The following is a 98610-nucleotide window of genomic DNA, read 5'->3' on the forward strand; positions in this document are numbered from 1 at the left end:
GTATGCCTATCAAAATGGTCAGATGAATTTTGAATATATAACAGATCTGCAGATAGGAGCCAACGCATTGTTTCAGATTAACCTAACCGATGAATCGTATGAGTTGGCAGTAAATGGAGACCATACAGTTACTATGGAACGAAAAGTGAAAGATAAGTTGGGCGTTTACTACCTGTTGTTTCCATACTTTGGAGGCAATGAAACGGCCCCACATGACATACGGATTTACATTAACGAAAGAGTTTAAAGATACAATACCAATTTGGCTTTTGGGTGTTGTTCAATTGGAGGTGCCGAGCAGAAAATGGCACCTCTTTTTTTGTCTTTAAAAGAGTGAGTCTAAGGAAGTACCGACTTGTTGTACCAAAACTCTTTAATAGAACCCACCATATCCATAAACATGCTAAAATCGCTGGGCTTTACCAGATAAGAGTTTGCATAGAGCTTGTAACAGAGCTCCACATCTTCTCTAAAGTCGGAGGTAGACATTACTATAATGGGTACTCCTCTTAACTTTTCGTCTTTTTTTACCAGTCTGAGTACCTCTTTTCCGCTCTTTTTGGGGAGGTTTAGATCGAGAAAAATAAGGCTCGGAAACTCACTTTCCGGCTGGTTTTCGGCTAACTCAAATAAGTAATCTATCGCTTCTTGTCCATCTGTTTTTACAATGATATCCGTGTCGATCTGCGTTTGTTCGAAAGCAATTTTCAGCAATTCTACATCGGCCGGATTATCTTCTATTAACAGCGTTTTCAATAGCTTAATGTTAGTTTTTTTGAAATAGCCACCCGGAAGGTCGTTCCCTCATCCACTACCGACTCCACATCAATGACTCCGTTGTGCTGATCTGCAATTTTCTTGCACATGGCAAGGCCTATTCCGGTGCCTTCATATTCTTCCCTACTACTCAGGCGCTTGAAGATCTCAAATACATATTGGTGATATTCTTTGTCAATTCCAATTCCGTTATCAGAAAAAGACAGGTAGTGAAAGTCATTATTCTGGGTGTATTCTACTCTTATTTGGGGCCTAATACCTTGCCTTCTAAACTTTATGGCATTGTTAATTAGATTTTGGAAAAGTACGTTGATGCGCGTTTCGTTGGCAATTATTTGAGGTAGCTCCGAACATTCTACAGACGCATTGGTGGTTTTTATGAGGTTGTGCAAATCGGCCTTCACCTGATGAAATACCTTTTGAAGGTTCACCCTTTCGAACGTGAGTTTTTGATTTTCTAACTGACTAAAATGCAGGAGGTCTTTGATAAGATTTTTTAGTCGGTTGGCACTTTTTTCTATGTATTCGGTATACAGTTCGGTATCGTCATGAATATTGGCATCTTTGAGTGTAGCCTTGAGCAACTGAATAAAGCTGATAATAGTGCGTAGTGGTTCTTGAAGGTCGTGGGCTGTTACGTAGGCAAACTGACGCAATTCCTGCACTTTGTTGTTAAGCTCATCATTGATTTTTTGCAGTTTCTGCTCAGACTCCATTTCTGCAGTAATGTCCATAATGGCTCCATTGAGTGATATGGCCTTTCCTTTCTTATTGAAGCGAGGTTCTCCATAGCTCTTTATGTGTCTCCAGCCTGTTTCTGTTTTCACTCTATACTGGTGCTGGCAAGACTGCTTGTCTTCCAAAGCCTTCTGAACAATCATGTTAAAATGATCGAGGTCTTCCGGATGAACTCGTTCCTGAACATCCTTTAGGGTTGGTTTTTTGTTTCTTGGTAAACCCAGAAGTTCGTAAGCGTTGTTTGAGAGCTTTAAATCCAGGTCTTTGATTTGCAAAATCCAGCCGCCTGTTTTCGAGAGTTTTTCTGTTTTTTCAAGCAGCAGGTTTTTAGCCAATAACTCTTTTTCGATTTCCTTTTCCTGAGGGATTGGGCGCCCCTCCGGAATAAGCAGCACAACCTTACCGCCCTGCTTTATGGGGCGCAAGGAAAAATCGATGGTTTCAACACCCTTGTTGCCCAAAATATCTGTATAAAAACGAACAAATTCGCCTTGAGAAGCTCTGTCAATAGCATCAATGATTTGTGAGCGTATTTCGTCATTCCAGGCCCACCAGGGTGCATCATAGAACTTCTTGCCTACAATTTCATCTCTTTTGTAGCCCACAAAGTCCAGAGCACTTTGGTTTGCTTCTATAAGTGTACCGTCAAGCTCCATTAGCCCCATAAGCTGAAACATATTGTGAAATACCTCGTGGAAAACCAGCTCCTGCTTGGCCATGGCTTCCTCTTTCTTCTTTTTTTCGGTAATGTCCAGTATGTAAGTTCTTATGTAGCCCGAATCTACCCGGTTTTCCAGTAGCTCTACGGTTAGCTCTGCCCAAATAACTTCTCCTGTTTTGCGAATGTATCTTTTCTCCAGTCTGTAGCTTTCTATTTCACCGGCTTTTAGCTTCTCAAAAACCTCCAGGTTTTTATTCACATCGTCCGGGTGTGTAAACTCCGAAAAGGTCATGCTTGTCAGTTCTTCTGCCGAATAACCCATCATTTGGCAGAACTTGGAATTTACAAATACAGGTATGCCCTCGTAGGATGTGACCGCAATGGCAAAAACAGATTTGGAGAAGAGTTCTTCGTAAAGCTTGAAGATGGATTTAGGCATAAAGATTTAAGAAAGACTAATCTGCAAAATTAAGCTTAATATTTAATTTTAAGGTCATTTCAAGGGGCTAACCTCTTGCGTAAAACACCTAAATGTTAAGCATCGGGCATTGCGTAGAAAATGGGGTAGGCATTTGGCGAATTTAGAGGTAAGAATTGAACCACATCAGCCATGAAAGCCAAATTCATTGTTCTAGCAAGCCTGCTCATGTTGAGCTTTGGGGCACAAGCCCAGAGCTTTTACCGGCAAAACAAACCTCAGAAAGATCGGTTTTCAGTTTCACTCAAGAATATAACCACCAGATCTGTAAATGGTTGGAATACCGGCCCCTCCGTATCGCTTAATTTGGGACAGCGCTTTTCCATGGGCTATGTATATCTTACAGCTATAGGGAGTGCCGAGCGAGAGGCGAATACATTTTCCGGTTTGCAGTTTAACTATTCAGTGTTCGATGGCTCGCGATTCGATGTAGGTGTGGGGCTTAGAACAGGAGTACACAACCAATATTTTATTTCTGTTTTACCCTCCATTCAAATGACCTATGATGTCTCCACCAAGGTGGCCGCTGAACTTGGTTATGCCCACTCCGATGGTTTTCCCTTCTTTCAAATGGGTATAGGCTATAAAATCTTTAGAAAGTAAATTATAGCTGCTGAATCAAGTATGTTTTAGCATCGTAAGCTTTTACAGCAAAGCTCCATAGTACTTCTTTAGTAAGTGCTTTAACTATCGTTTTAATATAGAGAAACACTCCCCCATAGATATAATTATTCAATGGATATGGGTGTTAAAAACTCGATAATTTCCCAGGCGGTAGGTGTATTTATGCCTGATAAGTACAAAGGTAAATGAGTACTTCCTAGTTTAGGCGTATGGAAATGGATTATCGCAAGCGACTTATTGAAGTACATCAGGAGTATCAGGAGAGGGAGTATGGTCTGATTAGAAAATCATTGAATCAAAGCTTGTTCCAAGAGAGTGTAAGGGCAGAATTTTTCTTTATTAATGAACAGGAAGCCTTATATCAATATAGCGTGGAAGGCAATATAGCGGCTGCTAAGCAACACTTTTATACCTGTGGCCGATGCGATGAATATATGATTAAGGCCTATGATTATCAGCTATTAAGTGCAGGCATTAGGCATATTGGCTACGCCCTACTGAGCGATTGCAAGCCAATGATAGAGCGGTATGCATTGCTTAGTGATGGTGCTTTTGAGGTACAAAAAAGAAAAGGCCACCCGGTGTATTGTGTGCAACTGGCTTTGCTCAATAAGCTCGATGAATTGGAGAAGCAAGTGGCTCTTTTAAAAGAAAAAGCCTCCAAAAAGACCAATAAATGGCTACTTCCGGATGTAGGCTTTTTTGAAGGCCTGTTGGCTGCTGATGAAGAGCAGATGGTAGAAAGCCTTGTGCAGCTTCTCAAACCCAGGCTGCACAATAAGTACAATGCTTTCTTTGTGTGGCAAAAAGACATACTCTCTTTCCCAGCGGTTACTTATACTAAGCTGGCGGCCTTAAAAGGGTTCGACCTGGCCATTGAGCATGATTTGGTGCCTAAAGACTTAATCAAGGTTAATCCTAACCCGGTGTACACAGATCCCTATCATTTTCTCAAAGAAAACGGATGAAAGTTGTTTCCGAAGTGGATAAACATAAAAATGAATTGGTGCTTCTTAATTTAGGGGGATAAAAATGGATTATCGTAAACGACTTATTGAAGTGCATCAAAAGTTCTATGAAGAGGAGAAAACTCTGATTGAAAGGTCTTTAGACCAAAGCTTATTACAAAACCATGTCAGGGTTGAATTCTTTTATTTAAATGAAGATGAAGCATTGTATCAATATAGCGTGGAAGGCAATATAGAAGTTGCCAAGCAGCACTTTTATACCTGTGGCCGGTGCGATGAATATATGATTAAGACCTATGGTTATCAACGACTAAGTGCAGGGATTAGGCACATTGGCTATGCCCTACTGAGCGATTGCAAGCCAATGATAGAGCGGTATGCATTGCTTAGTGATAGTGCCTTTGAGGTAAAAAAAAGAAAAGGCCACCCGGTGTATTGTGTGCAACTGGCTTTGCTCAATAAGCTCGATGAGTTGGAGAAGCAAGTGGCTCTTTTAAAAGAAAAAGCCTCCAAAAAGACCAATAAATGGCTGCTTCCGGATGTAGGCTTTTTTGAAGGCCTGCTGGCTGCTGATGAAGAGCAGATGGTAGAAAGCCTTGTGCAGCTTCTCAAACCCAGGCTGCACAATAAGTACAATGCCTTTTTCATTTTACAAAAAGACATACTCTCTTTCCCAGCGGTTACCTATACTAAGCTGGCGGCCTTAAAAGGGTATGACCTGGCCATTGAGCATGATCTGGTGCCTAAAGACTTAATCAAGGTTAATCCTAACCCGGTGTATACCGATCCCTATCATTTTCTCAAAGAAAACGGATGAAAGTTGTTTCTAGTTAAATAACTGGTAGAAGAGGTTGTGAGGATTCTTTTGTGGTAGAAACATTAGGATTACATCCATGAAACCGTACATGAGTAACCCCCAAAAAAAAACCCCTCTGAACTGGAGGGGTTTTGTTTGGTCTGTGATCCGCCCAGGACTCGAACCTGGAACCTACTGCTTAGAAGGCAGTTGCTCTATCCAGTTGAGCTAGCAGACCAACGGGCTTTTGCAAAAGCGAGTGCAAATATATGGAAAAGCATTTTTTTAAGGCAATCAAAACCTTAAAAAATGTCCGTAAAAAATGTGTCTATCATGCCGGGTTAGGGTCATTGGCAGTATTCGGGTAACTTAAATGATTCAACCAAAATAAGTTATGAGAAACACAGTCGCTTTTGCTCTGTCTATTTTTTTATTTATTCCTGCCATTCTATCTGCTCAAACACTCAATCGGGTAGATTCAGTCAAGGTCGACCAGGCCAACATTTGGGGAGTACTGGCCGAGGCCAACGAACACATGGGTTTGACTGTTTCACGCGGCAACATTATCTATTTCCAATACATCAATGAGGCCATGCAGCGAGTGGGAGACCCGGTAGCGGTGATTTCAGAGAACGATGGTTTACCCAAAATAGTCGATCATAAAACCGTGTTTTGGAAAGGAGCCTACTATGTAAGTTTTTCATCGGCCGGAGACAAACAGCTCTATCTTGTGAAGCTCAATGCCCAGGGACAACGGGTTGGCGATATTGTTACGGTGTGGGATCAGGATACGCGCCCATCGAATGAGCCGGGCAAACCAACTAACGACATGATTCTTATTACCACTCCTGATGTGCTTTATGTGGGACATTTTCAACCAGCCAATCAGCATTATATTCATGGCTTTGATGCCGACATCAACCGGGTTTCTGATCCGTTTTTAACCGATGGTTCGTTGCCCCACAATAATGTAGGAGGTGGACTGTATGTAAATGAGAAAATACACTTGTTTACCGGGAGTATGTTTGGAGGAGAGTCTGACCTGATAGTAACGGAGTGGGACAAAGATTTTCAACCGGCTGCACAGGAGCCCCGAACGCTCATTGATAGTGAAAATGGAAACGCCAACTGGTTTGCGACAGGGGTTGCTCATGACGAACAAACCGGATATTGGTATGTTGGATACCAGCATCTGTATGAGGGAGAAGTGCTAGATGAAGAGCATGTGGATTTGGCTGTTTTCGATCGCTGTTTCAATCTAATTTATCGCGAACATGTAACGGCTCAGAGGAATTTCAGACCTCACTTACTCATTAAGGGGAACTATCTGTATATGACTTACGATCAGGCTGGTGGTGGTGTATTTATGCATAAGTATGATTTGCTGGAAGAAGGATTTGGCTCTACTGAATGTGGCGATGATGGAAAAGGAGGAGGTCAGAATGACGTTCCCATTCAACTAGACAATAACAGTTTTGCCGAAAGTGCCGAAGAAGGAACCGCAGTAGGGAAATTCTTTATTGAGGGGGCTACTGAAGATATCACCTACACTCTGGTTGCCGGAGAAGGTGATACTCACAACAGTATGTTTTCTATTTCGGCCGATGAACTGTTAACGGCTGCTGTGTTCAACTATGAAGACCTGCATGAACTCAGCATTCGAGTAAAGGCCACAGCAGGAGATCAGTCAGCCGAGAAGCAGTTTGATATCATTGTAGAAAACGTGATAGAGCATTCTCTTTCCATAACCGGCACGCTGGCCTTTGCCTCCACAGAGGTAGGAGAGAGTTCTTCGCTAAGTATAACGCTCACACACACCGGAGAAGATGATGGCCTTGAAATTAGTAATATCACTGTTCCCGATGGATTTTCTGTAAACAAAACCTCTGCTACGCTAAATGTAGAAGAAGAAGTGACAATTGAGGTTACATTCTCGCCAACGGAAGCTAAAACGTATAGCGGCAATCTTGAAATCACCTCATCGGCCGGTAGTCAACAGCTGGCAGTGTCGGGTACCGGAGAAATGGTGCTGGGGCTAGAGACTGAGCCTGAATGGGCCCGTACCCTTGAATTGTATCCTCAACCGGCAACAGAGATGGTAAATTTAAAATTAGGAGCCAACAATGGAGCATACATTCAAGAGGTGCGTTTGCTTAATGCGCTGGGTGAGCCCCTAGTTCAACAAGCGATCAATAATCAAAAGGCAACAAGCCTTAATATGGCTGAGCAGCCTTCAGGGGTTTATGTGGTTTGGATAAGTACTAATCTGGGACTCATCAAAAAGCGATTGTTGAAGCAATAAAAATCGTCATTTCCTGTATCTTCAAGCTTATATTCTTAGCATGAAGACAGACGTATCTACAGAAAACCTAAAGAAGGGAGCTTATTGGACCATTATTCTAGTTGGGGCAGTTTTCTCGCTAATTTACTTTAGGTCTTTTCTGGAGCCAATTGTGCTGGCTTTGCTGGTGTGGTATCTCATACGCACCACCCGCAAGTACATTGCCAAGCTAACCATTGGTGGTCGGTCGCTTCCGCAGTGGTTGCAGCGGGTTGTGGCCTTTTTGCTTACCGTATCGTTTATCTACGGAGTTTATCAGATCATATCGGTCAATATTTCGCTCATCACGGCCAATTCCGATAGCTACGATAAGAACCTTAGGCTATTTCTGGCGCAAATGAGAGAGTTTACCGGGCGATACGATTTCATTCCCAATATAGAAGACGCTATTCAGAGTATTGATTATCAGTCCATCCTAAGTAAAATATTTAACTCATTGAGTGTTGCTCTGGGTAATTTTGCTTTGGTTATAGTGTATGTTGTCTTCTTCCTTATTGAAGAAAATTATCTCGATCAGAAGCTGAAAAATATGTTTCGAAAGGAGGGGAGCCGAGAAAATGTGGCTGTCATTTTCGATCGAATCAGTAATTCTATCAACAAATACTTTACCGTTAAAACCGAGGTAAGCTTACTCACAGGTACCATTAGCTATTTGTTGCTATTGGCACTTGGGGTAGACTTTCCGGTGCTTTGGGCCTTTATTATTTTTGTGTTGAATTTTATACCCTACCTGGGGTCTCTGGTAGCTACCTTGCTGCCGGCCATCTTCTCTATTTTTCAGTTTGCTTCGTTTTGGCCCTTCCTTTATGTCTTTCTCATAATTGAGGCAGTCCAGATTTTTGTAGGCAACTATGTGGAGCCGAAACTCATGGGGCGCACGCTCAACCTGAGTCCGTTGGTGGTGCTTATTGCTCTTTCCTTTTGGGGCAGCATCTGGGGTATATTAGGTATGATTTTGTCCGTACCCGTAATCTCCGTAATCGTCATTGTTTCGGCTCAGTTCAAATCCACCAGAGGCCTGGCTGTGCTCCTCAGTGAGAACGGGAATCTCAGTAACATAGAGCAACCTGACGATGAGGTGTAGGCCATTGCCCCGGGCTGGATTTTCGATCTCTGAAATTGGCTTTGGCTGCATGTCGCTTGGTCGCGATAACCACGAAAACTACCGGCTCATTCAGTCAGCTTTCGAAGCAGGAATCAATTATTTCGATACGGCCGATGTATATCAAAACGGTTGGAGCGAGGAGTCTCTTGGAGTGGCTGTTAAGACCTTTAGAAAAGAGATAAGAATTGCCACCAAGGTTGGTAACGTGGCTGATCCCGGTGGTAAGAGCTTTAATTGGTGTCCTTCGAAAAGTCATATTCTAAGTTCGGTAGATAAGAGTTTAAAAAGGTTGAAGACCGACTACATTGATCTCTATCAGCTTCATGGGGGAACGCTTAACGACAACTGGGATGAGATAGTAGAAACCTTTGACTTGCTAAAGCAGAAGGGTAAGATACTCCACTATGGTATTTCATCCATTCGTCCCAACGTGGTGCGTAAAATTGCAGGACAACCCGGTTGGGTTTCAAACATGCTTCAGTATAGTTTACTCGATCGAAGACCTGAGGAAGAACTGCTGAATTTGCTGCATGAAAAGGAAGTAGGAGTGTTGGTAAGGGGAGCTTTGGCAAAGGGTTTTCTGCTTAATAATAAATCAAGTGGTTATTTAAATTATAGTTCACAAGATGTTGATTTACTGAAAAATAAATTGGAGTTATTCTCAATTGAGAAAAGCCTGAGGCTGCGATTGGTTTTAGGCTGGGTTTTAAATCACAAAGCAGTTACCAGTGTGGTAGTTGGTATACGCAATTCGCTTCAGTTAACACAATTGCTGGAGGCAATGAGTCTACCAATGCCGGAAGAAAAGGTATATCAAAAATTGAGCGAAGTATTGCCTGCAAACTGTTACACAGACCACCGTTAATCGAGTCGAAGGTTTTTAGCTATCTATGATAAAGAGTGATTGACATCGTGTGGTTTTCATAGATTTTTCCATCACCGATTATTAGGGAAATGGCTGTTGCTCCATATCCAAATTATTCAATATTCTTATGTTGGTTTATGCAGGGCTTAAGTCCAATAGTATGGAGGTAAGCCAAGCCTGCATGTTAACTTTTAAACAGGTGTTCTCGAAGTGCAAATGGGTGCAAAGCGACCGAGCTTAAGACCGTTGATTTAGACAAGTGATTCAGTAAAATCACCAACACTATTCTACCGTTTTCAAATGGCAGATGGAATAGGCCGCGATTGAGTTCTGGCAAAAAATGTCTCGGAATTTTTCACTAATTCGTCTGGTTCTTGTCATACTAGTTTTAACTTCAATGTTCATGAGTATTACATCTATTCCTCCATCCGTTTTTGCTTTTCTTCAAAAGTTAGACGCCAACAATAATCGCGATTGGTTCAATGCGCATAAGGCCCAGTACCAGCAGGCGCAACTACATGTTGTAAGCTTTGTGGATGAGTTATTGAACCGACTAAAAGAGACCGACCAGATTACTACTGTATCTGGCAAGAAGAGTCTGATGCGCATTTATAGAGACGTTCGATTCTCTAATGACAAGAGACCCTATGACCCCAGGTTTGCAGGGAGTTTCTCTCGCATTAAGCCGCAGCTTAGGGGAGGTTACTTTTTCCGCTTTAAACCCAACGAAACGGTAGTGGGGGGAGGCTTTTATCAGCCCAATTCGGAAGATCTGAAGTTAATTAGAGCTCAGATTGCTCAAGACGATACGCCACTCAGGGAGGTTATTGAGGGGGAGGTATTTAAGGAAACCTTTGGTGAGTTAATGGGAGAGAAGGTGAAAACGGCTCCTAAAGGTTATGCCAAAGACCATCCATCGATAGACTTACTCAGGCACAAGTCTATGTATGCTTTTCGGTCTTTCTCTGACGAAGAAGTTCATGCTGACGATTTTCTCGAAAAGGCCCTGGCAGTTTTTCTGGCTATTCGTCCTTTCTTCGATGTGATGACAGAGTATTTAACGACTGATTTGAACGGCATTTCATTAATTGATTAAAGGGGACTAAACCAAAGTTTGCTGCTAACTGTTGGATGCACATGTCGAAGCAATTGATTTTTGAATTTCTGGAAGACCTCTCGGTCAATAATTCTAAGGAGTGGATGGATAAGCACAGGAACCGCTACGAAGAAGCTAAGAATGTGCTTGTCGAACTATTTGACCCCATACTTGAGCGCATTCGTTTGTTCGATCCCAGAGTTGTACAGCCCAACGCCCGTAGGGCACTAAACAGAATCAACAACAACCTGATGTTTCATCCGGACAGGCCTACCTACAAAGACCATTTCGGAGTGGGCTTTGGCTACGGTAAGGGGTTGGCCGACTTTTATGTACACTTGGGAGTAGACGAACTGCTTATAGCCGGAGGGCTTTGGCATCCGCCTTCATATAAGCTTAAGCTTTTGAGGCAGGAAATTGACTATGAAGGCGAAAAACTGGCCATCACACTTAAGGAGCAGCTGTATCCGAAGGGTTTTAGGCTGTACCACGAAGACAAACTCAAATCCAGCCCAAAAGGCTATTCCAACGATCATCCACATATAGAGCTGCTGAAAATGAAGAGTCTGGCAGTTTTTAAACCATTGAGTAGGGGAGATTTTTATTCTGAGGATTTTTCGGAATTGGTTTTTGACAGCTACAAGGCTATTGTGCCTTTTCTTGATTTTATAAACACGGCAATTGCCGAACCGTAAGTGTTTTGAATCCGTACATTAAAGCCTATTTTTAACAGTAAATTCACAGGTATGAAAAAGATTATAGTTTCCCTATTAATGCTAGTAGCAGTTATTGGCTTGAAGGCTCAGGAAGCGGCTGTTACTACCGGTCCAATGATTGAGTTTGAGGAGAAGGTATACAACTTTGGAAGCGTGGTTGAGGGCGATTCCGTCACGCACACATTTAAGTTTAAAAACATTGGAACAGAACCCTTAAAAATTCTCTCGGCCAGAGGTTCTTGCGGCTGCACAGTGCCTAAGTATACCAAAGAGGCCATTGCCCCCGGAGCCAGTGGAGAAGTGTATGTGAAATTCGACACCAGGGCTAAAATGGGGTCGCAAAACAAAACCGTTACTCTTGTAACCAATGCTGCGAATCATAAGCAGGTTATTTTGAGTATTCGAGGAACCGTAACGGCTCGCACGTCTGACGGAAAAGATTGAAAATGAGAAAGATGTAAGAAAGACCAGCCGGAGGCTGGTTTTTTTATGGTCAAAAGGTTCAAATTTTCATGATTCTAAATATTGCAAAACAAAAAAAGCATCTATATTTGCACTCCCATTAGGGAAACGGGGTGTAGCGTAGCCCGGTTATCGCGCCTGCTTTGGGAGCAGGAGGTCGCAGGTTCGAATCCTGCCACCCCGACAAAAAGCCAACCAAACCGGTTGGTTTTTTTATTGAAATATGGTCTGAATAATTGTTTGCAACCTATTGAATTATCAGTTGATCGTTTATATTTGCAAACCTTTAGCAAGACAACGACTACGGAGAGGTGGGTGAGTGGCTGAAACCAGCAGTTTGCTAAACTGTCGTACTGGGAAACTGGTACCGGGGGTTCGAATCCCCCTCTCTCCGCCACAAAAAAAGGCTTCCAATCGGAAGCCTTTTTTTGTTTCTGCAGTGAGACGCCAGGCGCCCTATATGCATGGCATTACTCATACCTTAGCGCCTTCACCGGATTTTGCTGTGCAGCTTTTAAAGAGTGAAACGCCACGGTGAGGAAAGCAATAAGCAGGGCTAAAGTGCCGGCTATGGCAGCGGCTCCAACAATCACTGTCTGCAAATCCATGGTATATTGAAACACCTGTAGCCAGTTTTCAATAAGCCAGTAGGCGGCAGGGGTGGCAATTATAAAACCTACTATTACCAAAAGCATTATATCTTTGAAAATAAGATATACCAATTGAGGTATAGATGCCCCAAGCACTTTTCTAACCCCAATTTCCTTTATTCGGGTGGCCGTGGTATAGCTGGAAAGCCCCAAAAGTCCCAGGCAGCTAATGAGTATGCAAATGTATGAAAGCGAAGCAGTGAGCTGGCTTTGACGTTTGTCCGATCGGTATAGATTCTCTGCCTGCGTGTCGAGCAGACCATATTCAAACGGATGACTAGGATCTAGTTCGGCATATTTGTCTTCCAGATAGTCCAGGGTTTGTTGCAAACTGCCATCTTTGGCATGTACCACTACCGAAGGGCTAAATTGTGCAATAGCACCGGCTCCGAAACGCTCATAGCGAAGAATAATGGTTGGTTCTACCTTCATGTGAAGGGAGAAAGCATTAAAGTCTTTGACAACACCAATAATTCGGCTTGGATTGGCCTGTTGCCCGGCATTCTGAACACGCTTTCCAATGGCCTCTTCTGCATTGGCCCAACCCTGATACTGCACCATGGATTCGTTGACCAATACGCCTTGCGTTAAATCGGTAGGAATGTTTTCGTCATAATCGCGGCCGGCTACCAGTTCCATTTCCATGGCGTTTATAAAGTTTTCACCCACAAACATCACGTTATAGGTGTCAGTTTTTAGTGTGGTATCGGCTTCTTCAACCATCATCACCTGCCGGCCACCACCAATTAGCCTATTACCTACAGAGTTGGCATTGCTGGCGCTTAAACCGGTAGTGGTGGTTACATCAATAATGTTCGGGTTTTCCTTCAGTTCATTCTGAATCACATCCAGTCTGCGTACCAGGGAGGTGTCGCGTGTAGGAATAATAATCACGTTGTCTTTGTTGAATCCCAGGTCCTTATTTCTCATATAACTGATTTGGTTGCTCATGAGTAAAGTGGCAATCACCACACCGATGGAAACAAAAAACTGGAAGGCTACTAGTACTTTTCTTAAGAACACACTTCCTGGGCCCGATTTTACAGAGCCTTTCATGGCTGTAATAACAGAAATTGACGATAGATAGAAGGCCGGGTAGAGGCCGGAAAGTACCCCGAGCAAAATGGTAATGCCCAACGAGCCAAACAACAGAAGAGGGTTTTCTCCCCAGTTGAGGCTAAGGTTTTTGTCGAGTACAGAGTTGAGATTTGTACCCATTAACAACAGATACACAAGACCTATGGCCAGAATCAGTGCACAAAATGTAATGAGTATAGACTCACTCAAAAATTGCGAAACCAGTTTGCCTTTTGAAGAACCCATTACTTTTTTAATACCCACCTCTTTCGATCGTTTGGTGGCTCTGGCCGTTGCCAAATTCATATAATTGATACTTGCCAGCAGGAGCACAAACAAACCTATAGCTATAAAAGCCTGTGTGTAAGCTTTGTTGCCTGTGGCAAGATCATACTGCACCTTTGAGTTGAAGTGTACTTCGTTGAGTGGTACTAGCCTGGGTTCAAAGCTGGCTTCTCTAAGCGATGGTGCAAACTGGCGAATGGGTGCCATGTACTTATCGAAGAGCTGTGGAAACCGGTTGTAAATATTGCTTACCTCATAATTCTTGGGCAGAAGCACATACGAGTAGGTGCTCACATTCCACAATTGCCCTGTGCGCTGTTGTGCATTTAGTGGAGGTTGGCCAGAGGTAATGGTAGTATAAGAAATGAGTCCATTAAAACGCAAGTGCACATTGTCAGGCAAATCCTTGATAATGCCCTTTACAGTAAAGGTGTTTAAATCAGTTTTAACCAGTTCATTGAGCGGGTTTTTATCGCCAAAAAGCCGCTTGGCAGTGCTCTCTGTCAATACAAGGCTACGAGGCTCTACAAGAGCTGTTTCGGGGTCGCCTTGTATGAATTCGTGAGTGAACAAACGGAACATGGCCGAGTCGGCAAAGTACATGTCGTCTACATAAAAGCTGTTGTCATTGATTCTGAAGAGAATTTGCCCTGCACTTTGAACCCGGGTAAAAGCCTGGATTTCAGGAAACTCCATCTTCATGGTTTCGGCCAAAGCCTGAGAGGTTAAGGCAAATTCATCGTTTTTTGGCGGAATGTAGAATTTGGATTCTATTCGGTAAACCTGATCCCATTTTTCATGATGCTTATCAAAAGTCAGGTCGCTCTGCACATATAGCAGAATAATAATACTTACGGCCAGCCCCAGGGCTAGCCCAAAAATGTTTAGGAATGCATAGAACTTGTTGTTCAGCAATACCCGAAAAGCGTAGGCAAGATTTTTCATAGTTGTTGAATTGAGTATGACCAAATGAATCTTTGCAGAAGACGATAAGGACTCCCGCTTTGTTCGTAGCAAAGGAGACCTCACAAACCTCTTACGTATTCAATATTCTACAAAAAGGGTTTTCGAAGCGCTTAAAAATGAGGAGTGATTCAATATTCCGGCTGTACGGCAAATGAATCTATTGATAGTTGATGCTCAGCCAGGTATGGTCGGCATTCGGGTGGAGTGTGAATTTGGAATTTGTACCCACTAAGGGAAGATAAACTACTGCCATGCAGGTCGCTGAGATGAATTATATTAACCAGATTAATAATTGAATAATAAGGTTGAGAGTTCATCTCGAACACCCATGGTTATGTGAGTCAAAACGTTTATCGGAGAGCCCTCTATATGGGGTTAATGGAAAGGAGGGGGCTACCTCCTTTTTCCTTTTCTAAATGGCTTTCTGCCCCCCCTTTGATTGCCTCTCGACTTGGGGTTGTATTCAGGGCCGGGTCCCACATGCTCAGGCGGTTGTATTTTTCTTACCTCCATTTCCATCATTTGCTCTATTCGGGCAAACTTATACATGTCGTCTTCATTGATAAACGTAACGGCTTCACCTTCTGAGGCTGCCCGTGCGGTTCTTCCAATACGGTGAATGTAATCTTCCGGGTCGTTGGGGGCATCGTAGTTAATCACCATATCGATGTTGTCTATATCGATGCCTCTTGAAATTACATCGGTGGCCACCAGCATTTGCAGTTTGCGATTCTTAAACTGCCGGAGAATGTCTTCACGCTCCTTTTGCTCCAAATCACTCGAAATCTCTTTGGCGTCCAGCCCTTCTTTTCGCAGGGCTTTGGTGATCTCGCGCACTTTCAGTTTTGTAGACGCAAATATGATAAGGCTAGGTACATCGTTGTATCTGAGCAAATGCTTTATGGTCTCTATTTTTTGACTGTCGTGAGCCAATACAGCAACTTGTGTAACTCGCTCTGCCGGTTTAGAAATAGAAATATTTACCTCCTTAGGGTCGGTAAGAATCTCTTTGGCCAGGCTTCTTATTTTGGGTGGCATGGTGGCCGAAAAGAGCAGGTTCTGGCGTTTTTTGGGGAGAAAGGAAATTATTTTCTTGATGTCATCAAGAAAACCCATGTCCAACATTCTGTCAGCTTCATCCAATACCAGGTTTTGTACCTGCTTCACATTTGCATAGCCAAGGTTGAGGTGCGATATAAGCTTGCCCGGGGTGCCCACAACTATGTGAGCCCCTTGCGATAAGGCACGTTTTTCTTGTGTAAAAGAGTCTCCATCGCCTCCGCCATAAATGGCTATGGAGCTCACCCCAGTAAAGTAGCTAAGCCCCTGTAACTGCTGATCGATCTGGATGGCCAGTTCGCGGGTTGGACAGATGATTATAGAGTTGATATGATCATCTTCAATTTTTTGAGCACATATTTTGTGCATAAGAGGTAACAAAAAAGCGGCAGTTTTGCCCGTTCCGGTTTGTGCACAGCCAATAAGGTCTTTTCCTTCGATTATAGAAGGAATGGCTATTTCCTGAATGGGGGTAGCTTTTTCAAAGCCTATGGCATCTAAGCCGGCTAGTACATCTTCATGTAAGTTGAGTTCTGCAAAGGTCAAAGCGTGAACTATATTCGTGAAAGATTCGTATCGCTTGGTGTAAAGCGACTATACTTATTATATGCTGTAAATCTACACAAATGAATTATATAAAATGAAGAAGTCTGTTTTTAAAACGAATATCAACTGTGGAGGCTGTGTGGCAACCGTTGGTCCCTACCTGGAAAAGGCCAGGAGTATTAGCCATTGGGAGGTAGACACCAATGCCAGAGATAAATGGCTAACCGTAAAGGGAGAGGCTATAGACAAGCTAGAGATTATTCGCCTGGTAAAGGAAGCAGGCTTTGAAATAAAGGAAAAGAAGGGGTTGTTTGGATTCTAATGGTCGGAGAGCAATGATTAGCGCTTCTTCCAGAAGTGTGGAGAAAGCAGCATAAGTACGGTAAACAGCTCCAGACGACCGAGAAGCATCAGGGCAGCAAGTAACCACTTACCAGCCATGGGCATGCCTGAAAAATTATCGACAGGCCCTACATCGCCAATTCCCGGACCCACATTGCCTAACGAAGTAGCCACAGCTCCAAAAGCCGTATCGAAGTCTACATTCATAGAGGAAAGGAGGGTTACACCAACAAGAAACACGAGGATATATATCATAATGAAGGCCAGTACATTATACACTATGTTTTGTTCTATGGCTTTACCGCTAATGCGTACGGGCATCACGGCCGAAGGGTGTAGTTGTCTTTTGAGTTCCAGGAATGAGTTTTTGAAAAGAACTACATGTCTGATTACCTTCACACCACCGGCTGTAGAGCCTGCGGAACCTCCTACAAAAAGGAGTATAAAGAACAAAACAGACAGGAAAGGAGCCCATTGTGTGTAGTCGGCCGAAACAAAGCCGGTCGTTGTGATGAGTGAAACAACCTGGAACAAAGCGTCTCTAAACGATCTTTCTATGCCATGGTCGGTAACTACAAGTAGTGTCAGTGTCACAATCACGGTGATGGCCAAGGTAAAGAGCAGATACACTACAAACTCCTCGTTTTTAATGATCTTGGTGAAGTTTCTTTTCAAACCAAAATAGGTGAGGGTAAAACTGGTACCGGCCAGAAACATAAAAACTATGATAATGTACTGAATGGCAGCAGGCTGCCCCTGAAGACTGGCATTCATGGTTGAAAAACCACCGGTTGCCATAGTGGTGAGGCTGTGGTTTATGGCATCGTAGGCTCCCATGCCGGCCAGGTATAGCAATATGGCTTCGGTAAGGGTAAGGCCCACATAGATGTACCACAAACGTTTGGCTGTTTCTTGAATACGAGGCTGTAGTTTGTCTGGTGTAATGCCCGGTGCTTCGGCAACAAAAAGCTGCATGCCTCCAATACCAAGGAAGGGTAGTATGGCAAGAGCCAACACAATGATTCCCATACCTCCAATCCATTGAGTAAGACTCCGCCAAAAGAGTATGCCTCTCGGCACTGCTTCTATATCATTTAAAATGGACGCCCCGGTGGTGGTAAAACCCGAAATGGTTTCGAAAAAGGCATCGGTGAGCGATGGAATGGCTCCGCTAATCAGATAGGGTAGTGCACCAAAAAAAGACATAACTATCCAGCCGGAGGTCACAATAAGGTATCCGTCTTTTTTCTTTAGGTCTTTGTTTTTATTGTTTCGGGCCAGGTGCTTAAGTAAAAAACCACAGGCAAGCGTAATGGCACTCGATATAGCCAGAGATACGGAGTCCGTTTCCCAGTAATAAATACTAACCGGCAAACACAGGGCCATGAAACCTCCATTAATAATGAGGAGTATACCCAATATTCTGCTGATGACCTTGTAGTTAAACATGGTGGCTACAAGTTATCAAATAAAGTAAGATTCCACTTTCTTGATACATTCCGGTTTAGAGAGTACTACCACACGATCTTTGGCCTGAAACCTGAAATTACCAGGAGTAGTAAGGCCTTTGCCATCTCTGATTACCCCACCAATAATGGCCGATTTAGGGAACTGCAAGTTGCGAAGCTGGTGCTCGGTTATTTTGGAGTTCTCCTGCACTTCGAACTCAAGAATTTCGGCATCTACTCCATGAATACTGGTGATAGACACAATTTCACCCTGCCGAACATGGCGGAAAATAAAGTTGGCTGCAATGAGTTTCTTGTTGATCATGGTGTCTACTCCAATGCTCTGCGAAAGGTGTATGTAGTCCATGTTTTCAACCATAGCTATGGTTTTCTTTACACCCATTTTCTTGGCCACCAAGCAGGAAATAATATTGGTTTCAGAGTCACCGGTTACGGCAATAAAAGCATCCATTTCATTAATGCTCTCTTCTTCCAAAAGCTCCACATTTCTACCGTCACCGTTTATTACCATGGCATCGGGTAGTTGATCGGCCAGTTCAAAGCATTTCTGGGCATCGCGTTCAATGAGCTTTACGTTGTATCGGGAGCTCAGAATTTTAGCCGCATGAAACCCAACACGCGAACCTCCAAGAATCATCATGCTTTTTACCCCTTCTTTTTTCTTGCCGGCCAGGAATAAGAGTTTCTCAACACATTCGGGTTGTGTTACAAAGTAAGCATGGTCATTTTCTAAAAACTTGGTGTCGCCATAAGGTATTATGGTTTCATTGTTGCGCAATATGGCCACGGTCATAAAAGCCTGGTCGGGGTTAATCTTAGCTACCTCTACCATGCTTTTGCCAATGAGTGGGCTTTTCGATTCAATGTTCACCCCAATAAGCTGCAACAGCCCTTTTTCAAAATCGAAGCTATCGGTAATAGCCACTTCTTTCAATAGGCGCTTGATCTCTTTGGCGGCTAGTGATTCTGGCGAAATGATATCGTCAATACCTAAATGCTTAAGGTTGAGCTTATCTTTCTTGTAGAGAAATTCGGTGTTGGAAATTCTGGCAATGGTACGTTTGGCGCCCAGGTGTTTGGCTATAATGGCCGTGGTAATGTTAATTTCTTCTGAAGAGGTTACGGCAATGAGCAAATCGGCCTCGCTCACTCCGGCTTCTTCTAATACGCTGTACGATGTGGCCGTCCCCTTAATGGTAGCCGAGTCGACCTGATTGGCAGCCATTTTCAGTTTGTCGGCAGCCTGGTCGATCAACACAATGTCTTGACCTTCCTGGCTAAGTAACTTCGCCAAATGAAACCCCACATTTCCAACTCCCGCTATAATTACCCTCATCTTCTCAACGTTTGGATGTCGCCAATTTAGTTAAAATCATGAACCAGCTATACACAAAATTGTTGTTTACTCTGAAAACGATTACCTGTCTTTAGCATCTGAAGGCCAGCCCGACCTTATATGTAAGTCGCGTTGCGGGAATGGAATTTCAACCCCGTGTTCCTTGAACTTCTCAAAAATTTCGAAGTAAAGTTGGCTAATGAGCACCTTTGGTCGGTTAATATATGTGCTTGTCCAGATCATCAGATCAAAGTTTAACGAACTATCGGCATACTCCAAAAAGAGCACATCGGGCGCGGGTTTTTTTAACACATCAGGGTGGCCGGCAGCTACATCGAGCAATATTTTTTTAATCTTGGCAGGGTCTTCGTTGTAGGAGACACCCACCGGAACATGAAACCGAATGCTCCTGTCGTTGTGACTCCAATTAATGACCCGCTGATTGATAAACTCTGAGTTGGGTACAATTACCGAAATGTTGTCGTTGGTGTTTACTGTGGTGGCTCTCGAAGAAACTTTTACCACATCGCCTGCTACATTGCCAACCTCAATTCGGTCGCCTACTTTTATGGGTCGCTCAAACAGAATGATGAGTCCGGAAATAAAGTTGTTGGCAATATTCTGTAATCCGAAACCAATACCCACACCCAAGGCTCCCGCCAGCACGTTGAGCGAGCCAAGCGAAATTCCACTGGTTTGAATTATAATGAATCCGCCTACAATTATGGCCAGGTATTGGGCAATGGTACCAATACTTTGACTCACACCAATATCATTACTGTATTTGGACATTATTTGGTGAACGAATACAATCTTGAGCTTTTTGGTGACGAAAATGAGCAGGAAGAAAAGAAACGATATGCGCAGTATATCAAAGAGCTTTACCTTTTTTTCCTCTTCACCAAACAGTGGCACGTTCAGGTCAGAATTGCTGCTTATACCAATGCTTGACAGCAGCACCGTAACCCCAATGATTAGGATGGTGTATTTGGTGGTATTGCCAATAGAAAGAATGGTTTTTCGGTCATCTATATATCGGTTGAGTACCCGGTTGATGAGTAGGGCGCGGCATATATTGCCAAAAAGGTTGAGAATGATGAGAAAGAGAATGGGGACAATTACGTGTGTAATTGTAAGCTCTTCTCCAACAAACGAAAACGACTGATCTAGAAAAGGAACGTGTTTATTGATGAACTGAACCAGTCGGTTAAGTGCCGAAACCGACTCTTCGGTAGCGCTAGCTTGCATCATGCCTGAATATAGATAAAATTCATTGGTTATTGGGGAAGTAAAAGAGAAGAATCACCATAGCTTAAGAAACGGTAGTTGGAAGAAAGAGCATGGTCATATACTGCTTTCCAGTCTTCACCAATAAATGCCCAAACCAGTAGCATAAGTGTACTTCCGGGTTGATGAAAGTTGGTAATTAGTCCATCGCAAACGCGAAACTCATAGCCGGGAATAATGAATATCTCTGTCTTACCGCTTATAATTTCTACAGAGTTGGAGGTCATCCAATCAAGCATATATTCGAATACTATTTTTCGGTCGGGAAGGCTTTCTTCATGCTCATAGGGCTCCAGTTTACCAATGGAGAATTCAGTGACTCCCTTCATTAGGCGCACGCCATACCAGTAGAGACTTTCCAGGGTTCTCATGGAGGTTGTACCAACGGCAATTACTTTTTTAGCCGTTACCAACGCTTTTATGGCTTCTTTGCTTACCTCTACCTGCTCCGAATGCATGGGGTGCTCTCGGGCATCGGAGGTTTTAATGGGCTGAAAGGTGCCGGCACTCACGTGTAGGGTCAGGTAGTTGAGTGTGGTGCCCTGTTTTTCAAGTTTCTGTAAAACCTCATCGGTAAAATGTAATCCGGCAGTGGGGGCGGCTACTGCTCCCTCATGCTTGGAATATACCGTCTGATAACGGTCTTTATCTTCCGGTTCATCTTCTCTGTTGAGATAAGGAGGCAACGGTACTTTGCCGCAAAGCTCTACTACTTCAGCAAAGGAGAGGTTTGGGTCTGACCAGCTAAAAGCGATTTGTTTCGACTCCCTGTTTACAATGCTTGCTTCTATTGTAAAAGGCTGACCATGATGTACCAATTGGCGCCTGAGCGTGGTTCCCTCTTTCCACTTTTTAAAGTTACCCACCATGCACTCCCATACTACAGTTTCTGTGGTTTCCATCATCAGACTGATGATGTGGGTTGGGCTAATGGGGTTGAGAAGAAAAATCTCAATCTGTGCACCAGTATCTTTAGAAAAGAAGAGTCTGGCCGGAATTACCTTGGTATTGTTGAAAAATAGAGAGGTGCTGGGGTCTAACAGTTCAGGAAGTTCCTTGAATTGCCGGTCTTCGATGGTTCCGCCATTGTAAACGAGTAGCTTAGACTCATCCCTTTTGGCCAGCGGGTATTTGGCAATCTTTTCAGGGGCTAAGTCGTAGTTGATTTTTTTTAGGTCTGGTGCTTCCGGTATTCTCATTGCGCACGCAAGATAATTCATGAAAATTTATTGTTTACTGTAACCTTTTAAAATGCCCCTGAGAGGCTCAAAACGCACAAAAGTGTTCACTTGGTTGACCGATTTCGAACATAGAAAATGGCATTGTAAAACTCGAGCTTATGTAACTGCCTGATTTACAGTGTTTAATAAAAATTGGCATACCAATTGGAAACGAATGGGCAGGTCAAAAACAAGGTCAATTTAATAGGTCAAATTATCCGCCTTCGGGCGGAACTCAAAATATCAAACAACAATGAAAAAGGTCAATAAAAGTAGAATTTCAGCCATTATGGCACTCTTGCTGGCGGTTACCATTATAGCTTCGGCCGGCACACCAATTTCCAACAATTTTCCTAACGAATCGGAGGCCGACTCACTGGCTTATGATGAGCATTACTTAGAGCAGATTGATGCCTATGTAGATCAGTACCTTATTGAACACATTGTGGAGTTCGAGGAGGTAAACTACGTGAAGGTTTATGATGCCAATCAACAATTGATTGTGGAGGGCATTAAAACAGAGTTGGGAGAAGAACAATTAAAGCTTTTGAGACAGGCCGATTTGCTTTCAGAACTGCAAGGCACGGCTTACTATCAAATAAATAATTAGTTAGTAGTTTTAGTTTAAGGTTGATTAAGGCGATTTCGGACGGAGATCGCCTTTTCGCATTTACAGATCTGGTAAACCTACCAACATAAATTTCACCTCATCTCCTGCCTTCATCTGTCCCACAATAGACAAGTCTTCTTCTATAACATTGGCAAGTCTAGGGTACCCTCCGGTTGTTTGGGCATCGGCAGTGAGTATTATAGGCTGGCCCGACTTGGTGATTTGTACCGTGCCGGGCACTATTCCTGACGATATTTCCTCTCTCAGGGTTGAATAGTTTTCCAGCGTTCCGTTTAGCCGATAGCCCATTCGGTTGGAGTCGGGACTAACCGTAAAAACAGACTCGAAAAATGACTGAATCTGTTCAATGCCAAATTGTTCGAATTCGGGGCCTGTAACCACGCGTAATACATAGCATGAAGAGAAGACCGGCCTGAGGTGTTCAGGATATATGCGCTGAGGAATAAAGTTGGGGGTGGATACTTCGATACACTGCAGAGCTTTCAGTGGCTTTGGAATACCCTCTACTGAGCTCAGATTAGAAACGGCACTATGGCTGTTCAGCCAAAGCTCTGTTTGCCATTGACCTCTCACGGCCAGATAGGTTCTACATCCTAATCTTGACTGGTGAAGTATGAGGTGGTCGTTGTTTTTTATGTCTATAGTTTCGTAGCGTCTTATACTTTTGCCATTCAATTCAGCTGCCATATCGGCTCCGGTCAAAGCAATTTGCCCAGTTCCTTCAAATCGTATTTCAGGGCCGATTTGTGTGATTTCAAGTGTGGGGTAGTGGTGTGGGTTACCTACCAGTTCGTTGGCTATCTTATGAGATTCTTTGTCCATGGCCCCGCTAAATGGGATGCCGGCATCTTGAAAGCCTATGCGGCCCAGATCCTGAATGGAGGTATAAAGCCCGGGTTTTTCCATATGTATTTTCAAGCACTCAGGCATACTCAATTTCGGTCTCATAAATTCCCGTATCAACTTTAATGGCAATCAGTTTAAACTCATCCGGGCTAATGGGCCTGAATTGAACCTCGTCACCTGCAAATACCAAATTAGGTTGTGGTCTTGCCGGGTCGAACATGTTGAGTGGAGTTCTTCCGATAATTTGCCAGCCTCCGGGAGCAGTTACCGGGTAAATACCGGTTTGTAAGCCGGCCAGCCCGACAGATCCTTTGGCCACTGATTTTCTGGGTGTTTTTTTTCGGGGGCAGTGGAGTGCATCGGGCAATGTGCCCAAATAGCTGAACCCGGCTACAAAGCCAAGCATAAATACCCGGAAAGTAGTTTGGGAGTGCAGCTCAATGATTTTCTCCGAACTGAGGCCTGTGTGCTTAGCAACCTCCTCCATATCGGGTGCGAAGCTGGGCGAGTAGCACACCGGAATGGTAATTTTCCTTGACTCGGTTTCCGCTAAATCATCGGTATGCTCGCAGAGTGTCTTTACGTGTTCAGTGGCTTGGGCAATGGTGAATTTGGTTCGGTCGAACCCGACAGTCAGGCTGCAATAGGCTGGTGTCAGGAAGGTAAACTCACCACTACTTTTTAATTTTCTGTAAAAACGAACTATTCGTTCATTCACCACCGGGTCTATGGTGTTTTCAAGGCTAACCAAAAGGGCACTTTCTCCGAAGGGTCTGATTTTCATCTAAAAGTGCATTTTGTTAATACCGTTTTCCTTTAAAATGTGTGTGATGTGTTTGAGTATATCAACAGCCTTAGGGTTGTCTCCATGAATACAGAAACTCTGGGCTTCAATGCTAACTTCCTGACCGTTTAAGGTGCGTGCTTTTCGATACAGGGCAATGGATAGTATCTGGTCTGCGGCTTTGTAGGTATCGGTCAATACAGCATTTTCAAGGTTTCGAGATCTTAATTCACCGTTGAGCTCGTACTGTCTGTCGGCAAAGGCTTCGGCAACAAAAACCAGATCTTCCTCCTGAGCAATATCTTTTATATGACTACCGGCCAATCCCATTATTTTAAGGTTTCTGTCTATGCTCTTAATGGCTTGTATAACCCACCGGGCAGTTTCTTTGTTTCTGGCCATCTGGTTGTAGAGGGCTCCGTGCGGTTTTACATAGGCCAAAGAGTGTCCTTTGCTCTCTACAAGGCCTTTGAGGGCAGCCACCTGAAATTTGATTGAAGCGGATAGCTCTTCTTTAGGCATGGGAATCACTCTTCTGCCAAAACCCTGAAGGTCCGGGTAGCCCGGATGTGCCCCTATTTGCACACCGTGGGCAATGGCCAGATCTATGGTTTTTTCAATGTGGTAGGGGTCTCCTGCATGAGCTCCGCAGGCAATATTGCACGAGGTAATGTATGGGAAAATGGCTGCATCGTTTCCAACGATGTAGTTGCCAAAACTTTCTCCCATATCACAGTTGATATCGACCGATGTCATAGCCCAAATTTATATCAAGATAAAGGGAGTTAGGCATAAAGTCTAACCCGAGCAGGGAAAAGAGGGTAATGCCGTCTCAATGAGGAGCTTTAAAAACGGTGCCTAGCAGGGACGGTCAGTAGTAAGATTCTGTTTGTGTGGCCTGTTTAGGGTTGATCGAAAGGTCCGCTTAGGGGAGTTACATGGCAGCAGTCGTGACCTACCAGAAAGTCGGTTTCCAAAATGATTGTGTTATTCTTCACTCCAAAAAATCGTACTACGGTTCCCTTGCGCTTTATTTCGGAAATGGCAGCATCCGTAATTACCAGGTATTGGCCTTCATGCAATGGCAGTTGATTACTGCCATGCAGGTAAATGTTTCCGTTGTCTAAGTTCTTTACATAATAATCGTCCAATAGTATTGGCTGGTTATTGGTTTTTGGGCTATAGGTATAGTGCCGAAACTCTTCGGTGCAAAGCAAGTTGACCGGGCAATCGTCAAAACTTGCAGGGTTGTCAACTTCGCAAGCTACCAGCGTTGCAAAGGCAATTATATATATACTGTAAAAGAGCTTTTTCATAGAAATGCCATTTAACCTACTAGACAAGGTTTGGCACTTCAAAGTTGGAATCACTTGCGGATGTACCCGTGTTTTTCGAACCAAATAAAGGCTCTGTCTATGGCATCTCTCATGCTCAGTTCCGGACTATAATCTAACTCCACTTTGGCTTTGGAACCATCGAGAGGCTGGCCTCCTGCCAATACGGCAATTGCTGTGGAGCTTAGTTTTGGTGCTTCTCCGCGAAACAGGGCGTAGCGCGTTTCTTGTAGTCTGGCAATTAACCTGGCCATGGAGAGGGGTATGGTTTTTTTCAAAGGAGGCACATTGGCTCTTTCGCAGATGGCTTCTACCAGGCTATCCATATCGGTATTTTCTCCGGTGATTAGATAGCGTTCACCCACTCTTCCTTTCTCTAAGGCATAAAGCAATCCTCTTCCGGCATCGCGAGCGGCTACTACGTTCCGTTTGCCCCTGATGTAGGCTTTCAGGTTTTGGTTAGCGATTTCTACAATTAGCCGTCCGGTAGTGGGTGCAAAGTCATATTCTCCAAAGGTCATGGATGGAATACCAATAACCAGAGGTAGGCCATCTTTGGCCGCATCGCGAGCCATATCGTCCATTAGCCATCTTACCTGCACATAGGGTGCTGCTGCTTCGGGAATTTTATCGAAAGATTCTTCTTCATTGGCCAGGCCATCTATTACTTTGGGTAGAACGGCCGCCCCTCCTACATACAAAGCCCTTTTCACTTTGGCCATTTCAATGGCATCGAGAAAGAACTTCATTTGCAACCGTGCCGTTTTAAGCTCCTGTGCCAATGGTTTTGGAGTGGTAGGGTAGTAGGCCGCGCAGTTCACAACCGCATCGAGCCCCTCAAAGGCTTTTATTAAACTACCTCTGTCGTTAAGATCGGCCACCCTCGATTCGAACCTCAGATCGATTACCTTGTTCAGGTCGGTGTTTTGCCGGTGGATAAGCACTAATTCATATTGCCTGATTTGTGCTTCAATGGCCACGTGGTGACCTAACATGCCGGTGCCTCCGAGAATACCTATTTTCATAAGGAAGATGGTTACTAATTGCTCAACAAGCCAAACAGGCTTTGGTTCAATTAGTCTTCGTCATCCTCCTCCTCATCTGCATCGTCATAAGGGTCATCGTCTTCGTCATCCATATCGTCCAGGTCTTCGTTATGCTTTTCGGCATATTCTACACGGATGTCGTCTTTGAGGTTGCCATCTTCATCGTAGTCGTCATCATCTTCAATGATTTGCTGAGCTTCCTCAATGGTCATTCGAACGAGGTAATACTTTTCTTCGGTTTCAAAAGGCAGGGCAGAAACTCTTTTGCCTTCTTTGTTGGTGAAGTAAATCAGATTGTCTTCAAAACCTTCAGGATATTCGAGCTTGATTTGCTCTTGAATATCTTTATCCAACTTCTCAAAATCTTTAATTACGCGGGGTTTTGATGGACTGGGTGAACTCATAGTTTAATGCAAATTTTGAGGCAATTTCAATCTTCTTCTGAAAAAGTCAATAACTGGGTAATAAATTAATGTGATTTTTTTCAGTATCCTGCTCCCAATAAGTCTATATCTGTCTGTAAACCATTGAATTGACTTGGGTAAATCATGATGTAAGGATCCCAAAAGGGGTTTTGTTCAGGGGTTTCGGAGGTGGAGTTGTAAATTCGATTTTCTATGGTTCGGCAATTGAGCTGATGGTAGAAGCCTGGTACTCCTGTTTGAAACAGGCAGAGTGGAAACTCTCCCTGGTCAATTCGTTCGAAGGCTGCTCTCACCAGTAGGGCGCCAAGACCTTGTCCTCTATATTCAGTATTTACACACACAGCACCAAGGCCGAGAACAACAAGCTGTGAGTTGTTCACCCCAATTTTTCGGGGAAAGGACTCGGCATAACCAATAAGCTGTTGATTGTGCCAGATAAAATGACAGGTTTTGTCCGGGTTGCGAGCCATAAAGTCTTGAATTCGGCTTTCGGAGGTGTATGTGCCGGGTTTTGTTGTTGGCCAGGTAGCATCGGTAAGCTCATTGGCTTTTGCCATGTGCTCTTTAATAACCTGTGTGATGTGTTGAGAAACTACCTGAAACATTATTTTACCTCTCTTGCCATTACATTTAAAGCCGCGTCTTTTTCGTGTTTGTTCAAGGCTAGTTCAATAAGCAGATCCAGCAATTCGGCATAACCTATACCCGTAGCCTCCCACATTTTCGGGTACATACTAATATTGGTAAAGCCGGGTAGCGTGTTAATTTCATTGATAAGTATTTCGCCCGCACTGGTCACAAAAAAGTCTACCCGGGCCAGACCATGACAGCCCATTACCTGATAAGCTTTTACGGCTGTTTCCCTGACAATTTCTATTTGTTCATCGGTTATAGACGCAGGTATTTGTGTACTTGAGGCATTGGAGTCTACATATTTCGATTCAAAATCATAAAACTCCGTGTTGGTAATGATTTCTCCGGGCAGGGAGGCTTTGGGTTCTTCGTTGCCCAAAACAGAGCATTCCACCTCTTTGCCCACAATTTGTTGCTCTATTAATACTTTGTGGTCGTAGGAGAGCGCAACCTTCAATTTTTCCTTGTATTCTGTGGCTGAATTAATTTTGAATACGCCCACAGAAGAACCCAGATTAGCGGGCTTTATAAAAACAGGAAGACCCAACTCGGCCTCTACGGTCTCAAAAGTTGGGATATGTTGGGGGCTAGCCATAAGATATGGGGCCACGTGTATGCCGGCATCTCTGAGCAACCGTTTGGTTACATCCTTGTCCATACATGCAGCTGCATCGAGTACATCGCACCCCACAAAGGCAAGGTCTACCATTTTAAAAAGCCCCTGTATTGTTCCGTCTTCACCAAACAAGCCGTGGAGTACCGGAAAGGCCACGTCAAGAGTAGTAATAAGCTCTCCATTTTCTACAGCTATGAGTCGGGCTTTGGGAGACCCGGGCACCAGAACCACCTCTCTGCCCGCTTGCTTATCGTCTATTTCTGTTTCTTGAATTAAATACCAATGCCCTGAAGTATCGATTTTTATAATGAAAAGAGAGTATTGGCTTCTATCTAAATGTTTAAGAATGCTTTTGGCTGAGAGTATTGATATTTCGTGTTCGGTAGATTTACCGCCAAAAACGATAGCTAAGTTATGTGTAGGCATGGATTTAAAATAAAAATTTGATTAAGCGAATCCGAATGACCTTTGATATCACAAGTTGCTACTACAGAAGGCCTTGATCAATTATTTTAAGGTCTATTACCCCTTAATAACCGTCTGCTTGCTTTCTCGCACCTTATGCTCAGTGGTCTGTTTCCGAATCGGCATTCAAGTAAGGTAAGAACGCACAAATTTCACATGCTTATAAAGGATTAATTAAAAAGTTCTTTTCAAATTTGTTTTGATTTTCTGGCTTGCTCAACAGGTTGCAAAACGTACAAGATGATCAGTGGGTTGACTGGGTTGATTCACTGGCAGACAACGACTATGTTGTTATAGATGATTTTCTGGATGACTCCCTGTATAGGGCGGTGCGTTCGTTCTTTCTTAAAAAGCTGGGGCACGATGAGTTTGACCCGGCCGGAATTGGAGCTTTGGCCGATCACCACCTGGATAAAAGCCGGAGGGGAGACCATGTATACTGGCTCGATTCGAGTGTGGATTTGGAGCTGACTGATGTGTTCGTAGTGATCAGAGAGTTGATCGATAAGCTTAACCGGTACTGCTACCTTGGTATTGCTGATTTTGAATCCCATCTGGCCTATTACCCGAAAGGCACTTTTTATGAGAAGCATGTAGACCAGTTTAAGGGTCGGAATAATCGGCTCATCTCAATGATTATTTACCTGAATGAAGGCTGGAAGCCCGGTGATGGAGGAGAACTGAAGTTGTATCTGGGGAATGAAGAAAAGCTGATTGAGCCATTGGCCAAACGTATAGTATTGTTCAAAAGTGATGTGCTTCCGCATGAAGTAATGACCACGCATGTTGGCCGATACAGTCTTACCGGTTGGCTTCTTAAGAATCCGGCAGATTTGGGTTTCCTCTTAGGTTAATCTCCTTTTTCACTCTGAGTTTAGCAAAGGGCCTTATCGGTACAAGACCGGCAGAGAGGTTCCGGCCTCGTTTACTAAGATAGGTGGGGGAGACTATATTTAGTGGCGATGGTGCCTTCAGCATGGTTCTCTGAAAGTATCGGTGGGGTGCTAGTTTCAGGAAAACGGATTTATTCAGAATTACTATCTTCCGAAATGAAGTCTAGATTCTGGAACTACATTTTTTGGCTCATTATTGCTGCTGCTTTTATAGGCCCAGGAACGGTAACAACTGCAGCTTCTGCCGGAGCAGGCCATGGATTACAGTTGCTCTGGGCTCTTCTTTTTTCTACCCTTGCCTGCATGGTGGTACAAGAGGCTGCGGCTCGCGTAGCCATTGTGTCCGGTAGGAGCCTCGGGCAAGCTATATTGGCCAGATATTCCAATGTTACTTTCGTATGGTTTATTGGTATCTCCATTTTTTTGGGGTGTTTGGCCTATGAGGCCGGCAATATGCTGGGAGCCATATCAGGGTTGGCATTGCTCAATCTGGCCATACCGCAGTGGGTATTTACTTCCATCATAGCGGTGAGCTCTTTTCTGCTTCTTTATTTTGAAAAAACCCGTTTAGTGCCTCAGCTGCTGGGCGCTATGGTAGCCATTATGGGTATTGGGCTTTTTTATGCAGCTCTTAGCGTACCTGCCGATTGGTCCGGGCTGGCCTTCGGTCTTTTTGCGCCACAACTTCCGGAGGGTTCTACTTTGCTTGTGTTGGGGTTAATTGGCACTACCATAGTACCATATAATATTTTTCTGGGCTCCGGTTTGGCCGAAGGTAAAGAGTTACGTTCGGTAAGGTCAGGACTTGTTTTTTCCATTGCCTTGGGAGGTTTGGTCTCTATGGCTGTGTTGGTGGTAGGGACGAGTATTTCCGGAGATTTTAGCTTTGAAAGGCTGTATGAACAGCTGGTGGCTCAGCACGGCCAAATTATGGGTTATGTTTTTGCCTTCGGTCTTTTTGGTGCTGGTTTTACCTCTACCATTACTGCTGCACTAGCCGGGGCTCTAACCATAAAGAGTGTGCACAAGGCCGGAGCAGGTTGGACAGAAAAGACAGGGAAGTTTAAAGCCTTGTGGGCTACTATCATTGTGGTTGGTTTTGCTTTTGGAGTTTCCGGGGTTAAACCTATACCGGTGATTATTGCCGCTCAGGCGGCTAACGGTCTCATTTTACCGGTACTAACGTTTGCCTTATGCGTGCTTTGCAATGGTAAAACTATGGGGAGCTATACGAACAGTTTCTGGCTCAACACGGCTATGTTTATAACCCTATTTGTCACTTCAATAATTGGGCTGATCAATGTATTCAAGGCCTTTCATACCATGTTCCAGGAGAGTTTTAGCTTTTCTGGAATTAACCAATGGATCATTATTGGTCTGTCTGCCGCGGTATTGCTGTTCACCTACTTTCAGGTAAGGAAGGAAAGAAAGCTTAACATTTAGTTGACGTTAAAATTAAAGACAAAACTGGCGCGGCTGGGAAGGAGCCAGTAAATTTGGCGTATGCAAAATAAATTCTGGCTTTTTGGCCTTTTGGTATTCATTCTATCTGCTTGTGGAGGAGATAGCTCAGACCCGACTCCAACCCCCGATCCGGAACCGGAAGTCATCGATTTTAGCAGTTGCCTGACCAATGTTTCTGATCAAACTCTGGAGGTGGTAACATGGAACGTAGAAAATTTCCCTACACTGGCCACTACGGTAGATATGGTGGAAATGATTATTGAGCAGTTTGATGCCGATATTATTGCCCTGCAGGAAATCAGATCGGTTGCAGATTTCAATAATCTGGTAGCGGAAATGACTGGTTGGTCAGGTCATGTAGAACATGTAAGCGGAAGCTCACAACGGTTGGCCTTTTTGTATAAAGACAGCGAAATAACCGTGATTGACCAACCAAGAAATCTCTACCCTGAAGACACAGAAGATTATGATAATGCCTTTACTTCCGTAAGAAGACCTCTTTATGTAAAGGTTGAACATAGCAGTGGCATGCAGGTAGACCTAATCAATGTCCACTTGAAGTGCTGCAGTGGTTCGGAAGATCGTAGAAGAAGAGCCTCGGTACTCATTAAGGAATACATTGATGAAAACCTGCCCAATAATAATGTAATCTTTTTGGGTGATTTTAACGATGAAATTGTGGATCAGCAAGACAATGTTTTTCAGAACTTTATAGATGATGCAGACAACTATTTGTTTGCTACCATGTCCATAGCCAATGGGCCTTCCAGCCACTGGTCTTATCCGTCCTGGCCCAGTCAAATCGATCAGATTTTAATTTCCAATGAGCTTTTTGATAATGAAATACTTACTCAAACCATTCGGCTAGACGAGTGTTATGCCGATTATGAGAACAAGGTGTCTGACCATAGACCAGTGTTGATTAAGCTGTCGACCAATTAAACTTTTTATAGATAATAGTGTAGCAGGCCTGGAGTAGTTTCTCCAGGCCTGTTTTGTTTATGCCTGTTTGTATTTGTTTTATCCACCTCTTGGTGAAGTATTTCAAATCTGGCACAGGAATTGGTAAATGAGTTTTCGTCAAAAACTCAAAATATCAATCATGAAAAAAAGTTTTCTATTTCTAATGCTCCTGTTGCTTGCAACAGGCCTTGCAAAAGCCCAACAATTTGTAGAACCTTTTGCCGATTTTTGGAGCGAAAAAGAGTGTTATCTGGTGACCACCAATGGAGATACTCTGCTGGGTACCATGAGAAGCATGACTAATGAACGGGGTTATATAACCCGGTTGAGCATGCAAGATAGCCAGGGGGTTATCCACAAATTCAGAGCAGCACAAGTACAACGTTTTGCTGTAAAGCCCGGAGCACTTGCTAAGCTTTCTACCATCAATGAGAAAGGAACTTCCGTTCGGCACATTGCTAAAACAGATTATAACGATATCCTGGATCGGGATTGGATTATCTTCGATCAGCAGTCTATGCCCAGAACTAAACAGCGTGTGGCTTTGCTCCAATTGCTTAACCCCGAAACGGATGAACACATCAAGGTATATGATCACATGAACGGATCTAAGTCTATGCCAATAAGGATTTTGGGTATTCCTATTGTGGGAGGAGAGGAGAGAACTTATTGGGTAGTTAAAGACGATGCCGACCCGGTGATAGTGAGGAAAGCGCGATTTAAGAAAGCCTTTAAAGAGTTGTTTGCCGATGAACCGATGTTGGTCGCTTCAGCTAAACGCAAACCTAAGTTCAAAGACTTCGCTCAGTATATAAGCTTCTACAACCAGTTAAAATCTGGTGAGCTCAGTGCTAAAAAATAGAGGATACGTTGTCTCAAAAGCTACGGTTCTCGTCATTCCCAGCTTGACTGGGAATCCCTATCAGTCTTTGGAGTCATTATAAGGAGATTTCCTCCCGGTTTATCGGGTACGGAGTCGGGAATGACGGTTAGCTTTTGAGACAGCCTCTTTTTTATCTCATTATATCCTCAAAAACCTTCTTTACATATTCGGTAATGAAGGAGAGGTATTCGAAATTGACCGTTTCATAGGTGTCGGTAGAGCGATGATAGTGCGGGGTGGTGTCTCCATTTTTGTACTCTTCTGTAATACCGGTTGCCGCAAAACCTAGCTGTCTGAATGACCTGTGGTCTGTGGAGGTGACATCCGAAATTTGAATAGGAAAGGTATAGTTAAATTCTCCAGCCACCTTTGTATACTGATCCAAAATGTGTTCAGCCGGAACCTCAAGCTCAATACCTCTGTCTCCATCTTCGTCCCAGCCCAGTTGGTCGATGGTATGGACAGAAATTACATTCAGTTTTTCTTCGAGTAACTTTTTTGCATACGCCTTGCTGCCTATAAGTCCTCGCTCTTCTTCATCGAAGAAAACGATCTTAAGGTTGTAGTTTCTAGTTTCCAATGAAGCCACATGTTTGGCTACGGAATAGGCTAATGCTACTCCGGTAGCATTGTCATTAGCACCCGGTCAGTCCTTTACACTATCGTAATGAGCACCTATAACAATCCACCGATCGGTTTGGGATGTGGCGAAAATAGTACCAACCACATTGTTTCCTGTAGGGCTGTAGTTATCAATTTCCGATTCATCACAGAATTCGCCAATCAGACCTTTCAAGTACTCGGCCGTAATTTTTCGCGATTCTTGTGTATACCTGTCTTTGAGCTGTACATTGGCCCTAATGGGTTTGTGGCCCGTAAGTCTGGCCAGCAATTCTTTCTGTTCGTTGAGTGCACTTTGTTGACCAAAAGAGGCCAGAGGAATAAGAACCAATAGTAATAAGCTGAGCGATGTTCTAATCATGGTATAGGTTGTTTGTCTAAAGATATGGCTTCACAGGCAAGCCGTGAGTACAGACTGAAGATTTTTTGAGAATTCTATGGTGAACTGGTTTTGAAAAGTTCTTTGAGAGCATCTGTGTGTTTTTTGTCAGGTGAATACTCCATTCGTATCAAATTCTTAAAATTCTATTTGCATTCAAAAATTCCTTTTCTAGTTTTGGCACCATAATGAAAAGAACAAACAGAAATAACGCTTGGTGGTGGCACGTAACGGAACTCCGGTAACGTGAACTAAGTGCTATTTCTAAAAAATAAAGAAAGCCCGCAGTTCATGCGGGCTTTTTTCGTTTACAGGCCTCAGAGTCCCTTGCCTGAGACTTTGAGGTTGAAACAGAATACCCCATCAGAGTTTCCCGAAGAGGACTCTGATGAGAAGCCCCTAAATCGCCTAAAGGGGACTTTTGGAGATGAGATTAAATGGCCGCACTCTCCCGATGCTCGGGAAGGGCTGAGGGTTAAATGACATAAGAGAATGAACAAAATTAAACTCAATACTACCTACAAAAAGCTACTGGCCGATACGGTAACGCCAGTAAGCATTTACCTGAAGCTACGCGATAAATACCAGAATGCCATTCTGCTGGAAAGCTCTGACTATCATGGAGATGATAACAGTTTCTCTTACATTTGCTGTGAACCTATTGCCAGGTTAATGGTAAAGGACTCTAAGTTCGAAATGAGCTTGCCCGGTCATTCAGAGCACGGTAAGGTTGAAGGCAATCAGGTGGCAGCTAAGCTCTCGGAATTTGCCGCTTCATTCGAGCCAGACTCCAGCGAATTTAAGTTTATTAACAACGGACTCTTTGGTTATATCGGATACGATGCGGTTCAGTATTTCGAACAGATTCCGGTGACCGAAGGAAAGACCGATGAATACGAAATTCCCGACTTGCTCTATCATGTCTATCGCTATGTCATTGCCATAGACCATTTTAAAAATGAGCTTTACCTTTTCGAACATTCACCGGAAGGCACGGAGCCAAAAGGTATTCAGTCTATCGAGACTTTGGTGAACAATAAGAACTATCCGTCTTATGAGTTTGCTCCACAGTCAGAAGAAGTTTCTAATTATACTGATGAAGAATTCCTCTCGATTATAGACGAAGGCATGAAGCATTGTTTCCGTGGCGATGTGTTTCAAATTGTGCTTTCCAGAAGATTTCAGAGTCGGTTTAAGGGAGATGAGTTCAACGTGTATCGTGCGTTGAGGTCAGTGAATCCTTCACCATACTTATTCTATTTCGACTTTGGAAGCTTCAAAATCTTTGGTTCATCGCCAGAAGCTCAGTTGGTGATTAAAGACCGTAAGGCAACAATCCACCCAATTGCAGGGACTTTTAAACGTACTGGAAATGATGAGGCAGATGCTGAACTGGCCAAGAAGCTTCATGCCGATCCGAAAGAAAATTCTGAGCACGTGATGCTAGTCGACTTGGCCAGAAATGACCTGAGCAGAGCTGGTTCAAATGTTCAGGTAGATACTTACAAAGAGATTCAATACTACTCGCACGTAATTCATCTGGTTTCCAAAGTAACGGGAACTTTGTCAGACGATATGCAATCGACCCAGATGGTGGCGGGTACTTTCCCTGCCGGAACCTTGAGTGGAGCGCCAAAAGTTCGGGCCATGCAGCTCATCAATACCAATGAAAAAACGAGGCGAGGCTATTATGGTGGGGCCATCGGTTTTATGGGCTTTAACGGAGATTTCAATCACGCCATTATGATCCGTTCATTCCTGACCAAGAACAACACTTTGTTTTATCAGGCTGGTGCCGGAGTAGTAGCCAAATCGAATAGAGAATCAGAATTACAAGAAGTAAATAATAAACTGGCTGCCTTGAGAAAGGCCATTGAGCTGGCGAAAGAAATTCGCTAGTTATCAGTATATCAGAAATAAGTAAAAAGTAGACATGCGCACATTTAAAGAATTGGAAGCTTGGAGACAGGCAAAACCTTAAGCCCCTGATAACTGATATACTGATCCACTGATCACTTATAAAGACAATGAAAATACTCATACTAGATAACTACGATTCATTCACCTATAACCTGGTGCATTACCTGAGAGAGCTTGGGTATGGAGCGGAGATGGATGTTTTTCGCAACGATCAGATTGCTCTGGAAGCAGTCGATGAATACGATAAAATACTCTTGTCGCCTGGCCCGGGTATTCCGGAGGAAGCAGGCATTCTTCTGCCATTGATCAAACAATATGGTAGTAAGAAAAGCATACTAGGCGTTTGTTTGGGGCATCAGGCAATTGCTGAGTCTTATGGTGCTAAGCTTTACAATATGCCACAAGTATTGCATGGGGTGTCCAGCCAAGTGCGGGTGCTAGATAAACAAGACAGACTGTTCAAGGAGATTCCGGAGAGCTACACCATTTGCCATTACCATAGCTGGAATGTAGACAAAGCCAATTTAGGCCAGGAAATTAAGGTGACTGCCGAAGATGAATTCGGGGAAATCATGGCCATCAGTCATAAAGAATATGATGTGAAAGGCGTGCAGTTTCATCCGGAGTCTATTATGACGGAGTATGGGCATCAGTTGCTGCGCAACTGGATGGAGTAAGCAGTTATCAGTAAACAGTAGGCACATGAGAACATTTAAAGAGTTGGAGGTTTGGAAGCAAACTAGAGAATTAAGAAAGGAAATTGCTCAATTGGTGAAGAGGTTTCCAACGGATGAAAAATATAAACTAACCGATCAAATGATTAGGGCAGCTAGGTCAGTCACAGCAAACATTGCAGAAGGTTATGGACGGTTTCATTATCAGGAGAACATTCAATTCTGTAGAATTTCCAGAGGTTCCTTAACGGAGCTTCAAGATCATCTTACGGTTGCTGTCGATGAGGGGTATATTGATGAGAGTGAGGAGAAATTGTTTGACATCAGGATAGAGGAGTGCATTCGAATTCTCAATGGTTACATCAACTACCTGTTGAAATCCAAACTGACTAAACTCTAATTACTGATTAACTGATCTACTGATAACCGATCACTGTTCAACTAATAACAATGAAAGAAATACTAAATCAACTCATAGAATACAAGTCGCTGGATAAGCAAACCGCTAAGGAGATACTCATCAATCTGGCGCAGGGTAAATACAACCAAAGTCAGGTAGCGGCATTCCTCACGGTTTACCTCATGCGAAGCATTACTGTAGAGGAACTTGAGGGTTTCCGCGATGCAATGCTCGATTTATGTGTTCCAATAGAAATTCCTGAATATGATGCCATAGACCTTTGCGGAACAGGTGGAGACGGAAAGAATACCTTCAATATTTCCACCTTGTCTTCCTTTATTGTAGCGGGAGCAGGGCAAAATGTGGCTAAGCATGGTAACAATGGAGTTTCATCGGTTTCGGGTTCGTCTAATCTAATGGCGTACTTTGGTTATGAGTTCACTAACGACCTTGGCAAGTTGAGAAAGAGTCTGGATGAATGCGGGTTGTGTTTCTTACACGCGCCTTTGTTTCACCCAGCTATGAAGAATGTAGCACCCATCAGAAGAGATTTAGGGGTGAAAACCTTCTTCAATATGTTGGGGCCGATGGTAAATCCATCCTTCCCTAAAAAGCAGTTGGTAGGGGTGTTCAGCCTAGAGCTGGCCAGACTTTACGGTTACTTATATCAGAAAACCGACAAACACTTTGTGATTCTTCATGCAATGGATGGTTATGATGAAATCTCACTGACCGGAGCATTCAAGAAGATCACCAACGACAAGGAAGAAATCGTAAATCCTGAAGAAATGGGGCTTCAAACCATACAACCCGAGGCTATTTTTGGTGGGGAAACCGTTGAAGAGTCGGCTAAAATATTTGAAAACATATTAAAAGGAGAGGGTACAAAACCACAGAATGAAGTGGTCATTGCCAACGCAGCTATGGCTATTCAGTGTGGAAAAGGAGTTACTACTGATGATGCACTAGGCATGGCTCGTGAATCGCTCGAAAGCGGAAAAGCATTGAAAACATTCAAGAAAATTTTAGAAATCAGTTAATCAGAAAATAGAAAACGGGAGCTTGAAAACTGATTTCTGTTTTCTGGTCACCCGATAACCAAATATGGATATACTACAAAAAATCATCGCGCATAAGCACAAGGAAGTAGAGGAGAGAAGGTCGCTTTACACAGAGAAACTGTTGGAACAAAGCATCTACTTTGAGGGCAAACCAATATCACTGAAGAAGTATTTGTTGCGAGAAGACAAGTCGGGCATTATTGCCGAGTTCAAGCGTCAGTCGCCCTCTAAAGGGGTGATTAACGCTCATGCTCCTGTAGAAAGAACAACCATCGGCTATATGCAGGCTGGTGCTTCGGCATTATCGGTGTTGACCGACTCTGAGTTCTTTGGAGGAAGCAGCGAAGACCTGAGCACAGCCAGAAAATTCAACTTTTGTCCGGTACTTAGGAAAGACTTTATCATTGATGAGTATCAGATTGTGGAGGCAAAATCTATCGGTGCCGATGCCATTTTGCTTATCGCATCGGCTTTAGAACCTAGAAGATTGAAGGAGTTGGCGGCATTCGCCAAGAGTTTTGGTTTAGAAGTGCTGATGGAAGTTCACAATCAGGAAGAATTGGAAAACAACCTGAATGAACATCTGGATGTAGTGGGTGTGAATAACAGGAACCTGAAAACCTTCGAAGTATCCATTGATATTAGTAAGCAATTGGCCCCAATGATCCCGAATGATTTCGTGAAAATCTCAGAAAGTGGCATTAGCGATCCTGCTACTATCATGGACTTAAGAACTCACGGTTTCCAAGGCTTCTTGATTGGGGAAACATTTATGAAAGCGGGAAGGCCGGAAAGAGCCGCAGCGGAATTCATCGATTCTCTAAATCGTAAATTGGTTAATGGTTAATACGTTAATCGTTGAATAGGGGAAATAGTAAATACACACAAAATGGATGTAAGAAGCTTTATGGATTTAGATTGCTGGAAGGTGGCTAGAGAGTTTAGAAATAGAATATCAATGTTAGCAAAGTCTTTTCCAGTGGAAGAAAAGTACGGTTTAACCAGCCAGATAAAACGGTCTTCACGCTCTGTGACGGCTAATATTGCAGAAGGGTATGGTAGATTTCATCATCAAGAGAACATACAGTTCTGTAGAATGTCAAGAGGGTCATTGACTGAAACCCTTGATCATTTAACTGTGGCTTTAGATGAGAAATATATTTCTGAGGATCAATTCTTTGACTTTAAAACAGAACTAGAGAGGTGTCTAAAGGTTCTAAACGGTTACATCAATTACCTCCGAAAGCTTAAGTCTAGCACAAAATGATGCCTAGTATTAAACGATTAACCAATAACTAATAACGATTAACCAAAATGAAACTCAAAGTGTGCGGCATGAGAGAACCTCACAACATCCAACAGCTGTTGGAGTTGGAGCCTGATTTCATGGGTTTTATTTTCTTCGAGCGTTCCAAGCGATTTGCACCTGATCTGGATAAAGAACTGTTGCTAGGGTTTCCTGAAACCACAAAAAAAGTGGGTGTTTTCGTCAATGCACCAATTCAACAGGTAAAGGAAAAAGTTAGGCAGTACAAACTCGATTATGTTCAGTTGCATGGTGACGAGTCGGTTGAGTATGTGGGAGAGCTTTTCGCCATTGGTATCAAGGTAATTAAAGTGCTTTCAGTGGGTGAGGAGTTTGATTTCGACCAACTGAAACCATATAAGGGATTGGTAGACTTCTTCCTTTTCGATACGAAAGGGAAAGAACGAGGAGGTAATGGTGTGGTATTCAATTGGGAGGTTTTAAATAACTATCCCTATGATGTGCCTTACTTGTTAAGTGGAGGAATCGATCTGGAAAATGTGAAAGATATAGCCGGCTTGAAAGTTCAACCTTATGCGATAGATGTGAACTCCAAGTTTGAGCTAAAGCCAGGTTTGAAGGATATAGAGCAAGTGAAAATGCTCAAGGAGATTTTAAAATAGAACGTCACTGCGAGGCACGAAGCAGTGTCCTCAAATGGATAAGGAAATTGCCACGGTCGTACCTCCCTCGCAGTGACGTAATAAAATAGATTATGAAAATAAAAGTAGACGAGCGAGGGTATTACGGCAATTTCGGAGGGGCATACATCCCCGAAATGCTATACCCGAATGTGGAAGAGTTAAGAGATAACTACGAAGCCATCACTTCAGATCCGGACTTTAAGAAACAGTTCGATCAGTTATTGAAAGACTATGTGGGCAGGCCAACTCCGCTTTATCTGGCGGAAAGGCTTTCTGAGCATTATGGTGCCAAAATATATCTCAAACGAGAGGACCTTTGCCATACCGGTGCTCATAAAGTGAACAATACCATCGGGCAAATTCTACTCGCTCAGCGATTGGGCAAGAAGAAGATCATTGCCGAAACAGGAGCAGGACAACATGGCGTGGCCACAGCCACGGTTTGTGCCCTGATGGGAGTTGAGTGCATCGTATATATGGGTGAGGTAGATATGGCGCGTCAAAAGCCAAATGTGGAGCGCATGCGTATTCTGGGAGCGGAGGTTCGTCCTGCAACCAGCGGAAGCAAAACACTCAAAGATGCCACTAATGAAGCCATGCGTCATTGGATCAACAACCCAACCGATACGCACTACATCATCGGTTCTGTAGTTGGGCCACACCCTTATCCAGAAATGGTTGCCAGATTTCAGTCGGTTATTAGTGCAGAAATCAGAACCCAGTTGAAGGAGAAAGAGGGCACTGAATTACCAAACTACGTAGTCGCTTGTGTAGGCGGTGGTAGCAATGCTGCAGGCGCTTTCTACAACTATTATGACGAAGAAGAGGTGGCCTTAGTAGCCGTTGAAGCAGCGGGTTTGGGTAATACCACTGGTAAAAGTGCTGCTACGACTACGCTGGGTAAGCCGGGCATTTTGCACGGAAGTAAAACGCTTCTCATGCAGACAGAAGATGGTCAGGTTGTTGAGCCTTATTCAATCTCTGCCGGTCTGGATTATCCGGGAATTGGTCCCGTGCATGCGCATCTTTTCGAAACGGGTAGAGGAACTTTCTACAGTGTAACCGATGAAGAAGCCATGAAAGCAGGTATTCAACTCAGCCGACTGGAGGGAATTATTCCAGCTATTGAATCGGCCCATGCCTTTGCAGCGTTGAATCAGATGTCATTGAAGCCTGATGATCTGGTAGTTATCAACCTGTCAGGAAGAGGAGACAAGGACCTGGAGACATATATTAAATGGGGGAAGTATTAAACGAGTACTAAGTATTGAGTACAGAGTACTGAGACAGCCTAGTGAATTTATTTGGTTTTGTGAACACCATTGGCTCCTTCTCTATTTGGAGAAGGCGGGGAATGAGGCCAAATAAAAAATATTCACAAAACAAATGAATGAACTGAGTTAGAGAATAGACTAAATAAAGAACGTCACCCTGAACTTGTTTCAGGGTCTGCAAATTAGAAGATGCTGAAACAAGTTCAGCATGACGAATCAAAAAGAGATAGTGAGCAAAGCAGAAATGAATCGAATAGAAAAACTTTTTCAGACCAAGCCTAACCGCGTGCTGAATGTGTACTTCACGGCTGGTTACCCTAAGCTGGATGATACGGTGAGCATACTCAAGGCTCTGGAGGCATCTGGTGCTGACCTGATCGAAATAGGCATTCCGTTTTCCGATCCTGTAGCCGATGGACCAACCATTCAGGCCAGTAATGATGTAGCGCTGAACAATGGAATGACCCTAAAACTCCTGATGGAGCAACTGAAAGACGTTCGCCAGAAAGTGAGTGTACCGATTGTGCTGATGGGTTATATCAACCCGATAGTGCAATATGGAATCGAGCGCTTTTGTGAAGACTGTGCCGCACGTGGAATAGATGGACTCATTTTACCTGACTTGCCCATGTTTGAGTATCTGGAAGTGTACAAACCTATCTTTGAAAAGAATGGCCTGCTGAACACCTTCCTCATCACTCCACAGACTTCAGAAGCCCGGATCAGAGAGATTGATAACAACACCAGCGGATTCATTTACATGGTTTCATCTGCCAGTACAACTGGGGCCAAAACAGGCATTTCAGAAGAACAGGAAGCTTATTTCAAACGAGTAAATAGCATGGGATTGAAAAACCCGCGATTGATAGGCTTCGGCATTTCCAATAAAGAAACCTTCGACAAAGCCTGTAAAAATGCCAATGGAGCCATTATCGGTAGTGCGTTTATTAAGGTGCTGGGGCAGGAAGGAGATATGGAAGCCAACATTAATGAATTCGTCAATGGAGTTATTCGTTAATCGTTATTGGTTAATATCACTTCTAGTATTGCCAGTTTTAGGTGCTTGTTCAGACTCTCAAATCATTGATTATGGTGAGTTCGAGATTGAGGTGCCTCTCGATTGGAAGACTGTATCAATACAAGGTATTGATAGTGACGTAGGAGGGCTGATTACTTCTGAAGGTGATACTTTAATATATGACTTAGGTTGGTATACTTTTGATCCTGAAGAAGAAGACGTTGAATTTCAATATAACCTTGTGTATTTGGAGGGTCTGAAGGCTAATGAAGAAGTCGATATTGATTCCTTATACGAAAGAAGGATCGATATAAAGCATTCTTATGAAACGGCAGAAATTGATTGCTTTAAAGCCAAATTAGTTATGCCATTAGATAGTCTTGGGCTTTTCACTGGAGTGTTCATTGATAGCTTGAGTGTTTCTGATGGAGGTGTAACCAAGTTTGGTTTTTATGGAACTGACTTGGATAAGAGGATTCAACAAGAGTTTATTTCAGCTATAAGAAGCATTTCTTTTAAAAATTTCTGTAAAAAGTAGACGATCAACGATCAGCCAATAACGAATAACCAAAATCATGATTATACAATTCGAACAAGACATAAACGAGAGCCAGAAAGAAGCGATCATTAACCGCATCAAAGGCCTTAAATACAAGCCAACGGAAGTGAAAACCCAAAAGGGAACGTACCTGATTGGTATTGGCAAGAAGAATTTCGATATCCGATCCATTGGTTCAATGGATGGAATTAAGGACATCCACATTGTTTCGGATGATTATAAACTCGTTTCGAAAAAATGGAAGGTCAATCATACGACCATTGATTTAGGTGGAGGAGTAAAGATTGAAGAAGGTGGTTTTCAGATTATGGCCGGACCTTGCTCCATTGAGGGCGAAGACCAGATCAGAAAAACCATTGCTCACCTCAAGGAAAATGGTATTTCCATCATGCGTGGAGGAGTCTACAAGCCAAGAAGTTCGCCCTACTCGTTCCGTGGTATGGGCATTGACGGCCTGAAACTATGGTATGAACTAGCCAAAGAAGCCGGAATCAAGATTGTGACTGAGGTAATGCAGGTTTCACAAATCGAGGAAATGGATCCTTATGTCGATATCTACCAGGTTGGAGCAAGGAATACCCAGAACTTCAACTTGTTGGATGAATTAGGCAAGAACACCGACAAGCCTGTGATGATCAAGCGAGGTATTTCAGGAACCATCGATGAGCTTTTGTATTCTGCCGAATATGTGTTCTCAGCAGGCAATGAGCGCCTTTTACTTTGCGAAAGAGGTATCAGGACCTACGAGAAAGCTACGCGAAATACAATGGATTTGAATGCGATTGCTGTACTCAAGGAAAAAACCCATTTGCCTGTAATTGCCGATCCATCGCACGGAATCGGTATTCGTGATTTTGTGGAGCCAATCGCTTTAGCCAGCATTATGGCCGGAGCCGATGGAGTAATCTACGAAACCCATGAAAAACCAGAAGAAGCCTATTCAGACGGTCAACAGACCTTGAACTTCCCAGAGTCAGCCAAGCTGATTGATAGGATGAAAAAGACTTTTGCTTTGAGGGAGAGTTTTTGAAAACTGGTATTGAGCCTGCCTGCCGGTAGGCAGGTATTGCGTAGAGCGTATTGAGACTATTTCGGAACGTCACCCTGAACCAGTTTGCCGACAGGCAGGCTTGTTTCAGGGTCTTTTTAATGGTAGATGCTGAAATAAATTCAGCATGACGAAGTAATACTTTTATAGCTCAATTCGAGCATTATGCTCTTTAATCAGCTCTAAATATTCGTCTGCCACAAACTCTTCAGGGGTGAAGCTCTGAACTCTTTTCTTGGACTGTTCTTGTCGGGTTATGCTTCGGGCAAAGCGCCTGATTCCATCAAGATCATTAAGAATTAGTCCTGGAACTTCAACGTTTTTACCGTCCCCTCCTTTAGCTACCATGGTAAAGTAAGAAGAGTTGCAATGCTTAGTCACTCCAGTTTGGATGTTTTCCGATTCAACCCGAACACCCACTACCATAGAGGTGCGACCCGTGTAATTGATCGATGCCTTTAAGGTAACCAGTTCACCTACTTCAATGGGGTTTAGGAAATCTACCCGGTTCACAGAGGCAGTTACACAATAATGCTCTGAATGCTTAGAAGCACAGGCAAAAGCCACCTGGTCCATTAGATTGAGAATGTAGCCTCCGTGAATTTTACCACTGAAATTGGAGTGGGAGGGAAGCATTAATTGAGAAAGTGTGATTTGCGATTCGGAGATGGTTTTAAAAGACATAGAATGGTTCAAAGTTTAATGTTTAACCTGAGTTTGATGTAAGTAAGTAGTAAAATATCCCCTCTTAGGACGTCATTGCGGAATTTTTCTATGAAAACTTCACATACGCAAAGGAAAATATCCGCAATCTCATTTAGGCTCTGTTGAGATGCCGGATAAAACAGCCCTTTTTGAGAGTTTAAGGCCTGTTTTTCCGGCATGACGTTCTTTTCGTACATCGAACTCAGGTTAATGTTTAAAGATAATGAGTTTGTTCGTCTGACTACTAAGAATGGTCTGGCGACCGGATAATCTGCCTCACTTTCACTGCGGGGCGCAAAATAAACATAGTGGATTTTGCAACGCGGCAATCCGCAAGTTATTCGCTCCAGCCTTGTAAACAGGCAAATGGCCATATGACAAATTTGACGGTGTTAAAGTTTTCCCTTGCACCGGCTGTGCTGTAGACATAAGGTTTAAACCTCATAAAGTTCCAGAGGTAAATCATCTGGGTCGGTAAAGAAAGTGAATCTTTTGCCTGTGTATTGATCGGTACGGATTGGCTCGGTAATTACTGCTTTCAATTTTAAGCTATCAACAGCTTCTTCAATGTTCTCAACTTCAAATGCCAGGTGTCTGAGTCCTTGAGCCTCCGGTCTGGATGGTCTTGCCGGAGGGTTGGGAAAGGAGAATAATTCAATGATGTATTCACCGTTTAGGGCAAGGTCGAGTTTGTAAGATTGTCTTTCTTCACGATAGACTTCTCTTATAATTTCCAGGCCTAGTATCTCGGTATAGAATTGCTTCGACTTTGAGTAGTTGCTGCAGATGATGGCTATATGATGGACTTTCTTAAGTTTCAAAACACGTAATATTTACACATTCAAAAGTAGTGAATCGAAAACATGTTGGTTGGGCTGTCTGGCTTTTTTATCCCGAGCTTAACCCATTGGCAGGAAGGCTAAACTTACCTGCCTGATTGTTCGAGGCTACAGAAAGAAAAGGATTGGTAGAACTCCAACATTGAACCAAAACCTAGTTCGGTCTAAACCGAATTCTTAGAGTCACCTTAGAGCTTTCAGGAACTTCATTAACCCCAACTAATTTAGGCTGCCATTGAGGGCCTTCTTTGATGAGTCTTATGGCTTCCTCATCGCAACCGTGGCCAAGACCTTTAAGGGTCTTAAAGTTACTCAGACTTCCATCGGCTTCTACGGTAAACTCCACTGTTACCACTCCCTTTATGTTTTGATTCCTGGCAGCTTGAGGGTATCGGATGTTTTCTTTAAGGTAGCGATTGAATTTAGGGTACCCTATTTCTGGTTGAGGGGCCTTAAACCTGATAGTAACCGGGGCCACTTCATCACCTTCGCTCACGCCCGTGACGATAATCTCCCCTAATGCATTCACATCGGGCTGTAGTTTCACATTGAGAGAGTCTCTGTTTCCGGGCACAAGGCTGGTTGTAAGGTATCCTAAAAAGCGAAATTCTAACTCTGAAAGTCTGGGAATATTATTCAATTGAAACAGTCCATCGGTATTGGTTGTAGTGCCTCTCGTTGTTCCTTTAATCACCACTAGTACACCGGGTAGAGGAAGTTGATCTTCGGCATCCACGACTCTGCCTTTGAGGGTGGTTATATTGGCTGGATTATCTTCTGCAGGAGCTATAAACCCTTGTTTGGACCGGGCATCTTGGATAACAACACCAGTCACCCGACCCGATAGTTGTTGGGTGATTTGCTCCATTTCCTGAGTGGTTTCCAAACGACCAATTACTTTGTCCATAGGAATAATAAGCTGAGAGTCTACCGCACTAAATACCATTGACTCCAGAGCAAGTTGTTTAGAGGAAGCATCGATGCGAGCAATTTCTGTTTGAGTTCTCTCCTGTTTAGGCTCGATATTCAGTTCCAGTTGGCCCTCTAATTTTTCATCGACCTCCGCTTTTGGGGAGTCAATAGTCTTCTTTTGTTGTATGGAGTTTGTCTCGGCTTTCGTATCCTGCTCAAGAACCGGCTCCCGAGCCTGGGGCTTGAGCAGTGTGTCTTCTTTTTCAGGAGACTGCAGTTCACTTAGGTCGCGTTTGGGCAGTGGCCTGTTTTCTCGCAGAATAAAAAGGCTGCCAACAATAACTACTAAAATGAGTGCCGCTGCAAGCCCTTTCCAGACAGTCCAGAAACCAGCAGGCCTATCTTCTTCAGCCAGGAGTTCATCCAATCTATTGTCCAACTCATTGAGATCGGCATCCAGCATTTCATCGGTGAATTCATCTAGCCCTTCAAGCGCCTCATTATAAAGTGGATTTTCGACCATAAGCCGTTCCACTTCGTGTTGTTCTTCACGGGTTAGTTCACCATTTCTGTAAGCTTTGATTAGCTCAGGCGTCAAATGTTCAATATGTCTGTTCTTCTTGCTCACGCAGCTTTTCTATACATATTTTCAAATTCCTTCTTCCATTCTGAAGATAGCTCTTCACTTTCTTCAACTCAAAACCTGTGGCTTCACAGACTTCCTGATAGGTTTTCTTCTCCAGGTAGAAAAGCCTGATGCAGATATTTTGTTCCTCATTTAGTCCTTCAATACAGGTTTCCATCTTGCCTAAATCTTCTTCGACCTCAGTTTCATCAGTATGATGCACAGGAAGTTGATATTCCATAAGCTCGACTCCATTAATTTCCGGACTCTTCTTTCTTAGAAGCATTAGGCACTCATTGCGCGTAAGCACATATAGCCAGCTTTTAAAATTCTGAACTTCCTTCTCCTTCAGCTCCCTCATCAACTTTTCAAAAACCTGCATGGCCATGTCTTTGGCAGCCTCTCTATCCTTCAGGTAATTCATGCAAGTACCATAAACCAGTGGCATATATCGCTTGAAGAGAATCCCTAATACAGATTTTTCTCCAGTCGATTGATAAGATTCAATCAATTGAATGTCAGTTAGTTGTTCTGTATTTGAATTCCCTCGGATCAAGCGTTGTAAAAGTTTTTTCAGGTCTGTTTATGGAATCGATCGAGTTCTGGCATCCTGTCTTTAAAGATTATAAAACTAAAATCGATATACCATGAAACAGGTCTTAATAATCATGATGACTTTATTGGTTGGATTCCATAAACCAGTAGAAGAAAAATTTTCAATCACCATTAGTGGTCAAGTAACAGGAGCTGATGATGGGTTACCATTACCTCAGGTGACAGTGCTATTAAAGGGCACAAGGAACGGTGTTGCTACAGACTTAAATGGCAAGTACGAACTAGAAGTTCCTAATGAAAAGTCAGTCTTGGTTTTTTGCTATTTAGGTTATGTTTCTCAGGAAGTTCAGGTGGGTAAAAGGAAGGTTGTAAATATTCAAATGCAACCAGATGCAACTGCCTTGGAACAAGTTGTGGTTACTGGTGTCGGGAGAAGACGCTTGTTTAATAGAAGAGCTAAGACTGAGGCTTCGCCAGCCAATGTTCAATATGATATGATTGAAGATGAGTTAGATCTGAAGGTGCTTGAACAAGATCATATTCAGTCTATATACATGCCAAATTACAAATCAAATACTGAGTCCTATGCAGAAATAGAAGAAAACGGATTTAATTCACCTTTCAAGAATCCTTTCAGTACGTTCTCCATCGATGTAGATGCGGCTTCATATAGTAACGTGAGACGGTTCATCACTCAAGGACAATTGCCGCCAAAGGATGCTGTAAAAATTGAAGAAATGATCAATTACTTCGATTATACCTACAATCAGCCTACGGGTCAACATCCTTTTCATGTGCAGCACGAGGTGGGTAGAGCTCCGTGGAACCGAGATCACTATTTGGTTCATATCGGTATTCAGGGGCAAAAGATAGAAATGGACCAATTACCGCCTTCTAATATTGTGTTCTTGCTCGATGTATCGGGCTCTATGGAAAGCAAAAACAAGCTGCCGTTGCTCAAAAAGTCGCTTAAGTTGTTGGTCCATGAATTGAGACCAGAAGACCGGGTTTCCATTGTGGTGTATGCCGGAGCCGCTGGAGAGGTGCTGCCCTCTACTTCTGGAGCAAATAAGCGAGAGATTTTAAAAGCACTGGAAAACCTTCGGGCCGGTGGTTCGACAGCTGGTGGAGCCGGTATTCACCTGGCTTATACGATTGCCCAAGAGAATTTCATTAAAGGCGGTAATAATAGAATCATCCTGGCCACAGATGGAGATTTTAATGTCGGGGCTTCAAGCGATAAAGCCATGGAAGACCTAATCGAAGAGAAGAGAAAGAGTGGTGTATTTCTTACTGTTCTAGGTTTTGGAATGGGCAATTATCAGGATTCTAAAATGGAGATTTTGGCCGATAAGGGGAACGGCAACCATGCCTACATCGATAATATTCTAGAAGCCAAGAAGGTATTGGTCAATGAGTTTGGTGGAACATTGTTCACCATTGCTAAGGATGTGAAACTACAGGTTGAATTCAATCCTGGAACTGTGCAGGCCTATCGACTAATTGGCTATGAAAACAGACTTTTGGCCGATGAAGACTTCAATAACGATAAAAAGGATGCAGGCGAATTAGGTGCTGGTCATACTGTTACAGCTCTTTATGAAGTAATTCCGGTTGGGGTTAAAAGCAGTTTTAAACCTATTGATGATCTGAAGTATCAGCCCAATCACAAGCCGGAAGTAGCAATTAACACCACAGACTTAATGACAGTAAAGTTACGCTATAAACAACCCGATGAAGATCGCTCTGTTTATTTAGATACGGTTATTCCAAACGAGGTGAAACCTATTCGAGGTATGAGCCATAATTTCAATTGGTCTGCCGCAGTGGCATCATTCGGAATGCTGCTTCGCGAATCCGATTATCTCAATGGCTACACCTATCATGAGGCTTTGGAGTTGGCCAGACTTAGTAAAGGCTACGATGAAAATGGCTATAGAGCAGAAATGATTCGGTTAATGGAAGCGGCCGAACTCATGAAGCGTTCGGAAGAAGAGTAGCATATTCATAAAAAAGAGGCTATCTCAAAAGCTTTAAAACCCGTCATCTGGGCTTGTCTACCGGCAGGTAGGCAAGCTCAGGGTGACGTTCACCTGGCTCTTGAGGTAGCCTCTTTTATCATCAGGCTTGCTTGGTGCCTAGTAAATCTTTTCTCGTTGTGCCATCCACTCCTCGTTTTCAATGTAGTCATCGTAAGTGCTCAGCTTGTCGAGGTAGCCTTTTGGTCCTATTTCCAAAATTCTATTGGCCACAGTTTGGGTAAACTCATGATCGTGAGAAGTGAAGAGCACCGTGCCAGGAAAGTCTTTCAGTGCATTGTTAAATGCCTGAATAGACTCCAGGTCCAGGTGATTGGTAGGTTCATCTATAATGAGCAGGTTGCCTTGGGCCAGCATCATCCGAGAAATCATACAACGAACCTTTTCACCTCCAGAAAGCACATTAGCTTTTTTGAAAACTTCTTCGCCCGAGAAGAGCATTTTGCCCAGGAAACCACGTATGAATACCTCGTCTTTTTCGCCCTCAGAAAACTGCCTTAACCAGTCTATGAGGTTTTCGTTGGTATTAAAATATTTTGAATTGTCGTTGGGTAAGTAGGCCGTAGTAATCGTTTGACCGAATTTGAACTCGCCCGAATCGGCCTTTTCTTCACCCATTAATATTTTAAAGAAGGTAGTTGTTGCTACACTGTCTTTGCTCAGCACGGCTATTTTATCGCCACGGTTCACAAACAGATCGAGCCCTGAGAAGAGAGGTTTTTCTTCGTTGGCTTTCGAAAGGTTTTTGATTTCCAAAATCTGATCACCGGCAGGGCGGCTTTGCTGAAATATAATGGCCGGATACCTGCGGGTAGAAGGCTGAATGTCTTCCACATTAATTTTGTCCAGGAGCTTTCTTCTGCTGGTGGCTTGTTTAGACTTAGAGGCATTGGCCGAGAAGCGAGCAATAAACTCCTGAAGCTCTTTCTTTTTCTCTTCAGCTTTTTTGTTGGCCGCTGAACGCTGCTGAAGGGCCAACTGGCTAGACTGGTACCAGAAAGAGTAGTTTCCGGTGTAGAGCTTCACCTGGCTGTAATCGATATCTACAATATTGGTACAGATGGTATCTAAAAAGTGACGGTCGTGCGATACCACAATCACCGTGTTTTTAAAGTCGAGTAAGAAATCTTCCAGCCAGCTAATGGTTTGGAGATCCAGGTCGTTGGTTGGCTCATCCAGAATAAGAATGTCGGGGTTGCCAAATAGGGCTTGAGCCAATAGTACTCTCACTTTTTGACTACCGTTCAGATCTTTCATCAGGCTATAGTGCAAGTCCTCCGTAATGCCCAGTCCGCTCAAAAGGGCAGCCGCATCAGACTCCGCATTCCACCCGTCCATCTCAGCAAACTGTGCTTCCAGTTCAGAAGCTTTAATGCCGTCTTCCTCGCTGAAGTCGGGTTTCATGTATATAGCGTCTTTCTCTTTCATAATGCCCCATAGCACGGAGTGGCCCATCATTACGGTATCGAGCACAGTGTTTTCGTCAAACTCAAAGTGGTTCTGTTTCAATACGGCCATTCGTTTGCCAGGTTCAATGGTCACAGACCCGGAGTTGGGGTCTATATCGCCCGATAAAATCTTTAGAAAGGTAGATTTTCCGGCTCCGTTGGCACCAATAACACCGTAGCAGTTGTTGCCACTGAATTTTATGTTTACTTCATCAAAAAGGACTCTTTTACCAAAAGCAAGGGATACGTTTTGTACAGAGATCATAGTAGGCTATCAATTTCAGGCCGCAAAGGTAGGGCTTTTAAAGCCGCGCAAAAAGGAAAGCACAAATAGTTTGAACTATGTGGCTGATAATTAATAAGAAAGATGTGTTGGTTAGATTATAGGTTAAAAAACCAATTGAGGCTTAACCAATAGCTATGCCGGGTTGGGGCTATGAGAATGGACTGGTTGCGGTAGTCCAGGCCTACTTCTACCTTATGAGTATTGCTCATAAAATACCCTAAAAAGGGCCCAAAGCGATATTCGGTGAGTGGTGCGTTGCCTCGTTGCCAGGTTTGAATGAGTTCATTGTTCACTTTAACATAAAACTCACCGGGATCCGCTTTCTCTCCGTCTAGCGGAAACTCCATGCTCATGCGGTAGCGAAGCCTAAACACAGCGGGCTCTTCCGGGGCAAAGGTTTGATCGCTTACCAACCGATGGCCCAGATTAAAGTTGCGCAGCCGGCTAATAAACGAGAACTGTTGAATGATTCGGTGGATGCGTTCTCCCTGACGAAGACGAAGCAGGTAGCCGAGATTGATTTTTTCAGATAAACCTACTTTTCGTGAACCAATCAGAGTGAAATCGGTAAGCAAATGTTCATGCATTCGTATGGGATCGGTATGAACAAACCCGGCCCGAAACTGCTCGCGGGTTTCTACCTTCAGGTTAAGAGCATACAGCTCGTTGATACTTCTATTGAGATTAATGGCCGGCAAAATACCGCTCTGAAAGCTATTTTGTGCGCAAAGTGTGGTGCCAAATAAAAGGCCGGCCAGCAAACCAATGTACTGCCTAATACTCAAGGTGCTCGCTGTTTCGGGTGATAATCTGGTTTAGCGACAATAGCTCTCCCTGAGCTGAAAAAGTGAACTTCCATAGCTTAGGAAGCTTACCTTTCTTTCCTTTAACTACAATTTCAAAGGCATGTGGGACACTTAGCAAAGGCATTTTTTTCTGAATCAGAGTGGCAAGGGAGGTGCTTTGATATTGTACCTGTACTTTTCTGATTTTATAGCGACCAAACTGACGTTCGAATTCCTCCAGAATACGATTTCGGGTGGCCTTGTTCAATTCTTCCATGCGTATAGTTACTTCAATGTCTTGCAGGCTTCCATCTTCAGAAAACTCAACACTAAACCAACGTTTGTCATGTTTGAACTTAGCCTCTAGAGAAGTGCTGCTTAGTCCTTCCTCAAAATACCATTGTGCTTTTTCAACCCCTCCGGTTGTCAGGTATGTAAGGGCTTGCGGTGGAACTTCTTCCGGTTTAATACGCGATTCTATTTCCAGTTTTTGAGCATAGAGCAGAGTAGGTAGGGCTAGTCCTACAATCGCCAGATTGAGTCTTAATAAGTTCTTACAAAGCATATGCAAAAGTATCGGGCTCCGCTAGCATATACACTCAAGGAAGTCATTTTGTTTATTCGCCCTTGGCTCACAGGCTAGCTACCCTTAATCAACGATTGTACCCAATCGTTAGGGATCATGTCTATGGTAAGATTAATACGGTCTTCGGTACTGTTGTTTATCACGCGGTGTGGGTCGGTTAGTCTCATATACCAACATTCACCCGGTTTCATAGGTACAATTTCGTTATTGAGATAAAATTCTACACCTGGCGCGTTAATAATAGGGATGGTGAGCCGAATGACCGATTTCGGGATTTCCAGACCCAGAGTGGGGTCGGTATGTTCCTTAACAATGTTACCGGCTGCCAAACGAAGCACACGCACTAAGGTAACTTTGGTGTGTTGCTTAAACATATCGACCACTTCGGTCAGGTAAGGCGAAGATTTCAACTCTTGGGTGTCTAGCCAATCGGTCCACGAACCATCGGCATAATCTTCGGTAGATGGAGGTGTAGGTAAACTGGGGTCCACAAAATGGGCTGGCGAGCGAAGCGGTATCACATTGTAGTAAATGAAGTTATTCATTGGCATTTGATACACCTCATCGATAATACGCTGCACATCAAATTGAAAGGGAAGTTTTACTCTGTCGCCAATAGACTGTGTGTGGTTGCTCATTTTAAGACTCCTTATTGTTACATGCTAAGTTAAGGGCATTGCATCTAATATGCCATAGCCAATTGCCGATTACCCTCAAATTAAAATAGGCTAGTAACTAGAGCGGTTGGGTGCCTTTTTGCAAAGCAAAGAAGGAGACCATCCCAGGGGCAGCCATTACGCGGTTTTAGCGCACTGTGCTCTTGCGGATGGTCTCTTTAATTGGGAATTATTTATCGAGCTTTTTTAATCCGAACAACGGCCGAATAAAACTTACACGCTTAATGGGCCACTCATAAAGAGCATAGCAAGCCACAAAAGTAAGTACTACCACAGCTACAAACTCCAACCATACCGGCCAAGCCAAAGGAAAAATGAGGTAGGAGAAAAAGTATAGAGCTGCCATATGAATGATATAGATTGGATAGGCAGCGGCACTGAGATAACTGAGTAATCGGCTCGGGCGGTTGAGGTATTTGTGGGCAAAACCAAATGCTGTAAGTATCCAGGCCACAGACTCGATAGCCATGAGTTCATTTGGACCCACCAACTCGTAATGGAGCAACCGAACAGCGTAGAGTATTAAAGCCACGGTGAACAGTACCCAGCGCCATTTTAGAGTGTTTTGCCAGAACCTGCAGCCGCTGTATACACAGAGAAAGCCCAGTATGAAAGCCACCATACCCAGAAAGAAACCGTGCCAGGTAAGGGCATACATTTCGAAAGGCGAAGGTTGAACAAGCAGAGCTTCTGCTTCAAAAAGCAAGGCTATTATTAAAAATCCTGCCGGGCTGCTAAAGAGTTTCCTTATAGTGTTGGCAAATGAGGTTTCAGGCCTGTTTTTGAGCCAATAAAAGAGCGGAATAAAAAGCAGAACATAAGCAAAAATATTACCCAGAAACCACAAGTGGGCCGGAGAGGGTCTGTATGAAAAAGGCAGGCCGTAATGCTTAAATAGAATGGCCACGTGTATAGGTACAATGACCAGAGCACCAAACCCGTAAGGCATAAGAATTCGTGTAGCCCTTTCACCCAGTAGCTGTTTCCAGTTGCGTTTTTGCAGGGCAAAAAATACGCCCATTCCGGAAACAAAAAAGAGAAGCGGAATACGCCAAACGTTCAACATGCCCATAGGAATCCAAAGGTTTGGAATGGGTTCGTCATTAGCTATAAAGCCGATTAGCGAACCCCAGGGCTGAAAACCAATGGCAATATGATATATCAGCAGCATGGCAATGGCAATTACCCTAAGCCAATCTATGTCGTACCTTCTTTCCATCTATCGAGCCGATTTTATTGTAAAAGTTTGGCAATTTCTGGACGGGCAGCTTCTATTCGCTTTAGGTCTAATGTAAGCCCCATGGGTTTTAACTGACCCCCAATTAGTTCATACATTGGCTTTAACTCCGAGAATGGTGCTTGTACAGACTCCAGGGCAGTAGCCCCAAATGCATTTTTTATGGTCTTATCTGCTCCGGCTTCCAGGAGTAGCTTTACCTGTTCTATACGACCAAAAAAAGCGGCTGTAAGCAATGCGGTAGATCCTTCCTTGTTTTTAATGTTCAGGTCGGCTTTGGCTTCAATAAGGAGTTTTGCAATATCGTCATGTCCAAATACTGCGGCTAGAATAAGAGGAGTAGACCCGCCAAAAGGGTCTTTAGCATTCAGGTTGGTACCGGCCGCAATATGCTGTTTTACCACATCGGCTTGTCCTGAGATTACGGTATCGTGTATGCTTTGAGTAGGAGCTTTTGTTGAGGCGGCATCACCTTCCTGAGTTTGATTGTTTGCCTGGCCGGAACAACCCATGCCTAGTAGAAGCAGGGCTAGAAAAAAGGCTGTGGGTTGTAGAATTAAGAGTGTTCTTTTCATACGTTTTAGATTCGTTTGTTTCTTCATTGTTTTTGATGACACAAAGTTGAAAAGAACAATTGCCGGGCAGTTAGCAGTAATCAGGCCAATACTATTAAGTTTCAATCATAGACTAAAACTATGATGCAACCCTATAAATTATGACGCATAACTTTCGATTTGGGCTTGTGAAGCTGGTTTTTTCGGGTTTGTTACTCTGCCATTTATTTTCCTCCTTTGTACAATATTAGGCCTTACTTTTTCATGCAAGAATTGCCCCCTTTCGAACGAAATTTTCTGGACAAACTCAGGGAGGTTATACAACAGCAAATGGCCCACGAGCAATTTGGTGTTTCAGAACTGGCCGAAGAGGTAGGTATGAGCCGTTCTAACCTGCTGAGAAGGGTAAAGAAAATTACCGGGCAGTCGGTGAGCCAGTTTATTCGCGAGGTTAGGCTGGAGAAAGCCATGGAACTACTTAAAACCGGGGCACTGAATGTTTCGGAAGTTTCTGAACAGGTAGGGTTTGCCAGTGCTTCTTATTTCGTGAAGTGCTTTAGAGAACAGTATGGATACCCCCCGGGAGAGGTGAGCAAACGTATGGAAACTGTCGCTCATGAGGTTCCACCCGCGCCAGCTTCCGGCATAAGGGCCCCACTTTTAATTGTAGCCGGTATTTTCATACTACTGCTTGTCGTGTTTTTGCTAAGTAGGCCCGACCGCGAAAATGAGATTTTAGAGGAAAAGTCTATTGCTGTGTTGCCATTCATTAACGATAGCAGCGATTCTTCCAATGTTTACCTCATCAACGGTCTCATGGAGTCTACGCTCATTAATTTGCAGAAAATTGCCGATCTGAGGGTAATTAGCCGAACCTCTACTGAGAAGTACAGAAATTCGACTAAAACCATTCCTGAAATGGCTAAGGAGCTCAATGTGAAATATTTTGTGGAGGGCAGCGGACAAAAAATTGGCGACCGGATACTGCTGAATATTCAGCTAATTGAAGCTGCCACCGACAAGCACCTTTGGGCGCGGCAGTATGAACGCAACACTAGCGATATTTTTAAACTACAGCAAGAGATTGCACAAAACATTGCCGGAGAGGTGCAGGCCATTATTACCCCCAAAGAACAGGCACAAATTGAGAAAATACCTACCGATAACCTGGAGGCTTATGACCAGTTTTTAAAAGGAAGGGACTTGTTGGTGATAGGCGATGATGAGAAGACCATGAGGTCATTGCCATACTTTAAAAAAGCGACCGAGCTAGACCCCGGATTTGCTCATGCCTATGCTGCTTTGACAGTGGCCTATTACTACCTCGATATTTTTCAGGCCGATAAGAAGTTTGCAAAAGAAATACACCAAAGTGCTGACAAAGCTATGCTGAATGACCCTAAGCTGCCGGAAAGCCTGATAGCCAAAGCGCTTACTTTTATGTATGACGAAGATTATAGCTCTGTGGCTCCTTACCTGGAAAAGGCACTTGAATATAACCCCAATTCTACCGATGTAATTAACTTGCTTTCAGATCTTTATGCTAACTATACTCCCAATACCGCCAAGTATCTGGAATATGCCCTAAGAGGAGAACAGTTGGCTGCAACGTCTACCGATTCCATGACCCGAAGTTTCTTGTATTTGCATCTTTCCAATGCGCTAATTCAAACAGGCTTTGTGGAAGAAGCTTTGTACTATGTGAATAAATCCATTGACTATGAGAAGGATAATGGGTTTTCTAACTTATTGAAAGCCTTTGTGTTATATGCCAAGGAAAAGGATATGAATCGGTTGAAAGATCGGCTGATAGTGGAGTGGAAGAAGGACTCTAGCCGGCTGGATATTTTGCAGGAGGTAGGGAAGGTATGCTACTTTATGCGCGACTACGAAGAGGCTTACTACTATTATTCTATTTTTCTGGATATGCGTGAGCAAATGAAACTTGACATTTACCGATATGAGCATGGAAAGATAGCTGTAGTACTGGAGGCCATGGGTAAGAATAAGGAGGCTGAAGCCCTGAATAAAGATTTTCTGGACTATATGCAGCAAGATCAGTCCATTTATAAGGAATTAAGTTTGGCGGTTTATTACGCTCACCAGGGAGACATACAAAAGGCATTAAAACAGTTAAGGTTATTCTCGGAGAAAGAGAATTTCCAATATTGGCTTATACTCTTTGATGACGATCCTCAAATGGATGCTTTGAACGATGTGCCTGAGGCCCGAAAGCTGTGGTCAATTATTGAAGATAGGTTCTGGAAGCAACACCAAAACATACGGTCGCGGCTTAGCGACCAGGGTTTGCTCATTACCGACTAACTTATTCGATGCGTTTAAAAACTACCAGATAATACAGCGGCTGCCCTTCTGTAGAAAAGGCTTTGGGATAACTGTCGCCCTGTAGGTTGTAGCACACCGTTAGGCTGTCGCTGGTTTGTTTATAGATGGCCTTGAAATGCTTTCCTTTATTAGGGCCTTCCTGACCATATATATCCATTTTATGCTCATTAAAGTGAATTATGCCTTTGTCTATACTTTCTGCATGCATGGTATACAAGCTATCGGTTACCACCAGTTTTTGATTGCTATTGGCTGCCAGAGGTAGCGGAGTGCCACCAAGGTTCTGACTGACGGGTTTCCATGTGCCATTGATTGGAGAATTCTCAGGAGCAGGCCTACAAGAAATAATAAACAGGGTAATGACTAAGTAGCTTAAAAAGTAACGCATAGTTCACAGTATCAACACTGTGAATGTAAGCATTATGGGCGAGAGCTCTCAGGTTATTAACGCCTCTGCCCATTTTATACCACTAAATCGGAGGCTTAGCTTTCCGCCTTAGATCCGGGCAACCACCCCAAATGCGTATGCTTAAAGTGATCGGGGTATTTCAGCCCATAACCAAAAATACGATCAAGGCTTGCATGCCCAAATAGAATAATACCACTCAATTCTAGCCATGAGTTACTGAACAACCAGCCCAAGCAAAGCACCATAATAGCAAGTCCTTTATGGTGGAATAGGTTATATGTTAGCGCACCTGTTTTGGTGTTTAGGGCATATCCGATCATGCCAATATCGGGAGTGAGAATGAGCACTAAATACCACCACCAGTCAAAATTGGTCAGGCTGAATAAATAGATGGAGAAGCCAAACATAGCTGCCTCTTCCAGTTTAATAATGTGCTTCATAGTCAGTGGTTTAAGAGTTTCACAGCCCTGTCTGGGTAGTTAGAAATTATTCCATCAATTCCCAGGTCAATCAAAGCCCTCATCGTTTCTTCATCGTCCACCGTATATCGCCATACTTGGATACCCATGGCGTGTGCCTCTTTAATAAATGCTTCCGTTAGGTGAGTGCCACCGCCAACTCCAATATAGCCCGCTTTGATTACCTTGGCGTAGTCCAGGGTAAACTGATCTGCCGTCCCTATGAGGTAGAGAATTGGAATATCAGCATTCAGCTTTCTTATTTTAGCCAGTACCTGATAGTGAAAAGAGAATATAATCACCTGATCTGTCATTTTTAGCTCAGCAATGGTGCGCAATACTTCTTCTTCGGCACCATAGGCCTTAATTTCTACACAGACTTTTATTCTGTCTTTGGCTAGTTTAAGAGCCTCCCGCAAGCTGGGAATTGGCTCTTCAGTGAACCTGTCGCCAAACTTTTCGGAGTAACCTACCTTTACCTTTTGCAGCTCGGCAAAGGTCATATCAGCCACCTTTCCCTTCTTGTCATTAGAAGAAGTTCTGTCTACTGAACTGTCGTGAATGACCACCACGGAATCGTCTTTGGTAATGTGTACATCCAGCTCAAAGAATTCAATTCCTTGGTCAATAGCTTGTTGAAAGGCCGATAAGGTGTTTTCTGGGGCTATACCGGAAGAGCCGCGATGAGCAATTACTTTAGTTTGAGCTGTAGAGAGGCTGCATAAGCAGCTCACAAAAAGCATGGTAAGTACATAGGAACGCATAAGTAAAAAGTCATTAGGGTTAAAAATAGTCAGACCTTACGGTTTATGGAGCCTGGCTTTTTCAAGGAATTGTTAAGAAAGTGAAAAATAAGGCAGTTTTCGACCTGATGAAAATACAGAATAACGCGGCCGGAAATAGAATAATATGTGTCTCAAACTATAAATTTTTTCTTCATAGAAGCTTACAACCGGGCCCCTGAATGGAGGGTCAAGGGGCTATCAATATGTAAAAACAAATTTTTAGCAAAATGAGAATGTTAGAAAAAAGTAGTGGACTTATGAGAATGCTGGTAGTGGCATTTTTGTTCACCGGTTTGGTTATGTCTTGCGATAAAGACGATGATCCAAAACCATCGCTGAGCGCACCTGCTGTTAACGCAGCAACTGATATCACAGCCAACTCTTTTAAGATTAGCTGGGCTCAGGTAACCGGTGCTGATAAATACCTGGTGGATGTTTCTACGAATGCCAACTTCAGCAGCACGCTCAATAATTACTCTAAGAAGGAGGTTACTACTACCAATCTTGTGGTTACTGGGTTGAACGCCAAAACCAAATACTACTTCCGTGTGTATGCCAAGAAGGGAACGACTACCTCTGCGGCTTCTGGAGTAAAAGATGCTACCACCGCGGAATAGAATACTTTATCGGCTTAGCCGGTGCTACTGGTCTGATCGCTATGAGCGGTCAGACTGGTTTAATCTCAAAAAACTTGCGAACCAAAACCACGATAGACTATACGCTTCTCAATATCTTTTCCATTTTTCTACCCTTGGCCAACTCATCTACCAGTTTATCCAGATACCTTACCTTTTGGGTCAATGGGTTTTCGATTTCTTCTACCCGATAGCCACAGATGACTCCGGTAATGAGCTTTGCATTGGGGTTAAGGCTGGCTTGGTCAAAAAATGATTGGAAGGTGGCTTTTTCATCGATCAGACTTTGGAGTTTTTTGGAATCAAAACCAGTGAGCCACTCAATGACCTGATGAAGTTCTTCGGTTGTCCGGCCTTTCTTTTCTACTTTGGTTACATAGTGCGGGTATACTGAAGCAAAACTCATGGCGGCTATTCTTTCATCTTGTTTGCTGTTCATAGTATTGGGGTTTAGTGGCGATTGCGAATTGCCGATTCAAGTTCGTTTAATTCTTTTCTTAACTGGTTCTTCCTACGCTGATGGTCATTGGCTACATCCGCATAAGACTGCATTTCCTTATTGAGTCTTTTTATTGTAGCTCTATTTAGCAATATGCCGAGAAAAGATTTTGAAAGCCTGTCTACTTCTTGCACCAAAGGTCTGAATTTTTCTACATACCTATATTCTTCCTGATGCTCGTATTCAATCTGCTTTTTTAGCTCTTCAATTCTGGCTGCTTCAAATGCGTTCATGGGGCTGGATTGGATGGGTTCTGTATTCAAGTTCCTAAAAAAGTGCAGAACATGCAAAGGGAGTGTCATGGAACATGTAGAGTGTTGTGGTTTCTTAAATCCTGACTAGGCGCTTGTGCATAATTTCTGAAAAACTCCAGGCTTTGCCTCCGCTGGTGTTCGTGAACTGAATGATAACAACATCTATATCTGCATAATAGCGAGCCAAACTCTGGTAGCCCGGCAAAAGTCCGGTATGCTCAAAACTATACAGCCCGGCATAGATTGATTGCTCCTTCTTATTGAGTAAACTACCATTGTGCAGTGCCGTCAAAAACAGACCAACCTCTTTAGCTGTAGCGACCATAGAAGCACCCGGTTCAATAAAATCATTGCCTTTTACATCATGAAGCCAGCCTACGACATATCCGCTCATTACCCGTTCGGGATTGGCTTGGCTAAGCAGGCTAGAAGTGCTTTTGAGTTGAAGTGGATGCAATATGGCTTCTTCGATATACTGGTGATGACTGTAGCCCAACGTATTGCCTAAAATATGGCCAAGAAGCAGGTAGTTAGTATTGGAGTATTCATAGCGCAGGCCGTGTTCAAAACGTGCCGGTTTGTTCAGTACAAGCTCTAGTGTTTTCTCATTGTTCTTAAAAGGCTTGTCCCACCGAAAATCCGGAGAGTCTGTAAAAGTAGGTATGCCACTGCGGTGCTGTACGAGTTGTTCAAGCGTAATTCGATCGGCATTTTCTACTGTTTCCGCGGAGCTCAGGCAGGTATTGAACCAAAGATTTCGTGGGGTCTAACTGCCCTTTACCAATGAGCTTGGTAGCCGCTGCGGCAATATATAGTTTACTAATGCTGACTCTTTTAAAAAGAGCACCGGATTAAGCAGGTACTTTTGTTTCTCTGTTGTGCTAACCGGTAGTGTGGAGTTTAGGGGGCTTTCCTGCTTCATCAATGTACACTATAATACCGCTAAGAGCATATTCTTCAACCCGATTTACCTGCTCTTGCACGCTATCAGGCAGGGGCGAATTGAAACCCAGAGCAGCCGCCAGGGTACAAAGAATAGTGAAATGGCGGTGGCTCCGAGCACTAGTATGGTCAGCAGTCGTTTTTTAGACAACATCAGTCAGGCTGTGATATCAGGGAGCCTTAGTGGGGGAGGAAATGTCTACCAGAGTGCCATTCGGGTCCTTTAGTAAAAAGCGCCTTTGTCCGTAAAAAGTATTTTCCGGCTCACTGAGTACTTCAAAGCCTTGTGACTTAGCTTTTTCAAAAACTATGTCGGCATTTTCGACCACAAAGGTGAGGTAAAAGCCTTGTGGTTTTTGCTGAAATGCTTCCGGAACCAAATCATAGGTTCGGTCAATAATACCGAGTTCCAGTTGGCGGTCTTTGGAGATCAAATGAACAAACCAGTCACTGTCATAATCGACTACGAAATCGAGCAGGCTGGTATAAAAATCTCTGCTTGCAGAAAGGTTATCGGAGCAGATGTTGGTGATCATTCGTTGAATGGTATGCATAAGATAGGTATGGTTTATTGTTACAAGTAAATAGAAAGAATGTATTCAGGTAGCTAATCAAAAGAATATAATTGAAATGTGCTTAAAGTTTTTGAGTCATTGAGTCTATTCAACCGGACTTGGCTGAGCAAATCGCCACTCAGATACCGGCTGTCTCAATGGCCGATGATAGCTTCTTCTTTCATGACTGCTTCTACTGATTATTTGTCTCGAACAATTGTATGGTATAATCTAAAAGAGCTGTATTACCGGTTTTTCCATGGCCCGGAACAACCAGGTTAGCTTCGGGAAATTTGCGTTTTACGTTGGCCACAGTCGCTGGCCATTGTTGAACGTTGGCATCTTCTAAATTACCCTTACCGGCTCCAACTGATTTAATTAAACAGCCACCAAAAAGAACGTGATCTAAAGGGAAGTAGCCTACTAGATTGTCTTGGGTGTGGCCTTCGCCCAAAAAGTGCACGACAACTGCTTGGTTTCCTAATTTCAAGTTCAGACTATCATTAAAAGCATTGACGGGCGTTTTGAAATTATAGTTGTTGTCAGTCAATAGTTTTATAGTTCGAGTGCCGACAAATGCAGGAATGCCTTGGGTGTCAAATTCATTAATTCCACCGATGCAGTCTTCATGGAAGTGTGTGGGGATTAACGCAGTGATCTTACTTTTTAATTCTGAACGGATAAAAATGATAAGTTCTTTAGCGTTTTCTGAGTGGGTTGGCGTGTCGAATACAATACTTTCACCCTCATTTATAACAAACATGCCATTGCAGGGTACCTTACCGAAAGTATCGGTGTCTAAGTAGGAAATATGCTGATATGTATGGTCAGTTAACTTAATAATGGTAAGTGCTTGGCTTTGATAAACAACGGAGTCGGTTTTTGCTGCTTCTGTTTTTTGTTCTTCCGCTTGTTGGTGGTTTTTAGTCTTTGTTTGGTTGCAGGAAAATAGAGCCGGGCAAAGAAGGGTTAAAAATAGGAGAGCGTTCTTCATTTGGTGAGTTAGGACTTTGTTAAGATAAGCTTACTCCAATATAGTGTGCTTCTGTGGGTTGTAGGGCTTTTTTCTTGCTTAACTATTGAAAGAAAGTAGGGGTGGATTCCATTGCGTTGTGAAGAAGTTCGGATAGCACTACCCGTAAAAAAGTGAAGGCCTCACTTTTAGCGAAGCCTTAAGAAGCGGTTAGTCTTGATATGCCCCCGAAGAATAGGTGAGCTCATAACTGTGAGAATATATTTCGAATACCACACCAAAAGGGTCTTCTACATAAACCATTTTATACGGTTTTTCATTGGGGTAATATTCACGAATTGGCATTCTCTGCTTACCACCACGTTCTATAATTTTTTGAGTTAGGCCTTCAATGTCCGGATCTTGTACACAGAAGTGAAAAAGACCGGTGTTGAACGGATTGAATTCTGGCTTCTCTTTAACTCCATGAGGGAATGAGAATAGCTCTATACCAATTCCATCTGATGTGGACATGTGGGCGATTTCAAACTCTTCCCAATCTTCGCCAAACACATCGATGCACATTTGACCGATGGCTGTTTCTTTCTCTTTTTTGATTTTAGAGGGAGGCATAATCACATACCAGCCCATCACCTCTTCATAAAATTCAACGGCTTTTTTTAGGTCAGGCACGGTGATACCTATGTGCGAAAATGATCTTGGATAACTTTTATTCATGTTTTTGCTTTGTCTAATTATCAGGTGCCATTAACACGTGAGTGTGTGGACTTAGTTCCTGTTTTTAACGCCAGTTGTTGACTTAAAAAGTGCTTGTTTTGAGGATGAAATTCAAGTGATGTTGGTTGTGGTGAACCAATTACCTGAACTGTTTTGGTTTCAGGCTTTTATGGGCACTCTCTACGATTTCTACAATTCGTTTTGCTCTCGTTTCCGGCCGTTTAGCAAAGGTTACCCAATGCAGTAGTAGTTTTTTAGTCGAATTGCTGAGCCTGTTAAAAAATGCAAGTGCCTCTTTGCAGCCTGCTAAAGCCTCGGTTAAGTCGTTCGGAACAATTAGTGCCTCTACATCATCCAATGCGTTCCAGGAACCATTTTCTTTAGCTATTGCTATGCTCTTTAAGCCAGCCTCGGTCATAAGGTTGTTTTCAATGAGCCGGGCCACTTTCTCTTTGTTTATTTTAGACCATATGCTGTTGGGCTTTCGCTTACAGAAATATTGCATGTAGCTTTCTTTGTCGATGGCTTTCTTTGTGCTATCAATCCAGCCAAAGCAAAGTGCTTCGTCTACGGCCTCACTCCAACTTAGAGTAGGCTTGTTACTGGAAGTCTTATAATAAACTAACCAGATAGACTGGGTTGAGTCATGGTGTTTACTTAGCCAGTTTCTCCAATCTGTTTTGCTTTTAGGGTAGTATGTTGTCAGCACTTTTTCGGGCATGGCTGTTCCGTTTACCATAAAATTAGAGATGTCAGATGACAACCCTATGTCAGCAGTGAGCAGCATGCCTGCGGTTATTTGGTGTGGATTACAACCCTACAGTAATTACAGGCTCAATGCAATCGATGAGGCTTAGGGACAATGTTTGTTTTCAGGCTTACCCAAATAAGTCACTACTTAAGTATCTGTCTCCCCGGTCGCAGACAATGTGGACGATAACCCCTTCTTCAATTTCTTCGGTAAGCTTTAGCGCTGCATGTAATGCACCGCCAGAGCTCATGCCTGCCAAAATTCCTTCTTCTTTAGCCATTCTTCGCGTCATTATGGTGGCTTCTTGCTGACTTACATCTATTATTCTATCAACCCTGTGTGGATCGAATATTTTAGGAAGAAATTCAGGAGACCATCTGCGGATTCCGGGGATGCTGGAACCATCCGTTGGTTGAGTGCCTACTATCTGCACATGTGGATTTTGTTCCTTTAGATAGCGCGATACTCCCATAATAGTGCCGGTAGTGCCCATGGCAGAAACAAAGTGGGTGATTTTCCCCTGGGTGTCCTTCCATATTTCAGGCCCTGTAGTTTTATAATGTTGTCCGTAGTTATCGGGGTTGGCAAACTGATTGAGCATGTAATAGCCTTCTTTTTCGGCCTTTTGCTGCGCCAGTGTACGGGAATACTCAATGGTTTGAGCGGCAGGCGTAAGTATTACCTCAGCACCATAGGCCTGCATACTTAAAACTCGTTCGCGCGTGGAGTTATCAGGCATCACCAGGGTTATGTGCACACCCATAATGCTGGCAATCATGGCCAAGGCTATGCCTGTATTGCCACTAGTGGCTTCAATTAATCGGTCGCCCTTTTTTATTTCACCGCGGTCTAGCGCCCCTTTTATCATGCCATAAGCAGCTCTGTCTTTTACACTTCCCCCGGGGTTGTTGCCTTCCAGTTTACCGTAGATTTTCACTTTCGGATTGGTATGTAGGCGTTGGTATTCTACCAAGGGTGTATTACCAATTAATTGCTCAATGGTCATGCGCTTTGTCCTTTAAAAATAATTGTGTCTTTCTTTCCGTTGGAGTGGCTCATTTGGGCCTGGTAATAAACCTTGGAGCCGGAAGGCACACTGTGGGTAAGCCACACATTGCCTCCAATTACCGAGCTATGGCCTATATCGGTGTTTCCACCTAAAATAGTAGCTCCTGCATAAATGACTACATGGTCGCCAATGGTAGGATGGCGTTTCGTTTGTACATCGCGCTTCTCTACACTCAAAGCCCCCAGGGTTACTCCCTGATAAATTTTAACATGGTCGCCAATGTGAGTGGTTTCGCCAATCACAACCCCGGTGCCATGGTCTATACAAAAGAAATGGCCTATGGTTGCGCCAGGGTGAATATCGATGCCCGTTCGGCTATGTGCATACTCCGAAATTATACGAGGTATGAGCTCAACCTTTAGCTGATACAGCGAATGGGCAATGCGATGAGCCGCAATGGCCATGAAACCCGGATAAGTTCTTACTACTTCGGTTCGGCTTTTAGCGGCCGGATCGCCTTCAAAAATAGCCGTTATGTCTTCTTCCAGCATGGCGTGAATGGCCGGTAATTCATCAAAAAACCGATCGGTTACATGGTCCGGTTCCATATCCGATTTAATGGGGTTTCGGGAAAGAATTTGATTGAGTTGCAATCGTAATTTTTCCAGATGTAATTCAAATTCTTTCTGAGTGCTAAACTGCTGCCGCGAAAAGTCAGGGAATAGGGTGCCGAGAAGGTCGTTGAACCAGTTGGCGACCATTTCGGGCGATGGGCAGCTGGGGCAGGCTTGTTGCCGCACATAAAGTTTATTGATGAATTCCTGATGCATGTTGAAGTAAGTAATAATTGACTAAAAGAGTTCAAGCTTTGAGGCTGTAGACGTATGCTGGTCTATGAGGTTGTATAAATTCAGGAGAATCGCCTTTTATTTCCTTTCATAAACTTTCTTTTCTCTCTGCGTTGGTTGTTGTTAATCATGAAAAAAAGTAAGGGGCCAATAAGGAAGGCCATGAACAGTGGGAGTTGTAAAATACGGTTTTGATTGTTCTTCCGGTTGCTGCGCTGTTTCATGTAATAGATGAAACTCATGGCATATACAACCATTAGAAACCCAAAAAGAATAAGAAACAACGTTGAGTTCATGGTGTACTAAAATAGCTTTAAGTAACGAATCTCGTTCGATTAATTGAATAGCGCAAGCAGAGAGGCTCGAAGAGTTTTGCCTTCGCGGCCCAACTCTAAGGGGAAGACTAGTCTAAAAAGTGTTGGTCTAGTGAGTAGACTTTTTGGATCCCGCTTTTACCCTTGGCGTTTATTTCGAAACTCTGACAAACCGAACATTTGTGTTGTAGTTTTTTGTAGAGAGCTTCTGATACTAAAAACCGAGTATTGAGTGTTTTATTGGCTTGTTCTATTCGGCTGGCCAAGTTTACGGTATCTCCAATGGCAGCTTCCTTCTGCATGCCTTCAATGCCTATGGTTCCCCAAATGATTTTACCGGTGTGCGCTCCCAGCCGGATTTTAAAGTCACTGTCAATAATATCGTGTACGGCATGGTCGAACTTATCGATGGCTGTTTTCAGTTCGAATCCGGCTTTAATGAGGTTTTCGGAGTGTTTCGGATCATCGTCTAACCCAAAGATGGCCAAAAAGCCATCTCCGTAGTAATCAATTATTCGCCCTCCATATTTTTTTACAACCGTGCCGGCTATATGAAAGTAGCGGTTGAGAATATGCACTACATCGTAAGCCGGAGTTTTTTCCGAAAAAGCAGTGTAGTCGGCAATATCTACAAAGAGTATGGATGCGTCTTTTTCAATTCCCAGGCTTCTGGGCGAAAGGGTGCTACCATGATCCAGGATAATGGTTTCATCGATTTCATCAAGTACGAGTCTTCTCATCTTTACATCCCCATTAATTTTAGTCTGACACGCCAGCCTTACCTCAGGCAGCAGTCCTAATTGTTGAGCAAGAGACGATTCTTCTTCATTTCGGGGACAAAGGTTTTCCAAACCTTCCTCGATATAGACACGGCAGGTAGAACATTGGGCAAAGCCTCCACAAGCGTGGGTGTGCGGTATGCCCGCAGCCAGTGTGTTTTCCAGTATCGTTTTTTCGGTATTTGCTACTAAACTTACCTTGTCGTTGGTCAATTCTATTACTGCCATGCACTACGTCAATTCGGAGAGCTCCAGCCAGCGCAATTCTTTTTGGTCGAGTTCATTAGAAACTGTCTGAAGGCGCTTGGCCAGTTCCGACAACTCTTCATGATCAGTTACCTGATTCATTTCATCGATTAATCGGCTTTTCTCCTGTTCCAGATCGGCTATCTGTTGCTCCAACTGGCTAAACTCTCGTTGCTCCTTAAATGAAAGCTTTTTCCGTTCATTTGGTTCCTTGGTCTTTTCCTTTTTTTGTTCTGTAGGTTTGGCCACCTGGGGGCTTTCTGCTGCCTGCATACGGTAGTCAGTATAGTTGCCGGGAAAGTCTCTTATTTGTCCTTGACCATCGAACACAAACAGGTGGTTAACAAGTTTATCCATAAAGTAGCGATCGTGCGAGATGATAATGAGGCTGCCTTCAAAGTTCTCCAGGTAATTTTCCAAAGTGCCCAGCGTAATCAAGTCCAGATCGTTGGTGGGTTCATCGAGCACCAGAAAGTTTGGGCTTTTTAATAGAACCTGCAGAAGTTGCAGCCTGCGTTTTTCACCACCGCTTAATTTGCCAATGGGTTTGTACTGAACCTCCGGAGGAAACAGAAAACGGGTGAGGAACTGCGAAACAGGTATGCTTCGGCCTTTGCCAACTTCAATCACTTCAGCGATTTCTTTGGCAAAATCTATTACGGTTTGTTGCGGGTCGAACTGATCTTCTACCTGTCGGTAGTAGCCAAATTTGGTGGTTGGGCCAAGTTCAATATAACCCGAATTGGGTGCCAACTCTTGTGTAATCAGCCTTATGAAAGTGGTTTTTCCACTGCCATTAGGACCTACTATTCCTATTCTGTCTTGCCTCTGAAAGGTATAGGAGAAGTCACTGATTAATTGTCGGTCTCCAAAACCATGGCTCAATTTCTCTATTTCCAATACCTTTTTGCCCTGTCGGGCTGTATTGGCCTGAAGGTTTAGCTCATTTGTTTTTTGAGCGCTAAAGGCTTTTTCTTTGGTTTCCTGAAAGGCATCTACCCTGTATTTTGCTTTGGTACCTCTGGCTTGTGGTTGTCTTCTAATCCACTCCAGTTCTTTTCTGTAAAGGTTTCGGGCTTTGTCTATGGAAGCACTTTCATTGGCTTCTCGTTCGGCTTTTTTCTCCAGAAAATAGGCATAGTTACCTTGATATGTAAATGCTTTTCCGGCTTCCAGTTCAATAATGTTATCGGTTACCTGCTCCAGAAAGTAGCGGTCGTGAGTTACTAAAATTAACGCCATGTTGGCTACGGCCAAGTACTTCTCCAACCATTCAATGGTATCGATATCGAGGTGGTTGGTGGGCTCATCGAGAATCAGTAGGTCGGGCTTTTGAATAAGCACCGAGGCAAGGGCTATTCGCTTTTGTTGCCCGCCAGAAAGTAATGCAACCTCTTCTTCTAGATTGTGGATGCCGAGCTTCCCCAGTATTTGTTTGGCCTGGCTCTCCAGATCCCATAGGTTTTGGGCATCTATTTGTTCTATAAGTTGCTGTACTTCACCATGGTTTTCATGTCCGGCAGCCGATCGCACCAGGGCTCGCTCATATTGCTTAAGCAAAGCATGTTCCGGGTTGTTGCTATCAAAAACGGCATCGAGTACTTTTTGTCCGGCATAAAACTGCGGATTCTGCAATAGATGCTTTACCACAATATCGTTTTTAAAGACCACTTCGCCACTATCGGGAGTTTCCATTCCGGTAATCACTTTTAGCAGCGTAGATTTTCCCGAACCATTCACTCCAACCAGAGCCACTTTTTGGCCCTGTGCAATCCCAAAAGTAATGTGGTCGAGTATAAGCCGGTCGCCAAAAGACTTGGTGAGCTTTTCTACAGAAAGGTAATTCATAGTTCACAAAGCTACTACTGTAAGTGGTTTTGTCGAGAGGGCCGTTGAAATAAAAGTTCACCCGGTTGAATTTGTTCTTACGTAGTATAATTAATTGGCCATTACACGGTCTTTATAACACGCAGTCCATAACAAATGACTCTGGGAGTAGAACAAAAATAGGTTGAGATGCATCGGAGAAGAATACCAAGAGGCTCTGGTTCTATGCACTTAAAGTTATTGATAACCAATAAACGATGGCATCCAGCGTATTGATAGGAGAGCATGAGTGGGAGGTCCGGGGCAGATGAGAAGCGGGTCGAATGTTGATGGAGGTGAAAAGTGAGTTTTGGGGAGAAGTGATGAAATAAGGAAGACTATATTTTTTTGATCAGACATCAAAGGTTGAAATATTAAATATAAAATTAATGTTAAAAATTTTAGTTTGAACAAGTTTTAAACTATCATTATAGTTTACTCAAATCATCAACAACAACTCATGAAAAATAGAAAGGTCATGGTGATTACGGGCGTCTTTGTAGCCTTAATCATCTTTTTCATCACAAAGGTTAACAAAGGCTCTTCCATGGAGAGCGAGGTACTTACCCAGGTAAAGGTAGGTTTGTTTAGGTCTGAGGTAACCGCCAGCGGAGAGTTATATGCCAAAAACAGCGTAAATATCTTAGGGCCTGATGGCATGCGTCAAGCCAACATTTGGGAAACCACCATTAGCCACATCATCGATGAGGGCACTGTGGTGACCAAAGGAGACTATGTGGCCAGGCTAGATCAGTCGGAGCTTGGGCAAAAAATTCAGCAAGCCAGCAGCGATTTTACCATCAGTTCTTCACAGTATAAAGAGGCCAAACTAGATACGGCCATGGAACTGAGAAAAGCCAGGGAGGAAATGGACAATATGCTTTTCGAAATGGAAAAGCAGAAGCTAGTGCTGGAAAATTCACAATACGAACCACCGGCCACTATCAAGGAAAAAACAATGGAGTTGGAACGGGCCCAAAAAAGATATGATCAGGCCAAGGAAAACTACAAGTTGCAACTAGAAAAGGCCAAGGCCAAGGTGGCGGCTTCTGAAGCCGAAATGTTAGAAGACAAGAGGCGGCTCGATTTTCTTCAGGAAATATCAAATCAGTTTGTAATTACGGCTCCGGAGGCCGGCATGCTAATTTATAGAAGGGACTGGCGCGGAAACAAAATTGCGCAGGGGGGAAGAGTAGCCTCTTACGACCCTATTGTGGCTACTTTACCTGATCTTACCAGCATGATATCCAAAACTTATATCAATGAAGTAGATATCAATACCGTGAGCGCAGGCCAATTTGTGGAAATTGGCCTCGATGCTTTTCCGGAAAAGAAGCTCACCGGGGTGGTGACCAGTGTGGCCAATATGGGACAGCAAAGACCTAATTCTGACTCCAAGGTTTTTGAAGTAGTAGTAGAAATTAATGAGTCTGACACCACTCTTCGGCCGGGAATGTCTACGAGCAATAAAATAATTGCCAAGGTGGTAGAGCAGGCTATGTTTGTGCCCGTAGAGGCCATTCACAGCCAGGGAGATTCCATTACCTACGTACTATTGAAAGATGGACTGAGTATTGTGAAGCAAGAAGTGGAGTTGGGAATTTCTAATTCCGATCAGGTAATCATAAAGTCAGGATTGACTGAAGGACAGAGCGTGTACCTTTCCGATCCCAGTGGTATTAACGACTTCAGCCTTAAGAGGCTCAACAACTCCCAGTCCATCGCCCAAAACAATAAGTAATGTTGAAGCAATTAGCATCTAACATGGCCATAGCCATGGAAGCGGTTTTTGCCAATAAAATCCGGTCATTGCTTACAGCATTGGGTATTATTTTCGGAGTAGCCGCAGTTATAGCTATGCTGGCAATTGGAGCCGGTGCCCAGCAAGAGATTCTGGAGCAAATAAAGTTGGTTGGTGTAAACAACATTGTCATTACTCCGGTAATTGAACAAACAGAAGGAGAAGTACAAGCCGAAAATGCCGGAGGAGAAGCCCGAAAACAAAAGAACCTTTCCATCGGTCTCAATTTTCTCGATGTGGAAAGCATTAAGAGTATAGTGCCTGGCATAGAGGTGGTAAGTCCGGAGGTAGTGGTAGAAACTTCAGTTTCTCGCAACGCCTTTCATCGTAGTGCCAAGTTGGTGGGGGTTGAAAACTCATATTTTGAAATTGCCGGTTTCCGTCTGCTCGAAGGAAATTTCTTTAATGAGGAACATGCTGAAATGGGTAAGCCAGTATGTATTGTAGGTAAGTCTATAGCCGCCAAGTTCTTTAATGGAGAAGAACCTTTGGGTAAATACCTCAAGGTGGGAAAACATTGGCTCAGGGTAATCGGGGTTTTGGAAGAAAGACTTATTTCTGACAAGAGTATCAGTAATCTGGGCATACGAGACTATAATATGGATGTTTATACTCCGCTGAGTACGGCTCTACTTAGGTATGAGAATCGTGCAATGGTTTCTAATGCGGCCATTCAGGAGGCAATCAGGAATAGTAACATGGGAGTAGACCAGGGCAAAGCTAAAAACTATCATCAACTGGATCGTCTGGTGATAAAGGTGGCCGACTCCGATAAAATGAATGCCACCGCTGAGGTAATTAGTAAACTTCTTAAGCGCAAACACAGCCAGGTGGTGGATTATGAAATCACTATTCCTGAATTATTGCTGAAACAGCAACAGCGTACTAAAAACATCTTTAATTATGTGTTGGGAGGCATTGCGGGCATATCCTTATTGGTAGGGGGAATAGGAATTATGAATATTATGCTGGCTTCGGTTTTGGAGCGTATTAAAGAAATTGGGCTTCGCTTGGCAATAGGGGCTACCAAGCGAGATATTATTTATCAGTTCTTGCTCGAATCGGTTATGATTAGCTTCAGTGGAGGAATGATAGGTATTATTTTGGGGCTGTCCATTGCCTTTGGCATTAGTCAATTGGCCGATATCCCAACACTGGTGCATATATCTTCTATTGCCCTTTCTTTTGGTGTGGCTGTTACGGTAGGAATAATATTTGGGATAACTCCCGCAAAACGTGCCGCCAGCCAGGATCCTATTACCTCGTTGCGTTATGAATGAGTGAATACTCGGATTGGGTTTTTCTTGCGGAAAGTAGGGAATTCGTTAATAATTGTATTTATTTGAAAAGTAACTGGTTTCCGTCTGAAACCAGTTCTAAACAAACTACTAACTAAACTAAAACGAAAGTCAGTTTCTTTCTCCGGTGGCCATTGGTTCCCGGTTGTTAAGATTTTTGATAAGAGCAGGGTAATTCTTGCTGGTTCGTATGGTCATTGTTCTACCATCGGTTCTGTAGAACCTCAGCTTTCCCATTGACATCTCCGCCACATTGCCTTCAAAAGCGTAAGCTCTTTTTCGCTTTCCGTTTTCCAGGCGATAGGCCAGCGACATTCGGGTGAAAAAAGATTCGGCTACGCGACCTTTTGGAATCTTTCGTTCGTTTACTGCTTCATGGTTGGTATAAGACCTAAAGTGCTGGATAGTAGTGGGTAAAGGCTGATCTATTTCCGGAAAAAATGGAGCCAGCATTAAACTGTCCCGCTCAAAATTGGACTGGTGAATTAGACGAATACCATCTATTTCAATCCAGTGCTCTGAACTGAACTCTCCTATGAAGTTGATCTCCAGCAGTTCTGCACTAAGCTTGTTTTGGGAGTGGCAACCCAAAACCATTATCAGGCTGAGAATAAGAATTGACCCTATTGTTTTTGACCTTGACATGTGTTTGGTTAAATGAGGCTGTCTCAAGAATTTCACCGCTTCTTTCCTGACCATCACCACTTAAAAAATGGTGGCTAAAAGAGGATCGATCGATGAGACAGCCATTGTTTTGTTATCTATCAGGCTCCATCAGGATTTCCTATGCCTCCAAAGGTGTAGATTTCGAGGCCAAGTGCCTCCAGCTCTGATGCCGGTACTGGCATACTTAGAGGAGTGCCAGGAGGTAGTTTCAAATCATCGATGGTGGTGATTCGTCTGGTGAAGTAGCCATTGCAGGCCGCTTGCCAACTCAGTTCTACCAGTCGCTCATAAGTGATTTCCCTCAGAAGCTCTTCATTGGTTTCTGCACCGGTTAGGGGAGCCAATTCTCCGCGTCCAACCCGACTTTCGTTAATGAGCTGCGCAGCTTCAATTTTACTTCCACCTGTTCTAACAAGAGCCTCTGCTCTAAGCAGGTTATTCTCAATAACTGTAAAGTGCGGCATAGGGCCCACGGAGTTATCATTTACAAAGTAGATATACCGGCTGTAGCTGTAATTACCAAAAATGTAGAAGCCCCGGTCAGACCTAAAAGGTACACTACTGTTGTAGGTAAAGTCGGTTTCCAGACGTTTGTCTCTGGGGCTGGTAATTTCGGGGTAAGACAACACATTGTCTTGCCAGGGGTAAGGTGCCGTTGGGTGGTCGGGGTCGGTATCACTGGCATTAAGAATGTCTCTGCCACCGGTTCCTCCTTCCATCATGTTGATCATTCGTTGCGAAACCCGCACCCAACCGGCATACTGTCCGTTGGTTAAGGCTCTGGTATACCAATCGTTTCCTCCATCGCCAATGGGGGCAATGTCTTGAGTTATACCGTTGGTAGTAAGTTCAAGCACTTGCTGCCAATTGGTTTCGTTTATGGTTTGCTCTGCATTTCTGGCCGAAAACACTTCAACTTTTGCAGCATATGACCGGGCAAAACGAGCCGCTTCCTGAGAAGAAAGTGTTACACCGTTGAATCCGTTAAAAATGATTTCCGGGTTTTCCTCAAAAATCTGAGCGGCCTCCAGGAACCTTGCTATTGCGGCATCGGCACACTCTCTATAAGACTGTAGCTCTAAGCTACCCAGGTCTGCATCGGTTAGGTCTTCGCTAACAATAAAACCCTGATCGAAAATCATGGCCACCCAGCCCAGGGCCAGGCCTTGCATCATGCGAGCATTGGCCAATACAGAAAGAGTGTGATCTTCACCGGTGTTGGGGTCAATGGCTTTGCCATCGAAGTTATCGCGCATTACCTTTAACACATCGTTCACCGGGCCTATGGAGTTATAGATTCCTCGCCAGGGGTTTCGATTCACCCGAACGGTAGAAGCCGTGTTAGAGTTTACGAACGGTCTGGGAGGAATTCTGCCCCCATCGAACATGGCAAAGTTGGTCCATGAGGAGGACATGATTTGTGACGCTACCGACAGGTACATATTGGGGTAAGAGATTTGGGTTTGTCTCCACCACTCTCCGTAGGCTCCCTGTATTAATGAAGGGAACTCTGCCGGATTGGATAGCACACCGTTAATGTCTAAAGCATTGTTGTTTTCAACCTCCAGATCATCACAGCTTTGGGTAGTGATCATAAGAGCCGCTACCGATAATGAGAATATGTATTTTTTAAGTTTCATATCATTCTGTTTAAGTAGGTATTAGAAAGTGAATGAAATTGAACCTGAGAAAGTCCTGATGAGCGGGAAGGTATATGTATCGTAACGATCATTTATACCTCCAAAAGTTGGATCGAAGCCACGGTATTTAGCAAACAGCAGTACGTTATTGGCAATAGCACTTAGTTGTACACTTCTAAACACGTTGTTCAATCCCAACTTGCTAAGCTGTGCTGTTCTCAGTTCATAGTTTACTGAAAGTTCTCTCAGTCTAATGTGTGAGGCATCTTCTACATACTCAGCGTTCAATCGTCTACCGTTGTAAATGGATTGTCTGAAGCTGGAGTAGTGTCTTTGCCCTTCCGGTCGGTGCGCTTGGTCATAGTCCGGGCCAAGTCCGTCCCTATCGAGCGACTGTAAGCCGGCATTGTACACGTCTCCACCAATCTGGCCTTCCCATAGCATGTACACATTCACATTTTTATATCGGAATCCTGTTCTTAACCCCAGGTTTAGGTCGGGACGGGCGTTTCCAATCAGCAGTTCCTGTGCTTCCTCACCATTATCGTTTACAATGGGCACCACACGCTCCTCATTAGTGTATTGAGTTCCTTTTGGAATTACGTATCCTAGGTCATTGATTTCGTAATCATCAATGGTAGAGGTGTTTCCGAGGCCTGCAAACTGACCGTTCAACACAATGCCGTTTTCGTCAACGGTTAGTTCATTCAGAGACTTAGCGTATCTTCTACCATACATTTGAGTAAGCTCACTGCCTTCTCTCCAAATGCCGGCACCGGAAGAGAGCACCTGTGGTGCATTGAACTCTGTAATGGTCTGCACGGTCCGGTCTGCCACCAAATCAAAGGTCAACCCAACGTTTTCACTACGAATGGCCTGATAACCTAAGGTAAATTCAACGGTATTGGTCGATAATGTGGCGGCATTCTGTATTTGGGTAGATCGGCCACCCGTGGCAGCTACCGATATTGGCACAGAGAGAATCTGGTCTCTGTTTTCCTGAGTAGAGTAGGAGGCCAGGAAGTTGAACTTATTTAGGAATCTACCGCCAAGGGTAAATTCTGCCTCTGTAGTAATGTTGGGCTTAAGCTTAGGGTTGGCCAACTGTTGGGGGAAAGAGATGAGCCCATTGGCTACATTGGCGATCTCGAACCTGTCGTTGAAACCAGGTCTTCCTCCGGCTGTACCCAATGAGGCTGAAACTTTCAACTCCTGAAAACCGGGTATGGTAAAGTCCTGTGTAATACGATAGGCCAATGAGCCTCTGTAGAACCACTGCCACCTTTCATCTTCGCCAAATAATGAAGAGCCGTCTCTTCTCAATACGAAGTCAAAAATGTATCGATCTCTATAGTCCCCACCAACAGCAAGCGCATAACTGTCCGATCTCAGTTTTATGGGTCTGGTGTCTGTGGCTGATAAAAATTGATAGCCTCTGCCGGAAATATCTGCCAATACAGCATCTAAATGATCATAGTCCCGAAGTCCCAGAAAATCACCATCAATGGTGAAGCCTTCATCCACACGGTCTTCGTATTGATATTTTAGAGTAGACCGGAGGTTAACATCACCAAACTTCTTTATGTAAGTAAACTGGCCGCTGGCATTTATGGCTACTGTTTGGGCATAGCCGCGGTCGATATCGCCCTGACCGGGGTCTCCAACCACTGCCAGATAACCCGGATTTTGATGACCACTGGAGTTATCAGCCCTGGTGTCGAAACCCATTATACCGGTAAACTTCAGGTCGTTGGTAATGTGTAAATCACCTTGAGCACTGGCAATAAAACGTTTTCTAACGCGCTCTGATCGGTTGTTGGTGAGTACGTAGAAGGGGTTAAAGAAGGAATCGAGAATAAACGAGTTCGCATCGTAGTTATAAGGACTTCCGTCTTCTTCGTTTGGAGCAAACCAGTCGGCATCTGGTGAAGCAAAAATCAAAGTGCCAATATTTCTTGGGCGAGTATCGTCTCTATCCCAAATGTATCGGGAACGAACTTTCAGGTCGAACCGGTCAGAGAAACTCTGATCGAGGCCTATCGCAAAATTGTATCTGCGATTACCTTCATGCATCTCAATACCTCCTGAAGCATTTTGTTGCTCGAACGAAACGCTGAGGTTGGAATTGGCGGTTCGGTTGCTTAACCGAATGTAGTTCTTGAATGAAGTGGTTCCTCTAAAAAAGTCTTCGAGGTGATCTCTGTACCTTGAAAATGGCACTTCATTGATGGAAGGTACTTTGTCTAAGGCCAGGCCGTCATCGTCAGTAATAATATCTCCGTTGGCATCGGTTTGCTTGTTATGGAATCTGGCTTTTTCGGGGTGTCTTCCTTTATAGGTGTTTTCAGAAACTACTTCGCTTCTTACAAATACAGAGGTTTGGCCTACCTCGAGCCCTTTGCCCGACTTGGTGTAAATGGCAATTACACCATTGGCTGCCCGCGATCCGTAAAGGGTGGCTGCAGAGGCTCCTTTCAGTATCTCGTACCGCTCAATGTCCTGAACACTGATATCGGAGAGGCTTCCTTCAAGTATGGCTCCATCGAGCAAAATGAGTGGTGAGTTGCTGGTTCTGAGGTTGGTAGCACCTCTCAATAAGATGGAGGGTCCTTGACCCGGAACATTGCTCGGAGCCACTCTTAAACCGGCTACTTTACCTACTAGGGCATTTCCTGCATTGGCAGCCGGTGCCTTTGTAAGTACCTGCTCATCGACACTGGCAATGGTAAAAGATAGTTTTTCTTTAGGTGTTTCTGCTGCAACACCGGTTACTACCAGTTCGCCCAGATTGGTTACATCGGGCTCCAGAATTACGTTGATAATGCTTCTGGAACCTACAGTGACTTCTTGAGTGATGTATCCTAAGTATCTGAAAACCAGAATAGTGTTGTCGTCAGGTACTTCAATCGAATAGTTTCCTTCCATGTCTGTGAGCGTACCATTGCTGGTGCCTTTAATGAAGACACTCACCTGTGGCATTCCAAACCCTTCTTCTCCTTCAGTAACCTTACCGGTAATGGTGCGGACTTCAGCTATACTTACGGCTGGTTCTGCACCGGGAGGGTTTTCCGAAGCGGAAGAAACGGAAATGTTGTTGTTGAACTGTTTAAAATTGAGCTGTGCCAGCTTAGATACTGTTTCCAATAACTCGGCTACGGTATAGCTCTTATATGACAAGTTGATGTTTACATTCTTGTTGAGATCTTCTTGTTGATAGAAGAATTTGAAAGGCGACTGGGCTTCTATTTTTCGGAAAGTTTCCTTTAGTGAAGCTTCGTTTAACTCCAGAGTTACTTTGTATTCTCTAATGCTTTGAGCTCTGGATTTGGTGGCCATCAGGGTAGATAAGACCATGCATTGAATGATTGTCCCATACAGACAAAGACGTGCTGCTCCCCACAGCACCGCCTTAAGATTATTTTTCATATCTTAGAGGTGTTTTAATATTAAACATACAGTTATGTCCAAGGCACTTCTGCTGCAACAGGGTGCCTTGGTAGTTTTAGCGGTTGTTTATTTCATAGGCGTATCTGTTTTTAGTTTTTCCATAGGCAATTGATCATTAAGTTTAATTAGTATCTGGTCTTCATTTATCTGACTTTCGAAGCCCATGCTATAACCAATGGTGCTTAACACCATTTCCAGGCTCTGTCTTTCGAATATGCCTGTTCCTTTGTAATACAATTCTTTGGCACTCGAATCGCCTTCAATGTCAATGTCCACATCGTACCAGCGTTCAAGCATTTTAACTATTTCTTTAAGGGGTTGATTTTCAATGTATAGCTTCTCTTCTCTCCAGGCAGCTGTCTTTTCTCTGTCCATTGTGTTTTTGGTGAGGTTGTTAGACCTTTTGTTGAATTCGGCCTGCTCATTGGGGTAGAGTACCAATGAAGAGTCTTTGGAATGCTTAGTGCTATCTAAGGTGCTTACCTCCACCGATCCGGTAAACAGAGAGATGGAGGCTAGCTTTTCACATTTATAGTCGCGCACATTGAAAGAGGTACCCAGGGCAACGGTAGAAAGATTTCTGGAAGTAACCACAAAAGGGAGATCCTTGTTTTTGGCTACTTCAAAGAAGGCTTCTCCATCGAGGCTTATGTTTCTATTAGTTATTCCGTAGCCGGGGTCATAGGTGATTTTGGTTTCGGCATTAAGGGTTACTTTAGAACCATCGCGTAAAATGATGGTGCTTCTAAATCCCTTGGCTGTGGCTTTTACTATATCGGCCTGTGCCGGCAGCTGATTACTTTGATGAGAGCCAGGGGCTATAAAGAAATAAGCCACCATAATTGAAAGAACAAGGCTAGCTCCAACTACAACTTTTCGGATGTTGTTTTTTGAGCGAAAAGACGAAGTGGGAGTATAAGGTTGTGTGTGTGTTCTTTTTGGGGGTACTATAGCTTTCAGAATGTTTTGCTTCACAGTGACTTCATCATACTCATGAAGCTTTTCATTGGAGGTTTCTTCCCAAAGGTCGCTCAGCAAATTGTGCAACTGATCGGTGTCTTCCGTGTTGCGAATGAGTTGCCGTAGTTCTGATGACTTATGATTTGGATATTTCTTTTCCAATAGTCTGTTTAGTATTTGTCATTTCGTGCTCCTTCAAAAAAAGGGAGGCTTAACTAATAGTACACAAGGATTGGCTGTAGCCATTACTCGTTAGAAAAAAAATAATAGGGTTACTCATTTAGATCACATTTGTTAGCCCCAGTATACTAGCCATAAGCTGTGTCCTCACAGCGTCTTTTAACAACCATTTGTGAAGACACAAATGGAGCCAAGGTTCAGAAATGCTCTTCTTGCGGTATAAGTAAGTAACCCTAAGAATTAAACAGAAACCGTATTTGCATAGGCATGTATGGTTTTTATGGCTTTACTCATCTGGCTTTCTACTGTATTTACAGAAATGTTCAGTTTTGCAGCAATCTCTTTATTGGAAAGCCCCTCATATCTGCTCAGCATAAACACGGTACGCCTTTTGGGCGGAAGGGTGTTTATAGCTTTTCTTATGATGTCTTCCATGTCTTTTAAGATTATGGTTTCCATGGTGGTGTTGAGGCTAACCATCGACTCATTGATTTCCAGGCTTCCCATATGTTTTTGATTATCTCTTATTCGGTTGAGCGCTAGATTTTTGGCGATTCGGAAGAGCAAAGCATAGGGCGATGAGTCAAGATTGATTTGCTTGCGTATTGCCCAGAACTTGAGGAAAACGTCTTGACACACTTCTTCACTGTCTTCTACCGATTCCAACAGTGAATAGCAAAAATTGAAAACCTTGTTCAGGTTTAGGTCAACGAAAGATTCGAAGGCCCTTTCGTCACCTTTTTTAATTCTAAGTATAAGCTTGTCCATGCCCTATTACATCAAGTAGAATGATATAATAGAGACAGAATGACAATGTGTTTTTGAATGGAAAATAGCTGCTGACCTATGCTTTTTCATAGTTGTTGTTTTGTTGAGTTTTTGAATAAAGAAAAACTGAAAAAAAATTCAGCTATAGTCAGAGGTGGCAAAAAAATAGCCGCGTTTAATGGTTGACCTGTAAAGTATACAACGCAATATAATTAAAGCCCTTATGCTATGGGACGGTGTTTTCTATCAAATGGTTAGATTTTTTGCAAATAATTGTATGTGAAGAACAGCAATAGCCCTGCTATATATGGTCTCTGAGGCTGGTATTTTGGCAATTTATGAAGTCTGATTTGACTGTATCCGGCATGAACAAACAAGGCCGGCTCAGTGGAGGAAATATATGTTTTTTAACTAAAAAGCAGTTTTGGCCAATAAAAACAAAAGCCTGCAAGTGTTCACTTACAGGCTTTTGTAGCTTTTATGCCTTGCGGCACTTCAATGTTACTCTACTTCTGTAACAATATCTTCAACATCATCGATGTGAATCTCTACAGGATCAATTTCTACATGGGCATCGGTACTGTGTTCTCCCGTACCATACATTTCACCCAAGATTGGCGCAATAACCAAACCTACCAGACAGGTAAGTTTAATAAGAATGTTCATTGAAGGCCCTGAGGTATCTTTGAATGGATCACCTACGGTATCGCCAGTTACAGCTGCTTTATGAGCATCAGAACCTTTGTAGGTCATTTCACCATCAATTTCAACACCGGCTTCGAACGATTTCTTGGCGTTGTCCCAGGCCCCACCTGCGTTGTTTTGGAATATGGCCCAAAGCACACCAGAAACAGCCACTCCGGCCATGTATGAACCAAGTGCTTCAGGGCCCATAATAAAGCCAATGGCAATTGGGAACAGGATGGTAATAGCTCCTGGCAACATCATTTCTTTAATGGCTGCCTTGGTAGAAATTTCAACACATTTACCATACTCAGGTTTGCCAGTACCTTCCATAATACCAGGAATTTCCTTGAACTGTCTTCTTACCTCTTTCACCATTTCCATGGCGGCTTTACCTACTGACTGCATAGCCAAAGCAGAGAAAATTACTGGAACCATACCACCAATAAACAGGGCAGCCAGTACATCGGCTTTGAAGATGTTAATTCCATCAATTCCTGTGAAGGTTACATAAGCCGCAAATAAGGCAAGTGCTGTCAAAGCAGCCGAAGCAATAGCAAATCCTTTACCAATAGCAGCGGTAGTATTTCCTACAGAATCGAGAATATCTGTTTTAGTTCTTACTTCATCCGGTAGCTCGCTCATTTCGGCAATACCACCTGCATTATCGGCAATAGGACCGAAGGCATCGATAGCCAATTGCATGGCTGTAGTAGCCATCATGGCCGAAGCAGCAATACCTACACCGTAAAAACCTGCCAATTCGTAGGCTCCCCAAATGGCTCCTGCAAACAGGAGAATAGGGGCAAAGGTAGATTTCATTCCGGTAGCCAGACCTGCAATAATGTTTGTAGCCGCTCCGGTAGATGAGTTTTGAATGATTGACATTACGGGCTTTTTACCCAAACCTGTATAAAACTCTGTCATATAAGAGATAAGACCACCTACAATGAGGCCCACTACAACGGCTCCAAATACCCGGGTAGAAGTAATTTCTACAATGCCTTCGCCAAACAAAGACATTTGCATGGTGGCAGGGAGCAACAGGTCTATCAGGAACCAACAGGCAATGGCTGTTAGAACAATAGATCCCCAGTTACCTTTATTAAGAGCAGCCTGAACTTCGGCTTCTTTAGCGTTTTCGTTAGAGATTTTGATTACCAGTGTTCCCAGTATTGAGAAGATGATACCGGCTCCTGCAATCACTAATGGAAGAAGGATTGGACCAATTCCACCAAAAGCATCATCGATTGAACCCCCCATATCTCGAATTACATAGTTACCGAGAACCATAGAGGCTAACACGGTAGCCACATAAGAACCGAAAAGGTCGGCACCCATACCGGCCACATCACCTACGTTATCACCTACGTTGTCAGCAATAGTAGCAGGGTTTCTTGGATCGTCTTCAGGAATACCTGCTTCCACTTTACCTACAAGGTCAGCTCCAACATCGGCTGCTTTGGTGTAAATACCACCACCTACACGGGCAAAAAGGGCAATTGACTCAGCACCTAATGAGAAACCGGCAAGAGCTTCTAGCACCACAGTCATGTCTTGAGTGTTGGTCCACTCACCACCCATGAAATACTGGAAAAGAAGGATGAAAAGAATACTAAGACCAAACACTGCCAGTCCGGCAACGCCAAGTCCCATTACGGTACCACCGGTAAACGATACCTTTAATGCTTTCGATAAGCTTGTTCTGGCTGCTTGTGTGGTTCTAACGTTGGCTGCTGTGGCAATGCGCATACCAATGTTGCCGGCCCATCCTGAGAAAAAGGCACCAATAACAAAGGCCACCACAATGAACCAGTGGGTAGTTTCTACTACCTGCGAAATGACACCCAGAAGTACTCCGGCTATAACAACAAAAATGGCCAATACTCTGTATTCAGCGCTAAGAAATGCAAGAGCTCCCTCTCTAATGTGTTGAGCCAGGTCTTGCATTTTTTGGTCACCGGCATCTTGTTGGTTTACCCATCTCGCTTTGGCGATCATCACCAATAATCCGATCAAGCCCAGAACGGGCACTGCATAAATAAGATAAGACATAATTAGGTCCTTAGTTTTTAAGACGTGCAAAGATAGCAGATGAGGTCAGAAAACGAAAGAAGAATAAAGTGAATTGCCCCGTGTCGCCAGGGTTGAGTTCAACCTATTGATATTGAGTGATTTATTACCGGTTTGGGGAAGTGCTTACAAGTGGGATGAAGGTTTTATGTTGTTTGAGTGTTATGAGTCTCCGCAGCATAGTTTAAGGTTTGAGACTACCAACGCCACCATCTATTCCTATCACTTGCCCGGTGATCCAGCTGCTTTTAGGACTTAGTAGAAACGAAGCCATTTCGGCCAAATCGTGGGTGGTTCCATAACGGCCTATGGGGTGTCTTTTATTGGAAGCTTCTTTTTTGTCATCTGTTGCAAGCAGCCGTTCGGCCAAAGGGGTATCGGTTAAAGAGGGAGCCAATACATTCACTCTAATGTGTTGCGAACTCCACTCCGCAGCCAACGATTTGCCTAAACCTTCTACCGCGGCTTTGGCCGATGCAATAGACGAGTGAAAATTCATGCCCAACTTAGAAGCCACGGTGCTAAAGAGTACTACCGATGCAGATTCTGATTTCTTTAGGCTTTTAAAAGCGGCCTGAAGCGTTTTTACTGCCCCAAGAAAGTTTACTTCCATGTCCTTTTGAAAGTCGGCAATGGTTAGTCTCTGAAATGGCCTGAGGTTAATGGAGCCAGGGCAATAGACCAAGCCGTCCAGAGTTTCTGGCAAGAAGGAAAAGTCAGGTTCAGCTGCGGTTACATCCAGAGTGTAGTGCTTTACATCTTCCAACTCAGGGTTATTTCGGGAAGCTGAAATTACCCTGACTCCTTGTTTTATTAACAGTTGAGCTAAGCTTTTGCCAATGCCCGAACTGGCCCCCACAATGAGAACTGTCTTTCCTGTCATGCCTATTTTTTCTGATGAATGTATCCGAGAAACTCGTTGCGGGTACTTTCTTCTTTGAATCTACCGTGAAACTGAGCCGTAACCGTGCTGCTGTTTACATCTTTAACCCCCCTGGAAGAAACACAAAGGTGCTCGGCATCAATTACAACGGCAACGTCTTCAGTACCCAAGATTTCTTTGAGTTCGTTGGCAATTTGAACGGTAAGTCGCTCCTGAACCTGTGGTCTTTTGGCATAGTAATCTACAATTCGGTTGATTTTGCTCAGGCCGATGACCTGACCGTTGGAAATGTAGGCTACATGGGCCTTACCAATAATAGGCACAAAGTGATGCTCACAGTTGGAGTAAAAGGTAATATCCTTTTCTACCAGCATCTCATCATACTTATATTTATTATCAAACAAGGCGACTTTGGGCTTGTTTGCAGGGTTTAATCCACTAAATATTTCTTTGATGTACATTTTGGCCACCCTGCGCGGTGTGCCGGAAAGGCTGTCGTCCGTAAGGTCGAGCCCCATTATTTCCATAATCTCCCTGAACTTGTCTTCAATGAGATTCATCTTCAGTTCATCATCCATATCAAAGGCATCGGCCTTGAGTGGCGTATCGTAAGAAGTGCCAATGTGCTCATCTCCAATTTCCTCAATGGTGAGTCCGTTAAGCTGGGTATTCAACGAAGTTGCGTTCTGTCTCATATAGGGTTATTTTCAAATCGAGCGAAGGCTCAATTTTGGTTCTAAGAATGTTGTAAATGACTACTGCAATGTTTTCTGCAGTAGGGTTTAGGTGTTTAAATTCCTCTACATCCAGATTAAGATTTTTATGGTCGAAGCGTTCGAGCACATTTTCTTTAATCAGGTCGCTTAGTACTTTCATGTCGTACACATAGCCCGTTTCGGGGTTGGGCTCGCCAGTTACTTTCACAATCAACTCATAGTTGTGACCGTGATAGTACTCATTGTTGCACTTGCCAAAGATTTCCTGATTTTGCTCTTTAGACCATTCGGGGTTGTGCAATCGGTGGGCAGCATTGAAATGCTCCTTTCTAAAAACCGCTACTTTCATTAATGATTAATTATACTGAGTAAGAAGTTTGCTTACTACTTTTCTTTATCGACTACCCAACATTAGGTGCTACATTATTGTTCAAGGATTTGAAAAATAAATTCAACAAAGCTTAAGCTTCTGACATTGAACACAACAGATGTACTGGTAGTCGGTTCGGGCATGGGGGCCTTAACCTCCGCTGCCTTACTTGCAAATAAAGGATTAAAAGTTCGGATTATCGAACAAAATTGGCAACCAGGTGGCTGCACATCTTCATATTGGCGTAAAGGATACGTTTTTGAAACCGGGGCTACCACCCTGGTAGGACTGGGAGAGGGCATGCCTTTGCAATATGTCATAGACAAAACAGGTATTGAGCTACCCCTAAGAAAATTGGGTTTACCCATGCAAGTTTGGCTAAATGGAGGAATACGCGTGAATCGCTATGAGGCTTTAGAGGAGTGGATAGCAGAGGCTGAGCGAGTTTTTGGTGAAAGTGGTCAACGAGCCTTTTGGACAGAATGCTTCAAGGTGAGCCAATTTGTTTGGCAAAATTCGCTCAGGCAGCTTTCTTTTCCACCCACACGCTTTATTGATGTATTGGCTTCCTTAAAACATTTTTCTTTTAGCCAGTTAGCCCATTTGCCCTATGCCTTTCTTTCGGTAGAAGCCGTTCTGAAGAAACATAGTTTACTGGAAAATAAGCCATTTGTAGATTTTGTGAATGAGCAACTACTCATCACAGCTCAAAACCATATGGAGCAGGTAAACTTTCTCTTTGGGGCGGCTGCGCTCTGCTATACCAACTATTCTAACTATTATGTTGATGGTGGCCTGTTGAACCTGGTGCTTCCTTTGGTAAAGTATGTGGAAGACCATGGAGGACAAATTGTCTATCGGGAAAAGGTAGAGAGTGTCAGTCGTACGGCTTCGGGCTACCGGGTGCAAACAAATAAGGGAGCATATGAGACCGAGTATTTAATTTCCGGCATTCCCGTTAACAATACGCAAAAGCTATTCTCGCGTGGTTCAATTGCTTTGAAAACTAAGGCCACCATGATGTCCGAGCAGCTCAACAGTGCTTTCCAAATGGGTATCGGGTTTGTTCCTCACCGGCATTTCGATAGTATTCATCATCAGATTCATTTGTCTGAACCCCTGCCGGAAACCGGGTCTGCCTCTATTTTTGTGAGTCTTAACCATCCGCAAGATACCGACCGAACAGATGTAAGTGGTGAAAGGGTTATGTCGGTCAGTACCCATTTGCCCAATCCTCAACATCGCCTGATTGATAACTCAGTTGTAGAGAAAGCGATAATTAAGGTATTGATAAAGCACGATTTTTTTAAGCCTGAAAACCTAAAGGTTTATCATAGTTCGGGGCCAAAGTCCTGGCAAAAATGGACGGGGCGTCAATGGGGTTTTGTGGGAGGCTATCCTCAATACCTGAACATAAAACCCTGGCAAATGCTCGACTGTCGGATTGATGGATATAAGGCCTATCAGGTGGGAGATACGGTGTACCCCGGCCAGGGTATTCCGGGGGTGACTCTTTCGGGCATTATAGCAATGGAAAAGTTGAGATTGGACTGGAAGGTTTAGTCCTAAAATGCACTTTCTGACAACTCCTTTTCGAATTGTGACAATTCGTGACATTCGTTTACCCCTTCATGACAAACCCACTTTCTGTTCCGCGTTCATTTGAGTAAGAATTCGCTGAATCATGTTTCTGGCGAAGACTTATGAAGAAAAATCAAAACTCAAAAAGCAACAACAATGAAAAATCAATTCACAAAAATCGTGGCCGGCATAGTATTGCTAACCAGCGGATTCATGGCTCAGGCCAGCAAAACTGAAAGAGAAATTTACATTAAGCGAGAAGCTTCAAAATCGGTGGTTCTTCAAATGAAAAATGTTACCGAAGGAACCAAGGTTTCTATATGGAACAGGTCGGGCGATTTGCTTTTTAGCGATCGGGTGACCGGAGAAAGCTATTCCAAAGTGTTCGACCTAAAGCACCTGCAAAAAGGAGAATTGCTTTTGGAAGTAGAAAATGAGTCGTCATTGGAGGTGCTTCCTATTGAAGTAACAGAAGAAAGTGCCACCCTAAAGCGAAATGAGGAAAAAGTGTATGTGAAACCGGTGGTAAGACTTACCCATAATGAATTAAAGGTCTTTCTGGGAGAGAATAAGAATGGGTTTGAGATGAAAATGACCGATCAGTTTAACGACCTGGTATATAAGCATCACCTGGATGGTTCAGAAGGAGGGATGAAACGCTACGATGTTTCGAAACTGTCTTCAGGCAAATATAATATTCAGTTTACTGCAGACGGCAGAAGCTTTTATCATACAATCATCATTAAGTAAAAGTGCAATCTTACTTAATTGGAGAAATGACCCCGGCAGATGGCTGGGGTTTTTTATTTGCGGACGACCTGATTTACAAAATGTTACAGTGTATTGTTCTCGCAACACAAGTGTTCGCAAGTGTACAAACTTTGAGGTTAATGACTGTTAATAAAAATGGTAAGTGATTGATTTACAGGTGTGTGTGTTTTGTGGCACAAGGCTTGGATAAGAACTGGCACGGTGCTTTGGTCGGCACCTTCCGAATAGTCGGAAACTCGAAATAAAAACAACAAAAGGTCATGAACTCAATAGTATTAAACAACTGGAACACCATGAAAAGAAGACTGATCTTAGTGATCGGCATCATGGTTGCGATAGGCGCTACGGTTTTCGCTCATACTAGAGAAGAGGCGAAATTGACAAGGGAAGAAGCCCACGAATTAATAGGTATCATAAAGAAAGAGTTAAATGTGGAGGCCTATGAGCCCAACCTGATTTTTCTTGAAGATGGTACCATGGAAGAGGTAGAACCCATGCGAATAATTAAGATTTATGATGCGCACGATGTATTGCTTTTAGAAGCTCCAATTACCAAGCTTCGACAGTATAAGAACAAGCATTTGAGAAAGCTTCTAAATGCCAGTGATTATCTAACTGAATATGGCAATACGCGCTACTATCGCTTAGATATCTAGTCTAAGGTTAGAAACTCAATAACAGGCTAATACCTGTACAGAACCTGCCCGCTGGGGCAGGTTCTTTTGTTTCTAACCTAAGTAGCGGGACTTTTATGAATATGGACTCAGAGGTACTCGCTGGGAAGTTTGCCAAACCTCTCCTTGAAGAGTTTAGAGAAATATTTAAAAGAGGTGAAGCCAATTTCCTGCGCCACTGAAGCTATACTCTTGCACTTGCCTTCTTCCAGCATTCTTCTGGCCATTTGAAGGCGTATTTCTTTCAGGTATACGTTGGGTGAATACCCTGTGAGTTTCTTAATTCTTCGGAAGAGAGTTCGCTCGCTCATACCCATTTTTTCGGCCAACATACCAATGCTAAAGTTCACGGTGTTAATGTGCTGTTCGGTGAGTTGGCGCAACTGCCTTAACCAGACATCGTTGTCAGATAGGTCTAATTGTAAATCCTGAATTTCTTCTTCTCCTTTTTCCGCCATCTTTTTTTGGTAGGCAGCTTTGAGTTGGTTTTTTATTCTTGCTCTAAGCTCATCGAGCGAGAAGGGTTTGGTCAGGTAATCATCTACACCAATTCTAAAAGCCTCAATTTTATCTCTTTCTGCAGTTCGGGCCGTAAGAAAAATAACCGGTATATTTTTGGTTTTATCTTCTGCTTTTAATGTCTCGAGAAGCTCAAGACCATCCATTTCCGGCATCATCATGTCAGAAATTATGAGGTGTATCTCATGCGTTTCTTTTTGTAAAAGAGAGAGCGCCTCATGGCCATTGTTTGCCGCAATCACCTCAAACTGATCTTGTAAGTTGCTGCTTACAAAAGAACGGATATCCTCGTTATCGTCCACTAAAAGCACGGTGTAGCGAATGTGAGGTAGGTAGGGGTGGTCAGTTGGTTCGCTGACAGGGGTTGTGCTTGTGGGCATAGATGCTGTTATGCTGGCTTTAGGAAGCGTAAGGGTAAAAGTACTGCCTACCCCCGGCTCACTTTCTACCGAAAGGTCACCATTCATGGCCTGAGCCAATTCGTTGCTCAGGGCAAGCCCAATGCCTGTTCCTCCTTCGGCCTTTTTGTTGGGGTCTTTGGTTTGAAAAAAACGGTCGAAAATATAAGGTAGGTCTTCCTGGCTAATACCGGTTCCGGAATCTTTTACTTCCAGTACTAAATCGCCCGACTTGTGGTATGCTATAAGTTCAACTTGTCCTTGTCTAGGTGTATGTCTTAGAGCATTGGAAAGTAAGTTGTTTAGTATTTTCTCCGTCATGTTTCGGTCTACCACCCAGGTTGGTTCATTGTTTATCTGCGACTCAAAACTTAATTCTATTCCATTAGCCTGGGCTTTTGGCTGAAAATTTTCGACCAGTACCTTTAGAAAAGCTTCAATATCTACGCGAGAGTAGCGCGGTTGTGCAACACCATTCTCTAGCCGTGTGAGATCTAATATTTCGTTGACAAGTGTCTTTACCGATTCGGCATTTCTTCTGGCCAGGGCCAAATCTTTTTTCAGGTCCTGCTCCAGTTCATTGTTTTTCAGTGTTTTTTCCAAAGGAGCCAGCACCAGGCTCAAAGGTGTTTTTAATTCGTGCGAAATATTGGCAAAGAAATTAGACTTTAACTGATCGAGGCTTTTTAGTTCTTCGGCCTGTTTTCTTATTTCCTGGGTAGCTTCATTGATTTTGGTTTCAAGCTCTTTTTGCCGTTGTAGCAGCTTTTTTTCGCGAATTCGTTGCAGTATCAACACGCAAACTACGACCAGACCTATGAGAAGAAGGAAAAACCACCATTGAAGGTATATGGGTTTTAGCACCCGTAGCCTAAATGCTTTTTGCGATGTAAAAACTCCATTGGGTGCTTGCCCTCGCAGTAGCAACTGATAGTTTCCATAAGGCAGGCGGTTAATTCTTACCTCGGGTTTATCTACGAAAGTCCAGTCATTATCCAGCCCCTCAATTTTATAAGAGAATGACCTGAATTGATTGCCGAGGTAGTCTAGCAGGCTAAACTGTAACTCCAGCCCCAAATCGGAAGGGTGTAAGACAATTTCATCTAGTGAGGAGAGGTCTCGTTGATAGCTTTCATAGCTTCCGTCACTTGCCTTTTGAATGCGCAGGTTAGTAAGTAAAACACCAGAGTGTGTGCTTTCATGCAGCGGAAAGTCGGAAGGGTTCACTTCGGTAACTCCATTTAGACTGCCAAAAAACAAGCGGCCATCAGGAGCCTGAGCATGCGAAGTTCTGTTGAATTCATTGTGAATGAGCCCATCGCCTGTTTGAAAAATTTGCACTGAACCATCCGGGTTGATCAGGTTAATCCCTTTGTTGGTGGGAGCCCACAACCGATTGAGAGAGTCTTTGTAAACGGCATAACAGATGTTGTCTGAGAGCCCATTACTGGTGTTCCATTTGGCATCCACCGTTTTTTGGGTTGTGTGGTAGCGCATTAGGCCGCTTTGGGTAGCCAGGTACAATAATCCGGTATCATCAAACGAGTTAATGTCTAGCACGGCCAGGTCTCCTGAATGCACACTTTGTAAGCGAGCTTTTTCTACAATGCCCTTTGCCGGGTGGAGACGGTAGAGCCCTTTTTCACTGGCTATCCACAGGGTGGTGTCGTTGGTTTGGTGAATATCGTAAACAGCTGATGTCTTTAGCTCAATAAAGTTGTTATAGTCATTGAAGGGCAAATAGGTGCCGGCTCCTTTTTCTACTTTAGAAAGTCCTGCGTTCTGTCCGATCCAAAGGTCGCCCGAGCTATGCTCGTGCATAACCCAATTCATATAAAGCTTGTCTTGCTGGGCACTGTCAATCTGCGGAAAAATAGTACCGTAGGTATTGGTTCGGGGTTCAAAATAGTTGATTCTGCCCCCTTCATTTGAGAAAAGGATTTTGCCTTCAGAGTTCTTTAAAATGGACAACTGTCGGAGGCCTAGTAAATCGGCAATGTCCAGTTTACCCGGTTTACTCAAAAACCTACGGTAGTTGCCCGTTTTTGGGTTGAGGATAAAAGAACCTCCCAGGCTACTCACAAAAATGGTTGTATCGTTTTCGATATGAATTCCGCGAGCCCCTACGCCCAATTCCCCGTAAGTAATGATGTTGGTTAAGTGATTTTTAAATCGGTACTTCTCAAGAGCAAAGACATGTACCAATTCGTTGAATTGTGTCCATCCGTTGCCCAGGCGATCCCAGTAATATTGTGGCGGAAATTTATAAAAGTGAGGGTCTGGTACAAAACGGGCAATTTCTTTCAAATCGGTATTAAAAACCACCATATCACCGGTCACATGATCGGAGGTGAGTATATGGTCTTTGTAGGGGTTTATGGATAAGAATACATATCGGTTCCACGGCCTATTTCCCCCCAAATTCCACGGTTCGTTATTGCGAAATTTTCTGGATCTATCCAGGTCATCAAAGCTTACTTTTTGTCGGTAATAGATATTGCTTTGGCTATCAACTCCCTCCAGTATAAATAGCTCATTCGGAGGCAGATTGAAATCTCTTTTTACCCGGCCTTTGGCACCTATTAGCTTTAAGTTTTCGCCAGTATAAATCCATAGCCCTTCGATTGCGGGCATCGATTCCCGTATGGGTATTGTGCTAAAATGAACCTCTTCAAGTAGTTTGCTCTGCCCATACCTGAGCACCCGATGAGCGGTAACCAGCCAAATGGCAGGTTCGGCCATATCGCCAATAACCAGTTGCACGGGCTCACCTTTCAGAGCGGTGGTGTCTATCTCTTCCCACCACCAGCTGCTTTTTTTAAGAATGGGGTCGAACAGTTGTATGTTGTAAGTTTCTCCCAGCTCTCCCAGCCATATCTTTCCATCGGGGCCTTCAGAAATAGACACAAAACTATTAGACTGGAGTTGACCAGAGTTGACATCGTAATGTTCAAAGCGATGTCCGTCATATCGATCTAAGCCCAAGCCTCCGGTCATCCACATTATGCCTTGCGAATCCATGAAAAAGGAGTTGGTGTTGCGGCTGCTCAGCCCCTCTTCCACGCCAATGGAGCGTTGGCTAAACCGATAGCCTTGGTTTTGTCCCAAGGAAATCTTGCAAACCAATAGCAACACGGTCAGGCCAATGAGGTGTCTGAAAATATGGATTCTTAAGGTATTCAGGTCTAGTTGAGTTGGTCGGTAAATCTTAGGCTAAGATGCGATACATAATTCACATATAAAACTGGATTCTATGAATTAAAGGAAGGTTTTGGCCGAATTTTGTCCTCTGGTTGGCCGGATTTTACCCCTTGTATATAAAGCGTGCAGGTTGCCCGAAAGTAGCTTTGTGTTACAAAAAAAGGTATCTCTATGAAAGCGGTGTATTGCAAGTTAAGGCTGGCGCTCCTAATTCTGTTTATATGTTCAATCAGTAAAGAGCTGGTTGCCCAAAACCCGATTATCATTAGTAACTCCTATGTTATGGAGGTAGAGGGTGGAATAGAAGTGCAGGCTTTTGGAGTGTTTTTAGCCAATCCTATAAGTGTGACTATTGGTGGCTGCGACTGTGTGCCGGTTCCCGGTAAATTCAATAATCCAAACTTTATTACCTGCTTTGTCAGTCAGTCTTGTGGAGATGTTTCCGGTCAAATGACCGTGGTTACTCCAACCGGTCAAGGAACTAACGGACCTATATTCACTTTAGACTTTCCTGAAGTAATAAGATCTATGCCTTATATGGTGGTAGATGAAGAAACTGTTCCGGATAGTCTCATTCATCAGATAAGAATAAAGGCCCTGGGCGATGAAGAAAACCTGAGAATAGAACGGGGGTATTTTGAGTGGTCTGTTGCCACACCACTTCCCAGTCCTCTGCCCACTACCAGATTTTCGAGTCGGAGTACTAATAACGAATCCAGTCAGGTGCCTTTTGATTATACCGATGAGCAGTTCCAGTCAGCCATGGATGAAATAGAGTATCATGTAAGGGTAGACAGCACACTTTTAGACGATGTCACAGCCGATGGTATTTCCAAAAAACGCAAAAGAACGTACTTTACCCTTGCCGCAGAATTCCCAACGCCTCAATACCCAGGGTACTTTGGTCTTGGCCTAACCTGGGGAGAAAATATAGATAATCTATCTCATTCGCCCACTATGACGGTCGATGCCGATTTTGATGTGGTGGCCTCCGGAGAGGTATATTCCATGAATCTGTATTCGGCTAATTTCTATGAAGTGTTTGGGCTAGAGCACGAGCAATCCTATGAGCAAACAGGGCTGCTTAAATACCTTCCCAATTTTCTCTTTACCATGGATCAGATCAATGGACCTTTTCCTACGGCTCATTTTGCTAATATTTCTTTTCACAACCCGGGAGGAGTTACGGACTATCTCGAAGGAAGGACTCTTGAAATTGCTACCCCGCAGGTATATAAAAAGTATATGGGTACCACTGTGGTAGACGAGACCATTTCGTCCAATTTCTACCTGAAAAACCTTACTGACTCCATTTTGGACTATGAGTCTATAGAAGTTGTCTTTAGCGGAGATGATGCCTCTAGCTTCTCTGTAACACAACAACCGGCAACCGATGTGGCAGTAGGAGCACAGTCCTTGTTTACTGTATCCTTTACACCCACTAGTTCAGAACCGAGACAAGAAGCTACGCTCACCATCAATACGGATGATAAGAGTTATTACTCGTTTCCGATAATTGGCTTTGTGGCACCAGATGTAACAGTAGAAATTACAAGCAGCCTTTCGCCCAGTACCCAAGAGGCAACCATACCCATTCAAATTCGATTTTCGGAAGAAGTAACGGGTTTTGAGGCTTCAGACTTAGTCGTTGTAAATGCGAGTGTTTCCGATTTCGCCACCCAAGACAATGTCACTTTTACAGCTAACCTTACACCCATTGCCGAAGGAGATATTACAGTAAATGTGCCTGAAGCTTCGGCCGTAAACCAGTCGAATTTTTCGAATAAAGCCGCCAGTGAATTTAGCATTAAGTATGATCTCACGGCCCCGGAGGTTACCACTGTAACCCTGGAAGATAGCCCGGCTAAAGATGCCCAGGAGATTACCTACAAGGTAATGTTCTCCGAAGCCGTTCAAAACATTACGCTAGACGATTTTCAGGTAGATCTAATTGAAGGTTTTGCAGAGGGAATTGTTACTCAGGCCGAAAAAGTGAACGAAACTGAGGTTTTGGTAAAAGTTACAGTCATTGGCTCGCTATACAATAAAGCCGATCAGGTAATCCGACTAGGAATTAGCCAGGATCATAACATAGCCGATTTGGCCGGTCACCGACTTCTGGATTTTGACCCAACACAGATACCAACCCATACCACAAACCTTACGGAAGACGAAACCAGCGGAACACTTAACTTAATTCTTGAAGATGACGATGTACCAAGCGTTAGCCCCTTTAGACTGAATACCCTTTCTCTTTCTGTCTTAATTCCCAACTTGGGCCAGTACTACCCGCAGGGAAATCCGGTAAAATTGGTGGCAGAGTTAGACAGTCTTAGTCCGAACATTAGCTACTACACGGGTAACGAAAATCTGGTATATGAAAGCGAACTAAAGCTGAGTGTTTATGTGCTGAATACGGATACCGATGCCTTTGAAAAAGCAGTTGACATTTCAGGTACGGTGAATATTACTGCCGGAGCTGATGATGTAGCACTTGATAGTCTAGGTTATACTATGAGTTCTATAAAATTCAACAACTTAAAAGCTTCGAACTCTACTATTGGCAATATCAACACCATTATACTCGGGTTTAAGCTCAATCTGGCTTCTGCCGGCCTTGTAACTGCTATTAACAAAAGATGGGAAAAACTCCGTTATCCACTGAGTCCTGTAAGGGTCAATGAGGTGAAATACAAGGAAGATGATTCTGAGGAGATAGAATTCATTGAGCTATACGATGGCGGTTTAGGAAATGTGACTTTTAAGAATGTGCTGGTCGATATCTTAGAAAAATCTGGCCCTTTTAACTTTCAAATACCTATGACCACCAACGATGAGGGATATTATGTACTAGGGTCTAGTAATACACCTAATGCTTCAAGTACAGCGCTAGACTCCTTAAATTTTTATGGAGGCACTATTTATTTTTGGACTCAGCAGTTTAAATTTTCTTATGAATTCGATATAGACAGGCTGGAGAATATGTTTCAGGTGGAGTTGGGCGAACAATATAGTTATGGTCGTTTTCCACAAGATGTGGCCACCACAAGAAACAACAACTCAGGGTTTTATTACGGGCTACCCACTCCCGGTAAACCCAATACCATCTTTCTGGTGCCTGACACACTTAAGCTGAGTGAGAATTCTACCACCTTAGATATCGATACTTTTGGAGGCGATGCCAGCGATAGAGAAGCAGGCGTAACCTATACCATTACAGGAGGAGCTGACCAGTCCCTCTTCAATATAGATGAATCGACCGGAGTGTTAAGCTTTTTAGCCGCTCCTGATTTTGAAAATCCAACTGACAGTGATTCAGATAATCAGTATCTGGTAGAAGTAACCGCCAGTAGGGCAGCTCCTATAAATGACAGTGATGTCAGGCTGTTCAAAGTGGAAGTGCTTGATGTAGATGAAATAGCTCCTTCTCTTACTATAACCAGTAGTGTCAATGAATTTACTAATCGTGAATTCACTGCCACTTTCACTTTCAGTGAAGATGTTTCAGGATTTGAGCTGGAAGATATTTCTGTAACCAACGGGACAGCCAGTGACTTCGCCACGGTGAGTGCCGATGTTTATACGGCTACCATTAGCCCTTCGGCAGAAGGCTTGGTTACAGTGGCTGTTTCGGCCAATGTTGTGGCCGATCTGGCCGGTAATCTCAATACAGCTGCCACATCCATCAGCATAACCCACGACCAAACAGCGCCTCAAGTTTTATCAGTGAGGTTAGAAGATTCACCCGGTAAGGAATCACAGGAGATAACCTATAGGGTGAGTTTTTCTGAAGCAATAGATAACCTGACTCTTGACGACTTTCAAATGGATTTGGTAAGCGGTTTTGCCGAAGGAATAATTACGCAGGCCGTTCCCCAAGAAAACAATGAGGTATTGGTGAAAGCAACTATCATTGGCTCTTTGTATAACCAGGCAGATCAGGTCTTACGGTTGGGTATTAGCCCTGATAACAACCTTGTCGACAAGGCCGGCAATGCTTTAATAGAGTATAACAACGAAACCATTCCGACTTATACTACCAATTTGACAAACGATAATACTGCCGGAACGCTTAATCTTGTCTTGAATGATGAAGATATACCGGAGGGCAGTCCATTTAGGTTGAACACCGCTAGTTTGGGGCTATTGATACCTCAGTTGGCAGGGGCATATCCTAATGCCAACCCAGTGCAATTACATTTTACACTTAGAGACTTCAACCCTAACGAGTCGATATATTCTGGGTCTGAAAACCTTGCCAATGAAAGCAGTTTTACAATGGATTTTCTCGTTGAACAAGGGGATGGAAGCTTTACTCAAGTACTTACCGTAGATGGAGAGATTGATTTCGTTTTTAGTATAAGTGAAGTTTCAGACGCTGAACTGGCTTACTCTATGTCTTCATTAAATTTGAAGAATCTGGAAGCTTCTAACAGCTCTATAGGTTTAGTGAATGCTTTCTTATTAACGTTTAAGCTAAATCTTGCAGAGGTTGGTTTGGTCACCGCTATTAATAATAGTGGTTTCCGTGAATTGAGATACCCAAGAACACCTGTTAAAATCAATGAAATAAAGCTTAAAAATGATGGAAGTGGTGAAATAGAGTTTCTGGAACTCTATGATGGAGGAATTGGTAATGTGTCTAATTTAAAGTTGACTACTTTTAGTTCTTACGTTGATATCGTTACTGATGAAAATGGATATTTTGTACTGGGTACTAGTGCTACTCCCAATGTTTCGAATCCATTTTTTGACGATCATAAAGTAGTAATTAAAAATACTTTTAGTTTGATATTTGGCGAAGGGCTAATAGATCATCCACTTGGGCAAGGGGTTGCTTTAGAGATTGAAAGGTTAAGTGGTTTAGACGATCTCGTTTTCAACAGCAATTTTAGCTTGCAGCGGTTTCCACAGAATGAGGCAGTGCGGGATAATGCAACTCAATTTTTTAGCGGTATGCCTACCCCCGGTAAACCCAATACCATCTTTCTGGTGCCTGACACACTTAAGCTGAGTGAGAATTCTACCACCTTAGATATCGATGCTTTTGGGGGCGATGCCAGCGATAGAGAAGCAGGCGTAACCTATACCATTACAGGAGGAGCTGACCAGTCCCTCTTCAATATAGATGAATCGACCGGAGTGTTAAGCTTTTTAGCCGCACCTGATTTTGAAAATCCAACCGACAGTGATTCAGATAATGAGTATCTGGTAGAAGTAACCGCCAGTAGGGCAGCTCCTATAAATGACAGTGATGTCAGGCTGTTCAAAGTGGAAGTGCTTGATGTAGATGAAATAGCTCCTTCTCTTACTATAACCAGTAGTGTCAATGAATTTACTAATCGTGAATTCACTGCCACTTTCACTTTCAGTGAAGATGTTTCAGGATTTGAGCTGGAAGATATTTCTGTAACCAACGGAACAGCCAGTGGCTTCGCCACGGTGAGTGCCAGTGTTTATACGGCTACCATTAGCCCTTCGGCAGAAGGCTTGGTTACAGTGGCTGTTTCGGCCAATGTTGCGGCCGATCTGGCCGGTAATCTCAACACGGCTGCCACATCCATCAGCGTAACCAATGATCAGACTGCCCCAACCTTAGTGAGCGCCACCAAGGGTAGCGGCACACAGATTATTCTGACCTTCAGTGAGAAAGTGAAGATTGATGAGGCCGATGCAAATAACTTTATTGTTGAAAATGTCAATAACAACCAGCTCTGTGTGCTTTCACTGGAAGATGGCACTGCAGAAGATAATCAGCTGATATTGGGCTTTGACGACCTGAGCTCAGCTCATATTAAACTTACTATTACTTACAATCCCTCCATTGGAGATATAAGAGATTTAGCTGGAAATAGCTTGGCTGCGGATGCTACAGGGGTTGAGGTTGCCCTGAACGAGGCACCCACGGTAACTGATGTAGAGATTACCGGTGATCTGATCGTAGGCCAAACCCTGACGGGAACCTACACCTTCAGTGATGGAAATAGTGACCCGGAAAGTGGTTCTACTTACCAATGGTATATGGCCGATGATGCAAATGGCAACAATAAAGCAGCCATTAGCGGAGCCAGCGGAATCACCTATGCGTTGACAAGTGACCATATAGGTAAATACATCAGCTTTGAAGTAACGCCAAGCGATGGGCACGTATTCGGCACAGCTCAGGAAAGCAGCCTGCAAGGCCCTGTGAGCAAAATTGCCCAAAGCATTACATTCAATGCGCTGGAAGCCAAGACCTATGGAGATGAAGACTTTGAGCTGACCGCTACAGCCAGCTCGAACCTTACGGTGACCTACACCAGTTCCAATACCAATGTAGCCACTGTAAGCGGTAGCACAGTAAGCATAATAGGAGTAGGAGAAACCACCATTACCGCCTCACAGGCAGGCAATGATAGCTATTTGGCAGCCACCAATGCTACACAGACCCTGACCATCGAAAAAGCCACTTTAACCGCCACGGCCGATGACAAGTCCAAAACCTATGGCGAGGAAAACCCAGCCCTGAGCATCAGCTATGCAGGCTTTGTGAACGGAGACGATGAAACAGCCATCACCCAGCCCACCGCCAGCACAACAGCCGATGCCGGCAGCGA

Annotated in this window: 88 protein-coding genes, 3 tRNA genes and 1 pseudogene (1 of these 92 only partly in view); 38 read left to right on the top strand and 54 right to left on the bottom strand. The window is 43.5% G+C overall.

The window, feature by feature from the left end:
* Positions 1 to 247: the end of a hypothetical protein gene (locus IE164_RS13310; protein ID WP_189630717.1), read on the top strand. It extends 338 nt beyond the left edge of the window; 247 of the gene's 585 nt are visible here — the last part of the coding sequence; the start codon falls outside the window, past its left edge; its stop codon occupies positions 245 to 247.
* Between the two features lie 92 nt (positions 248 to 339).
* Here the strand turns inward: IE164_RS13310 and IE164_RS13315 are convergent, their stop codons facing one another.
* Positions 340 to 756, bottom strand: a complete 417-nt coding sequence (locus IE164_RS13315) for a response regulator (protein WP_189630718.1) — start codon at positions 754 to 756, stop codon at positions 340 to 342.
* Complete coding sequence (locus tag IE164_RS13320; protein ID WP_189630719.1) at positions 753 to 2615, bottom strand: PAS domain S-box protein; 1863 nt, start codon at positions 2613 to 2615, stop codon at positions 753 to 755. The genes IE164_RS13315 and IE164_RS13320 overlap by 4 nt, the downstream gene beginning before the upstream one ends.
* Before the next feature lie 171 nt (positions 2616 to 2786).
* On the opposite strand from IE164_RS13320, the gene IE164_RS13325 reads away from it, so the two are divergent.
* The 3 genes from IE164_RS13325 (at position 2787) to IE164_RS13335 (ending at position 5063) form a co-directional block, all read left to right on the top strand.
* Positions 2787 to 3257: a hypothetical protein gene (locus IE164_RS13325; RefSeq protein ID WP_189630720.1), complete on the top strand. Its 471-nt coding sequence runs from the start codon at positions 2787 to 2789 to the stop codon at positions 3255 to 3257.
* Positions 3258 to 3487: 230 nt separating this feature from the next.
* Positions 3488 to 4246, top strand: a complete 759-nt coding sequence (locus IE164_RS13330) for an Imm49 family immunity protein (protein WP_189630721.1) — start codon at positions 3488 to 3490, stop codon at positions 4244 to 4246.
* A gap of 64 nt (positions 4247 to 4310) precedes the next feature.
* The gene (locus tag IE164_RS13335; RefSeq protein WP_189630722.1) at positions 4311 to 5063 is read left to right on the top strand and encodes an Imm49 family immunity protein; all 753 of its coding nucleotides are present in this window, start codon (positions 4311 to 4313) and stop codon (positions 5061 to 5063) included.
* A gap of 143 nt (positions 5064 to 5206) precedes the next feature.
* Here IE164_RS13335 and IE164_RS13340 read toward each other — a convergent pair.
* Positions 5207 to 5280, bottom strand: a tRNA-Arg gene (locus IE164_RS13340).
* Between the two features lie 156 nt (positions 5281 to 5436).
* Between IE164_RS13340 and IE164_RS13345 the strand changes: the two genes are divergently transcribed.
* The 8 genes from IE164_RS13345 (at position 5437) to IE164_RS13380 (ending at position 12024) form a co-directional block, all read left to right on the top strand.
* Positions 5437 to 7344, top strand: a complete 1908-nt coding sequence (locus IE164_RS13345; protein ID WP_189630723.1) for an ASH domain-containing protein — start codon at positions 5437 to 5439, stop codon at positions 7342 to 7344.
* A 40-nt stretch (positions 7345 to 7384) separates the two neighbouring features.
* The gene (locus IE164_RS13350; RefSeq protein WP_189630724.1) at positions 7385 to 8467 is read left to right on the top strand and encodes an AI-2E family transporter; all 1083 of its coding nucleotides are present in this window, start codon (positions 7385 to 7387) and stop codon (positions 8465 to 8467) included.
* The gene (locus IE164_RS13355) at positions 8457 to 9353 is read left to right on the top strand and encodes an aldo/keto reductase (RefSeq protein ID WP_189630725.1); all 897 of its coding nucleotides are present in this window, start codon (positions 8457 to 8459) and stop codon (positions 9351 to 9353) included. Before IE164_RS13350 ends, IE164_RS13355 begins: the two co-directional genes overlap by 11 nt.
* Before the next feature lie 403 nt (positions 9354 to 9756).
* Positions 9757 to 10449, top strand: a complete 693-nt coding sequence (locus tag IE164_RS13360; RefSeq protein ID WP_189630726.1) for a DUF2461 domain-containing protein — start codon at positions 9757 to 9759, stop codon at positions 10447 to 10449.
* A 41-nt stretch (positions 10450 to 10490) separates the two neighbouring features.
* On the top strand, positions 10491 to 11144 hold the full coding sequence (locus IE164_RS13365; RefSeq protein ID WP_189630727.1) for a DUF2461 domain-containing protein: 654 nt from the start codon (positions 10491 to 10493) through the stop codon (positions 11142 to 11144).
* 51 nt (positions 11145 to 11195) lie between these two features.
* A complete protein-coding gene (locus tag IE164_RS13370) occupies positions 11196 to 11609 on the top strand; it encodes a DUF1573 domain-containing protein (RefSeq protein ID WP_189630728.1) in 414 nt (137 codons plus the stop codon).
* A gap of 127 nt (positions 11610 to 11736) precedes the next feature.
* A tRNA-Pro gene (locus IE164_RS13375) sits at positions 11737 to 11811 on the top strand.
* Between the two features lie 121 nt (positions 11812 to 11932).
* A tRNA-Ser gene (locus tag IE164_RS13380) sits at positions 11933 to 12024 on the top strand.
* A gap of 73 nt (positions 12025 to 12097) precedes the next feature.
* Here the strand turns inward: IE164_RS13380 and IE164_RS13385 are convergent.
* Both IE164_RS13385 and IE164_RS13390 read right to left on the bottom strand, forming a co-directional pair.
* Positions 12098 to 14584 (bottom strand): ABC transporter permease, encoded by a 2487-nt coding sequence (locus IE164_RS13385; RefSeq protein ID WP_189630729.1) that lies wholly within the window; start codon positions 14582 to 14584, stop codon positions 12098 to 12100.
* A 414-nt stretch (positions 14585 to 14998) separates the two neighbouring features.
* Positions 14999 to 16210 (bottom strand): DEAD/DEAH box helicase, encoded by a 1212-nt coding sequence (locus IE164_RS13390; protein ID WP_189630730.1) that lies wholly within the window; start codon positions 16208 to 16210, stop codon positions 14999 to 15001.
* A gap of 94 nt (positions 16211 to 16304) precedes the next feature.
* Here IE164_RS13390 and IE164_RS13395 point away from each other — a divergent pair, with 94 nt between their 5' ends.
* Complete coding sequence (locus IE164_RS13395; RefSeq protein WP_189630731.1) at positions 16305 to 16532, top strand: heavy-metal-associated domain-containing protein; 228 nt, start codon at positions 16305 to 16307, stop codon at positions 16530 to 16532.
* Positions 16533 to 16549: 17 nt separating this feature from the next.
* Here IE164_RS13395 and IE164_RS13400 read toward each other — a convergent pair whose 3' ends face one another.
* The 4 genes from IE164_RS13400 to IE164_RS13415 form a co-directional block, all read right to left on the bottom strand.
* Positions 16550 to 18001 (bottom strand): TrkH family potassium uptake protein, encoded by a 1452-nt coding sequence (locus IE164_RS13400; protein ID WP_189630732.1) that lies wholly within the window; start codon positions 17999 to 18001, stop codon positions 16550 to 16552.
* Between the two features lie 15 nt (positions 18002 to 18016).
* Positions 18017 to 19357, bottom strand: a complete 1341-nt coding sequence (trkA, locus tag IE164_RS13405) for a Trk system potassium transporter TrkA (RefSeq protein ID WP_189630733.1) — start codon at positions 19355 to 19357, stop codon at positions 18017 to 18019.
* Positions 19358 to 19438: 81 nt separating this feature from the next.
* Positions 19439 to 20608: a mechanosensitive ion channel family protein gene (locus IE164_RS18615; RefSeq protein WP_308440970.1), complete on the bottom strand. Its 1170-nt coding sequence runs from the start codon at positions 20606 to 20608 to the stop codon at positions 19439 to 19441.
* 26 nt (positions 20609 to 20634) lie between these two features.
* Positions 20635 to 21864, bottom strand: a complete 1230-nt coding sequence (locus IE164_RS13415; RefSeq protein WP_229838681.1) for an S-adenosylmethionine:tRNA ribosyltransferase-isomerase — start codon at positions 21862 to 21864, stop codon at positions 20635 to 20637.
* 253 nt (positions 21865 to 22117) lie between these two features.
* On the opposite strand from IE164_RS13415, the gene IE164_RS13420 reads away from it, so the two are divergent.
* Positions 22118 to 22474: a hypothetical protein gene (locus IE164_RS13420; protein ID WP_189630734.1), complete on the top strand. Its 357-nt coding sequence runs from the start codon at positions 22118 to 22120 to the stop codon at positions 22472 to 22474.
* A gap of 60 nt (positions 22475 to 22534) precedes the next feature.
* Here IE164_RS13420 and IE164_RS13425 read toward each other — a convergent pair whose 3' ends face one another.
* The 8 genes from IE164_RS13425 to IE164_RS13460 form a co-directional block, all read right to left on the bottom strand.
* A complete protein-coding gene (locus tag IE164_RS13425) occupies positions 22535 to 23401 on the bottom strand; it encodes a 5-oxoprolinase subunit C family protein (RefSeq protein WP_189630735.1) in 867 nt (288 codons plus the stop codon).
* A 16-nt stretch (positions 23402 to 23417) separates the two neighbouring features.
* Positions 23418 to 24125, bottom strand: a complete 708-nt coding sequence (pxpB, locus tag IE164_RS13430) for a 5-oxoprolinase subunit PxpB (RefSeq protein ID WP_189630736.1) — start codon at positions 24123 to 24125, stop codon at positions 23418 to 23420.
* Positions 24126 to 24881, bottom strand: coding sequence for a 5-oxoprolinase subunit PxpA (locus IE164_RS13435; protein ID WP_189630737.1), 756 nt, complete (start codon positions 24879 to 24881; stop codon positions 24126 to 24128).
* A gap of 146 nt (positions 24882 to 25027) precedes the next feature.
* Positions 25028 to 25441 carry a hypothetical protein gene (locus tag IE164_RS13440; protein WP_189630738.1) on the bottom strand — a complete coding sequence of 138 codons (414 nt, stop codon included), beginning with the start codon at positions 25439 to 25441 and terminating at the stop codon, positions 25028 to 25030.
* A 50-nt stretch (positions 25442 to 25491) separates the two neighbouring features.
* Positions 25492 to 26484, bottom strand: coding sequence for an NAD-dependent epimerase/dehydratase family protein (locus tag IE164_RS13445; protein WP_189630739.1), 993 nt, complete (start codon positions 26482 to 26484; stop codon positions 25492 to 25494).
* 50 nt (positions 26485 to 26534) lie between these two features.
* Positions 26535 to 26909, bottom strand: coding sequence for a hypothetical protein (locus IE164_RS13450; protein WP_189630740.1), 375 nt, complete (start codon positions 26907 to 26909; stop codon positions 26535 to 26537).
* A gap of 80 nt (positions 26910 to 26989) precedes the next feature.
* Positions 26990 to 27535, bottom strand: coding sequence for a GNAT family N-acetyltransferase (locus tag IE164_RS13455; RefSeq protein WP_189630741.1), 546 nt, complete (start codon positions 27533 to 27535; stop codon positions 26990 to 26992).
* Positions 27535 to 28605, bottom strand: a complete 1071-nt coding sequence (locus tag IE164_RS13460) for a D-alanine--D-alanine ligase family protein (protein WP_189630742.1) — start codon at positions 28603 to 28605, stop codon at positions 27535 to 27537. The genes IE164_RS13455 and IE164_RS13460 overlap by 1 nt, the downstream gene beginning before the upstream one ends.
* A gap of 251 nt (positions 28606 to 28856) precedes the next feature.
* On the opposite strand from IE164_RS13460, the gene IE164_RS13465 reads away from it, so the two are divergent.
* The 4 genes from IE164_RS13465 (at position 28857) to IE164_RS13480 (ending at position 32826) form a co-directional block, all read left to right on the top strand.
* Positions 28857 to 29498: a 2OG-Fe(II) oxygenase gene (locus IE164_RS13465; protein WP_229838682.1), complete on the top strand. Its 642-nt coding sequence runs from the start codon at positions 28857 to 28859 to the stop codon at positions 29496 to 29498.
* Positions 29499 to 29693: 195 nt separating this feature from the next.
* Positions 29694 to 30980 (top strand): Nramp family divalent metal transporter, encoded by a 1287-nt coding sequence (locus IE164_RS13470; RefSeq protein ID WP_189630744.1) that lies wholly within the window; start codon positions 29694 to 29696, stop codon positions 30978 to 30980.
* 60 nt (positions 30981 to 31040) lie between these two features.
* The gene (locus IE164_RS13475) at positions 31041 to 31943 is read left to right on the top strand and encodes an endonuclease/exonuclease/phosphatase family protein (protein ID WP_189630745.1); all 903 of its coding nucleotides are present in this window, start codon (positions 31041 to 31043) and stop codon (positions 31941 to 31943) included.
* 160 nt (positions 31944 to 32103) lie between these two features.
* Positions 32104 to 32826, top strand: a complete 723-nt coding sequence (locus tag IE164_RS13480; protein ID WP_189630746.1) for a hypothetical protein — start codon at positions 32104 to 32106, stop codon at positions 32824 to 32826.
* Positions 32827 to 32977: 151 nt separating this feature from the next.
* On the opposite strand, the pseudogene IE164_RS13485 reads toward IE164_RS13480, so the two are convergent.
* A pseudogene (locus IE164_RS13485) lies at positions 32978 to 33481 on the bottom strand (M28 family metallopeptidase); the annotation flags it as partial.
* A gap of 12 nt (positions 33482 to 33493) precedes the next feature.
* A complete protein-coding gene (locus tag IE164_RS13490; RefSeq protein ID WP_189630747.1) occupies positions 33494 to 33829 on the bottom strand; it encodes a zinc-binding metallopeptidase family protein in 336 nt (111 codons plus the stop codon).
* A 510-nt stretch (positions 33830 to 34339) separates the two neighbouring features.
* Between IE164_RS13490 and IE164_RS13495 the strand changes: the two genes are divergently transcribed.
* The 11 genes from IE164_RS13495 to aroF all read left to right on the top strand — a co-directional run bounded on the left by IE164_RS13495 (position 34340) and on the right by aroF (position 43733).
* Positions 34340 to 35746, top strand: coding sequence for an anthranilate synthase component I family protein (locus tag IE164_RS13495; RefSeq protein WP_189630748.1), 1407 nt, complete (start codon positions 34340 to 34342; stop codon positions 35744 to 35746).
* Positions 35747 to 35874: 128 nt separating this feature from the next.
* Positions 35875 to 36444 (top strand): anthranilate synthase component II, encoded by a 570-nt coding sequence (locus IE164_RS13500; protein WP_189630749.1) that lies wholly within the window; start codon positions 35875 to 35877, stop codon positions 36442 to 36444.
* Positions 36445 to 36469: 25 nt separating this feature from the next.
* Positions 36470 to 36841 carry a four helix bundle protein gene (locus IE164_RS13505; RefSeq protein WP_189630750.1) on the top strand — a complete coding sequence of 124 codons (372 nt, stop codon included), beginning with the start codon at positions 36470 to 36472 and terminating at the stop codon, positions 36839 to 36841.
* A 50-nt stretch (positions 36842 to 36891) separates the two neighbouring features.
* Positions 36892 to 37881 (top strand): anthranilate phosphoribosyltransferase, encoded by a 990-nt coding sequence (gene trpD, locus IE164_RS13510; protein WP_189630751.1) that lies wholly within the window; start codon positions 36892 to 36894, stop codon positions 37879 to 37881.
* 64 nt (positions 37882 to 37945) lie between these two features.
* Positions 37946 to 38749 (top strand): indole-3-glycerol phosphate synthase TrpC, encoded by an 804-nt coding sequence (gene trpC / locus IE164_RS13515; protein WP_189630752.1) that lies wholly within the window; start codon positions 37946 to 37948, stop codon positions 38747 to 38749.
* 42 nt (positions 38750 to 38791) lie between these two features.
* On the top strand, positions 38792 to 39169 hold the full coding sequence (locus IE164_RS13520; protein ID WP_189630753.1) for a four helix bundle protein: 378 nt from the start codon (positions 38792 to 38794) through the stop codon (positions 39167 to 39169).
* Positions 39170 to 39237: 68 nt separating this feature from the next.
* Positions 39238 to 39831: a phosphoribosylanthranilate isomerase gene (locus IE164_RS13525; protein WP_229838685.1), complete on the top strand. Its 594-nt coding sequence runs from the start codon at positions 39238 to 39240 to the stop codon at positions 39829 to 39831.
* 92 nt (positions 39832 to 39923) lie between these two features.
* The gene (trpB, locus tag IE164_RS13530; RefSeq protein WP_189630755.1) at positions 39924 to 41105 is read left to right on the top strand and encodes a tryptophan synthase subunit beta; all 1182 of its coding nucleotides are present in this window, start codon (positions 39924 to 39926) and stop codon (positions 41103 to 41105) included.
* Positions 41106 to 41370: 265 nt separating this feature from the next.
* The gene (gene trpA, locus IE164_RS13535; protein WP_189630829.1) at positions 41371 to 42144 is read left to right on the top strand and encodes a tryptophan synthase subunit alpha; all 774 of its coding nucleotides are present in this window, start codon (positions 41371 to 41373) and stop codon (positions 42142 to 42144) included.
* Entirely contained in the window at positions 42128 to 42682 is a 555-nt protein-coding gene (locus IE164_RS13540; protein WP_189630756.1) for a hypothetical protein, read from the top strand. The genes trpA and IE164_RS13540 overlap by 17 nt, the downstream gene beginning before the upstream one ends.
* A gap of 37 nt (positions 42683 to 42719) precedes the next feature.
* Positions 42720 to 43733 (top strand): 3-deoxy-7-phosphoheptulonate synthase, encoded by a 1014-nt coding sequence (gene aroF / locus IE164_RS13545; RefSeq protein ID WP_189630757.1) that lies wholly within the window; start codon positions 42720 to 42722, stop codon positions 43731 to 43733.
* A gap of 162 nt (positions 43734 to 43895) precedes the next feature.
* On the opposite strand, the gene IE164_RS13550 is transcribed toward aroF, so the two are convergent.
* From IE164_RS13550 to IE164_RS13565, 4 genes are all read right to left on the bottom strand, one after another.
* Positions 43896 to 44435, bottom strand: a complete 540-nt coding sequence (locus tag IE164_RS13550; RefSeq protein WP_189630758.1) for an acyl-CoA thioesterase — start codon at positions 44433 to 44435, stop codon at positions 43896 to 43898.
* Between the two features lie 455 nt (positions 44436 to 44890).
* Entirely contained in the window at positions 44891 to 45277 is a 387-nt protein-coding gene (gene gloA2, locus IE164_RS13555) for an SMU1112c/YaeR family gloxylase I-like metalloprotein (protein WP_189630759.1), read from the bottom strand.
* 172 nt (positions 45278 to 45449) lie between these two features.
* Positions 45450 to 46835 carry a TonB family protein gene (locus IE164_RS13560; RefSeq protein WP_189630760.1) on the bottom strand — a complete coding sequence of 462 codons (1386 nt, stop codon included), beginning with the start codon at positions 46833 to 46835 and terminating at the stop codon, positions 45450 to 45452.
* Positions 46810 to 47343, bottom strand: a complete 534-nt coding sequence (locus tag IE164_RS13565) for an RNA polymerase sigma factor (RefSeq protein WP_229838687.1) — start codon at positions 47341 to 47343, stop codon at positions 46810 to 46812. The genes IE164_RS13560 and IE164_RS13565 overlap by 26 nt, the downstream gene beginning before the upstream one ends.
* 136 nt (positions 47344 to 47479) lie before the next feature.
* Here IE164_RS13565 and IE164_RS13570 point away from each other — a divergent pair, with 136 nt between their 5' ends.
* Positions 47480 to 49387 (top strand): YfbK domain-containing protein, encoded by a 1908-nt coding sequence (locus IE164_RS13570; RefSeq protein ID WP_189630761.1) that lies wholly within the window; start codon positions 47480 to 47482, stop codon positions 49385 to 49387.
* 138 nt (positions 49388 to 49525) lie between these two features.
* Here IE164_RS13570 and IE164_RS13575 read toward each other — a convergent pair whose 3' ends face one another.
* The 6 genes from IE164_RS13575 to IE164_RS13600 form a co-directional block, all read right to left on the bottom strand.
* Positions 49526 to 51139 carry an ABC-F family ATP-binding cassette domain-containing protein gene (locus tag IE164_RS13575; protein WP_189630762.1) on the bottom strand — a complete coding sequence of 538 codons (1614 nt, stop codon included), beginning with the start codon at positions 51137 to 51139 and terminating at the stop codon, positions 49526 to 49528.
* A 116-nt stretch (positions 51140 to 51255) separates the two neighbouring features.
* Positions 51256 to 51945 (bottom strand): DUF2490 domain-containing protein, encoded by a 690-nt coding sequence (locus IE164_RS13580; RefSeq protein ID WP_189630763.1) that lies wholly within the window; start codon positions 51943 to 51945, stop codon positions 51256 to 51258.
* A complete protein-coding gene (locus IE164_RS13585) occupies positions 51935 to 52510 on the bottom strand; it encodes a hypothetical protein (protein WP_189630764.1) in 576 nt (191 codons plus the stop codon). The genes IE164_RS13580 and IE164_RS13585 overlap by 11 nt, the downstream gene beginning before the upstream one ends.
* Before the next feature lie 74 nt (positions 52511 to 52584).
* The gene (locus IE164_RS13590; RefSeq protein WP_189630765.1) at positions 52585 to 53169 is read right to left on the bottom strand and encodes an aspartyl/asparaginyl beta-hydroxylase domain-containing protein; all 585 of its coding nucleotides are present in this window, start codon (positions 53167 to 53169) and stop codon (positions 52585 to 52587) included.
* Between the two features lie 208 nt (positions 53170 to 53377).
* On the bottom strand, positions 53378 to 54427 hold the full coding sequence (locus IE164_RS13595; RefSeq protein WP_189630766.1) for an acyltransferase family protein: 1050 nt from the start codon (positions 54425 to 54427) through the stop codon (positions 53378 to 53380).
* A 14-nt stretch (positions 54428 to 54441) separates the two neighbouring features.
* Positions 54442 to 55020 (bottom strand): ankyrin repeat domain-containing protein, encoded by a 579-nt coding sequence (locus tag IE164_RS13600; protein WP_189630767.1) that lies wholly within the window; start codon positions 55018 to 55020, stop codon positions 54442 to 54444.
* Between the two features lie 243 nt (positions 55021 to 55263).
* On the opposite strand from IE164_RS13600, the gene IE164_RS13605 reads away from it, so the two are divergent.
* The gene (locus IE164_RS13605; RefSeq protein ID WP_189630768.1) at positions 55264 to 57324 is read left to right on the top strand and encodes a helix-turn-helix domain-containing protein; all 2061 of its coding nucleotides are present in this window, start codon (positions 55264 to 55266) and stop codon (positions 57322 to 57324) included.
* A gap of 1 nt (position 57325) precedes the next feature.
* On the opposite strand, the gene IE164_RS13610 is transcribed toward IE164_RS13605, so the two are convergent.
* From IE164_RS13610 to IE164_RS13620, 3 genes are all read right to left on the bottom strand, one after another.
* Entirely contained in the window at positions 57326 to 57733 is a 408-nt protein-coding gene (locus tag IE164_RS13610; protein WP_189630769.1) for a TIGR03067 domain-containing protein, read from the bottom strand.
* Between the two features lie 95 nt (positions 57734 to 57828).
* Complete coding sequence (locus IE164_RS13615; RefSeq protein WP_189630770.1) at positions 57829 to 58194, bottom strand: DUF4260 domain-containing protein; 366 nt, start codon at positions 58192 to 58194, stop codon at positions 57829 to 57831.
* A 2-nt stretch (positions 58195 to 58196) separates the two neighbouring features.
* Positions 58197 to 58976, bottom strand: coding sequence for a glycerophosphodiester phosphodiesterase (locus tag IE164_RS13620; protein ID WP_189630771.1), 780 nt, complete (start codon positions 58974 to 58976; stop codon positions 58197 to 58199).
* A 248-nt stretch (positions 58977 to 59224) separates the two neighbouring features.
* Here IE164_RS13620 and IE164_RS13625 point away from each other — a divergent pair, with 248 nt between their 5' ends.
* Complete coding sequence (locus IE164_RS13625) at positions 59225 to 59614, top strand: fibronectin type III domain-containing protein (protein ID WP_189630772.1); 390 nt, start codon at positions 59225 to 59227, stop codon at positions 59612 to 59614.
* 97 nt (positions 59615 to 59711) lie between these two features.
* Here IE164_RS13625 and IE164_RS13630 read toward each other — a convergent pair whose 3' ends face one another.
* The 12 genes from IE164_RS13630 to IE164_RS13685 form a co-directional block, all read right to left on the bottom strand.
* Positions 59712 to 60071, bottom strand: coding sequence for a DUF2200 domain-containing protein (locus IE164_RS13630; RefSeq protein ID WP_189630773.1), 360 nt, complete (start codon positions 60069 to 60071; stop codon positions 59712 to 59714).
* 11 nt (positions 60072 to 60082) lie between these two features.
* On the bottom strand, positions 60083 to 60364 hold the full coding sequence (locus IE164_RS13635) for a hypothetical protein (RefSeq protein WP_189630774.1): 282 nt from the start codon (positions 60362 to 60364) through the stop codon (positions 60083 to 60085).
* A 94-nt stretch (positions 60365 to 60458) separates the two neighbouring features.
* Positions 60459 to 61121, bottom strand: coding sequence for a serine hydrolase domain-containing protein (locus tag IE164_RS18620; protein WP_308440972.1), 663 nt, complete (start codon positions 61119 to 61121; stop codon positions 60459 to 60461).
* Positions 61122 to 61497: 376 nt separating this feature from the next.
* Positions 61498 to 61881: a VOC family protein gene (locus IE164_RS13645; RefSeq protein ID WP_189630775.1), complete on the bottom strand. Its 384-nt coding sequence runs from the start codon at positions 61879 to 61881 to the stop codon at positions 61498 to 61500.
* Between the two features lie 193 nt (positions 61882 to 62074).
* Positions 62075 to 62875 (bottom strand): subclass B1 metallo-beta-lactamase, encoded by an 801-nt coding sequence (bla, locus tag IE164_RS13650; protein WP_189630776.1) that lies wholly within the window; start codon positions 62873 to 62875, stop codon positions 62075 to 62077.
* A 189-nt stretch (positions 62876 to 63064) separates the two neighbouring features.
* On the bottom strand, positions 63065 to 63571 hold the full coding sequence (locus IE164_RS13655) for a lactoylglutathione lyase family protein (RefSeq protein WP_189630777.1): 507 nt from the start codon (positions 63569 to 63571) through the stop codon (positions 63065 to 63067).
* Positions 63572 to 63710: 139 nt separating this feature from the next.
* Positions 63711 to 64358, bottom strand: coding sequence for a YdeI/OmpD-associated family protein (locus IE164_RS13660; RefSeq protein WP_308440971.1), 648 nt, complete (start codon positions 64356 to 64358; stop codon positions 63711 to 63713).
* 91 nt (positions 64359 to 64449) lie between these two features.
* Positions 64450 to 65328, bottom strand: a complete 879-nt coding sequence (cysM, locus tag IE164_RS13665; protein ID WP_189630778.1) for a cysteine synthase CysM — start codon at positions 65326 to 65328, stop codon at positions 64450 to 64452.
* A complete protein-coding gene (gene epsC, locus IE164_RS13670; RefSeq protein ID WP_189630779.1) occupies positions 65325 to 66161 on the bottom strand; it encodes a serine O-acetyltransferase EpsC in 837 nt (278 codons plus the stop codon). Before epsC ends, cysM begins: the two co-directional genes overlap by 4 nt.
* 80 nt (positions 66162 to 66241) lie before the next feature.
* Complete coding sequence (locus IE164_RS13675; protein WP_189630780.1) at positions 66242 to 66475, bottom strand: hypothetical protein; 234 nt, start codon at positions 66473 to 66475, stop codon at positions 66242 to 66244.
* Between the two features lie 107 nt (positions 66476 to 66582).
* Positions 66583 to 67500, bottom strand: a complete 918-nt coding sequence (locus IE164_RS13680) for an adenylate/guanylate cyclase domain-containing protein (protein ID WP_189630781.1) — start codon at positions 67498 to 67500, stop codon at positions 66583 to 66585.
* Positions 67501 to 67503: 3 nt separating this feature from the next.
* Positions 67504 to 69366 carry an ABC-F family ATP-binding cassette domain-containing protein gene (locus IE164_RS13685; protein ID WP_189630782.1) on the bottom strand — a complete coding sequence of 621 codons (1863 nt, stop codon included), beginning with the start codon at positions 69364 to 69366 and terminating at the stop codon, positions 67504 to 67506.
* Positions 69367 to 69844: 478 nt separating this feature from the next.
* Between IE164_RS13685 and IE164_RS13690 the strand changes: the two genes are divergently transcribed.
* Both IE164_RS13690 and IE164_RS13695 read left to right on the top strand, forming a co-directional pair.
* On the top strand, positions 69845 to 71125 hold the full coding sequence (locus tag IE164_RS13690; protein ID WP_189630783.1) for an efflux RND transporter periplasmic adaptor subunit: 1281 nt from the start codon (positions 69845 to 69847) through the stop codon (positions 71123 to 71125).
* Positions 71125 to 72465: an ABC transporter permease gene (locus IE164_RS13695; RefSeq protein ID WP_189630784.1), complete on the top strand. Its 1341-nt coding sequence runs from the start codon at positions 71125 to 71127 to the stop codon at positions 72463 to 72465. The genes IE164_RS13690 and IE164_RS13695 overlap by 1 nt, the downstream gene beginning before the upstream one ends.
* Positions 72466 to 72594: 129 nt before the next feature.
* Here the strand turns inward: IE164_RS13695 and IE164_RS13700 are convergent, their stop codons facing one another.
* From IE164_RS13700 to IE164_RS13740, 9 genes are all read right to left on the bottom strand, one after another.
* Entirely contained in the window at positions 72595 to 73128 is a 534-nt protein-coding gene (locus IE164_RS13700) for a hypothetical protein (RefSeq protein ID WP_189630785.1), read from the bottom strand.
* A gap of 119 nt (positions 73129 to 73247) precedes the next feature.
* Complete coding sequence (locus tag IE164_RS13705; protein WP_189630786.1) at positions 73248 to 74789, bottom strand: RagB/SusD family nutrient uptake outer membrane protein; 1542 nt, start codon at positions 74787 to 74789, stop codon at positions 73248 to 73250.
* Between the two features lie 21 nt (positions 74790 to 74810).
* Positions 74811 to 78215 carry a SusC/RagA family TonB-linked outer membrane protein gene (locus IE164_RS13710; RefSeq protein WP_189630787.1) on the bottom strand — a complete coding sequence of 1135 codons (3405 nt, stop codon included), beginning with the start codon at positions 78213 to 78215 and terminating at the stop codon, positions 74811 to 74813.
* 87 nt (positions 78216 to 78302) lie between these two features.
* Positions 78303 to 79358, bottom strand: a complete 1056-nt coding sequence (locus IE164_RS13715; protein ID WP_189630788.1) for a FecR family protein — start codon at positions 79356 to 79358, stop codon at positions 78303 to 78305.
* Between the two features lie 258 nt (positions 79359 to 79616).
* Positions 79617 to 80144 (bottom strand): RNA polymerase sigma factor, encoded by a 528-nt coding sequence (locus IE164_RS13720; RefSeq protein WP_189630789.1) that lies wholly within the window; start codon positions 80142 to 80144, stop codon positions 79617 to 79619.
* A 501-nt stretch (positions 80145 to 80645) separates the two neighbouring features.
* On the bottom strand, positions 80646 to 82883 hold the full coding sequence (locus IE164_RS13725) for a sodium-translocating pyrophosphatase (protein ID WP_229838689.1): 2238 nt from the start codon (positions 82881 to 82883) through the stop codon (positions 80646 to 80648).
* Positions 82884 to 83085: 202 nt separating this feature from the next.
* Complete coding sequence (locus tag IE164_RS13730; protein ID WP_229838690.1) at positions 83086 to 83784, bottom strand: SDR family NAD(P)-dependent oxidoreductase; 699 nt, start codon at positions 83782 to 83784, stop codon at positions 83086 to 83088.
* Positions 83785 to 83786: 2 nt separating this feature from the next.
* Positions 83787 to 84479 (bottom strand): GTP cyclohydrolase I FolE, encoded by a 693-nt coding sequence (folE, locus tag IE164_RS13735; RefSeq protein WP_189630790.1) that lies wholly within the window; start codon positions 84477 to 84479, stop codon positions 83787 to 83789.
* On the bottom strand, positions 84442 to 84849 hold the full coding sequence (locus IE164_RS13740; protein WP_189630791.1) for a 6-pyruvoyl trahydropterin synthase family protein: 408 nt from the start codon (positions 84847 to 84849) through the stop codon (positions 84442 to 84444). Before IE164_RS13740 ends, folE begins: the two co-directional genes overlap by 38 nt.
* A 126-nt stretch (positions 84850 to 84975) precedes the next feature.
* Here IE164_RS13740 and IE164_RS13745 point away from each other — a divergent pair, with 126 nt between their 5' ends.
* The 3 genes from IE164_RS13745 (at position 84976) to IE164_RS13755 (ending at position 87878) form a co-directional block, all read left to right on the top strand.
* Positions 84976 to 86433 carry a phytoene desaturase family protein gene (locus tag IE164_RS13745; RefSeq protein ID WP_189630792.1) on the top strand — a complete coding sequence of 486 codons (1458 nt, stop codon included), beginning with the start codon at positions 84976 to 84978 and terminating at the stop codon, positions 86431 to 86433.
* Positions 86434 to 86607: 174 nt separating this feature from the next.
* Positions 86608 to 87201, top strand: coding sequence for a T9SS type A sorting domain-containing protein (locus tag IE164_RS13750; RefSeq protein WP_189630793.1), 594 nt, complete (start codon positions 86608 to 86610; stop codon positions 87199 to 87201).
* Positions 87202 to 87482: 281 nt separating this feature from the next.
* Entirely contained in the window at positions 87483 to 87878 is a 396-nt protein-coding gene (locus tag IE164_RS13755) for a hypothetical protein (protein ID WP_189630794.1), read from the top strand.
* 107 nt (positions 87879 to 87985) lie between these two features.
* Here IE164_RS13755 and IE164_RS13760 read toward each other — a convergent pair whose 3' ends face one another.
* Complete coding sequence (locus IE164_RS13760) at positions 87986 to 91921, bottom strand: hybrid sensor histidine kinase/response regulator transcription factor (protein WP_189630795.1); 3936 nt, start codon at positions 91919 to 91921, stop codon at positions 87986 to 87988.
* A gap of 264 nt (positions 91922 to 92185) precedes the next feature.
* Between IE164_RS13760 and IE164_RS13765 the strand changes: the two genes are divergently transcribed.
* A partial coding sequence (locus tag IE164_RS13765; RefSeq protein WP_189630796.1) for an Ig-like domain-containing protein occupies positions 92186 to 98610 on the top strand: 6425 nt, incomplete at its 3' end.

Source organism: Roseivirga thermotolerans (assembly GCF_014653175.1).
Taxonomy (GTDB): domain Bacteria; phylum Bacteroidota; class Bacteroidia; order Cytophagales; family Cyclobacteriaceae; genus Roseivirga; species Roseivirga thermotolerans.

Bases quoted from the DNA above. Each gene is read 5' to 3' on its own strand.
- IE164_RS13320 (WP_189630719.1), bottom strand. From the start codon at position 2,615: ATGCCTAAATCCATCTTCAAGCTTTACGAAGAACTCTTCTCCAAATCT.
- IE164_RS13325 (WP_189630720.1), top strand. From the start codon at position 2,787: ATGAAAGCCAAATTCATTGTTCTAGCAAGCCTGCTCATGTTGAGCTTT.
- IE164_RS13330 (WP_189630721.1), top strand. From the start codon at position 3,488: ATGGAAATGGATTATCGCAAGCGACTTATTGAAGTACATCAGGAGTAT.
- IE164_RS13335 (WP_189630722.1), top strand. From the start codon at position 4,311: ATGGATTATCGTAAACGACTTATTGAAGTGCATCAAAAGTTCTATGAA.
- IE164_RS13345 (WP_189630723.1), top strand. From the start codon at position 5,437: ATGAGAAACACAGTCGCTTTTGCTCTGTCTATTTTTTTATTTATTCCT.
- IE164_RS13350 (WP_189630724.1), top strand. From the start codon at position 7,385: ATGAAGACAGACGTATCTACAGAAAACCTAAAGAAGGGAGCTTATTGG.
- IE164_RS13355 (WP_189630725.1), top strand. From the start codon at position 8,457: ATGAGGTGTAGGCCATTGCCCCGGGCTGGATTTTCGATCTCTGAAATT.
- IE164_RS13360 (WP_189630726.1), top strand. From the start codon at position 9,757: ATGAGTATTACATCTATTCCTCCATCCGTTTTTGCTTTTCTTCAAAAG.
- IE164_RS13365 (WP_189630727.1), top strand. From the start codon at position 10,491: ATGTCGAAGCAATTGATTTTTGAATTTCTGGAAGACCTCTCGGTCAAT.
- IE164_RS13370 (WP_189630728.1), top strand. From the start codon at position 11,196: ATGAAAAAGATTATAGTTTCCCTATTAATGCTAGTAGCAGTTATTGGC.
- IE164_RS13385 (WP_189630729.1), bottom strand. From the start codon at position 14,584: ATGAAAAATCTTGCCTACGCTTTTCGGGTATTGCTGAACAACAAGTTC.
- IE164_RS13395 (WP_189630731.1), top strand. From the start codon at position 16,305: ATGAAGAAGTCTGTTTTTAAAACGAATATCAACTGTGGAGGCTGTGTG.
- IE164_RS13400 (WP_189630732.1), bottom strand. From the start codon at position 18,001: ATGTTTAACTACAAGGTCATCAGCAGAATATTGGGTATACTCCTCATT.
- trkA (WP_189630733.1), bottom strand. From the start codon at position 19,357: ATGAGGGTAATTATAGCGGGAGTTGGAAATGTGGGGTTTCATTTGGCG.
- IE164_RS18615 (WP_308440970.1), bottom strand. From the start codon at position 20,608: ATGATGCAAGCTAGCGCTACCGAAGAGTCGGTTTCGGCACTTAACCGA.
- IE164_RS13415 (WP_229838681.1), bottom strand. From the start codon at position 21,864: ATGAATTATCTTGCGTGCGCAATGAGAATACCGGAAGCACCAGACCTA.
- IE164_RS13420 (WP_189630734.1), top strand. From the start codon at position 22,118: ATGAAAAAGGTCAATAAAAGTAGAATTTCAGCCATTATGGCACTCTTG.
- IE164_RS13425 (WP_189630735.1), bottom strand. From the start codon at position 23,401: ATGGAAAAACCCGGGCTTTATACCTCCATTCAGGATCTGGGCCGCATA.
- pxpB (WP_189630736.1), bottom strand. From the start codon at position 24,125: ATGAAAATCAGACCCTTCGGAGAAAGTGCCCTTTTGGTTAGCCTTGAA.
- IE164_RS13435 (WP_189630737.1), bottom strand. From the start codon at position 24,881: ATGACATCGGTCGATATCAACTGTGATATGGGAGAAAGTTTTGGCAAC.
- IE164_RS13440 (WP_189630738.1), bottom strand. From the start codon at position 25,441: ATGAAAAAGCTCTTTTACAGTATATATATAATTGCCTTTGCAACGCTG.
- IE164_RS13445 (WP_189630739.1), bottom strand. From the start codon at position 26,484: ATGAAAATAGGTATTCTCGGAGGCACCGGCATGTTAGGTCACCACGTG.
- IE164_RS13450 (WP_189630740.1), bottom strand. From the start codon at position 26,909: ATGAGTTCACCCAGTCCATCAAAACCCCGCGTAATTAAAGATTTTGAG.
- IE164_RS13455 (WP_189630741.1), bottom strand. From the start codon at position 27,535: ATGTTTCAGGTAGTTTCTCAACACATCACACAGGTTATTAAAGAGCAC.
- IE164_RS13460 (WP_189630742.1), bottom strand. From the start codon at position 28,605: ATGCCTACACATAACTTAGCTATCGTTTTTGGCGGTAAATCTACCGAA.
- IE164_RS13470 (WP_189630744.1), top strand. From the start codon at position 29,694: ATGAAGTCTAGATTCTGGAACTACATTTTTTGGCTCATTATTGCTGCT.
- IE164_RS13475 (WP_189630745.1), top strand. From the start codon at position 31,041: ATGCAAAATAAATTCTGGCTTTTTGGCCTTTTGGTATTCATTCTATCT.
- IE164_RS13480 (WP_189630746.1), top strand. From the start codon at position 32,104: ATGAAAAAAAGTTTTCTATTTCTAATGCTCCTGTTGCTTGCAACAGGC.
- IE164_RS13490 (WP_189630747.1), bottom strand. From the start codon at position 33,829: ATGATTAGAACATCGCTCAGCTTATTACTATTGGTTCTTATTCCTCTG.
- IE164_RS13495 (WP_189630748.1), top strand. From the start codon at position 34,340: ATGAACAAAATTAAACTCAATACTACCTACAAAAAGCTACTGGCCGAT.
- IE164_RS13500 (WP_189630749.1), top strand. From the start codon at position 35,875: ATGAAAATACTCATACTAGATAACTACGATTCATTCACCTATAACCTG.
- IE164_RS13505 (WP_189630750.1), top strand. From the start codon at position 36,470: ATGAGAACATTTAAAGAGTTGGAGGTTTGGAAGCAAACTAGAGAATTA.
- trpD (WP_189630751.1), top strand. From the start codon at position 36,892: ATGAAAGAAATACTAAATCAACTCATAGAATACAAGTCGCTGGATAAG.
- trpC (WP_189630752.1), top strand. From the start codon at position 37,946: ATGGATATACTACAAAAAATCATCGCGCATAAGCACAAGGAAGTAGAG.
- IE164_RS13520 (WP_189630753.1), top strand. From the start codon at position 38,792: ATGGATGTAAGAAGCTTTATGGATTTAGATTGCTGGAAGGTGGCTAGA.
- IE164_RS13525 (WP_229838685.1), top strand. From the start codon at position 39,238: ATGAGAGAACCTCACAACATCCAACAGCTGTTGGAGTTGGAGCCTGAT.
- trpB (WP_189630755.1), top strand. From the start codon at position 39,924: ATGAAAATAAAAGTAGACGAGCGAGGGTATTACGGCAATTTCGGAGGG.
- trpA (WP_189630829.1), top strand. From the start codon at position 41,371: ATGAATCGAATAGAAAAACTTTTTCAGACCAAGCCTAACCGCGTGCTG.
- IE164_RS13540 (WP_189630756.1), top strand. From the start codon at position 42,128: ATGGAGTTATTCGTTAATCGTTATTGGTTAATATCACTTCTAGTATTG.
- aroF (WP_189630757.1), top strand. From the start codon at position 42,720: ATGATTATACAATTCGAACAAGACATAAACGAGAGCCAGAAAGAAGCG.
- IE164_RS13550 (WP_189630758.1), bottom strand. From the start codon at position 44,435: ATGTCTTTTAAAACCATCTCCGAATCGCAAATCACACTTTCTCAATTA.
- IE164_RS13570 (WP_189630761.1), top strand. From the start codon at position 47,480: ATGAAACAGGTCTTAATAATCATGATGACTTTATTGGTTGGATTCCAT.
- IE164_RS13575 (WP_189630762.1), bottom strand. From the start codon at position 51,139: ATGATCTCTGTACAAAACGTATCCCTTGCTTTTGGTAAAAGAGTCCTT.
- IE164_RS13585 (WP_189630764.1), bottom strand. From the start codon at position 52,510: ATGCTTTGTAAGAACTTATTAAGACTCAATCTGGCGATTGTAGGACTA.
- IE164_RS13590 (WP_189630765.1), bottom strand. From the start codon at position 53,169: ATGAGCAACCACACACAGTCTATTGGCGACAGAGTAAAACTTCCCTTT.
- IE164_RS13595 (WP_189630766.1), bottom strand. From the start codon at position 54,427: ATGGAAAGAAGGTACGACATAGATTGGCTTAGGGTAATTGCCATTGCC.
- IE164_RS13600 (WP_189630767.1), bottom strand. From the start codon at position 55,020: ATGAAAAGAACACTCTTAATTCTACAACCCACAGCCTTTTTTCTAGCC.
- IE164_RS13605 (WP_189630768.1), top strand. From the start codon at position 55,264: ATGCAAGAATTGCCCCCTTTCGAACGAAATTTTCTGGACAAACTCAGG.
- IE164_RS13610 (WP_189630769.1), bottom strand. From the start codon at position 57,733: ATGCGTTACTTTTTAAGCTACTTAGTCATTACCCTGTTTATTATTTCT.
- IE164_RS13615 (WP_189630770.1), bottom strand. From the start codon at position 58,194: ATGAAGCACATTATTAAACTGGAAGAGGCAGCTATGTTTGGCTTCTCC.
- IE164_RS13620 (WP_189630771.1), bottom strand. From the start codon at position 58,976: ATGCGTTCCTATGTACTTACCATGCTTTTTGTGAGCTGCTTATGCAGC.
- IE164_RS13625 (WP_189630772.1), top strand. From the start codon at position 59,225: ATGAGAATGTTAGAAAAAAGTAGTGGACTTATGAGAATGCTGGTAGTG.
- IE164_RS13630 (WP_189630773.1), bottom strand. From the start codon at position 60,071: ATGAACAGCAAACAAGATGAAAGAATAGCCGCCATGAGTTTTGCTTCA.
- IE164_RS13635 (WP_189630774.1), bottom strand. From the start codon at position 60,364: ATGAACGCATTTGAAGCAGCCAGAATTGAAGAGCTAAAAAAGCAGATT.
- IE164_RS13645 (WP_189630775.1), bottom strand. From the start codon at position 61,881: ATGCATACCATTCAACGAATGATCACCAACATCTGCTCCGATAACCTT.
- bla (WP_189630776.1), bottom strand. From the start codon at position 62,875: ATGAAGAACGCTCTCCTATTTTTAACCCTTCTTTGCCCGGCTCTATTT.
- IE164_RS13655 (WP_189630777.1), bottom strand. From the start codon at position 63,571: ATGAATAAAAGTTATCCAAGATCATTTTCGCACATAGGTATCACCGTG.
- IE164_RS13660 (WP_308440971.1), bottom strand. From the start codon at position 64,358: ATGCTGCTCACTGCTGACATAGGGTTGTCATCTGACATCTCTAATTTT.
- cysM (WP_189630778.1), bottom strand. From the start codon at position 65,328: ATGACCATTGAGCAATTAATTGGTAATACACCCTTGGTAGAATACCAA.
- epsC (WP_189630779.1), bottom strand. From the start codon at position 66,161: ATGCATCAGGAATTCATCAATAAACTTTATGTGCGGCAACAAGCCTGC.
- IE164_RS13675 (WP_189630780.1), bottom strand. From the start codon at position 66,475: ATGAACTCAACGTTGTTTCTTATTCTTTTTGGGTTTCTAATGGTTGTA.
- IE164_RS13680 (WP_189630781.1), bottom strand. From the start codon at position 67,500: ATGGCAGTAATAGAATTGACCAACGACAAGGTAAGTTTAGTAGCAAAT.
- IE164_RS13685 (WP_189630782.1), bottom strand. From the start codon at position 69,366: ATGAATTACCTTTCTGTAGAAAAGCTCACCAAGTCTTTTGGCGACCGG.
- IE164_RS13690 (WP_189630783.1), top strand. From the start codon at position 69,845: ATGAAAAATAGAAAGGTCATGGTGATTACGGGCGTCTTTGTAGCCTTA.
- IE164_RS13695 (WP_189630784.1), top strand. From the start codon at position 71,125: ATGTTGAAGCAATTAGCATCTAACATGGCCATAGCCATGGAAGCGGTT.
- IE164_RS13700 (WP_189630785.1), bottom strand. From the start codon at position 73,128: ATGTCAAGGTCAAAAACAATAGGGTCAATTCTTATTCTCAGCCTGATA.
- IE164_RS13705 (WP_189630786.1), bottom strand. From the start codon at position 74,789: ATGAAACTTAAAAAATACATATTCTCATTATCGGTAGCGGCTCTTATG.
- IE164_RS13710 (WP_189630787.1), bottom strand. From the start codon at position 78,215: ATGAAAAATAATCTTAAGGCGGTGCTGTGGGGAGCAGCACGTCTTTGT.
- IE164_RS13720 (WP_189630789.1), bottom strand. From the start codon at position 80,144: ATGGACAAGCTTATACTTAGAATTAAAAAAGGTGACGAAAGGGCCTTC.
- IE164_RS13725 (WP_229838689.1), bottom strand. From the start codon at position 82,883: ATGTCTTATCTTATTTATGCAGTGCCCGTTCTGGGCTTGATCGGATTA.
- IE164_RS13730 (WP_229838690.1), bottom strand. From the start codon at position 83,784: ATGACAGGAAAGACAGTTCTCATTGTGGGGGCCAGTTCGGGCATTGGC.
- folE (WP_189630790.1), bottom strand. From the start codon at position 84,479: ATGAGACAGAACGCAACTTCGTTGAATACCCAGCTTAACGGACTCACC.
- IE164_RS13740 (WP_189630791.1), bottom strand. From the start codon at position 84,849: ATGAAAGTAGCGGTTTTTAGAAAGGAGCATTTCAATGCTGCCCACCGA.
- IE164_RS13750 (WP_189630793.1), top strand. From the start codon at position 86,608: ATGAAAAATCAATTCACAAAAATCGTGGCCGGCATAGTATTGCTAACC.
- IE164_RS13755 (WP_189630794.1), top strand. From the start codon at position 87,483: ATGAACTCAATAGTATTAAACAACTGGAACACCATGAAAAGAAGACTG.